91 protein-coding genes and 2 tRNA genes (2 of these 93 only partly in view) are annotated in these 115343 nt (G+C 53.5%); 33 read left to right on the top strand and 60 right to left on the bottom strand.

The genetic code is table 11. The features are described from left to right. On the bottom strand, nucleotides 1–1094 hold the 5' portion of the coding sequence (locus B7994_RS03890; protein WP_144063737.1) for a hypothetical protein. Its footprint begins 259 nt before the window's first position; only the first 1094 of its 1353 coding nucleotides appear in the window; the start codon lies at nucleotides 1092–1094; its stop codon lies off the left edge, out of view. Then, nucleotides 1091–4297 carry a hypothetical protein gene (locus B7994_RS03885; protein ID WP_144063736.1) on the bottom strand — a complete coding sequence of 1069 codons (3207 nt, stop codon included), beginning with the start codon at nucleotides 4295–4297 and terminating at the stop codon, nucleotides 1091–1093. The genes B7994_RS03890 and B7994_RS03885 overlap by 4 nt, the downstream gene beginning before the upstream one ends. Before the next feature lie 173 nt (nucleotides 4298–4470). Here B7994_RS03885 and xseA point away from each other — a divergent pair, with 173 nt between their 5' ends. Further along, the gene (gene xseA / locus B7994_RS03880) at nucleotides 4471–5739 is read left to right on the top strand and encodes an exodeoxyribonuclease VII large subunit (RefSeq protein WP_233142998.1); all 1269 of its coding nucleotides are present in this window, start codon (nucleotides 4471–4473) and stop codon (nucleotides 5737–5739) included. Nucleotides 5740–5761: 22 nt separating this feature from the next. Here xseA and B7994_RS03875 read toward each other — a convergent pair whose 3' ends face one another. After that, nucleotides 5762–7129 (bottom strand): folylpolyglutamate synthase/dihydrofolate synthase family protein, encoded by a 1368-nt coding sequence (locus B7994_RS03875; RefSeq protein ID WP_088637137.1) that lies wholly within the window; start codon nucleotides 7127–7129, stop codon nucleotides 5762–5764. Nucleotides 7130–7207: 78 nt separating this feature from the next. Here B7994_RS03875 and B7994_RS03870 point away from each other — a divergent pair, with 78 nt between their 5' ends. Continuing rightward, nucleotides 7208–7939: an endonuclease gene (locus tag B7994_RS03870; RefSeq protein ID WP_088637229.1), complete on the top strand. Its 732-nt coding sequence runs from the start codon at nucleotides 7208–7210 to the stop codon at nucleotides 7937–7939. A 286-nt stretch (nucleotides 7940–8225) separates the two neighbouring features. On the opposite strand, the gene B7994_RS03865 is transcribed toward B7994_RS03870, so the two are convergent. The 11 genes from B7994_RS03865 to B7994_RS03815 form a co-directional block, all read right to left on the bottom strand. Next, nucleotides 8226–9326, bottom strand: coding sequence for a type IV pilus twitching motility protein PilT (locus B7994_RS03865; protein WP_088637136.1), 1101 nt, complete (start codon nucleotides 9324–9326; stop codon nucleotides 8226–8228). Then, nucleotides 9319–11901: a hypothetical protein gene (locus B7994_RS03860; protein WP_088637135.1), complete on the bottom strand. Its 2583-nt coding sequence runs from the start codon at nucleotides 11899–11901 to the stop codon at nucleotides 9319–9321. The genes B7994_RS03865 and B7994_RS03860 overlap by 8 nt, the downstream gene beginning before the upstream one ends. Continuing rightward, nucleotides 11902–12159 (bottom strand): Trm112 family protein, encoded by a 258-nt coding sequence (locus B7994_RS03855; protein ID WP_088637228.1) that lies wholly within the window; start codon nucleotides 12157–12159, stop codon nucleotides 11902–11904. It lies immediately after the preceding gene. Nucleotides 12160–12226: 67 nt separating this feature from the next. Further along, on the bottom strand, nucleotides 12227–13918 hold the full coding sequence (locus B7994_RS03850) for a glycosyltransferase family 2 protein (protein WP_088637134.1): 1692 nt from the start codon (nucleotides 13916–13918) through the stop codon (nucleotides 12227–12229). A 5-nt stretch (nucleotides 13919–13923) separates the two neighbouring features. Next, a complete protein-coding gene (locus B7994_RS03845; protein WP_088637133.1) occupies nucleotides 13924–14637 on the bottom strand; it encodes a polyprenol monophosphomannose synthase in 714 nt (237 codons plus the stop codon). 33 nt (nucleotides 14638–14670) lie between these two features. Beyond that, nucleotides 14671–15591, bottom strand: coding sequence for a glycosyltransferase family 2 protein (locus B7994_RS03840; RefSeq protein WP_088637132.1), 921 nt, complete (start codon nucleotides 15589–15591; stop codon nucleotides 14671–14673). Between the two features lie 15 nt (nucleotides 15592–15606). After that, a complete protein-coding gene (locus tag B7994_RS03835; RefSeq protein ID WP_088637131.1) occupies nucleotides 15607–18690 on the bottom strand; it encodes a DUF2723 domain-containing protein in 3084 nt (1027 codons plus the stop codon). Then, nucleotides 18683–19129 carry a transcription antitermination factor NusB gene (gene nusB / locus B7994_RS03830; protein WP_255396898.1) on the bottom strand — a complete coding sequence of 149 codons (447 nt, stop codon included), beginning with the start codon at nucleotides 19127–19129 and terminating at the stop codon, nucleotides 18683–18685. Before nusB ends, B7994_RS03835 begins: the two co-directional genes overlap by 8 nt. 18 nt (nucleotides 19130–19147) lie before the next feature. Beyond that, a complete protein-coding gene (gene ribH / locus B7994_RS03825; protein ID WP_088637129.1) occupies nucleotides 19148–19612 on the bottom strand; it encodes a 6,7-dimethyl-8-ribityllumazine synthase in 465 nt (154 codons plus the stop codon). 1 nt (nucleotide 19613) lies between these two features. Next, nucleotides 19614–20858 (bottom strand): bifunctional 3,4-dihydroxy-2-butanone-4-phosphate synthase/GTP cyclohydrolase II, encoded by a 1245-nt coding sequence (locus B7994_RS03820; RefSeq protein WP_088637128.1) that lies wholly within the window; start codon nucleotides 20856–20858, stop codon nucleotides 19614–19616. Next, nucleotides 20845–21444, bottom strand: coding sequence for a riboflavin synthase (locus tag B7994_RS03815; protein ID WP_088637127.1), 600 nt, complete (start codon nucleotides 21442–21444; stop codon nucleotides 20845–20847). The genes B7994_RS03820 and B7994_RS03815 overlap by 14 nt, the downstream gene beginning before the upstream one ends. Nucleotides 21445–21573: 129 nt before the next feature. On the opposite strand from B7994_RS03815, the gene pheT reads away from it, so the two are divergent. Beyond that, nucleotides 21574–24009, top strand: a complete 2436-nt coding sequence (gene pheT, locus B7994_RS03810) for a phenylalanine--tRNA ligase subunit beta (RefSeq protein ID WP_088637126.1) — start codon at nucleotides 21574–21576, stop codon at nucleotides 24007–24009. Nucleotides 24010–24065: 56 nt separating this feature from the next. Here the strand turns inward: pheT and B7994_RS03805 are convergent, their stop codons facing one another. The 4 genes from B7994_RS03805 to B7994_RS03790 form a co-directional block, all read right to left on the bottom strand. Further along, complete coding sequence (locus B7994_RS03805) at nucleotides 24066–24935, bottom strand: toxin-antitoxin system YwqK family antitoxin (RefSeq protein WP_144063734.1); 870 nt, start codon at nucleotides 24933–24935, stop codon at nucleotides 24066–24068. Nucleotides 24936–25010: 75 nt separating this feature from the next. Beyond that, nucleotides 25011–26189 (bottom strand): iron-containing alcohol dehydrogenase, encoded by a 1179-nt coding sequence (locus tag B7994_RS03800; RefSeq protein WP_088637124.1) that lies wholly within the window; start codon nucleotides 26187–26189, stop codon nucleotides 25011–25013. A gap of 118 nt (nucleotides 26190–26307) precedes the next feature. Further along, a complete protein-coding gene (locus B7994_RS03795; protein WP_088637123.1) occupies nucleotides 26308–28875 on the bottom strand; it encodes an InlB B-repeat-containing protein in 2568 nt (855 codons plus the stop codon). 106 nt (nucleotides 28876–28981) lie between these two features. Further along, nucleotides 28982–30469, bottom strand: coding sequence for a glycosyl hydrolase 53 family protein (locus B7994_RS03790; RefSeq protein ID WP_088637122.1), 1488 nt, complete (start codon nucleotides 30467–30469; stop codon nucleotides 28982–28984). A gap of 78 nt (nucleotides 30470–30547) precedes the next feature. On the opposite strand from B7994_RS03790, the gene B7994_RS03785 reads away from it, so the two are divergent. From B7994_RS03785 to gatA, 4 genes are read left to right on the top strand one after another with little or no spacing between them, the layout of a single operon-like run. Continuing rightward, nucleotides 30548–31864: a class I SAM-dependent methyltransferase gene (locus tag B7994_RS03785; RefSeq protein WP_088637121.1), complete on the top strand. Its 1317-nt coding sequence runs from the start codon at nucleotides 30548–30550 to the stop codon at nucleotides 31862–31864. 4 nt (nucleotides 31865–31868) lie between these two features. After that, nucleotides 31869–32543, top strand: coding sequence for a uracil-DNA glycosylase (gene ung, locus B7994_RS03780; protein WP_088637120.1), 675 nt, complete (start codon nucleotides 31869–31871; stop codon nucleotides 32541–32543). A gap of 56 nt (nucleotides 32544–32599) precedes the next feature. Then, nucleotides 32600–32929, top strand: coding sequence for a DUF4321 domain-containing protein (locus tag B7994_RS03775; protein ID WP_088637119.1), 330 nt, complete (start codon nucleotides 32600–32602; stop codon nucleotides 32927–32929). Next, a complete protein-coding gene (gatA, locus tag B7994_RS03770; protein WP_088637118.1) occupies nucleotides 32929–34347 on the top strand; it encodes an Asp-tRNA(Asn)/Glu-tRNA(Gln) amidotransferase subunit GatA in 1419 nt (472 codons plus the stop codon). Before B7994_RS03775 ends, gatA begins: the two co-directional genes overlap by 1 nt. Before the next feature lie 84 nt (nucleotides 34348–34431). Here gatA and B7994_RS03765 read toward each other — a convergent pair whose 3' ends face one another. After that, nucleotides 34432–36315: an FISUMP domain-containing protein gene (locus B7994_RS03765; protein WP_088637117.1), complete on the bottom strand. Its 1884-nt coding sequence runs from the start codon at nucleotides 36313–36315 to the stop codon at nucleotides 34432–34434. 62 nt (nucleotides 36316–36377) lie between these two features. Between B7994_RS03765 and B7994_RS03760 the strand changes: the two genes are divergently transcribed. Continuing rightward, nucleotides 36378–36935 carry a methylated-DNA--[protein]-cysteine S-methyltransferase gene (locus B7994_RS03760; RefSeq protein WP_088637116.1) on the top strand — a complete coding sequence of 186 codons (558 nt, stop codon included), beginning with the start codon at nucleotides 36378–36380 and terminating at the stop codon, nucleotides 36933–36935. Between the two features lies 1 nt (nucleotide 36936). Here the strand turns inward: B7994_RS03760 and B7994_RS03755 are convergent, their stop codons facing one another. From B7994_RS03755 to B7994_RS03710, 10 genes are all read right to left on the bottom strand, one after another. Beyond that, on the bottom strand, nucleotides 36937–37671 hold the full coding sequence (locus tag B7994_RS03755; RefSeq protein WP_088637115.1) for an IMP cyclohydrolase: 735 nt from the start codon (nucleotides 37669–37671) through the stop codon (nucleotides 36937–36939). A gap of 60 nt (nucleotides 37672–37731) precedes the next feature. Then, nucleotides 37732–38190 (bottom strand): hypothetical protein, encoded by a 459-nt coding sequence (locus B7994_RS03750; protein WP_088637114.1) that lies wholly within the window; start codon nucleotides 38188–38190, stop codon nucleotides 37732–37734. A gap of 8 nt (nucleotides 38191–38198) precedes the next feature. Next, the gene (locus B7994_RS03745; protein WP_144063733.1) at nucleotides 38199–39575 is read right to left on the bottom strand and encodes a hypothetical protein; all 1377 of its coding nucleotides are present in this window, start codon (nucleotides 39573–39575) and stop codon (nucleotides 38199–38201) included. A gap of 32 nt (nucleotides 39576–39607) precedes the next feature. Further along, the gene (locus B7994_RS03740) at nucleotides 39608–40702 is read right to left on the bottom strand and encodes a hypothetical protein (protein ID WP_144063732.1); all 1095 of its coding nucleotides are present in this window, start codon (nucleotides 40700–40702) and stop codon (nucleotides 39608–39610) included. 10 nt (nucleotides 40703–40712) lie between these two features. Then, nucleotides 40713–41414 (bottom strand): hypothetical protein, encoded by a 702-nt coding sequence (locus B7994_RS03735; protein WP_144063731.1) that lies wholly within the window; start codon nucleotides 41412–41414, stop codon nucleotides 40713–40715. Nucleotides 41415–41454: 40 nt separating this feature from the next. Further along, nucleotides 41455–42288, bottom strand: coding sequence for a TIGR02147 family protein (locus tag B7994_RS03730; RefSeq protein WP_088637110.1), 834 nt, complete (start codon nucleotides 42286–42288; stop codon nucleotides 41455–41457). Nucleotides 42289–42502: 214 nt separating this feature from the next. Beyond that, the gene (locus B7994_RS03725; protein WP_198957816.1) at nucleotides 42503–42862 is read right to left on the bottom strand and encodes a hypothetical protein; all 360 of its coding nucleotides are present in this window, start codon (nucleotides 42860–42862) and stop codon (nucleotides 42503–42505) included. Then, nucleotides 42862–44316: an Asp-tRNA(Asn)/Glu-tRNA(Gln) amidotransferase subunit GatB gene (gene gatB / locus B7994_RS03720; protein WP_088637109.1), complete on the bottom strand. Its 1455-nt coding sequence runs from the start codon at nucleotides 44314–44316 to the stop codon at nucleotides 42862–42864. The genes B7994_RS03725 and gatB overlap by 1 nt, the downstream gene beginning before the upstream one ends. 44 nt (nucleotides 44317–44360) lie before the next feature. Beyond that, nucleotides 44361–44810, bottom strand: coding sequence for a hypothetical protein (locus B7994_RS03715; RefSeq protein ID WP_088637108.1), 450 nt, complete (start codon nucleotides 44808–44810; stop codon nucleotides 44361–44363). Further along, nucleotides 44807–45883, bottom strand: coding sequence for a hypothetical protein (locus tag B7994_RS03710; protein ID WP_088637107.1), 1077 nt, complete (start codon nucleotides 45881–45883; stop codon nucleotides 44807–44809). The genes B7994_RS03715 and B7994_RS03710 overlap by 4 nt, the downstream gene beginning before the upstream one ends. Before the next feature lie 121 nt (nucleotides 45884–46004). Here B7994_RS03710 and B7994_RS14145 point away from each other — a divergent pair, with 121 nt between their 5' ends. Next, nucleotides 46005–47417 (top strand): hypothetical protein, encoded by a 1413-nt coding sequence (locus tag B7994_RS14145; RefSeq protein ID WP_198957815.1) that lies wholly within the window; start codon nucleotides 46005–46007, stop codon nucleotides 47415–47417. Nucleotides 47418–47474: 57 nt separating this feature from the next. Here B7994_RS14145 and B7994_RS03700 read toward each other — a convergent pair whose 3' ends face one another. Both B7994_RS03700 and B7994_RS03695 read right to left on the bottom strand, forming a co-directional pair. Next, nucleotides 47475–48248, bottom strand: a complete 774-nt coding sequence (locus tag B7994_RS03700; protein WP_088637106.1) for a TIGR03915 family putative DNA repair protein — start codon at nucleotides 48246–48248, stop codon at nucleotides 47475–47477. A gap of 4 nt (nucleotides 48249–48252) precedes the next feature. Then, nucleotides 48253–49560: a putative DNA modification/repair radical SAM protein gene (locus B7994_RS03695; RefSeq protein WP_088637105.1), complete on the bottom strand. Its 1308-nt coding sequence runs from the start codon at nucleotides 49558–49560 to the stop codon at nucleotides 48253–48255. Between the two features lie 125 nt (nucleotides 49561–49685). Between B7994_RS03695 and B7994_RS03690 the strand changes: the two genes are divergently transcribed. Beyond that, nucleotides 49686–50285: a TIGR01440 family protein gene (locus B7994_RS03690; RefSeq protein ID WP_088637104.1), complete on the top strand. Its 600-nt coding sequence runs from the start codon at nucleotides 49686–49688 to the stop codon at nucleotides 50283–50285. On the opposite strand, the gene B7994_RS03685 is transcribed toward B7994_RS03690, so the two are convergent. Both B7994_RS03685 and B7994_RS03680 read right to left on the bottom strand, forming a co-directional pair. Then, nucleotides 50282–51091: a hypothetical protein gene (locus B7994_RS03685; RefSeq protein WP_088637103.1), complete on the bottom strand. Its 810-nt coding sequence runs from the start codon at nucleotides 51089–51091 to the stop codon at nucleotides 50282–50284. The two genes, B7994_RS03690 and B7994_RS03685, sit on opposite strands and share 4 nt — an antisense overlap. Beyond that, on the bottom strand, nucleotides 51091–51864 hold the full coding sequence (locus tag B7994_RS03680) for a YkgJ family cysteine cluster protein (RefSeq protein WP_233142991.1): 774 nt from the start codon (nucleotides 51862–51864) through the stop codon (nucleotides 51091–51093). Before B7994_RS03680 ends, B7994_RS03685 begins: the two co-directional genes overlap by 1 nt. Nucleotides 51865–52013: 149 nt before the next feature. Here B7994_RS03680 and B7994_RS03675 point away from each other — a divergent pair, with 149 nt between their 5' ends. Both B7994_RS03675 and B7994_RS03670 read left to right on the top strand, forming a co-directional pair. Further along, nucleotides 52014–53306: a M48 family metallopeptidase gene (locus B7994_RS03675; protein WP_144063730.1), complete on the top strand. Its 1293-nt coding sequence runs from the start codon at nucleotides 52014–52016 to the stop codon at nucleotides 53304–53306. A 2-nt stretch (nucleotides 53307–53308) separates the two neighbouring features. Continuing rightward, on the top strand, nucleotides 53309–54562 hold the full coding sequence (locus B7994_RS03670; RefSeq protein ID WP_088637100.1) for a hypothetical protein: 1254 nt from the start codon (nucleotides 53309–53311) through the stop codon (nucleotides 54560–54562). Here the strand turns inward: B7994_RS03670 and B7994_RS03665 are convergent. The 9 genes from B7994_RS03665 to B7994_RS03625 form a co-directional block, all read right to left on the bottom strand. Beyond that, nucleotides 54559–55071: a hypothetical protein gene (locus B7994_RS03665; protein ID WP_088637099.1), complete on the bottom strand. Its 513-nt coding sequence runs from the start codon at nucleotides 55069–55071 to the stop codon at nucleotides 54559–54561. The two genes, B7994_RS03670 and B7994_RS03665, sit on opposite strands and share 4 nt — an antisense overlap. A gap of 70 nt (nucleotides 55072–55141) precedes the next feature. Then, complete coding sequence (mutS, locus tag B7994_RS03660) at nucleotides 55142–57754, bottom strand: DNA mismatch repair protein MutS (protein ID WP_088637098.1); 2613 nt, start codon at nucleotides 57752–57754, stop codon at nucleotides 55142–55144. Further along, nucleotides 57754–58461 carry an SMC-Scp complex subunit ScpB gene (scpB, locus tag B7994_RS03655; protein ID WP_088637097.1) on the bottom strand — a complete coding sequence of 236 codons (708 nt, stop codon included), beginning with the start codon at nucleotides 58459–58461 and terminating at the stop codon, nucleotides 57754–57756. The genes mutS and scpB overlap by 1 nt, the downstream gene beginning before the upstream one ends. A gap of 96 nt (nucleotides 58462–58557) precedes the next feature. Next, on the bottom strand, nucleotides 58558–59976 hold the full coding sequence (locus tag B7994_RS03650) for an MBOAT family protein (RefSeq protein ID WP_088637096.1): 1419 nt from the start codon (nucleotides 59974–59976) through the stop codon (nucleotides 58558–58560). A gap of 3 nt (nucleotides 59977–59979) precedes the next feature. Beyond that, nucleotides 59980–60381 (bottom strand): hypothetical protein, encoded by a 402-nt coding sequence (locus B7994_RS03645; RefSeq protein ID WP_088637095.1) that lies wholly within the window; start codon nucleotides 60379–60381, stop codon nucleotides 59980–59982. A gap of 55 nt (nucleotides 60382–60436) precedes the next feature. After that, nucleotides 60437–60509 (bottom strand) — tRNA-Asn (locus B7994_RS03640). Nucleotides 60510–60649: 140 nt separating this feature from the next. Continuing rightward, nucleotides 60650–61477, bottom strand: a complete 828-nt coding sequence (locus tag B7994_RS03635; RefSeq protein WP_088637094.1) for a deoxyribonuclease IV — start codon at nucleotides 61475–61477, stop codon at nucleotides 60650–60652. Nucleotides 61478–61534: 57 nt separating this feature from the next. Next, nucleotides 61535–69703: a cadherin repeat domain-containing protein gene (locus B7994_RS03630; protein ID WP_158213066.1), complete on the bottom strand. Its 8169-nt coding sequence runs from the start codon at nucleotides 69701–69703 to the stop codon at nucleotides 61535–61537. 281 nt (nucleotides 69704–69984) lie between these two features. After that, a complete protein-coding gene (locus B7994_RS03625; RefSeq protein ID WP_158213065.1) occupies nucleotides 69985–74439 on the bottom strand; it encodes a cadherin repeat domain-containing protein in 4455 nt (1484 codons plus the stop codon). 1251 nt (nucleotides 74440–75690) lie between these two features. Between B7994_RS03625 and B7994_RS03620 the strand changes: the two genes are divergently transcribed. After that, nucleotides 75691–76308, top strand: coding sequence for a histidine phosphatase family protein (locus B7994_RS03620; protein ID WP_088637091.1), 618 nt, complete (start codon nucleotides 75691–75693; stop codon nucleotides 76306–76308). Here B7994_RS03620 and B7994_RS03615 read toward each other — a convergent pair. After that, on the bottom strand, nucleotides 76305–77336 hold the full coding sequence (locus tag B7994_RS03615) for a DUF5683 domain-containing protein (RefSeq protein ID WP_144063729.1): 1032 nt from the start codon (nucleotides 77334–77336) through the stop codon (nucleotides 76305–76307). The genes B7994_RS03620 and B7994_RS03615 overlap by 4 nt on opposite strands. Before the next feature lie 133 nt (nucleotides 77337–77469). Here B7994_RS03615 and B7994_RS03610 point away from each other — a divergent pair, with 133 nt between their 5' ends. The 3 genes from B7994_RS03610 (at nucleotide 77470) to B7994_RS03600 (ending at nucleotide 80051) form a co-directional block, all read left to right on the top strand. Continuing rightward, nucleotides 77470–78072, top strand: coding sequence for a CinA family protein (locus tag B7994_RS03610; protein ID WP_198957814.1), 603 nt, complete (start codon nucleotides 77470–77472; stop codon nucleotides 78070–78072). Nucleotides 78073–78114: 42 nt separating this feature from the next. Then, a complete protein-coding gene (gene recA / locus B7994_RS03605; protein WP_088637089.1) occupies nucleotides 78115–79212 on the top strand; it encodes a recombinase RecA in 1098 nt (365 codons plus the stop codon). A 116-nt stretch (nucleotides 79213–79328) separates the two neighbouring features. Then, nucleotides 79329–80051, top strand: coding sequence for a hypothetical protein (locus B7994_RS03600; RefSeq protein WP_088637088.1), 723 nt, complete (start codon nucleotides 79329–79331; stop codon nucleotides 80049–80051). Here the strand turns inward: B7994_RS03600 and B7994_RS03595 are convergent. Continuing rightward, on the bottom strand, nucleotides 80015–80989 hold the full coding sequence (locus tag B7994_RS03595) for a hypothetical protein (protein WP_144063728.1): 975 nt from the start codon (nucleotides 80987–80989) through the stop codon (nucleotides 80015–80017). The two genes, B7994_RS03600 and B7994_RS03595, sit on opposite strands and share 37 nt — an antisense overlap. An 82-nt stretch (nucleotides 80990–81071) precedes the next feature. On the opposite strand from B7994_RS03595, the gene B7994_RS03590 reads away from it, so the two are divergent. From B7994_RS03590 to tgt, 7 genes are all read left to right on the top strand, one after another. Next, nucleotides 81072–81515 (top strand): hypothetical protein, encoded by a 444-nt coding sequence (locus tag B7994_RS03590; RefSeq protein WP_088637086.1) that lies wholly within the window; start codon nucleotides 81072–81074, stop codon nucleotides 81513–81515. 98 nt (nucleotides 81516–81613) lie between these two features. Continuing rightward, a complete protein-coding gene (tpiA, locus tag B7994_RS03585; protein WP_088637085.1) occupies nucleotides 81614–82375 on the top strand; it encodes a triose-phosphate isomerase in 762 nt (253 codons plus the stop codon). Nucleotides 82376–82411: 36 nt separating this feature from the next. Continuing rightward, nucleotides 82412–82828: a preprotein translocase subunit SecG gene (gene secG, locus B7994_RS03580; RefSeq protein ID WP_088637084.1), complete on the top strand. Its 417-nt coding sequence runs from the start codon at nucleotides 82412–82414 to the stop codon at nucleotides 82826–82828. Between the two features lie 146 nt (nucleotides 82829–82974). Further along, nucleotides 82975–84336 carry a UDP-N-acetylmuramoyl-L-alanine--D-glutamate ligase gene (gene murD / locus B7994_RS03575; RefSeq protein ID WP_088637083.1) on the top strand — a complete coding sequence of 454 codons (1362 nt, stop codon included), beginning with the start codon at nucleotides 82975–82977 and terminating at the stop codon, nucleotides 84334–84336. An 88-nt stretch (nucleotides 84337–84424) separates the two neighbouring features. Further along, a tRNA-Leu gene (locus B7994_RS03570) sits at nucleotides 84425–84508 on the top strand. Nucleotides 84509–84749: 241 nt separating this feature from the next. Beyond that, nucleotides 84750–86162, top strand: a complete 1413-nt coding sequence (locus B7994_RS03565; RefSeq protein WP_088637082.1) for a hypothetical protein — start codon at nucleotides 84750–84752, stop codon at nucleotides 86160–86162. A 72-nt stretch (nucleotides 86163–86234) separates the two neighbouring features. Then, on the top strand, nucleotides 86235–87371 hold the full coding sequence (tgt, locus tag B7994_RS03560) for a tRNA guanosine(34) transglycosylase Tgt (RefSeq protein WP_088637081.1): 1137 nt from the start codon (nucleotides 86235–86237) through the stop codon (nucleotides 87369–87371). A gap of 302 nt (nucleotides 87372–87673) precedes the next feature. Here the strand turns inward: tgt and groL are convergent, their stop codons facing one another. The 3 genes from groL to B7994_RS14420 form a co-directional block, all read right to left on the bottom strand. Next, complete coding sequence (gene groL, locus B7994_RS03555) at nucleotides 87674–89308, bottom strand: chaperonin GroEL (RefSeq protein ID WP_088637080.1); 1635 nt, start codon at nucleotides 89306–89308, stop codon at nucleotides 87674–87676. A gap of 37 nt (nucleotides 89309–89345) precedes the next feature. Then, complete coding sequence (groES, locus tag B7994_RS03550) at nucleotides 89346–89627, bottom strand: co-chaperone GroES (RefSeq protein WP_072809723.1); 282 nt, start codon at nucleotides 89625–89627, stop codon at nucleotides 89346–89348. Nucleotides 89628–89836: 209 nt separating this feature from the next. Further along, complete coding sequence (locus B7994_RS14420; RefSeq protein WP_369832750.1) at nucleotides 89837–90052, bottom strand: hypothetical protein; 216 nt, start codon at nucleotides 90050–90052, stop codon at nucleotides 89837–89839. 279 nt (nucleotides 90053–90331) lie between these two features. On the opposite strand from B7994_RS14420, the gene B7994_RS03540 reads away from it, so the two are divergent. Both B7994_RS03540 and B7994_RS03535 read left to right on the top strand, forming a co-directional pair. Then, nucleotides 90332–90877 carry a DUF5662 family protein gene (locus tag B7994_RS03540; RefSeq protein WP_088637078.1) on the top strand — a complete coding sequence of 182 codons (546 nt, stop codon included), beginning with the start codon at nucleotides 90332–90334 and terminating at the stop codon, nucleotides 90875–90877. An 83-nt stretch (nucleotides 90878–90960) separates the two neighbouring features. After that, nucleotides 90961–91797 carry a S1 RNA-binding domain-containing protein gene (locus B7994_RS03535; protein ID WP_088637077.1) on the top strand — a complete coding sequence of 279 codons (837 nt, stop codon included), beginning with the start codon at nucleotides 90961–90963 and terminating at the stop codon, nucleotides 91795–91797. 27 nt (nucleotides 91798–91824) lie between these two features. On the opposite strand, the gene B7994_RS03530 is transcribed toward B7994_RS03535, so the two are convergent. Beyond that, nucleotides 91825–92541, bottom strand: coding sequence for an OmpA family protein (locus B7994_RS03530; protein ID WP_088637076.1), 717 nt, complete (start codon nucleotides 92539–92541; stop codon nucleotides 91825–91827). A 215-nt stretch (nucleotides 92542–92756) separates the two neighbouring features. Between B7994_RS03530 and B7994_RS03525 the strand changes: the two genes are divergently transcribed. After that, entirely contained in the window at nucleotides 92757–93797 is a 1041-nt protein-coding gene (locus B7994_RS03525) for a hypothetical protein (RefSeq protein ID WP_088637075.1), read from the top strand. A gap of 65 nt (nucleotides 93798–93862) precedes the next feature. Here B7994_RS03525 and B7994_RS03520 read toward each other — a convergent pair whose 3' ends face one another. From B7994_RS03520 to B7994_RS03510, 3 genes are all read right to left on the bottom strand, one after another. Then, a complete protein-coding gene (locus B7994_RS03520) occupies nucleotides 93863–94567 on the bottom strand; it encodes a CAP domain-containing protein (RefSeq protein ID WP_088637074.1) in 705 nt (234 codons plus the stop codon). Beyond that, entirely contained in the window at nucleotides 94567–95571 is a 1005-nt protein-coding gene (locus B7994_RS03515; protein ID WP_088637073.1) for an FISUMP domain-containing protein, read from the bottom strand. The genes B7994_RS03520 and B7994_RS03515 overlap by 1 nt, the downstream gene beginning before the upstream one ends. 146 nt (nucleotides 95572–95717) lie before the next feature. Continuing rightward, nucleotides 95718–96566 (bottom strand): phosphatase PAP2 family protein, encoded by an 849-nt coding sequence (locus B7994_RS03510; RefSeq protein WP_088637072.1) that lies wholly within the window; start codon nucleotides 96564–96566, stop codon nucleotides 95718–95720. A gap of 37 nt (nucleotides 96567–96603) precedes the next feature. Here B7994_RS03510 and B7994_RS03505 point away from each other — a divergent pair, with 37 nt between their 5' ends. Next, on the top strand, nucleotides 96604–97536 hold the full coding sequence (locus tag B7994_RS03505; RefSeq protein WP_233142986.1) for a metalloregulator ArsR/SmtB family transcription factor: 933 nt from the start codon (nucleotides 96604–96606) through the stop codon (nucleotides 97534–97536). Nucleotides 97537–97815: 279 nt separating this feature from the next. Then, a complete protein-coding gene (locus tag B7994_RS03500) occupies nucleotides 97816–100575 on the top strand; it encodes a YfhO family protein (RefSeq protein ID WP_233142984.1) in 2760 nt (919 codons plus the stop codon). Between the two features lie 26 nt (nucleotides 100576–100601). Here B7994_RS03500 and B7994_RS03495 read toward each other — a convergent pair whose 3' ends face one another. Continuing rightward, nucleotides 100602–101399, bottom strand: coding sequence for an HAD-IIA family hydrolase (locus B7994_RS03495; RefSeq protein WP_088637071.1), 798 nt, complete (start codon nucleotides 101397–101399; stop codon nucleotides 100602–100604). A 36-nt stretch (nucleotides 101400–101435) separates the two neighbouring features. Here B7994_RS03495 and B7994_RS03490 point away from each other — a divergent pair, with 36 nt between their 5' ends. The 3 genes from B7994_RS03490 to metF all read left to right on the top strand — a co-directional run bounded on the left by B7994_RS03490 (nucleotide 101436) and on the right by metF (nucleotide 103899). Next, nucleotides 101436–102137 carry a 16S rRNA (uracil(1498)-N(3))-methyltransferase gene (locus tag B7994_RS03490; protein ID WP_088637070.1) on the top strand — a complete coding sequence of 234 codons (702 nt, stop codon included), beginning with the start codon at nucleotides 101436–101438 and terminating at the stop codon, nucleotides 102135–102137. A gap of 158 nt (nucleotides 102138–102295) precedes the next feature. Beyond that, nucleotides 102296–102841 (top strand): LPP20 family lipoprotein, encoded by a 546-nt coding sequence (locus B7994_RS03485; RefSeq protein ID WP_088637069.1) that lies wholly within the window; start codon nucleotides 102296–102298, stop codon nucleotides 102839–102841. A gap of 167 nt (nucleotides 102842–103008) precedes the next feature. Next, nucleotides 103009–103899, top strand: coding sequence for a methylenetetrahydrofolate reductase [NAD(P)H] (gene metF / locus B7994_RS03480; RefSeq protein WP_088637068.1), 891 nt, complete (start codon nucleotides 103009–103011; stop codon nucleotides 103897–103899). Nucleotides 103900–103989: 90 nt separating this feature from the next. Here metF and B7994_RS03475 read toward each other — a convergent pair whose 3' ends face one another. From B7994_RS03475 to B7994_RS03465, 3 genes are all read right to left on the bottom strand, one after another. Beyond that, nucleotides 103990–104403 carry a hypothetical protein gene (locus B7994_RS03475; RefSeq protein WP_088637067.1) on the bottom strand — a complete coding sequence of 138 codons (414 nt, stop codon included), beginning with the start codon at nucleotides 104401–104403 and terminating at the stop codon, nucleotides 103990–103992. 121 nt (nucleotides 104404–104524) lie between these two features. Further along, nucleotides 104525–105115: an inorganic diphosphatase gene (locus tag B7994_RS03470; RefSeq protein WP_088637066.1), complete on the bottom strand. Its 591-nt coding sequence runs from the start codon at nucleotides 105113–105115 to the stop codon at nucleotides 104525–104527. 111 nt (nucleotides 105116–105226) lie between these two features. Next, nucleotides 105227–106516: a POTRA domain-containing protein gene (locus B7994_RS03465; protein ID WP_088637065.1), complete on the bottom strand. Its 1290-nt coding sequence runs from the start codon at nucleotides 106514–106516 to the stop codon at nucleotides 105227–105229. A gap of 117 nt (nucleotides 106517–106633) precedes the next feature. On the opposite strand from B7994_RS03465, the gene B7994_RS03460 reads away from it, so the two are divergent. Further along, nucleotides 106634–107098 carry a hypothetical protein gene (locus B7994_RS03460; RefSeq protein ID WP_088637064.1) on the top strand — a complete coding sequence of 155 codons (465 nt, stop codon included), beginning with the start codon at nucleotides 106634–106636 and terminating at the stop codon, nucleotides 107096–107098. A 97-nt stretch (nucleotides 107099–107195) separates the two neighbouring features. Next, nucleotides 107196–109898, top strand: coding sequence for an ATP-dependent helicase C-terminal domain-containing protein (locus B7994_RS03455; protein ID WP_088637063.1), 2703 nt, complete (start codon nucleotides 107196–107198; stop codon nucleotides 109896–109898). A gap of 6 nt (nucleotides 109899–109904) precedes the next feature. On the opposite strand, the gene B7994_RS03450 is transcribed toward B7994_RS03455, so the two are convergent. The 5 genes from B7994_RS03450 to hrpA form a co-directional block, all read right to left on the bottom strand. Then, complete coding sequence (locus B7994_RS03450) at nucleotides 109905–111623, bottom strand: glycoside hydrolase family 9 protein (protein ID WP_088637062.1); 1719 nt, start codon at nucleotides 111621–111623, stop codon at nucleotides 109905–109907. Nucleotides 111624–111703: 80 nt separating this feature from the next. Then, nucleotides 111704–112393, bottom strand: coding sequence for a cell division ATP-binding protein FtsE (gene ftsE / locus B7994_RS03445; protein ID WP_088637061.1), 690 nt, complete (start codon nucleotides 112391–112393; stop codon nucleotides 111704–111706). Between the two features lie 21 nt (nucleotides 112394–112414). Next, complete coding sequence (locus B7994_RS03440) at nucleotides 112415–113701, bottom strand: peptidylprolyl isomerase (RefSeq protein WP_088637060.1); 1287 nt, start codon at nucleotides 113699–113701, stop codon at nucleotides 112415–112417. Next, nucleotides 113698–114528 carry a hypothetical protein gene (locus B7994_RS03435; protein ID WP_144063727.1) on the bottom strand — a complete coding sequence of 277 codons (831 nt, stop codon included), beginning with the start codon at nucleotides 114526–114528 and terminating at the stop codon, nucleotides 113698–113700. The genes B7994_RS03440 and B7994_RS03435 overlap by 4 nt, the downstream gene beginning before the upstream one ends. Nucleotides 114529–114573: 45 nt before the next feature. Then, nucleotides 114574–115343 carry the end of an ATP-dependent RNA helicase HrpA gene (gene hrpA / locus B7994_RS03430; RefSeq protein ID WP_088637058.1) on the bottom strand. The gene runs 3139 nt beyond the window's last position, so 770 of the gene's 3909 nt are visible here — the last part of the coding sequence; the start codon falls outside the window, past its right edge — the gene reads right to left on this strand; the stop codon is at nucleotides 114574–114576.

Below are 115343 nucleotides of genomic sequence, written 5' to 3'. Positions count from 1 at the left end.
TTAAACCGTCCATCAACAACTGTTCCATAACGATAAAAGGAATACTTTAAAACATAATCACCATCAGCCAATGGAATTTTATTTCCAAGAACCACTGTTTTTCCGTCTGTATACACAATTTCTGTAGAATCAACCGATTGGTGTTCCGGCACAACAAGCGAATCATTTCTATCATAGACAGAAAAAACAACCGCAGATGGTTCAAAATAGAAGTAATAGGAAGGTTTAAAATCGTCTTTCAAGCAGTGCCACTGTAACGAACAATAATTTCTTATATCATATCTAGAGATTCGCTTTATTTCACGTTCACCACAGCACTGCGGTTCACACTCATAATTCATATCTGGATAAAAGTACAGCGTTCTCCAGCCAAGCGAGAGCGACTGCAATACAGTCTCTCCATAAGCAAACCCATTCAAGCCTATTGGGCGTTCCAGCAAACTATCACTTTGGGCATAAATAAGCAGGTTCTCAGGAACCCATTCATCATCTTCCCATTTGTAATAAAACCATCCTGCATAGCTATCCTTATCTGGAAACATAACCTTTCGATAATCGTGATTTGCAGAATCAACTACAACAGGAGTTTCATCAATCCATTCCTTATAATCAGGAACAAGAACATACAAAACCGTAGAACCATCAGCAAGATAATCGTTTCCATAGCACACTTCTCTCCCACGCATATCAATGGTATAAAGACCGCCATCATTTTTATCATTCCAACATGCACTATCAAGTATATACCAAAAAGAATCATTTTCAGGAAAGGATTCTACAAGCGACTTAAACATAATTGGGACCTGTTCACCGTCGCTATCATAACTACGCACTCCGATGGGATGTTGAAATAATTTATCTATGGCAGAATAAATAAAAAATTCATCTGGAATATTCTCTATACTCCACGAATAACTATACCAGCCATTACCACCAGCATCTTGCATCTGACGAGCAATTCCATCTTCATTATCAATTATAACTGGAGCATCGGCAATCCAGTTTCGCATTGGAGGCACTTGCACAAAGATTGACTTTTGTTCAGCCAAACATAACGAGAATAAAGACAAAAGCAATGCTAAACATTTTTTCATTTTAGACTCCTTATTGCATACGATTGTTCCGAAATAGGATCATAATCCACACGAAATACTTCTGCATATTGATGAACTGTAATATCCTTCGCAAGGAATCTTCCATAAATTTTTTTATTAACCTGTCCCAATATCAACTCTGATAACGGAGCATAAATCGTTCCACCAAAAAAACCTTCAATAAGCATGTATTCCGAAGAATGCTGAATCAATTTAAAGCCTCTTGCTACATTTGTCCAATAAGCGGCATCCGACAAGGAAATATCATTTTGTGGGCGCCAAATTAATTTGCCATTCAAATGAATAATTGAAGATTCTCCAGGATTCAAGAATTCTATTCTTGTTCCCGATTCTATTTGCAAGAGGGAATCAATGTAAAACTCCCCTGGAGGAATTATCAACCTTGAATTACCTTGAATCTTCAATGAACTATACGAAGCACCGTTTGTCAATAAGAAAGAACCTCCATCAACACTCTTGTTTCCCATATTGGGCACATCATAAAATTTCGACAAATTGCACTGGTAATTTCCTTTCCAGTCATCGTTACTTCCATAATATTCGTAATATTTTAAATTAATATTTCCACCAATCAACACATTACTTTGCCTTACCAAATATGGTTCGTCCTGACCGAGTTCAGCTACAGTATGTGGTTGCGTTCCCGCAGTAAGAATATGCAAATTCAAGTCGCCTTGAATAATTGCAGAATTACGCAAGAATGCCCGTCCAGACTCAAGAATAGGAAGTCGAACATCAGCATTACCTATACGCGAATTGACTCCCATCAAAAAGAATGTTTGTTGCGAGTTATATGAAAAATTATTCCCCCCCCCAACTCCAACTCGACATAATATATTATTTTTGACGTCTAAATCAAAGCATTTAACACCATCATTTAACACAAGATGACTTCTTGCAAAAAGAGTGTAATCTAATGGGACATCCATATTATCTATTTGAAAATTCACGTTTCCTTCTAAGCCATCATTAATTCCATCACCATTGTCATCATTATCAGATTCTTTCCGAAATTCATCACCATCTTCATTTGATTTTTTTGCGATTTTAGACATAACAGTCTGTGCACGATCAGGGAACGTCATATCTATTTTTTTATCATATTTGGATTTGATAGTGTAGTCAAAAATTTCCTTTTTATCATCCATTCCATCCCCATCCGAATCAATGCTATAAGGATTTGTACCAAATCTTTCAATTTCATCAAAATCCGTAATACCATCACCATCAGAATCCATATCCAATCTAGAATCATGCATTGCAACGGAGCCTTTTGTTGCTTTTACCAAAAGATATTCTGAAATCGAATCCGTTTTCCCCACAGAATTTGTTAAAAAGCCATAATTATTACCGAATGCATATAAAAAAGCATAATTATCTGATTTTCCAACATACCCATAAATAACCATCGCATGATCCTTATATTTAGAATCGCTACCAGACCAATAAACAGACGAAACATATATAGGCCGACCTTGATCTATCTCTTTTTTTACAATACTATATGACGGGGTTCCCCCATACTGAGTTATGCTGTCCGTCTGTAACGCAAATCTAAGGGCTTTTAATCTATCTACAGAATCTGCTCCTATGGGGAAAAAAGGAGAAACAAGAGGTTCATCATTATTAAAACGAGTCGCAAACAATATTTCATCTTGAGTAACATTGCCTCCATAAACATGATTCATTATTTGTGCAGCAACTAGCCAACATCGATAAGCATTGCTTGCTTCTGGCATATCTGCATGAATGGCATCCCACTTATACTCAAGAGCATCTTGACCATACCCCAAGAAAAGAAATTTTGAATCCTTATATCCCTTTATCGTATCAATAGCCAAAGCCCCCCATGTATTTAAATCTATATTTTTAGAAAGCAACAACATATTCTGTTCATCAACAAATCCATCATCTCTTCCATTTATTAGAATATCTCCATCCCCATCTATATACTCTCCACAATATACAAGCCAAGAATAGTTTCCATCCGACAAAGACACCTTAACAGACGTTTTTTCCGTTTCCTCTTCATAGATGATTTGTTTCTCAGAATCTCGTATAACAATTCTATATTTAGAAGCACGCTCTACAGGCAACCACTCAAATTTTGCCGAATCATTCTCTGTCAATCTGTAATTTTGAGGTTTATTCATTGATAATTTTATTGGTAATGGAATTTTTTGATTCGAAATAGGCTTGTCTCTATCTGTAAAGCTAAACCAATCATTAGTTTGTTTTCCGCTCGAATTTTCACATATACGAAAGAATACATTTTTTTTATACTCTACTGGATAAAATTCCACCCACATAGATGACGGAAAAAAATCCTCAACATTTTTCCAAATCCCGGCAGCAACAGCCTTTTCTGCAAACTCGCCCTCATCACCCCAAGGCACATACGAAAGCAAAATCGAATCTTTTTTCAACAAAGCCTCACCAATGCGCCCCCACGCAAAATCAGGCAAAATAATTTTATTGTCAGCACCATAACACGCAGAATCATTTTTACAAATACGAAGAATACCCATAGAATCTAGAGAAACAAATCCCAGCGCATGTTCCACAGAATCTTTTCCTGTAATCGTTATATTCTCTAGAGAAATTTTATCCTTTTCAAAATTTTTTATTTCCAGCCAAGCATTTCCTTCTGGCTGAAAACCAATAATTTTTAATTTTAATCTAGGCTTAGGCAAAATATTTTCATTTCCATAAATCAAGGAGCCATGTTCATACACTAGAATATTCTCATTTTCTACAAAACTATATTTCCCCTTATAACTTGGATGACTCTGTTTCCCTATTTCGCTCCAATCTGAATAGTGAAGTCCTTGATAAAAGCCAGAACTATTTGGGAAATAGCCTTGATTAATCGAATCTATTGAAATTTCTATATATCCAAGTGAATCATTCACCATTTGAAGAGTCACATGTGCTCCAGCCGTATATCCAGAATCCAAAACAACTTGTTTATCAACATTATACGAGAAAATATAGCGCAGTTTTACATTCTTATGCGTAACACTGCTTTCATTAACAACTCTCATTCGAAGAGCCAGCATTGAAGAATTATTAATTTGCTCATCCTTAAACTCAACGATTATGGCAAAAGATTGAGTTGCCAAACAAAGACCACTTATTATAATACAAATCAAAAATTTCTTTACTTCATTATAAATTCTCATATAATAAATATAAACTATTAATTTAGATTTACTCCATCCCTCCCATCATTTTGTTGTAAAAGCGAATTTACATCGCAAATGGAAGATTTTCCTGAAATTTCTTTTTTCAACTTATCACAAATTTTACTATTCTTCTTTACACCATGGACCAGCCCGTTCGCACATTCTCAGTCATGCAATACATGACGTCTATCCGGAACAAGCTTGCCGAAACGCCGGCAGTTTGGGTGCACGGGGTAATCACGCGCCTCATAGAAAAGGGCAAAGTCGTCTACATCAGCATCGCGGACTTCGAAGAAGGCAATGTCAAGCCCATCGCGACCGTAGACCTCACCTGCTTCGCCGGCCAGTTTGCAGCCCTCCGCGCAAAAACTGAAAATGCGGCAACGCCGTTTGCCATCAAGGAGCAACTCAAGGTCTGTTTCCAGATCAAGGCCGAAGTCTATATCCCGAGCGGAAAACTGCAGGCAAAGATCCTCGACATCGACCCGGTCTATACACTCGGAGAACTCGCCCTCACGCGCATGGCCATCTTGAAAAGGCTTGCAAGCGAAGGCCTGCTCGAAAAGAACAAGATGCTCCCCCTGCCCCTGATGCCATTGTGCATAGGGCTCATTACCGGCGAAAACACCGCGGCCTACAAGGATTTTACTACAAGGCTCGACGCTTCGCCCTTCAAGTTCAGGGTCGTGCCCGTATTTGCCACCATGCAGGGGAACTCTACAGAAGCAAGCATACTCAATGCACTTGAAACCCTGCGTGACAACGACGAAATTGACATCGTGTGCATTGTGCGCGGGGGCGGTGCGAAAACGGACCTGAACTATTTTGACAGCGAAGCGCTCTGCCGTGCGGTAGCGAACTACCCCATTCCGGTGTTCACGGGCATCGGGCACGAAATTGACCGAAGCCTGCTCGACGAGGTAGCAGGAGTCTACTGCATTACGCCCACAGACTGTGCCAAGCGCATTGTCGAAATTGCACAGGAAAGCTGGAGCAAGCTTATAGAGACCGCAAAGGAAATTGCAAACGCCACAAGGCTCACGCTTGCCAACTGCACTCAGCAACTGAACAGTGCAGGGCTACGGCTAAGCCAAAAGGTTTCCGCACGCATCCAGGCCGAAAAGACAAGGCACGCCCTTATCCGCGCCAACCTCCAGAAAGACACACGGTTCGTACTGCGCGATGAATTCGCACGGGTCGACCGCAATGCGGAAGGCTTGAAGCAGGGGTCGCGAAAGATTCTTGACCTCGCGAAAACGCGTTTTGAACTCATCGAGACAAAGGTCAAGGGCGTAGACCCGCAGAACATCATTGCGAAGGGCTATACGCTCACGCTTGATGCAAGCGGAAAGTTCGTAAGGAACGCTGCCCAGCTAAAGTCCGGCGATACCCTGCGCACAAGGTTCAAGGACGGAACCGTAGAATCCGTCGTTCGCTAAATGTGACGCATTTTTGCGCCGGTCAGCGGTGTTCGTTTGTCGTGGGTTCGAGCCCGCGGAAAAACTCCAGTTCCGCAAAGTCATCTTTCAGAAGTTCTATGCAGGCACCAAGCATATAGAGGCTACCCGTTATCAGGAGCGGGGCATCTGCATTGCCGTCCATTGTGCCAGCCGAACTGTCGCGCGCAGCCAGCACCTGGTCCAGATAACTGCGGGAAAGTTCGCCTTCGCTTGATACCGGAAGGCCAAGCGCCTGCATTTCGCTACGCAAGTCAACAAGTTCACGGAAGCGCGGGTAAGGCGTCTTTGTAATATGCCAGCAGGCGACATGAGGCGCCATGAGCTTGAGCATCTCCCCTACATCCTTGTCCTTGAGGGCGCCGAACAGGCAGTGGAACTTTTTCCCCGGGTAATACTTGTCCAAGGTTTCCACCAGGCGGCGAACGGCATGCGAATTGTGAGCCCCGTCCAGAATGATACGCGCCTTGCCGTCTGGGCCCATGAGCGCCTGCATGCGCCCCGCCCACGAGCGGGTCGCGAGAGTCTTAAGCGCGAGGGCATCGTCGTATTTAAACTGCGCGGCGGTTGCAAACTGCGCGCCGTCTATAAACTGCGCGGCTGCCGCCAGCGAAAGGCTCGCATTTTCGATGTAATGGTGCCCGAGGTTCGGGAGCACAATGTCTTCGCGGATTTCGGGAACGATACACTTACAGCCGAGCTGGGCGGCATGCTCAAGCGCTTCGTCGAGAAGCGTCTTTGAAAGCCCGCCCAGAACGAAGCGCTTCCCGGCGGCGCGTTCGCGCGATTCACCGACAACGCCCATCTTCTCGCGGAGGATTGCCGATTCCGTAGGCCCGAGGACTTCAGTGTGTTCGAGCCCGATGCTTGTAACGACGGCAATCTCGCCGCCGGCAACAGCGGTGCTGTCGAGCCTGCCGCCCATGCCAGCCTCAAGCACAGCGACATCAATCTTTTGTTCCGCATAGTAGAGGAACGCTACCAGCGTAAGGACTTCAAAAAACGTGGGCTCAACCGGAGATGCACCGGCGGCAACACGCCCCGCCGACACGGAATCTGCGGCAGCCTTCACCTTTAGTAGCAAGCGGTCCAAATCTTCTGCCGGAATCGGGATATCATCTACGCGGATTCGTTCCCGCAAGTTCACCAGGTGCGGGCTTACATACAGGCCCGTCTTGAGCCCGTGCGCCTTAAGGATGCCTGCCAGATAGTAACTCGTAGACCCCTTCCCGTTCGTACCCACCACATGGATAGACTTGAACTTTTTTTCGGGATTACCGAGAGCATCGCAAAGCGCACGCGTCGATTCGAGCCCGGGAACCATCCCAAACATCAGGCGCGATTCCAGATATTCCATACCGGCAAATTGCATGCGCCAAATATAGTTACTATACTTTCAAGAAACCTCTTTACAAACCTTATTGCCTATATGTTTAACGCTTTCAAGCCAATGCGCCGAGCCGTCATTTTTTCGCTTTCCCTGATTGCGCTTTTCGCAACATTTTCCGAAGCGCGCGTAGACCCGACAGCAGCACCCCACCATTACAACTACCGCGATGCAAGCAAACAGCTGCGGCGCGTATATTACGGCGATTTGCAAGAGACGCTTTACTGCGGATGCAAATACGACGACAAGAAGAACGTCGACTTTAGCAGCTGCGATTTCAAGCCGCGCGAAAACCCGAACCGCAAAAGCTACAAGCGGGCAGAACGCATCGAGTGGGAACACATGGTAACCGCCCACAACATGGGGCACTTTCTGCCCTGCTGGAAGGACGGCGGTCGCAAGAACTGCAGCGCGAACGACACCACGTTCAAACTGATGGAAGGCGACATGCACAACCTCTACCCCGCCATCGGCGAGGTGAACGGGGACCGCAACAACTTCATGTATAGCCAGTGGACCAACAATCCAGAACCGATGTACGGCGGCTGCAAGACCATCGTCGACTTTAAGGAAAAAAAGGCGCAGCCCCGCGAAGAAGCCCGTGGGATCATCGCGCGCGCAAGTTTCTACATGGAAAAGACGTATGGCGTGAAGCTATCGAACCAGGACCGCAAACTCTTCGAAGCCTGGGACAAGATGTACCCCGTCACCGAAAAGGAATGCGAACGCGACCGCCGCATCTTCAAGGTACAGGGCGACCACAATCCGTTCGTGTACGAAAAATGCCCGCATTGAAATAAAACGGCTCTTGAAGCAAACATTTCCAACATCTATAGCCGTTTAATTAATTACCCGACTTTCGCGAAGCCCGTAGGGATTAACAATCACAAGGGCTTCGCAGGGCAGACAAACAACATTTTCCCTGCAACGTACATTCCTTTTTAGATACACTCTTTTCTTTTTTTGCATAGAGAGCCGTTTCGTTAAGCGAACACTGGAACGAAGTGATTGTGTGAGCGAACAAAACTGCTCTTGAAGCAAACATACTTCAAGAGCCTTAAAAAAATGCGGGAAAAGAAAACTACATCCAGCCGCGGTCGGATGTGCCAGAAATACCGCGAATCTTGAGGTCGAAATCGTCCTTGTTCGTGGCGGCATTCATGGCTGTTTCCAGCGAAATCTGTTCTGTCCTGTAGAGTTCGAGCAGAGCCTGGTCGAACGTCTGGCTGCGATACTGCATGTGGCCTTCGGCAATGGCATGTTCCACCATCGAAAGCTTATCCTTATCGCGGATGTATTCCTTGATGGCAGCCGTATTCACGAGCACTTCGGCAGCAGGCACACGGCCCTTGCCATCGGCAGTCGGCAACAGACGCAGCGAAATGATTCCCGCAAGTACTTCAGAAAGAAGGATACGAATTTCGTCGTGCTGGTGCGGCGGGTACATCGAAAGCACACGCTGGATAGTTTCCGTCGCATTCGTCGTATGGATAGTAGCAAACACCATGTGGCCCGTATCGGCCGCAGTAAGCGCAATCTGCATCGTCTCGAGGTCACGGATTTCGCCCACCAGGAGCACGTCCGGGTCCTGACGGAGAGCGGCACGCAGTGCGTTCGCATAAGAAAGCGTATCCACGCCGATTTCACGCTGCGAGATAATCGCCTTGTTGTCGCGGTACAGGTATTCGATAGGGTCTTCGACCGTAATGATATTCACCGGTTCCGTCTGGTTGATGTAATCCAGCATGGAAGCAAGCGTCGTCGACTTACCCGAACCCGTCGTACCCGTAACAAGCACAAGTCCACGACGCGTAAGCGCCATGTCGCGAATGACTTCGGGCAAATGGAGTTCTTCGAAAGCAGGGATCTTCGCCTTGATATGGCGGATAACCATAGCGATTGTACCACGCTGGCGGAATACGTTCACGCGGAAACGGCCCATGTCGCGGGCGCCCACGGCAAAGTCACATTCCTTGTTCGTCTCGAAGCGCTGCTTCTGGTCGCGATTCATGATATCGTCCATGAAGGAATCCATCATGGCCGAATCGACGCGAGTTTCGAACAACTTAGTCAACGAGCCATTAATACGGTAAATAGGCGGAACGCCGGAACGGATATGCAAGTCCGAAGCCTTGTTTTCGACCATGGCGCGGAGCAACTGTTCAATTCTAAGATCAGCCATTAGAATCTCCTCCGAACTTGGCGTTGTACGCCTTCTCTATTTCGGCAAGACGCTTGGCAATAGCCTCGTTTTCAGGATCCTTGCTGGCCAAGTCCTTGTAAATGTCGCGCGCCTTGTCGTAACAGCCCTGCTCGAAATAGATTTCGGCAAGTGTCGGAGTATTCAAGCTTTCATCGATATCGGGAGGCAACTTGCCAAGAGGTGCCGTCGGGTCGGCAACGAGTCCGGCAGAGACCTCATCGTCGGAATCGCCCGACATCAGGAAGTCGACACCCTTGTTTCCAGACGGTGCAGGCTTTTCATCGAGAGCATCGTCATCGGTATTGAACAGCTGGTTGAATGCGCCCGAGAATTCGGATGCAAGGCTATCCTTGTCCGAAAGTTCCTGGGAATCGGAAGCCGGCTGCTCAGACGATCCGGCAGGAGATTCAGCAGTAGTTTCTTCAGTAGGCGATTCGCCGGCAGGCGCAGCAGAAGCGACATCTTCTTCAAGTGCATCGTCTTCACCGAACAGGCTGCTGAATGACTTGTCAAGATCCGCTTCAAGAGCGGCATCGGCAAGCGGGGCTTCCTCGATTTCCGCACCCGTATCTTCTTCGGTCGGGGCGGCAGCAGTCTTTTCACCTTCAACAGGCAGGTCATCGCCGTTTGCAAAGAGCGACGAAATGGCATCGCCCACTTCCTTGTCAATCTCTTCTTTCTCGGATTCCGGCAACGCTTCTTCGGCAGAAGCGTCTACGGCAGTTTCCGGAGCCGTTTCTTCGGTATTTACTTTATCAGTAACGCCATCTTCGGCAGCCGGAGCGGCATGTTCTTCCGGAAGTTCATCCTCTTCGGCAAACAGGGCATCAAACGCCTTGTCGATACCAATACCCTCGCCTTCCAGCGACTGCTTTGCAGCATCTTCACTCGTAGAATCCTTGACCTCTTCGCCAAAGACATCGGCAAAGGAACTATCCAGAGGTTGCGGTTCGTCCGGTTCTTCGGCAGGCAGTTCAAGCGCAGGTTCTTCGGCAGGCAACTCAAGTGCCGGCTCATCTGCGGGCAAATCAAGCGCAGGTTCTTCGGCAGCAAGTTCTTCCTGTGCCGGTTCGGCCGACTCTTCGGCAGGTGCTCCACCGGGAGTCCAGTTAGAAAGGTCGAACTCATCGGAGGATTTTTCTTCAGGCTTTGCGGGCGGCAGTTCCTCGGGCAGTTCGTCTTCGCCAAAGATATCGGCAAAGGCACTGTCCAGGCTCTGGGGCTTGTCTTCCATCTTGTCTTCTTCCGGAAGTTCAAGCGTCTCTTCGGGCTTATCCTCGACAGCGGGTTCCTCGAGTTCAAGCGATTCCTCGTTCGATCCTAGATCCATATCGGAAGGTGCGGACTTTTCGAAAAGACCACCCTCGCTGGCAGGTTCGGGGCTCCAGGAATCCAGGTCGACCTTCTCTTCCGGCACTGCAGGGGTCGAAGGCTTCTCTTCGGGGAGTTCATCCTCGCCAAAGATATCGTTAAAGGCGCTGTCCACGGACTGCGGTTTGTCCTCGACTTCTTCGCCAAAGACGTTCTTCGCAGAATCCTCTGCCGACTGTTCCGGTTCGTCGTCCAGGCTCGTCGGCAAGTCAAACTGCGCAAACGGCGATGTGCTGGCAGATTCGGCCTGTTCCGCAGGTTCTGCCGGAGCAGAAGCCTTGCTTGACGGAATATCGTCGAAGGAATCCAGGTCGTCCTCTTCGCCAAACATTTCTGCAAATGCTGAACCCACATCGTGTCCAGAAATTTCTTCGCCAGCAGGAATGTCCCCCTGCTCTCCGACTTCTTCGCCAGATTCCGAAAGCGCCGTATTCAGCGACTGCTGGAGCGAATCCATTGCCGATTCCTCGACGGAATTGTCTTCGCCACCAAGCGAGGCGAGTGCTGCAAACGGATCGTCCTCGTCGCCAAACGACGAGAAGGGAGAAGCAGCCTGTGCGGACGGAGTCTCTTCTGCGGGAGCATCGATGTCCATATCCAGGGACTTCGAGAAGAGGGAATCCTCTTCTGCTGGCTGTTGTGCAGAAGCATCGTCTGTCGCAGTCTCGGACAGCGTCTCCGCAGATTCCTGAGAAACATCGCCCAAATCGGGCATAGAGAAATCGGCATCGCCCATCGCATCGGCGGCGGCACCGGCAACAACGCCAGCGGCAACACCCGTAGCCACATCGGACACGGTCTCGTATTCTTCTTTCCAGAAGGTATCGAGCGGGTCCATATCGTGGACGCGACGATAGCACTTGTTACGTTCGTTTTCGTCACCCAGCTGTTCGTAGGCCTCGCCCATGCGCTTCTGCGCAGAGAGGCAGAACGGTTCCTTTTCAAGAACCTTTTCGCATTCCTTGATGCATTCCTCGAAATTGCCCTTCTGGAACAAGATCTTGCTACGGACTAGCATGCCGGGAATATCGCCCGGATACATCATGAGGCCGGCATCGACACGCGCAAGCGCGTTATCCGAGTCACCCGCCATATTTTCGTAGTCCGCAAGCCAGGCAAAGGCCATGGACTTGACCTTCTTCTTGCCGATGGACTTCTTCAGGGTATCCAGAGTAACAGCCATTTATCCCTCCAAGGGAAGCAGAACAGCTTCGTCAGACAAAAGGACAGGAATCCCATCGCGGACGACATAGGCTCGGGAGCCCGCCTCGTTCACGAGGGCCTCGGTCAGAGGTTCAGAAATTTTCTCACCGGCGGCGTTCTTGAGCGTACCGGCAGCAATAGCCTTGTTCAGGAGGGAAAGGAGGGCATCATCCGCCACAGCGAGTCTCCCCCTAGTTTCAGGGCAGCAAAGAATATCCAAAAGTTTATAATCGAACATAAAGCCTTTATAATCAATCACTTATGATTGATATAAAAATAACTCTATTTTGTGAAAATGGATAAGCCTAACGCAGATATTTGAGGTCTACGAGGGCAAAATTGCCGTTTTTTCCGTTCCCGATGAGCAAATAGACCTTCAGGCCAAGCTTATCAAGCCATTTTATGTCGAAATCCTCGCGATAACCCGAAAAATTCGACACTACCAGCAGCTCGCGGCACCCAGTCCGGGCGCAAATGGATTCCATGTCGGAAAGGGGGCCCAGAAGGTGCTTGCGGTTCTCTTCGGAAAGCTTTTCGGGTTCCCCGCTCACGCAGCCGAGAATCTCGATTCCCGGAATCACGTTATAGCTGTCGAACCAGTTGCTGAGGGAATCCTCGCGGCCACCGAGCAGAATGGAACGGTGACGCTTCTTGGCGAAGATGCGGTAGAAATAGTTTATCCAGAATGCGACGCGACGCCATGCGAAGAGGGCCAGCGGGATAAAGAGGCTGGAGCAGACGAAAACCGTTATCCCATACGAATCATAGGGCAACGAGTTCAGATCGCCTTCAATGACCGGCACCTGTGTAAAGTATCGGAAAGCCACATACCCGCCCACCGCAAGCAGGTTCAGCGGCACAAGGTACCGCAAGAATTTTTCGCCCTTCAGGCTAGATTCCGTATATTCCCCGCGGAACATCAAGAACACAAAGTTTATAACAGCGACAATACCAACAAGCCACCAGTCTTCGAACTGGGCAAAATCCATAATGGAATGCTTAATAACCGTATCCGTCGCGGCACATCCACTTTCAAGGCAGCTTGGATCCTGGAAACACGCATACGACCGAATACTCCCATAGTTCAGGAACGTAAACGCCCACAGCGCCATCACGCCAAAATCCAGGAACATCTTCCAGAACTTCGGAATCAGGCGCGAGAACATGCCCACAAAAGCCGCGAACATGATACCGAAGGACACGAGGAAATTCGGGACAAAGTAAAGATCCTTGTGCTTCTTCACAAAGATGAGCATTGCCTTGTAGAAATCCAGGTAGGAATCCCAGCGGCGGGTACGGCAGCTCTGGCCCTTGAAATGCAGGATATTGGTAGACGGGGTGTAATAATTCTTGAGCCCCATCTGCTTCGTACGGAAACAGAGGTCGAGGTCTTCACCGTACATGAAAAAGTCTTCGTCAAAGCCATTCAGCTTTTCGTAGACATCGCGACGGATACCGAAGAACGATCCACTGATGGCGTCCACCTCGGTCACTTCATCCGGGTCGGCGTACGTCATGTTGTAGCTTGCAAGCAGTTTGTTCTTCGGGAAAAGCGCCGCAAGCCCGATGGTCTTGGACACAGCCGAAACAATCGTCGGGAAAGACCTTCGGCATGCCCACTGGAGCGAGCCGTCTTCGTTCAGAATGCGACAACCCACAGTGCCCGATTCCGGGTGTACCTCCATAAAGTCGAGCACCTTGGTAAAGGAATCGCGCGACACAATGGTGTCGGGGTTGATAAAGAACAGGTACGGTTTCGTCGCCCGCTTTTCGGCAAGATTGCACCCCTTACCAAAGCCGAGGTTTTCCTTGGAGTCAATCCAGATGACTTCCGGGAAGAATTTCTTTATCTCGGGAAGAATAGGTTCCTTCGATCCGTTGTCCAACACGATGATTTCGGCATCGATATCGGCGCACGCATCGCGCACCGACTTTAAGCAAGCCGGAATGAAGTCGCAGGAATTATAGGCAACGATGATGACGGAACAGGAATACATGAGCGTTACGCGAGTCCGAGACGAAGCTTGAGCACCAGGAAGAACGCTTCGGAAATGATTCCGCCGCTCATCTTCGAGGTTCCGCGGGTACGGTCGGTAAACACGATGGGGATTTCCTTCACGCGGAGTCCCTTCTTCCAGATCTTGAAGGTCGTCTCGATCTGGAAGCAATAGCCATCGCTCTTCATCTTGTCGAGGTTCAGCGCCTGCAGGGCCTCACGACGGAAACACTTGAAGCCGCCGGTAGCATCGCTAATCGGCAGTCCCGTCACAATACGGGTGTAGACGTTTGCTCCGTAACTCAGGATAAGGCGGCGCAAGTCCCAGTTCACTACGCTAATGCGGTGATCCTGGTAACGGCTACCGAGTACGAGGTCCGCATTTTCGGCGGTTTCCAAGAAGCGGTTCAAATCCGTCGGGCTATGGCTAAAGTCGGCATCCATCTCGAACACGCGCTGATAATCGCGTTCAAGCGCCCACTTGAAACCCGTCACGTAGGCAGAGCCGAGCCCCATTTTCCCCTTTCGGCGGATTAGGTGGATTCGCGGATTCTTCGTAGACTCCGCTTCTACCAGGTCGCCCGTACCGTCGGGGCTACCATCATCGACCACGAGAATCTCGAGGCAGTCGTTCTGCTCCAAAATAGCCGACATAATGAGGAGGATATTTTCCTTCTCATTGTAGGTGGGAATGATAACAAGACTCTTAGGAAACACCATAACTATACTCCGACTCGCAATAATCTACAAAACTCACTCGCCAAAAGTTTCGGCAATAGGATAAATCCGTCGTTTGCGCCCGTTGAGCATCTCGGCAAGCAGGCCCAGCGAGAAGAACTGCACACTCATCACCAGCGAGAACCCGCCCGCCAACAGGAGCGGACGCACATGCATGGCTCCCGTCTGGAACCACTCGTAACCAAAGTAGCCACATACGCCTAGGCCAAGCACCATGAACACGAGCCCGATAAGGCCAAAGAAATGCAGGGGCTTGGTCGAGAAGCTGCGCATGAACATGAGCGAGACCAGGTCGAGAAACCCGGAAACGAGACGCGAAATGCCGTACTTGGAAACCCCATGAACGCGGGCACGGTGAGCGACGGGCATCTCGGTAATGCGGAAACCCTGCCACTTGGCCATCACGGGGATAAAGCGGTGGTAGTCACCGTAAAGTTCAATATAGCGCACCACGGAATGCCGGTACGCCTTGATGCCGCAGTTGAAATCGTGCAGGCGCTTGCCGCACACGGCAGAAACGGTCAGGTTGAACAGCTTGGAAGGGAGCGTCTTGTGCCAGGGATCCAGGCGGCGGACCTTCCAGCCCGAGACCAAGTCGTAACCGTCTTCCAAGATCTTGATCATCTTCGGGATTTCGAGCGGGTCATCCTGCAGGTCGCCATCGAGGGTCGCCACATAGCGCCCCGTCGCCTTCGAGAAGCCGAAGGCGAGCGCGTCAGCCTTGCCACAGTTGAACTGGAAGCGGAATCCTTTCAGGAAGGGGTATTCGTGCGAGAGGTTCTCGAGAACTTCCCACGTGTTGTCGCGGCTGCCGTCGTCGATGGCGATAACCTCGTACGTGAAGCCCGTAGGCTCCATGGCAGCGACGATTTCTTTCAGCAACTCCGGAAGGTTTTCGCTTTCTTCCTTGACCGGAATGACCATGCTTAAATCCATCACGACACCTCTAGGCTAGTTGGCGGCGGCAACAACCGGTGCGGAATCGGACGTAGCCGAATCCACGGGTTCCGCGGGCTTGGTTTCCTCTTCGATAACCATCGGCTTTTCGGGGCTGTTCTTGATCTGTTCCACGCTCATCAGGAGCCTGCCACGGCCACCCTCGTCGTATTCAGGAACATTCTTCAGGCCTTCGTCAAGATAGTCAAGAGCCTTCTGCTTCTCGCCCACAATATCGTAGACGAATGCTGCCGCCCAGTAGACGCGCCATTCGTCGGTGAACTGCTTCTTGCCGAGGTCGAGGTACTTGATTGCGGATGCGCAGAGGCTGTCGGCCTGAGCCTTCTTTTCTGCGGTAAACGGCTTGCTCATGCGAAGGTCCGCAATCTTCTCGCGGGCATCGAACGAAATCTGCAGGTACAGCGAGACATAGCTCGAAAGCAGGCGCGACGTCTCGTCGTTGATGTAGGCAGTTCCATCGCCCAGGCCACGGAACTTGTAGACGTTGTCGATGAGGTCGGCAGCATACTTCGCATCGAAGGCGTTGCGCTTCGGCTTAAGGTCGCCCTTCACCAAATTATAGACAAGGCCTTCCTGCACCATGTACTTCTCGAGCCCCATGAAGTTCGATGTACCGACCGTCGTGGAGATTTCGATCGGCTTGTCCATGTTCTGCAGCGCAAGGTCAATCACGAGCTTATTCTGCGTGAGCATCGTGCCGCTGCGAGTACGCTTAGCCCAGTCGACGAACGCATCCCATACCTGGTAGTGCGTCTTGAACGTAAGGAGTTTCGCGGAATCGGCAGCAGAAAGTTCCTGACCTTCCATCTGTTCGATGCGACTCTTGAGTTGCGGCATAAGGCGGTTTGCCCTGCCCACCCAGGTTGCAACAGAATGGTTCGGGTTCTGGACAGAACTATTGTCGAGCACCATGTCGCTATCGATAGTCTTCTTGTTGTAGCTGAGCTTGAGCACAGGTTCGTTATCGAGCATCTGCTTGATATACCAGTCGGTATTGCCGAGCGAGAGGTTCACCACGCGCACGTCCTTACGGATACCGGCCACTTCCTGCGCAAACCACAGCGGGAAGGTATCGTTGTCGCCGTTCGTAAAGAGGATTGCGTTCGGGCGGCAGCTATTCAGCAGGTTGTAGGCGTAATCCCACGGGACCCACAGGCCAGAACGGTCGTGTTCCTGGTAGTTCGAAATGCAGGGAACCGCAAACGAAACTACGGCAAGGGCTGCAGCAATCGGAGTAACGAAGGCGGCAGTCGTAGCAGTCGTTGCTGCAAGGAGCACGAGAATACCGGCACCAATGCCAAACATCATGCTCATGAAGATAAATGCCGGCGTATAGAAGTAATCACGTTCGCGCACTTCCATGTGGACCGGCTCCGGGAACGGGGCTCGGAGGCCGCGCTGGGCGAAGCCGTTTTCAATCTTCTTCCAGCTGGTCCATGCAGCGCTGTTTTCATAGCCGCTGACTTCGCGTTCCTTCTTCGATATTTCTCCGGCAGCAACACCGCGCTGCTTCATCATCTCGATGCGGTACTTGCCGTGTTCAATCTTCTGACGCAAGTCGATAAGTTCGTTCGGGTCAGGGACCTGCGAAATGCCGGCTCCCATCGTATTCAGGTCGGCCACGTTCCTGTTCATCACCGACACCCAGTAGTCGTGTTCGCGGCCTTCCATACGGGTACCATCGGCAAAGTTGATGTAGAAAAGCAGGCCAAGCGAACAGAGCGCATAGAGCACGGAAAGGAAGATTCCCAGGTGCCTGTTGCGCTTGCATACGAAGACGCAGACAAGGACCAGGAGACCATTAAAGATGAGGAACACCATGAGCTGCGGGAATACATGATCGCCCATGAGGTCCATCTGGGTCCGGAACTTGTGTCCAAACCTTTCAAGAGGAACGTTATCACCCTTGTCAAAGGTATAGACGCCGTTTGCGAAGTTCACACCACCCACCTTGTAGGGCAGGTACTGCGCCATCTGGTAGCCACCGTAGCTCATGTTCGGGAAAGAGAGCACCTGGTGTGCAAGCTGGGAGCGGCGGTAGAACGCGCGCTTGAGCATGCTTTCGGAGCCGTACTGCTTACGTTCCACGAAGTTGTTGAACGCTTCCCAGTTGCCGCTCTTGAACAGGTTACCGAGCTGAAGGTTGCCCTCGTCATCGCGAATGTTGATTTCCGGGTCGTTCTCGTCGATAATCGGGTTGAGTTCCGAACGGATAGGAATGTAGAGGTGCGTGCTGTAGCCAATCAGGGCGAAGAACGCAAAGGCGAGCGAGAGCTTGACCGCATGGTTCATCTTCGGGGAGAACGGCTTCACGACAGTGAAAATCGCAAGCACCACAAGGCACACGAGCGAAATTTCGATAAATGCAGACACCATGTAGATTACGGAACAGAGGAGCGTACCCGTAATCCAGATGGGCAGGCGTTCAAAAATCTTCTTAGGCTGGGCAACGAGCATGAGCACGAAAACCGCCGGAACGGTAAGCATCGTGTAAAGGTGGGCACCCACGCCGAGGAACGCGATGTAGCAGATAAAGATAAGGATGCGGTCACTCGAAGAATCTTCGCGCTTGTTGTACCAGACGAGACCGAGGTAAGAGATGAGCATCAAGATGAACATCGCGAGGCCATAGACTTCGGCTTCGACGGCATTGAACCAGAACGTGTCGGAGAACGTCAGGAGGAAGCCGGCAACGAGAGCGGAAGTCGCAAGCACGATGTTGCGGACCTTTCCGGAAATCTTCTCGGCAAGAGCGTCCGTCTTGAGGACGGTAGCGAGGAATTCCCAGGCGAACAGCGCCGTAATATAGACAGTCGCCGCGGAACTGAACACCGAGATGTAGTTCACGCGCTTCGCGATTTCACCCACGAACGGGAGAATCACGATGACGGCACGGGCAAAGAAGACAAAGAACGGCGTTCCAGGAGGATGCGGAATGCCCAGCGTGTTTGCACAGGCAACGAACTCACCGCAGTCCCAAAAACTTACCGTAGGAGCCATCGTAAGCGAGTAAACGATCAGGGCGACAAGGCCCGTGATACCCGCAAAAATATGCTTCATCCATTTTTCCTTAATCATTCTTTTTTCCTCCCTTCGTCGAACCTACGACAATGTTGCGCTTCTGCATAAAACCTGTAAGAAGACCATTCACAAACGAGCCCGAATCTTCCGTGCTAAACTTGCCCGAAATCTGGATTGCTTCCGAGAGCACCACCTTGATAGGCGTCTCGGTTATGTAGAGCAGTTCCACCATGGCAATACGGATGACGATGCGGTCGAGGCATGCCATGCGTTCGATTTCCCAATGGACGGTCGCCGTCTTGATTTCCTCATCGAGTTCTGCGCGATGGGCAAGCACCAGGTCCACAAGTTTCATTCCATACTTTTTCTGTTCGTCATCAATGGGCTGGCCTTCGAGGACTCCCGGAAGCGCCTCACCCACTGTCTGGCCCGTGATTTCCATGGCATACAGGAGTTGCATGGCAAAGACGCGGGCTGGTCGAAAACTTTTTTGCATAATCGTAGTCTTTATTTGTTAGATGGACTTATAGAGGTTTGCCATTTCGACGGCGGTAGATGCCCAGTTGGCACCGAGGTTTCCCGCCTTGAGGCCAGCGCGGTTCATCGCCTGGTCAACGGTATCGGTCGTGAGAATTCCGAGAATCACCGGCAGTTTGCCCTCGGCAGCGATGCTAGCAACACCGCCGGTAGAGGCGTTCACCACCACGTCGTAGTGGCTTGTTTCACCACGAATCACTGCGCCGATGGCCATCACGGCATTGTACTTTTTGGAATCAGCGAGCCTGCGGCACACACCCGGGAGTTCGAACGCACCCGGGACGCGCACGACAGTCACGTCCTTGTCGGCAACGCCCAGCAGTTCGAGCTGGCGGAGCGCACCTTCCAGAAGCTTGTCCGTCACCACCTCGTTGAAGCGGGCGACAGCAATCGCAATCTTGAGGCCAGAGCCATTCAGGGAATTCTTGATTTCTTTAGCCATCTTATTTTTCCTCTTTTAAAACTTTTTCGTCAGACGCAGCGCCATCCAAATGCAACTGGTGTCCCATCTTCTTCTGCTTCGTGAGCAGGTAGAAAAGGTTTTCCTTGTTCGGCTTGACTTCGATGGGGACGCGTTCCACAATCTTGAGCCCGTAGGCCGAGATGCCCGAAATCTTGCTCGGGTTGTTCGTGAGCAGGCGCATTTCCTTCACACCGAGGTCCGCAAGGATCTGGGCGCCGGTACCATACTGGCGCAAATCGGACTTGAACCCGAGGTGCAGGTTCGCCTCGACCGTGTCCATGCCCTTCTCCTGCAGTTCGTATGCACGCAACTTGTTGCAGAGCCCGATGCCGCGGCCTTCCTGACCACGCATGTACAGGAACACTCCCCCATGCTCGCCAATAAACTTCATGGCAGAGGCGAGCTGTTCGCCGCAATCGCAGCGGAGGCTCCCGAAAATATCGCCCGTAAGGCATTCGCTGTGCACGCGCACGTAAACCGGCTTGCTGAAGTCGGGGTTGCCCGCGACCCAGGCCACATGTTCCACGCCGTCGGTCTTGCTCTTGTAAGCGTAGGCGGTAAAGTCGCCGTACTTGGTCTGCACGTGCGGGGCGGCCACACGCTGCACCAGTTTCTCGTTCCTGAGGCGGTAGTCAATAAGGTCGCGGATGGAGATAATCTTGAGGCCGAACTTCTTCGCCACTTCCTGCAGTTGCGGCATGCGGGCCATCGTACCGTCCTCGTTCATAATCTCGATGAGGGCAGCCGCAGGGCGGAGTCCTGCAAGTTTCGCGAGGTCCACAGCCGCTTCGGTATGTCCCGCGCGGCGCAAAACGCCTTCTTCCTGCGCGTAGAGGGGCGAAATATGCCCCGGACGGCCAAAGTCGCTCGGCTTCGAGTTCGGGTCGGCAAGCGCCAGAATGGTCGCCGCACGGTCGTGGGCGGAAACACCCGTGGTGCAGCCTTCAATCTTGTCCACCATGATGGTGAACGGGGTGCCCAGAATCGAGGTATTCTCGGCGGTCTGGCGCGTGAGGTTCAGTTCATGGCAACGTTTGATAGGCAGCGGGCAGCAGAGCACGCCACGGCCCTCGTGGAGCATGAAGTTCACCTTTTCGGGCGTAATCTTCTCGGCGGCGATGACAAAATCGCCCTCGTTCTCGCGGTCCTCGTCATCGACCACGATTAAAAACTTGCCGTTCTTAAAATCCTCTATGGCCTCTTCAATCGTATTAAGCAAGGTCACGTTCCTTCAGATAATTTTCAATGTACTTGCCGAGCATGTCCACTTCCACGTTCACGATGGTCCCGGCAACCCAGTTGCGCAGGTTCGTGCGGGCAAGCGTCTCGGGGATGATGCACACGCGGATGGAATTCTCGAACTTTTCGGCCACCGTAAGGCTGATTCCGTTCAGGGAGATGGAACCGCGGCGGATAATGTAGCGCTTGAGGTCCGCAGGCATCTTCAGGTCGACTTCCACGCCCGTTTCGCGTGGAGTCACCTGGATAACCTCGGTAATGCAGTCCACATGGCCCATCACGAAGTGCCCGCCCATGAAGCTATCGGCACGGCACGGAAGTTCCAGATTGACCAACTTGCCGACGGCAGCCTGCTTGAAGGCGGTATTTTCGACCGTCTGGTGCATCAGGCAAAAAGTGGCTTCATCTTCGGTACAAGATTCAATGGAAAGGCACACACCGTCGTTCGCGACGCTGTCGCCCAGTTTGCAATTCTTGAAAAAGCCCGGCGACTTGAGGCGCATCGAGAGCGCATCACCTCGAGACTCTATCGAGACGATTTCGCCGGTAGATTGAATAATTCCCGTAAACATACGCGGACAAATATAGAAATTACACGAAAAAACATCCTTTTTTTCTACATTTACGTCCGAAAATTTAGCAGGCACTTATTTGCGGCAGACAAACGAACTGCGGCAAGTTTCGTGCTAAAGAGGAAAAAGATGAAAGTTTCTTTGAATTGGCTCAGACGTCACGTTGATCTTCCGGAAAATGCGGAAGAAGTTGCAAAGGCGCTCACCTCCATCGGTCTCGAAGTCGAAGGCACCGAGGAACCGGGCAAGGTCTACGAGAAGCTCGTTGTAGCGAAGGTTCTTACCTGCGACCCCCATCCGGACAGCGACCACCTGCACATCACCACCGTGAACGATGGCAAGGAAACGCTCCAGGTCGTGTGCGGCGCCCCGAACGTAGCCGCAGGCCAGACCGTGGTTCTCGCCCCGATTGGCGCTGAACTCCCGCTCCCCGACGGCGGCACGCTCAAGATGAAGAAGTCCAAGATCCGCGGCGTGGAAAGCTTCGGCATGATTTGCGCCGAAGACGAAATCGGCCTCAGTGACGACCATGCAGGCATCATGGTTCTCGACGACAGCATTCCGGCTGGCACCCCGTTCGTGAGCCTCGGCCTCTACGACGTCTGCTTCGAACTGAACGTCACCCCGAACCGCCCGGATGCCCTCAGCCACCGCGGTGTCGCCCGTGAACTCGCCGCCAAGTTCAACCGTCCGCTCAAGCCGCTCGCCTACGAACTCAAGGAAGATTCCGAAGCCGCCAGCTCCGCCGTGAGCCTCGAAGTGGTTCCGGGTTGCGGCTGCTCCCGCTACGTGGGCCGCGTCATCAAGGACGTGAAGGTCGAAAAGTCTCCGGCTTGGCTTGCAAAACTCCTGCACGCTGTCGGCATGAACAGCATCAACAACGTCGTCGACATCACGAACTTCATTCTGATGGACGTTGGCCAGCCGCTCCACAGCTTTGACATGGACCAGCTGCACGGCAACAAGATCAAGGTCCGCCGCGCCGTGAAGGGCGAAAAGATTGAAACTATCGACCACACCGCTCACGAACTGCTGGAAAGCGACCTCGTGATTTGCGACGGCGACCGTCCGGCCTGCGTTGCCGGCGTGATGGGCGGCGTCGAGTCCGAAATTGTCGATGCCACCAAGAACGTGTTCCTCGAGAGTGCCTGGTTCAACCCGACGGTCGTCCGCAAGCAGGCCAAGCGCCTCTGCATCTCGACCGACTCCAGCTACCGCTTTGAACGCGAAATCGACTTTGCGACCCAGGACGAATACAGCAAGTACGCCTGCGCCCTCATCCAGGAAGTCGCGGGTGGACGCATCCTCAAGGGCACCGTCGAATACACCGGCGACGACCACAAGAAAGAAAACAACGTGGTAACGCTCCGCATCGCTCAGGCCGAACGCGTTATCGGCATGAAACTCGAAATGGCCCAGGTGGAAAAGTTCCTCACGGGCATCGCCCTCGAAGTCGTCTCCAAGACGGCGGACGCCATCACGTTCAAGATCCCGAGCTTCCGCCCCGACCTCGAACGCGAAGTGGACCTCATCGAAGAAGTCGCCCGCCTTATCGGGTTCGACAACATCCCGTACACGCTGCCGTCCTTCAAGATGCAGCCGAACGAGCTTCCGCCGATTGAAGTCTTGAACCGCAAGATCCGCAAGACACTCTCTGCGATGGGTCTGCATGAATGCCTGAGCCTGCGCTTCACGAGCAAGGCCCGCACCGAGGCCCTCTTTGGCCCCGAAAGCGACGACCGCCGCAGCAAGCCCGCAGCGCTCCTCAACCCGCTTTCCGATGAACTCGGCGTGGTTCCGACCAGCCTCCTCCCCAACCTCCTCAAGAGCGTTGCCGAGAACGAGAAGAACCGCCCCGGTTCCGTGCGCCTGTTCGAAGTGGCCAAGGGCCAGTTCAAGCGCGACCGCAAGGACGTGCGCGACCCGGGCTTCGACGAATCGAACCTCGTCGCCCTCACGATTGCAGGGAACTTCGATGTGAACCCGCTCAACGACAAGCCCGCCCAGATTGACTTTGCCGCCTTCAAGGGATTCGTGCAGAGCTTCCTCAAGCGCGTGGGCCTCGTGGTTGAATTCCGCGTGCCGGCCAAGCCCGAAATCTTCCTGCACCCGGGCAAGCAGACCGAAATCCTCGCCGACGGCGTGGTGCTCGGCACCATGGGCGAACTCCACCCCTCCGTGATGGCCGCGAACGACATCAGCTACACCACCTACATGATGGAGCTGGACATGGACAAGATGGAACACGCCACCCACAAGAAGATCGTGTTCGAGGCCTTCAGCCGCCAGGTGCCGTCTAGCCGCGACATCTCGCTCGAAGTTGCGAAGTCCATGACCCACGAAGACATCGTCGCCCGTATCAAGGGACTCAACCCCAAGAACCTCGCGAAGATTACCCTCAAGAGCATCTACGAAGGTGACAAGATCGAAGCCGGCAAGAAGAACATGGTCTACAGCCTCACCTACCAGGCCATGGACCGCACGCTTACCGACGACGAAGTCAACAAAGCCCACAACAAGCTGCGTGACAAGCTCGTCGCCAACGGCGACATCGCCCTGCGATAATAGCGCGAGTTATGCAACATTTAAAAAGTCCTGGGTTAAACCCAGGACTTTTTTGCTTAGTATTTTATCCTTTCCAAGGGGACTTCCTTTCCATCCTCAAATTTCTGCTTTGCCCAAATTTGTCCATTTTCACGGTAATACTTTTTTACGCCATGTGATTTTCCATTCCTATAGGGTTCCTCGTACGTTTTCCGACCCGATTCATCATATTCTATTTCGTTTCCATGACGCACCCCGTCTTTATAATTCGTCACCTTAAATTTCTTCCCTGTTGGGTAATACCAAATATCTACCCCATTACGTTTACCATTCTTAAACTGAATTTTATTCGCAAGTTTACCGTTTGAATGATACGATTTCAAGACCTGTACATAAGCGGGGACAACAACATCTCTATCGCGTATATTCAAATCGGTAACATAAATTCCCTTTTTCGCATTTTCAGTTTTCAAATCGTCTGCCAAAATCTCATAGACGGAATCAACCGGACAACCGTTATCCTTGATGAACTTTTTCAACGCGCTTATATTATGCGACAAGACTGAATTACTCCGCACCACAGATTCATTCATTCCCTCACTATAATCGTTAAAAATAACAATAGAATCAGGATTTCCGCACCAGTTTAGGGCCCAACCGGAATCCATTAAATCCTTGTGACGGGACTCCAGGAAAAATCCACCAGGATCACACCCGCACAACCCAGCCAGTTCTAACTTTTGAAACCCGTTATTGATTTTTCTCGCATATAGGGAATCATCAATGGAAACAAACAATTCCTCCATCTGCGGATTATTTCTCAAATCGAGGACATTGAGGAAAATGGCACAGCCGCCTTCGCACGCAGAGCGGCCATCGCAAGAGTACGAAAGCGAAAATGCACCCAACAAAAAAGCAAACAGCTTTACAAACGTCCGATAATTCATATTTGCCTTAAATATAAACTATCCCAGAACAGATTGCAAAAGTTGTTTGCTTCTTGCGCTGCGATTCAAAAAAGGCTATTCAAGCGTTGCATGCGCGGCGATGGTGTAAATCGCGGTCACGTCCTTCGCCTTGAGCGGCACGAAGCCCCAGCCGTCACCTGGGTTCAGTTTTTCGACCATCTTCGGGATATCCTCTTCCTTCGCGCCGAGTTCTGCAAAGTTAATCGGCATGCCGATGGAATGCAGGAAGCGGCGGAAGGCCTTGATGCCCTCGAGGGCGGTGGCCTTCGGGTTCTCGAAGTTCATCTGGCAGCCGAACACGCGGGTCGCCATCTGCGCAAAGCGCATCACGTTGTGGTCTACCACGTATTCCATCCAGGAGGGCATGATGACCGCAAGGCCCGCGCCATGGGCGCAGTCGTAAAGCGCCGAAAGTTCATGCTCGATGGCGTGGCTATTCCAGTCCTGACTGCGCCCGCAGCCCACAACACCGTTGTGGGCTACCGTCCCCGCCCACATGATGTTTGCCCGCACCTGGTAGTTGGCGGGGTCGGCAATGGCGCGCGGACCCTCCTTCACCATCGTGAGGAGCACCGCCTCGCAAAGGCGGTCGGTGATTTCCACTTCGAGCGTATTCGTGAAGTAGCGTTCAAAGACGTGCGCCATGATGTCGGTAATGCCGCAGGCCGTCTGGTAGGCAGGCAGCGTGCAAAGGAGCGCCGGATTCTGCACGGCGAACTTCGGGCGAATGTGTTCGCTGCTCGCGCCGCGCTTGAGCATGCCGTCTTCCTTGGTCACCACGGAGTCGCCGCTGCCCTCGGAACCGGCAGCCGCAATCGTCTGCACCACACCAATCGGGAGCGCGCATGCCGCCGAGGCCTTGCCCTCGTAAAAATCCCAGAAATCGCCCTTATAAGGAACACCCATCGCGATGGCCTTGGAACTATCAATCGTAGAGCCGCCGCCCACCGCAAGGATAAAGTCTATGCCGTTCTGGCGGACAATCTCGATGCCCTTGTACACGAGCGAATCGTGCGGGTTCGGCTTCACGCCGCCGAGTTCCACATGCGGGATTCCTGCGGCATCAAGGCTCGCCTTCACGCGGTCAATGAGCCCCGAACGCACGGCGGAACCGCCACCGTAGTGGATAAGCACCTTCGTGCCGCCATACTTTTTGACGAGTTCACCGCATTCGTTTTCGCGGCCCATGCCGAATACGAATTCCGTGGGGCTGTAGAAATTAAAATTGTCCATATTCCATCCTTTGTTTTTGCTTAAAAATACAAGAATTCAGCCGAAAATGCGAACAAATTCGGTCTTTTTCTGTGTACAGGGGGAAACAGGAATTCTTTAACCCGCTGCGGCGAGGGTGCTATTTCACATTGACCCTGTGCGCCTGGCGGCCCACTTGAACCAGATAATTGCCTGCACGGCGCATTTCAAACGCGACGTTTCCGCCGGCATCCACTTGTCCGCGGGCAATTACGCGGCCCTGCATATCAAACACTCTTGCTTTTGCGCCTATCTGGGCGCCATAGACCTGTAGTGAACGATTCACGGCTCTGACACCAAACGCGAGCGCCGTGGAAATTGTACGAAGCGATTGCTTTGGAATGTCTTTCGACCAAATGGTACCATTGCCAGTGTTTACGCAACTGTTCACGAAATATGGGTAAGAACCTTTATTCTCCGCCGGCCAGAAAAATTCTTCCCATACGGCTTGGCTGTAATGATCATTGATGAATAGTCCCGAAATACTGTGGTTGTTGGCGTAATAAACAGGGGTCGTGTCGCCGCGGTTCAGAACACCAATAGGGTGCCACAATACAATTCCGTCCACCCAGTTGCTGTCGGCGTCCACGAGGGCCTCGTTGACGACAATGTCGTTTGTTTGCCAGGCGCAGGGGTGGGCTTCTGTCACTTTGTCGTTATCAAGTTTGTTGCTCGTATACAATGCAAACCAGTACAGTTCATTGCGATCCGAGAGGATGTAGCAGCCGTTTTCGTTTTTGGCGGGCTTCTTGGGTTCGGGATACCAGTGCGCATAAAGGTCGAAATCGCGGCTGTAGTAGGACGTTTTCCCGAAACTCTTGATTTCGCTGGAATAAGTGAGCTTGTCAAACCAGCCTACAAAAACAAAGCCTTCACGGGTCGGTTCTTTTAAGGTGATGTCGGTGTCGAAATTGAATGTTGCCGGATTAACGGGGTCATTCTCGCCACCGTTCAAGTGGTACGTGATCTTATAGTTGTTCGTTATCCACTTTGCATATAACGTGATATCGTCGTGGCGTTCCTTCGCAAGCTCTTTCACAGGCGTTTTGAACGTGGAATCGGCATACCAGCCGTCAAAAGTGTAGCCTACTTTTTCAAGCCCCTTTAATGTATAGGCCGCGGAATCCGAGGACCAGCGCGAGGGATTGATTTCGGGCTCCATGCCGCCATTGGCAACATAGGTCACAAGATATTCGCTCTCCCACCTGGCGTAAAGGGTGTAGTATTTTTTGCTACCGGCCTTGATGGTGTCAATCCGTTCCTTATACAGGCTGTCGGCAAACCACCCTTCAAAGGTGTCGCCCTCCTTTGTGGGATTTGCCAAAATAACGGAGGAATCGCCCGTGTAGTACTTGGGATTTTGATCGCTGTTCACGCCGCCGTTCAGTTTGTAATCAAGGTAATACTTCACCTTAGAACTTAAAACCGGATGCAGATCTACGCCCACGCTTTGTTCCCACGCGGCACCATAGGTGCCCTCCTGCAATTTCCCTAGAACGGTCCCGTCCCTGAATTCGTCCGCAGTCGCCTTTGATCCACCGTATTGGGCTGCCCCATCGCCGGCATAGTAGGTGTTCTTGATTTCAACATGGTGGCGGGAACTGTCATAGTAACACCATTCAAGATTATGAAGGCCAAAAATGGCATCGCCGCCATCAGAAACAGTTCCGATGTTGAATACGTTCTCGAGGGTTAAATCCTGCGCTTGACCGACAATGCCTCCGGTTCCATCATATGGGCGAGATGCACCGGAAACGCGGCCCGCATTGTAGGCGTTGATAATCTGAGTCACGTTGCTCGGGTTCATCGTGGGCCATTCGGGCTTTGCTAGGGCAGGCTTTGCCAAGGGAGGCGGAGCACAAAGGCACGACCAGTCTTCCTCGCTTATAATTGCACCGGCAATGCCGCCGGCGCTACCGCGCGCGACAACCGTCGCCTCGCTAAAAACATTGACAAGAAGCGCCGACTGGTCTATATAGCCGACAATACCTCCTGCATAACGGGTACCTTCAAAATAGGAATCCTTAATACCCAAGTTCCTTACGACGGGGGGCTTGCCGGCGCCTTCATAAAGCTTAGAGAAAAACCCGGCTTCATACTGTTTTTTAGTATAAAGCCCCGAAATGGTGTGGCCGTTGCCCTCAAATATTCCGCCAAATACAAAAGGCTGCCAGTACATGATGTCATTGCGGGTGGAGTCCGGGTTCCCTTCCGCATCCAGCAGATTTTCATTGACCACGATATCGTTCTGGAGTTCTATGCAAGCAAAGGTGGAAAGTTTGGGGATGGCGTAAAGTTCCTCCTTGGAGGTGATTTGGTAACAGCTGTCAACACTTAACTGGGGTTCCTTGACTGCAGGGGCCCAAAGCGCTGTTAGCGTGTATTTGTCTCCACTGCAACGGGATATACTTTTTTGGGGAGCGTCGTAAAAAACACCGGTGGAAGCTTCTTTAAACCAGCCCAGAAACCGGGAACCTTCGCGGGTCGGCTCCTGGAGCGTAATCGTGCATTCGCTAGAATCTGCTTTTATGACGACATAGCTATCCGGGTTCGCGGGGTCATTCACGCCCCCGTTCAGGTAATAGGTGATAGTCCGCGTGTCGCCTACCGCGGCAAAGCCGAAGCCAGCCAACAACAACAGCAAAAGCATGGAATACAAATACTTCATACCCTTAATATAATCACAAACAAGTTAATCCGGACAAAAAAACAGAAAAACACGTAATTTCACGGAACGACGCACCATCTTTGTGCCATCTTAGGTGTAAAAAGAACTACCGCATCGGGAATTCTTCGAAGGCCTTGCTGTTCGCCTGCAGGTTGCTACCCTTCCAGTCGAAGAGCGCGGGGCCCCAGGCACCGCCGAGCGTCGGTTCCCAGAAGAACGTGCCTATCCAGCGGTCGAGCCCCTTTACCATCTCGGTCGTACGCTTGCGCGAACCGTCAAAATTGTAGTGGTTGTCCGCATCGCCGCCGTTGTATTCCGCGACGATGAATTCAAGATTCGGATAGCTCGAAGTGACCGTCTGGAAGAGCGATTTCCAGTCATCGGGAGCCTTGTCGCCATACGCCGTGTAGGCGGAGAATCCCATCACGTCAGCGGGGACCTTCTGGTTCTTGAATATTTCCGTCATCCACCAGGTGACGGTATTCGCCTGGCGTATGCGTTCGATGTGCAGCACGGTCTTTGTCGAAGGAGAGACTTCCTTGACCGCCTTGATACCCGCCTTGAAGTACTTGGCCGCATTCGCCTTGCCGCTCGAGGTACCCATGTCGCCGTTGATGGCGGTAGAAGCCTTGTCTACATTGTTGCCCCAGCAGTCCGTCTTGTTGTTCGGCACATGGATGAGGATGCCCGGAGTCGTCTCGTTGCCAATCTGCACCATCTCAGGAACCGCGTTCACCTGCTTGAGCGCATTCATCAAATCGAGGGTGTAGGCATAGACGGAATCGGCGAGAGCGTCGGAACTGTTTACCTTGCGCCAGCGCTCGGGAATAATCTGCTTACCAGGATCGGCCCAATTGTCGCTGTAGTGGATATCAAGCAAAAAGGCCATGCCCGCCGCCTTGATTTTTTTCGCATAGGCGACAATGTGGTCTTTGTCGGCATAAGCTTCGGCATCGTGCTCGCAACCCGCTGCGGCATAGCCGTACTTTGCCTTCGGGCTTACAAAAGTCTTTAAACGGATGGCGTTGAAGCCGTGATCCTTGAGGAGCGTGAAGATGTCCTTCTCGGTTCCGTCAACATCGAAAAACTTCGCACCGAAGCGCTCGTATTCCTGCACGGTCGAGATGTCGGCGCCAGTGTAGAAACCGAAGTCGAGCAGAGGTTCGGATGCAGATGACGGCGGGGGAACTGTTTCCGAAGACGGCGGAGGATTGTGCGCCGAAGATGAATGCGGGGGGCGCGAATCCGAGGAACGCGGGGGTTCCATGCCCGAAGAAGAACGCGGAGGTTCAACCGCAGAAGATTTGGGAGGTTCCACAGTTGACGAAAGCGAAGGCTCCATTGCAGAAGAGGACAGCGAAGCAATCGCAGAAGAAATACCTGAACTGGACAAGGGTTGCACTTCGGACGAGTCGCCCAAATCGGGCAAGGACAAGCCCGAAGAGGAATCCCCGACTATTTCAAAATCATACCCTGCACCGCTGCCGGAATCACCGCCACATGCAACGAAAAGAGCCTCGGCCGCGACCATCGCTGCGACACACCCAAAACGGCACAAGTGCCGCACTCTAAAACAACCCTGTTTGTATCCCATACCCTAAATCTAAACTAAAAGTTTGACTATCGGCAATCCATAACTAATAAAAGTGTGCAAATAATTTAAATTTACACCATGCAACCATGGGATTTGCTCGCATCCGATACCGTTCAGGGCTTTATTGAAGAAGCCCTTACACGCAAATGGGATGCGTTGCAAGTTTCGACTGCGCTCCACAAGGCTGGCTACAGCAACGAGGACCGCGCCGCCATCATGGACTACATGGCGCTCGTGCCCAAGTTCCGCGAAAAGTTCGCCAATAAAGAGACGGCCCGCAGGATGTTCCTCCTGTGCAACAAGCTCGCGCTGGAACAGAGCACCGCACAAGATATCGGGCGTTGGAAGGCAAACCTGTGGCCCCGCGAAGGTTCAGTGAACGATCTTTGCTGCGGCATGGGCGGCGACAGTTTCTACCTGCCCGCATCGCTACAACTCACCGGCATCGACCTGGATGAAAACCGCCTCGCGATGTACAGACACAACTTGCAGGCGTTCGGGAAGGACGCTTCCGTCAAGTGCGCCGATGCCCGTTCCATTGAAGGCGCAGCCTTCTTCACCATCGACCCAGCTCGCCGCGCCATCGAAGGCGAGAACCAGCGAGACCTGCGCAACCTCACGCCCACGCTCGAAGAAGTCGTAGAAATCAGCAAGCATTACAAGGGCGGTATGGCGAAACTCCCGCCCGGTTACCCGCCCGCCGAAATCCCGGACGGCACAGAAATCCTCTACCTGGGCGGACACAGCGACTGCCGCGAATGCCTGGTACTCTTCGGGGAACTCGCGAAGAGCCCCGATACTATCCGCGCTGTCATCATCGACAAGAACGGCGAAACTGCAGCCGAATGGACCCGCAAACGCGACCGCTCGCTAGAAACCCTCGACGAAGACCTACAGGAGAAACTCGACAGGAACGACAGCCTCGAAGGCAAGGACCGTACCTACCGCACGGCGACAAGCCGGAGCGACCTGTCCCTAGGAGGAATCGGCAAGTACATCGCGGAACCCGCGCCGGTGCTTATCCGCAGCCGCCTTTTCAGCGATGCAGCCCTCGCCCACGACCAAGACGCGCACCTGATCTCGGAAGGCATCGCATATGTCTCTAGCGACAGGATGCTCCCCGCACCCGCATTCACGAGCTACGAGATTCTCGCCCACACAGAAATAGCTACGGGAGCAGTCCGCAGCATGCTCAAGGAACACGACATCGGGAAAATCACGCTCAAGTTGCGCGGCGTGAAACTCGACCCCGATGCCGAAGCAAAACGCCTCAAGCCCAAGGGAAAGAATTCCGCCATACTATTCTACACACGCTTCCACGGCGAGAAAATCGCAATTCTAACAAGGAGATGCCCACCGGAGCCTGCCCTGAGCTGGCCGAACGGGCGGGCATGACAACATGGTAAAACTTGAACAATCCTGGCTGAACTTGCTCTCCGACCAGTTCGAGCAGCCGTATTTCAAACAAATTAAAGAAAAACTCTTGCAGGAAAGGGCAGAACACCACGTCGTCTACCCACCCGGCTCCAAGATTTTCGCGGCACTCGACTACTGCCCCGTCGACAAGGTCAAGGCGGTCATCATCGGGCAGGACCCCTACCACAATCCAGGCCAAGCGCACGGGCTGTGCTTCTCGGTGCCCATGGGTATCGAGCCTCCCCCGTCACTCATCAACATATTCCAGGAACTGCACGACGACCTGGGCATCAACCCGCCACCGCACGGGAACCTCGAAAGCTGGGCACACCAGGGAATCCTCCTGCTGAACGCATCGCTCACGGTCCGCGCCCACATGGCGGCAAGCCACGCGGGAATCGGCTGGCAGCAGTTCACCGACACCGTCATCCAGCGCCTCTCCGAAGTGCGCGAGAACCTCGTGTTTCTGCTCTGGGGCAGCTTCGCCATCAAAAAGCAGGCACTTGTGGCCCCCAACCGCGGCCACCTGATACTTACGGCACCGCACCCGAGCCCGCTTTCGGCCTACCGCGGGTTCTTCGGCTGCAAGCACTTCAGCAAGGCGAACGAATACCTCAAGAGCAAGGGCCTCGAACCCATCGACTGGAGCATAAAGTAGTGTTTAATGTGAAATGCGAAATGTGAAATGAATATCCTTTTTCTATATTAACTAACATGACTAACAGAAACACCTTCGGACGACTCATCCTCTTTATCGTGCTCGGCCTCATCATCGGCGGAGTGCTCGGTGAATGCCTCGGGCTTCTCTTCGGGGAACTCGGCGAACTCATGAATGCGGGCGGTTACGACAACATCGTGCGCAACTTCTTTGTCGCCTCCTTCGACCTGAATCTCGGCTTCCTGGGAGACAAGGCGGATCCAATCGTCCTGGACCTCTACATGGTTAAGTTCGCGCTGGGCTTTGGCCTCAAGATTAACGTCGTGAGCATCGTTGGCATGATTATCGCCATCTACATCATGAAGTGGTCCGGAGGAAACAGGTAATGGAAACCATCAAGAATTTGAGCACCAAGCTCGCCAGCGGCGAGACATCGGCGGTCGCTCTCGCACAAGACTCTCTCGCAAAAATTGAATCTACCAAGAACTTGAATGCATACATCAGCGTATTGAACGAACGCGCCCTCGCGAAGGCCGCGGAATCGGACAAGCGCCGCGCCGAAGGCAAGAGCCTCGGAGCGCTCGACGGCATCCCCGTCGCCGTGAAGGACAACATGTGCATCGAAGGCACGCGCACCACAGCGGCATCCAAGATTCTCAAGAACTTTGTGGCCCCCTACACCGCAACCGCCATCGAAAAGCTCGAGGCCGCCGGTGCAGTTATCGTGGGCAAGACGAACATGGACGAATTCGCGATGGGCTCGAGCAACGAGACCTCGTATTTCGGCAAGGTCATCAACCCGCTCGACGAAACCCGCGTTCCGGGTGGCTCCAGCGGCGGTTCGGCCGTAGCCGTGGCCAGTGGCACGGTCGCCTGTGCGCTCGGCTCCGATACCGGCGGATCCATTCGTCAGCCTGCCGCGTGCACAGGCGTCGTGGGCCTTAAGCCCACCTACGGCCGCGTGTCCCGCTATGGCCTGCTCGCCTACGCAAGTTCTCTGGACCAGATCGGCCCCTTCGGTTCTACCGTCGCCGACTGTGCCACGCTCCTTAATGCCATCTGCGGTATCGACCCGCACGACAATACCACGAGCACGCGCGAACCCGAAGACTTCACCGCAAAGCTCAACGCCGGCGTGAAGGGCAAGGTCATCGGCGTTCCGAAGGAATACTTCGGCGAAGGCCTCGACGCTGAATGCAAGGCCGCCATCGAAAGCATGCTGAAGAAGCTCGAAGCCGAAGGCGCCACGCTCAAGGAAGTGAGCCTCCCGCACATCAGCCACGCCGTGTCCAGCTACTACATCATTGCTACTGCCGAAGCAAGCTCTAACCTCAGCCGCTACGACGGCGTGCGTTACGGCTACCGCAGCAAGGAAGCCCGCAAGCTCTTTGACCTGTACGCCAAGTCCCGCAGCGAAGGTTTCGGCAAGGAAGTGCAGCGCCGCATCCTCCTCGGAAGCTACGTTCTTAGCGCAGGCTTCTACGACGCCTACTACGTGCAGGCCCAGAAGGTCCGTCGCCTCATCACCGACGACTTCAACAAGGCTTTCGAAAGCTGCGACGTGATTGCAAGCCCCACGATGCCGGGACTCCCGCTCAAGTGCGGCATGAACGAGTCCGACCCGATGGCCGTCTACCTCAGCGACATCTACACCGTGAGCCTGAACCTCTCGGGCCTCCCGGGCGTGAGCGTGCCGTGCGGCAAGGCTGGCGGGCTCCCCGTCGGTCTGCAGTGGATTGGCAAGCCGTTCCAGGAAACGGACCTGCTCTCCATCGCCGCCGCGACCGAGGCACTGAACAAGTAGTCTTTGGCGCTGCATGACAAAGGCTCGCGTGATAGCGAGCCTTTTCTTATACTCAGTATAGCGTCATTCGCGCCAGCTTTACCATTAGTCCTTCACACAGCGGACATTGGCATAAATAATGTTACTGTTATAGCCACTATGGACAAACACTTCCTTTTTCTCCACATTGATTCCAAAGTAGCGCTGAGTGTTACCAGCAATATTGGCCCACATAAAAGCATTCACGCCCATGTTCTTAAAAATATCGCCTAGTTTATATCCGGAACCTATAAAGGAAAGTCCATATGTATCTTCTCCAGCAACGACCAGTGTATCGTTACCCCAGCCCTTCGCCGATAGCAATTCCAGGAATGAGGTTGAAACCAAGTCTTTCAGTTCCGTAGCTTCACTCTCTGACGGGATATGCCACCCCGTCGGGCATGCGCCCTGAAGAGGGTCTGCCGGACTGCAACTTGTATTATACGCGCACGCAGTAGAATTCATCGCTGCTTCGCGGGAATACAGTCGGCCATACAGTTCACAATTTTCATCCTTATCTTCGTAGCAAAGAGAATATTGCTTCTGAAGCGGAAAATCTTCGTCGCCTGCAAAATTCAGGTTCTCGGCCATCCAGGTTCGCCCGTTGACTTCGACCGTCTTGTATGTCATGCCATCACGAGGGTCCGTCATAGTACCGTATTCAATATCGGGGTTAAACTGTTCGCCCTTTTCCGTTAAAGGTGAAGTCAATCCAACGCTCGATGAAGACAAGGAACTGCTCGACGAGGACGAAACGCTGCTGGAAGAGCGTATCGACGAAGATGACAAGGCGATATTCAAGGTGTCATCCGATATACAGCGGACCGAGACAAAAATATTGTCAGTGTAACCGGAATGTATAATCACATCATGATCCGATCCGCGGAAAATCAGGTATCTCATACTCGACCCTTTTATATAGGCCCAAACGTATCCAGTCTTTCCTGCGTTTTTAAAATTATAATCATCGAAATCGAGACACCCCGATGCCGGCATCGAAAAGCCCGAAGTGTTAGTCCCTACGCCATAAGACGTTCCCCATCCCTTTACAGACCGCACGCCATCAAGATCATCGCCAAAAGCGTATGTTAGAGCAGTGGCCTCATCGTTAGATGGAATATGCCATCCCTTGGGACACACACCGCGAACCAAGGTATCACCGATATCGCAGGGGGCACCGAGCATGCAGTAGACGTTGTCCATAGCAGCTTCACGTGAATACAAGCGACCCAGCAAGGCACAGTTGTCATCATCGAAATTAAAGCAAGTCGAACGTTCGAGCACAAGCGGATAATCGTCGTTGCCCGCAAAATTGAGGTTCTCGGCCATCCAGACCCTGTTTCCAACGATTACCGTCCTATAGACCTGGCCATCGCGTTCATCCGTCATCACTCCGTATTCGACGTCCGGGTTGAGCAACTCGTCCTTGGAGGTCAAGGTAAAAGTGATGGACCCCTGGCCGACACTGCTTTTATTAAAGGACCAGGCGGTATCCAAATAAAAACTGGAAGAGCTGTAGCGAGAACTGCTGGAGTAACTACTGCTGGAGTAACTACTGCTGGAATAACTGCTGGACGAGTTCCTGATGCTCGACGAGCTTCCGCTATCCGAAGACCCTTCGCTGCTCGATGATTCGGAGCGTTTGAACTCGCGCCCCTCGGCCGTAAGCGTATCGTCGTAACCAACCCAGATGTAGACGGAATCAATGCGGTCAAAGCGACACTCGTAATGGTCCTTGTCGCGGCCGATAACGGCATCGCGGCCTTCGCGCATATCGTTGCACGGAGTTTTCGACAAGCCATCCGCCGTCGTGTACGCATAGTCGTAGCCACGATCCCTAGCTACCGGTGAGAAGCTGTCATCATCACCACAGCCCCAAAACAGGAAAGCGCACGCCATCCATGCCAAAACATGCCCATATACACCGAGAATAACACGCTCTTTTTTCATTTTTCTCCTCTGTTGAACTTAATCTGCTTAAATAATAGCAAATAAATGCGTATATTTATGGCATGGCAAAGCAGGTTAAAGGCATTCAGACGGTCTGCCACCGCAATATGTGGGGGCAATGGACCTTCTCGTTCGAAGGGCGCTACCTGTGCGGCCTGCAGTTTGCGGGCGCAGAAGATTCCGCCATCGTCCCGAGCACGGTAAAGGCCTGCGCATACGCTGCCGCCGAGCAAGACTCCGGATTGAAGGGTGCTGCCGTAAAGACTTACCGCACCGTCGTGAAGGAACTGAACCTCTACCTCGCGGGCAAGTTGCAGGAATTCAGCGTGTCCATCCAGATTCCGGGAACGGAATTCCAGGTCCAGGTATTCGAGGCCGTCAGGAACATTCCCTACGGCAAGACGTGGACATACAAGCAGGTCGCCGAAGCCATCGGGCACCCGAAAGCAGAACGCGCCGTCGGGAACGCCCTGCACAACAACCCGCTGCAGGTCATAATCCCCTGCCACCGCGTGGTCACAAGCCGCGGCAAGATTGGCGGCTACACGCTCGGCACCGACTTAAAAAGGCGCCTCCTGTGCATGGAAGGCGCCATTCAGAATGAACTTGACTTAGAATAAACTATTTATTTTTATTCACGATCAGGGTCTTGGCCTTGAAGGTCTTCTTGTCAATCCACTTGACCATCAGGGAGACCTTGTTGTCCTTGTCGAGGGCGGCCCAGTACTTCTTGAGCGTGACCTCGGCGTTGTCGAAGATCGGCATCAGTTTCGGGAAGCCGTTGAAGCTCGGGATCGGGCTGCCGTCAGTTTCGTAGGTGCTGATGAAGTGGCCGAGACCCGGCAGGGCCTTCTCGTATTCAAACGTCATGCGTTCGCAACCGGCTTCTTCGCTGTTGCCCCTGCTCTTGAGGATGGAGAGCTTGTACACGGCGGGGCTTGCGTTCTTGTAATGGATGCCGGAAATACGCGGCGTGAAGTTCGGGGCGTCGTCTTCGTACTGGCGCGTGCGGAGGGCGCTTTCGAAGGTGCCGCCGAGCTTGATGGCGTCATAAATCGTGTCGGTCTGGTCGCCGTTCGTGATAATCTGGACGTCGGCAGTGTGGCGCGCTGGGTAGTAGATAATCAGGTGCGGGTCCGTGAGCTTGGATTCGTCGAAGGCCTTCGTCTTCATGAAGCCGGTCTTCGGTTCCATTTCGAACACGCGGTTGCGACTGTTGACGCTACGGCCCATGATCCAGTAGACCTGAACGTAGGACTTGCCGTCGGCGCTTTCGCCGAGGACGATGCCACGTCCGGGATAGGGGTTCTTGGAGAGGGCCTTGAAATTCTGTTTTGCTTCGTCTGTGTATTTCATGACCCCAAATATAAAAAAAGGAGGCAGGGCCTCCTTGGGTTCTAAGAAATTTAGGGCGATTCACTCTTCTGGCGCCGGGCCGGGCACCACCTTGTACACCGTCTCTTTTTTATTGTAAGGAGCGTGCGCAAAGTACTTGATGTCCGCGTCCCTCGCCTCTATATCGAACCAATGGTCACTCACGCACAGGCACTCCGTCGGGATCATCGCCGTGACATCGATTCTCAGCGTATCGCCAGAACGTTCCACATCCATCTTCACCTTCTCAAATCCGCAATAATCATGCATTTTCGGAATCATCAACCGGTATTGGCCGTCTTCGTGATACAGATATGCCAACGGCAAATCGTCCGAGCCCTCTTTCAGCAAGGATACCTTCTTGGAAAGGTTTTCGTAGCAGCCCCTGAAGGACATCTTCACTTCTCGTGAAGAATCCTGGTCGGAACCTGCCGGCGAATCGCCACTGCAGGCCATAAGCAAGAGCGCCAATAGCGCAACAAAAGCAAGTTCCTTTTTCATAGTTCCACCTATTCCACAATCAAGCGCATCTTGTTGCCGGGATCATTGTCATACACCAGCTTGGTCGCCTCGGTAAACGGGATTCTTGCCTCCACGTTGAAGGAAACCTTAGTATTGCAGATGCAATCCGCCTGCGGGGCCGAGGTATCGTAATGCGGAGTCACGTAAAGTACACTGTCCTTTACCTGAGCTTCGACACTCTCGATTATCGACGCACAAGTAACCATGACTTGTTCAATGACAATCTGCGCAGAATCACCATTCACATACATGTGCGCCACAGGCGGGAGGGCGGCATCTACCATCGGATCGTCGGGGGAATCGTTCCCCATACACTGAGCCTCTGCCTTGGTTATCTTCTGGTAGCCCGGATCCGGCTGGTTGATCAGCCTATGTCCCAGCTCAAGCGGCGGCCTATTGTTTTCAAACGCCGTATAGCCGAAGACGGCATAGTTTTCGTCAAACGTGAATTTCACATCGGCCGTGCAGCCGCACATGAATTCCACACCCTTCTGTTCGGAACGGTCGATATTCACAAAAAGTGTATCCCCGATGACCGACGCCACGGTATTGTCCGCATTCAGGTTATCCCAGAACGCCTTCTGCAAGGCGGAATCGCAGGCAAGGGAGAGCTTGACATTGAGCAAGTCAATCTGCGCGAAGCTGTTGGAGACACTGAAATACGCCGCAGGCGGTTCGGGTTCAACCGGATCATTCGTCCATACTTCTTCGTGGCAGGTCGCCGTAATGCTCTTCAGCGGAACGGGACCGTTGTAGATCTGGCGCGAAGATGAACTCGGCGGGGTCACGCCGGACGAAGAGCCCGGCTCAACACTTGAAGACGATTCCGGTTGCCCTGCAGAAGACCCGCCCTGCGAACTAGACGATTTGACCGACTCGCTCGAAGACGAATTCTCGCTGGAAGAAGAGACGACCATGCCCGAAGAAATCTTTTCCGGAGCGGGGCCCTTCACAATCTTGTATACCGAATTCTCGTATGTGAAATACTTGATATCGGCATCCGCATCGGAGATATCGAACGTAAAGTCCGTCGTGCAGAACCAGTTCAGGGCAACTCTCATCGTATCCGAATCCGAGATGTGCAGGGTGTCGCCGGAACGTTCGTACAGGCATTCGTCGCACAAGTCAACGTTGTAATTCATCTTCGGCAGAAGAACCTGGTAGCCACTACCTTTCGAGCCTATCACGAAGGCCTCGCCCTCCCCTTCCCAGGGCGTAAAGACACTGCAGTCCCCTGCATGGGCAATCCCGGTCTTTTTAGACGGCGTCCCAGGATCTCCACCATTGACGTTCGAAGACGTATCGTCCCCGCAGGCGGCAACCATAAGCGAAAGCGCAGCAGCGCATGCAAAATACTTTTTCATATTCATTTTCCTTCTTCAATTAAAGTCAAACATTAATCATTCAAATCAGATGCATCTACAGGAACGGTTTCCACCAAAGGCATCGGCTCTCCCCTGCTGAACACGAGATAATGCGTATTGGAGAACGCCTCGTTCTGCTCTATCCTGAAGGACACCCGTGTCGGGCAAATGCAATTGGTTACCGGACTATCCGCAGCCTCGACCGGTTCAACATAGAGCGTTCCGTTGGATGCATAGACATCGAAACGTTCATAAACAATTCCACAAGGCATCGTCACTTCGGGAATAACGATGGTATCGTACCCGTCATCGCCCACCTTACGGCCAGCAACGGAAGCCTTCTCCGTAGTGTCGACCTTTACAGGGAGGAGCGTGTTGCTCGCCGTCGTGAGCCTCCTGGCCGTCTGTCTGTCGTTCTTGCAAGAGAGATTGATGTCCTTCGCCTGCTTGCGGCCCGTAGCCTCTTCGACAGAAATCACGTCCATATCGACAATTTGCATGATGTCAGGCGTGCCGCCGTCGCTGTGAGCATCACCAAAGACAAGGACTGTCGCCTGCGCGTAGGCGTCACTGTTTTCTACAGCAAATTCAATCTTGAAATCGCAAATGCACCTCATCGCATTCGAGCGGTCGAACGTCGCATTCACGTAAACCGTATCTCCCGAGACATTGACATCCAGGGTATCAACGACAAGGCCGCAGGTAATCATCAGGTTTTCCAGGGTAAAACCCGTCCGTTCGGTACCGACATGGCGATAGGCCACCGGAGGGATAGCCTCATCCTCACCGGCATCCACCATAGGATCGCGAGTCAATCCCTTCGAATTGCACTGGCCGTTGGCATCCGTAATCACCTGATGCGGGTCCACAGGCACAATCACCGACGAAGACGATTCCACCGGGAGCTTCAACGAAGAGGAAGATTCCGGAGTTTCGCTCGACGAGGGTTCCTTTGTCGAAGACGAAGACTTCGCACCCGAAGAGGATTCTACCCCCGAAGACAGGACCGTTTCAGACGAGGAACTCTCGCTACCGGTAACCGGATCCGGCGCCGTCGAAGAAGCATCGTCCCCACAGGCAATAAGCACGAGCGACAAAGTCGCTACTGTAGCAAGTATCTTTTTCATGGTCGCCTCCTTATTCAAGCTCTTTCAGTTGAATTGCATTTCTTTGTTCAAGCACCGTGTATTTAATGTCGGAGTACTCCGCATCCAGCGTAAACTGCACACGCGCCACGCACGAACAATCATACGACATACCCTTACTCCGAATGACTTTGACATACAACGTATCGTAATTAAGGCCGAGTGAGGTATATCCCGGAGTATTGGCCCATTCCATAAAGGCCTCCGCCTCGCTTTCGCCGCACGGAATATTAAAGTAATCGCTAATCAAGATATTGACCGAATCCGCAGCGACAGACTTGGAGGCATAGGGTGCCAGCACATCGCTAGAAACAGCAGGCTCGTCCGTGTCCACCTTGACAACATCTACCGAGCATTCGAGAGAGAAGTTTCTAGGCCGCAAGATGACATTAGACCGATCCTTTTCCGATGAAGAGGACTCATCTATCGGCAAAACATCACTCTGGCCATCTTCAAGTGAACTGCTGCTTTCCATAACGGCGCGACCACTCGAACTGCTCACGTCAGGCTTTATCGAATGATTACTTTCACCCGAGCTGCTGCTTTCCGTCTCAGGGGCAACCACCCCGTTTTCGGTTTCACTCATACTGCTGCTCGACACAACCTTAACGGCGTCCGACGAGCTGCTAATCTTAGCAATCGTACTCGGATCTATGGTACCGCCCGCGACATTATCGTCGGAGCACGCAACCATGCTTATAGAAAAAAGAGTACCTATAATAAGAGAAAGATTCTTAAGCATGGCGCGTCTCCTTAACCTTATCCGTTACCGGGAAAAACTGAAAATTAATTCTACAAACTTGATCTTGGTCCTGGTATTCATTCGCGATAGAAAGCACCTTCTTGCAGCATGCATCGATTTCTGCAATAATCCTCCGGTTCGCTTCTTCATTCACGCTAAGCGTGACCCCGGTAAAATAGCGTTCATTCGGAGAATAGCGGTCAACGGCTCGGGCCGCCATGTTTGCCATCTCCTTGTGCATGGAACGGATGGCAATGGGCAAAGCTTCTTTCGAACCGATGACGGTCTGCTCCGTCTGCGAATAGACCTTCTCCCCGTCCTTCTTCAGGAATCCAGCCTTGAGCAAGAAATTCAAAATGTCCCGGACTTCTTCGGCGGACACATGCTCCTTGCATTCCTCGGCAATGTCACGAGGGTTGGCGCCCGGCATCATCGGGATTAATTCCCTCAAAACAGGGTACTTCCAGGATTCATAATACTGGAAGGCATCTCCGTCAACGACGCGCACCTTGTGTTCCATTGCAATCTTCTGCATTTCGATAAGGGCAGCCTTCTTGACGGGATCCTGCTTCGCGTTGCAGAACGTGACCATTTCGCGGAAATAATCTTTCTCAAAACCGACTAGTCCCATAGCATTTGCGACATTCTCGATCTTGGACTTGCCCAGTTTACTTTCGCCTAGGCAAACAAGCTTCAAAAAATTAGGCGAAGAAAAACCGGCACTCTTGCAGAACTCGCGCCACGAGAACGCGCCCAAGCGCTTGCGCTCGTCGTAATAGTCCTGTATATACAGGCGGTAGTCCTTATATTCGAGAATCGACTTCATGTATACTAATATACGTTTTTATTTTTCGAAAGTCAACAGAAAAATACTATACAAAATCAACGTTTTTAATAAAAATACATCATTTTTGCCAAAAATCAAGCAGTAAAATACAAAATACTATACAACTCGTATAATACAAGGGAAAAGCCCCCCCCTCAAGAACAAGGAGGCCGTACATGACAGCAGCGTTGTTTAATTTATCTGTAAATAAGCGCTACCGTTTCGGATTATAGTTGTTCATCAGAACCATGGCCAGCGCCACACAGAGCATCACGACGCTGCCGACAACAACCTGTTGCCGATGATCGTATTCGCGCTTGATGTACTTGGGGTCTTCTTCATTCAGTTCCTGGAGCGTAGGCCCCTGGGCAAGTTTCGTGGAATCGATGCCGCAAATATCGGCAATTTCCTCCTTGCTCAGGTTCAACGTACTGATGTTAAGACTATCGCACTTGTTAGGGACCGCTTCGTCCGCCGCAAAAGAAGGAGTCGCAAAAAGAAACGAGAACGCAAGCACAAGGACGGCTAGAAGGCCACCCCTGAAGCTCCGGTTCGTTTCTTTCGCTTCAATCATTATTCCTTCGCGAGCTTGTCGAGGATCTGGTTCACGAGGCCCGGGTTGGCCTTGCCGCCGGACTTGCGCATGGTCATACCCACGAGGAAGCCCTTCAGAGCGACCTTGCCTGCCTTAAATTCGGCGAACTGGGCGGCGTTTTCGGCACAGACGGCACGTACCACTTCTTCGATGGCACCGGTGTCGGTCACCTGCACAAGGCCCTTTTCCTTCACGATGGCTTCGGGATCCTTGCCGGTCTCGAACATCTCGGCGAAGACCGTCTTTGCAATCTTTCCGTTGATGGTGTTGTCGGCGATGAGGTTCACGAGCTTGCAGAGGTCTTCGGGCTTGATCTTGAGGGCATTGAGGCCACCTTCGAGCTCCTTCACCTTGGCCAAAAGTTCGGTAATCACCCAGTTGGCGAGCACCTTGCCGTTCTTGCAGTTCTTCGCGGCGGTGTCGTACCATTCGCTCACATCGCGGTCTTCCGTGAGCACCATGGCGTCGTATTCCGAAACACCGAAGTCGTCCATGAAGCGCTTGCGGCGGGCATCCGGCAGTTCCGGAAGCGTGCGGCGGATTTCTTCCACGAAGGCCGGGTCGGTCACGAGGCGGACCATGTCCGGTTCCGGGAAGTACTTATAGTCGTGGGCGTCTTCCTTGCTGCGGATAACGATGGTCTTGTCCGCGTTGGGGTCGTAACGCTTGGTGCACTGTTCCACTTCCTTGCCGGCGTCGAGCGTCGAGGCCTGCAGGTTCATTTCGCAGTAGAGAGCCTTTTCGAGGTTCGTAAAGCTGTTCAGGTTCTTGATTTCGGCGCGGATACCGAACGGAGCATCTTCGCTAGCACGCAGAGAAATGTTGCCGTCGCAGCGCATGTTGCCGTTTTCCATGTTGGCGTTCGAAACACGGGTGTATTCCAGCGTCTGCTTGATTTTCTTCAAGACGAGCACGGCTTCTTCGGGGCTACGGATATCCGGTTCGGTCACGATTTCGCAAAGCGGAGTGCCGCAGCGGTTCGCGTCAAAATGGGAATCGGTCGGGCTCATGTCGTGGATGAGCTTACCGGCATCTTCTTCCATGTGGATACGGGTAATGCCCACGCGCTTCTTGGTGCCGTCTTCCTTGACGATTTCGAGCCAGCCGTTCTTGCAGATCGGGTGGTCGTACACCGGAAGTCCGCCCGTCTGGGTAATCTGGTAGCCCTTCGGCAGGTCCGGGTAGAAGTAGTTCTTGCGGGTCCACATCGCGTTCAGGTCGATTTCGCAGTTCAGGGCGAGGCCCAGGCGAATCGCGTATTCCACCGCCTTCTTGTTCGGCACGGGCATGGCACCCGGCATACCGAGGCAGACAGGGCAAACGTGCTTGTTCGGGGTCGTATTCACTTCGATTTCGCAGCCGCAGAACATCTTCGTCTTCGTCGCGAGCTGGCAATGGATTTCAAGACCGATAACAGGACAATAGTTTGACATAAAAACTCCGTAATTTTACGGGGTATAAAATAGCATTTTTTTTGCTAGACTTCGTCCAAAGTCACGACGAGGGCGTCGGTAAGGGTGCGGAAATTCGCACATTCAGTAAGGATGCAGTCGGCTCCGTTCACAAACGCGGTCGCAAGGCGCAGGGACTCTGCTTCGGTAATCTTGTGGTTCGTCTTCTGCGAAGCGGCGTAGAGTTCGGCCGCCTTCACCGAGATTTCGGCATTCACCGGACACACCTTCACGTTCTTCGAATGCTCGAAGAACTCGCGGTACTGGCGCGCCAGCACGCCCTCACCATTCTCGAATGCGTGGCAGCCAATTTCAAACAAAGTAATAGGCGACACAAGAACCTGAATATTCTTCTCGTACACCATGTCAAGTACACCCGACACTGCCGGGTAAAAATCGGGATGCATCTGCAACAGCCGGACCAGCGGGCCGGAATCCAAGAAAAGAACGCGGCTCTGTCCGATATCCCTTATCACTCGTAGATTTCCATGTAGGCGATGTCTTCGCGCATGCCGGCACGCACCATCTTGAAGCGCTCGGCCTTCGGGTAATAGTACCAGATCATCCACTCGCCCGCCATATCGGTGCGCTTGGTCTTGATGGCGATAGGCTTTTCGCCCTTGTAGAATTCACGCTTGTGCGGAATCACCGGTTCAAAGGGCCTGTAGGTATGCACGGTCTCGCCCGCCTTACGCTCGATAAATCCCTTGCCACCCTTGCTCCAGGTAATATACACGGCACCGTTTTCGTCCTTCATCTCTTCGCAGCTGTCAAAGCCGCTACCGCACCAGAGGAACTTCTTGAACTTGAGTTCCACCTCGGGCATATTGAAGTTTACGACCTTGCGCGTATTGCCCTTGTAATTCTCGTAGTCACCTTCAAGCTTGTACTGGCCGGCATTGTACTCGTTACAACCGCGCTGAGCCACTTTCACCTTGCGGCCCGTCACGGCAATATCTACCGAGCAGCCTTCTTCCTGGTAAGCAAAGCGCGCGCGTCCGTTAGATTCCCGGATTTCGAGATTGCCCATCTCGATTTCGGCGCGGTTGCCCTCGGGACCATTCTGGATAATCACGTCGAACCGCTTGGGGTTGTTGGGGGATTTCTTCAAAAAGATGCTTCCCGTCGCAGAGGCGTACTCGCCACTCAAGTCCAGCGCCTCCTGCTGGAAGCGAGCCAGTTCTGCACGGCGCACCCATACTGTACCCATTTTACAGTCGATAGGCACGTATGTCGGAGGTTCCTTAGGGTCCACCTCGACCCAGGTCACCACCTTTTTCTTCTTGGTCTTTGTCTTGACGCGGCCCTTCTTGTCTTTCACGGGGCGGCCCTTCTTGTCGGTCACCTCGACTGTCTCCTTGACCCAGGAGACCTTCTGTACTTTGTCCTTAGGAATAGGGAGTTCCTTTATCCAGTCGGACTTGGAAAGTTCACCAACGGGAGCTGATTCACTAACAGCGTTCCCAATTTTACGGTATACGGGGAGTGTTTCCTGTGCAAAAGTGATTGCAACGAGCAAAGTAACGATAAAGCAGACTATTCTTTTCAAAACTAACCTCTCAGGCGGGAAATCTAACTTTTTTTAGCAGATTTTTTGACGTTTTTTCGTCGAAGTTACCTTGTTTTTACTAAACTTTTGGCATATTGAATTACCAAAGGAGAATTCAGAGATGAAAAAGATGATCCTCGCTTCTTGCATCCTGGCGGCAGCCGTTTTTGCCGCTCCGGAAGCAGCACCCGCCGCAGCTCCCGCTGCCGATGCGAAGGCTCCCGCTGCAGCACCCGCTGCCGAGGCCGCTCCCGCACCTGCAGCCGAAGCCCCCGCTGCTGAAAAGGCCGCACCTGCAGCCGAAGCTCCCGCGACAGAAGCAGCTGCGCCTGCCGCCGAAGCTGCTCCCGCAGCCGAGGCAGCACCTGTAGCCGAAGCCGCTCCGGAAGCCCCCGCTGCTGAACCCGCTGCCGAAGCAGCCCAGGAAGCCGCTCCCGCAACAGAAGTTGCCGCTACCGAACCTGCAGCCGAAGAACAGGTTGCCGCTGCCGACGAGCAGAAGCCGGCCAAGAAGAAAAAACGCCGCAAAAAGAAAAAAATGATCCAGAACGCCGTGCTCGAGACCCCGAAGCTCGCATTCGACATCAATGCTGACTTCGAATTGGAAGCCGGCAAGGTCTTCTGGACCAGCGAAGACGACAAGTATGCAGACAACCTTGAAACCTGGAACGGCGAAGCCAACTTCGCAGTTCTCGCCGAAGGCGAAGACTTCAAGGGCAAGATTGCCGTTGCCTTCTACCCCGGCGACCTGAAGGACGAAGGTTACGCAACCAAGTCCGCCAAGAAGGAAGCATTCCGCAACGGTCAGAACGGCCACGAAGACGACTACTTCAGCCTTGACGAAGCCTGGGCCTTGCAGGAAACTGAAATGTTCAGCTTCAAGGTCGGTCGTTGGGACAACACCGACAAGAACGGCGACTACTTCGGTGGTTACATCGACGGCTACCTGACTGGTTTCATGTCTACGCAGGCCTCCGAGAACCAGTTGCAGTTCGGCTTCACCCCGTCCGAGACGATGGACTTGTTCGTGTCCTTCATCAGCCAGTCTGCTAACCTCAACAAGGGTGACCTCCGCGCTGTGTTCAACTTCCACAACCTCGAAGCGCTCAACAACATGAAGATCCAGCTCGGCTACCGCAGCAACATCTTCGACGTTGTCTACGACTCCGATGCCGAAATCAAGCACAACGTGTCCCTCAAGGTGAACGTTCCTATCATCAACACCCTCAGCCTCTTCGGTGAAGTGGCTCTCATGAACCTGAGTGCCGATGACGACATGGTCATGCCCATTACCGGCGGTGTCGCTATCGAAACTCCCGTCGTAGACCGCATCATCCTCGAAGCCGAATACATCGGCGACCGCTACGAACATCCTGAGTTCGTTTCCGGTGGCAAGCACGTGAAGGACGTCCTTGGTGCCGTCTACGTCGAGAAGGCATTTACCGACCGCTTCAGCCTCTCTGCCGGCTTCCACAGCTTCGGCAGCACGAAGGACTGGATGCTCTCCGGCAACCTTGTCGGCCGCATCAACTAGTCTCCAAGGCTTGAAATTTAAAGAGCTCGCCATTCGGCGGGCTCTTTTTATTTGGGATCAGAGGGCAAGGTTACAGGCAGTCTGGCGTTCAGGCAAGTTTTTCCAGTAACGCACTGGCAAGCAACGGCGCAACAGCCGCGGGTTCTCGCGTTCCTTGATGGCGATGGACTTGTAGTAGTCCTGCCACAGCCGAGTAAAGTCATCCGTATTGATTGCCTTCACCAAGGCCGCATCGTCGGAAATATCGACCACACGGCACGCTCCGGCATGTTCATGGAGCAACGCGTAACGGCGTTTCGCATCGTAGATAACCCACTTTTCCTCGGCAAACCTGTTGGTAAAATGAGATTCCAGCATGAGCAGGATATCGTATTTCGGCTCGATCCTGGCCACATAGAAATTCCCAGGAGCCTTCGAGAAGCGCACCATACCGAGCATGTTGCCGGCCTCGTGCCGCACGGAGCCCGCAAGCTTGTACAGCGGGAGCATCTCGGGAGATGCGGGATTCTTACCGTAATTCGGGTCGTCGCCCGCAAAAAGTTTGCGGAGGAAGGCAAGTATTTGCATCTCAACCCCCTCCTCCTCGGAGAGGAACGCAGCATTGAGCAGGGAGAGCACTTCCCCGCTCGCCTGGTTCACGATGGCACGCTGCAAGCGCATCGCGGAATCCTCGTTCGTCTCCACGCGGAAATTCTGTTGGAACAGATCGCCAACCGCATCGGTATCGCGGTCCGGAACAAATCTTTCCACGTCAAGATGCTGAGAATAGATTTCGAAGACAGCGCTCAAGAAGCCGTCGAATGTAGAATCGTATGAAATACAGATAGACATGGGCTTACCCTACCGCCAAAAGTTGCGGTCCAGTTGTTGCTGCCGGCGCAAGCGTCGGCGAAGGCAGCGCGAGCGTAGTTGGCGGGTTGAACAGATCCAGTTGTTGCGACTTCGCGGGAGCGAGCAACAGGGGGCGTATCATCTCGGGATAGAACTGCCGGACACCCGCGGGTATGTCGGGATGGTAGATGAAGTATTTCGCCCGCTTGAGGACGACACCCATCTTCTTGAGGGTTTCTAGGCGTATCTTGCAGTACCTGCGGCTCGAGACTATAAGTTGCGCCGACTTTACGCCGATACCGGGAACCCGCAGAATCATCTCGTAGTCCGCCGTCTGAAGGTCAACCGGGAAGAACTCCGGATGCCTCAGCGCCCAGCCCGCCTTCGGGTCGAGATTCAGGTCCAGGTTCGGGTGCTTCGCGTCGAGAATCTCGTCGTAGTCGAACTTGTAGAAGCGCATGAGCCAGTCCGCCTGGTAAAGCCGGTGTTCGCGCACCAGAGGCGGCTTGGTGGTCAAGGCAGGCAGGCGCTTGTCGGCATTGACTGGCACGTATCCCGAGAAGTACACTCGCTTCAGGCGCTGCTGCTTGTAGAACCCCGCCGACAGTGTAAGAATCTGCAAGTCGCTCTCGCCCGAGGCTCCCACGATCATCTGCGTGCTCTGCCCCGCAGGCAAGAAATTCGGGGTGTAGCGCCCGATACGGCCCGCCGAATATTCAATCTTGCGTTCGGCAAAGTAATTCATCGGAGCGTACACGGAGGCGTAGTTTTTCTCGGGCGCGAGGTATGTAAGCGACCGCTCCGACGGGACCTCGATATTCACGCTGGTGCGATCTGCATAGAGCCCCGCCTCGTGTAGCAGCGCCTCGGATGCCCCCGGAATGCTTTTCAGGTGGATATATCCGCCGAACCTGTGGACCCTGCGCAGTTCCTTCGCCACCCTTACGAGCCTCTCCATCGTGGTATCCGGCGAGCCCACCACCGCAGAACTCAGGAACAGGCCCTCAATATAGTTACGGCGGTAAAATTCCAGCGTGAGGTCTATAACCTCCTTCGGGGTGAATGTCGCCCGCGGGATATCGTTGCTCCGGCGGTTCGCGCAGTACGCGCAGTCGTACTTGCAGGCATTCGAAAGCAGTATTTTCAGGAGCGAAACGCAGCGCCCGTCCGAAGACCACGTGTGGCAAATACCAGCTGGGCAAGCATCGCCCAGGCCTCGCGGCGGTGCAGAACGACGCGAACCGCTCGATGTACACGAAACATCGTACTTGGCGGCGGCAGAAAGAATATTCAGCTTTTCACGGACATCCATACTATACTCATTTATTCACTTGAACCTTTGTGCAGTATAAATATAACACATAGTGAACAAAAAAGCAAGCATCATCCTCACAATTTTTACCTATCTTTTATTGCGAAACAAAAAAGGAGCCTAAGATGGCGGGCATAACTTACGAAATTGACGACAAAAGCATCCTGGAACAGATCCAAGGCGACGCAAAACGCATTGCTGAAGAACTCGTAGAAGCAGCACACCTCGGAAAAGGCCAAATCGTGGTCATCGGCTGCAGTACCAGCGAGACGCTCGGGCAAAAGCTCGGGAGCCATTCCGTACCCGAGGCCGGCAAGGCCATTTTCGAAGCGCTCCAGGGCGTATTCGCACCGCGCGGCATCTACATCGCCGCACAGTGCTGCGAGCACCTGAACCGGGCCATCATCATCGAGCACGAGGCCGTTCCGAATGCCGACATCGTGAACGTTGTCCCGCAGCCCAAGGCAGGCGGGTCGTTTGCCACCGCCTGCTACAAGGCATTCAGGAATCCAGTAGCCATCGAGCATATCAGGGCCGATGCGGGCCTCGACATCGGCGGCACCCTCATCGGGATGCACCTGAAAGAAGTCGCTGTCCCCCTCCGCCTTTTGCAGAAGACCATCGGGCAGGCATCCGTTATCGCCGCCCGCACCCGCCCGAAGTTTATCGGCGGTGAACGCGCCGTCTACGACGAGCGCCTCAAGGACGGCTATCCGAAATTCTAGAGTTCCTTATGGCGGTGCATCGCCCGGATATTCCTGGGCAGCACTTCCTTGTGCCACTTGATCCACTCGTCGTAATAGATATACTGACGTTCGCGCTGCCTAAAGACGCGCCCGTGGACAACGCGCCTGCCGTTCTTCTCCTCGACAGGAATCACGACATGCAGGCATTCATGGTACACCACTCCTGCAACCGCATAGAGCGGGCAGTTCGCGGCATCGTACCCCTTGCTTATGCTTATCAGGTGGAATTCCTCGCCCGTCAGCGGGTCCTTGCGCATGGAATGGTAACTTAGCCCACCCACACGGTTACTCCACGTAATGCGGCACTGCAGGGAATCCTCGAAATACGTGTGGTTAATCGCCTCTAGCACATCGTCAAGATTAAAGTACTTGCCCTTCGGCCTTATGGGCGGTAGCCTCCCCCCGCTCTCGAGCGGAGCGCGCCCCTTGTCGACAAGCACCTGGTCTACCACGGTCCAAAAGCGCGCCACCAGGTCCTTGACAATTTCCTTGTTTTTCTTGGTCTTGCGCTTTACGGCATGTTCGGCCCACTCGGCAGCAAGTTCACGTGCCGCGGCAAACTCGGGCGCCGCCATGTATTCGGGCAGCAAGACCTCCGGATGCCCGAACAGGAAGTTCGCCTTGCACCTTATGCTGCGTTTCATGCGCGGGTTATACTTGAAATGCACGAGGCCGTTCGCGGAACACTTCGACATCTTGCGGGCAAGTGCCGGATCGGGGCCGATAGGCTCCTCAAGAGGGAGCCCCAGCTGGTCGAAGAAATTCATCTGTCCGTTATCGGCCATCAGTCCAGCACCCCTTCAAAAACGTTCATCGACAGGAGCCCGCCAAAATAGCTTTCGGGGAGTTCAAGGCCGGCATAATGTTCCGAAATACCGACGAGCGCCTCCTCGATATTGTCGGGAAGGTAAACGATGTAGCTCTCGTTCTGCGGAGTCTGGAGAGTCTCGGGCCTGCAGAAGCACGGGTCCGTCTGGCTAAAGTACATGCGGCAAGATACCGGACGCAGCCCGTAGATTCCGCAATCGCCCTTCCTGTCCGAAAACGGGCAGGGCATCCATTCCGCGAAATAATCATGCAGAGCGAGGTCTTCGGCCTCGTCTTCCGAACCTACGGATTCCAGGCGCTTTTCAAACAAGTTATTAAAGGTATCCGTGCGAAGGCGGCAAGATTCCATCACCGTAATCAGGTCGTCGCGTTCACGCAATTTCTGATACAGAAAAATCAGTTCGAAAGGTTCCACCGACATCGGGTAATGGTGGCAACAGTTCCCGCAGGCCGCCCTGCACTGGATGGTTTTTTCCTGCTGCGGCAGAACCGCCTTCAGGTAGGCATCGTACGCGGCATGGTAGTTTTCCGCAAACGACACGATACTCGCAAGTTCCGCCTTGAGGTTGTCGGGGCCAATGGCATAGTCGCGCCCGAGCCGTTCCGCAATCGCATCCAGGCGGTCACGTTCCGCACCCAGCAAAGACCCCAGGCGCATCTCGGCAATCCTGTAGGCTCGGGTCGGAAAATAGTCGCGACAAAGTTCCATCGGGCACAAATATATCTTCATTAGCCGCTTTTGTCCATTTTAGACGGGAAAAAAAGACTTTTGAGCCATAAACACCAGGAATACCCCATAAAAGCAAAACAATTCATACAAAGAAAGTTATTTTTTTCTTATCGAATTCCTTTCGAAAACTCGCTTTTTAGGAATGGTCTATGAAACGTATAAAGAAACTGTGGTTGTATACGGCGCTTGCGCTCACTGCAGGGATTGCGGGCTGTAACCTGTTCAACCCGACCGAATCCGTAAACATCAACTCCGACGACGTGGAAGCTCTCACCTACGAAGGCTATATCTATTTCCGCAAGGCCGAATATACCCAGGCAAGGGTATACTTCGAAAAGGCGCTTGCCGTGGATTCTACCGCCTCGGAAGCATGGTACGGGCTCGCCAAGAGCGTTCTGAACCAGCAGAAGCTGAACGTTTTCGAAATGCTCAAGTACGCGAACTCGAAAAACGGCCAGAGCGGATTCATGAACATGGACGATTCCACCGCCGAGCACTACAAGAACGGCATCGATTCCGTAATGAAGGTCCTCACCCCGTTCATCGACAGGGACTCTACCGACAGGACCGACAAGAAGGTGACGTTCAAGACCATTTCGGCCAGCTACACGGTTCTCCACCTTACCAAGGCCGCACTTATTCTCCGCAACTCCTCTAAAGACCTGACCAAGATGTTTAACGTTTCCACGAACCCGCCCTCCATCGACATCGACTGGAGTTCCATGAAGGAAATGGGCGAAACGGCAGTGGAACTGTTCGGCACCCTAGGCGATATCGGCCAGGCCGTCGCAGCCGACCCGAGCATCGCTACCGAAGTGCTGCGTTCCTATGTGCCGGAGGCTGCCCTCCTCTCCGATAGCGGACTCACCGTTGCCACCGAGACCATGGCATCGTACCTCATTACCGCAAGCGACGCCGTCGAGAAGAGTTCTGACGGCATCCTGAGCTACACCTCGATGGGCGACATGATGGACAACGACGGCGACGGCTGTATCGACGAAGAAATCGCAGACGGTTACGACAACGATGGCGACGGGCTCGTCGACGAAGACATGCGCAACAACAAGCTTCTCGTCCTCGAGACTGACCTCCTCAAGCACAAGTTCGGCCAAGTCCAGTCCGTCAAGTCCGACGAATTCTACGACGAACTTGATATCGACATGAACGGCCAAAAGGCCGACGAACCGGAGAGGACTTTCAATATCGAGAATTCCAACGACCGCGACCTCGTTGGCGACCATAGGTTTGTCGCCTTCTCTGCAGAAGGCTTCTGGCACTATTCAGTCGAGCTGACGCTGACCGACCTCAAGAACCTGGTCAAGCAGGATACCGACGTGAACAACATCAAGTACGACCTCGCATGGCGCAAGACAAACATCGGCGGATGCTGGGCCGGCTACACCGAAGAAACCTTCCTCAAGTGGTTCGAAGGGAGGGATTAACGATGAAACGGATTATTGCTGCCCTTATTTCCCTCGGACTGGCAACTGCGGTCTTTGCCGCCAAGGCACCGACGCACCATTCCATGCGTGGCGAATCCATGGGTAACGCCCATGTGGCTGTCGTCGACGACAAGGAAGCCATCTATTACAACTATGCCGGCCTTTCCCAGATCAACCGCCTGGGTAACTACGACAAGCGCCCCGAACAGGGTTACTACCCGCGTAACTTCTTCGGTGATGCCCGCCTGAACTTGGGCGGTGCAGGCCCGTTCGAAAGCTACTTCTCCACCTATAACGTGGCAAAGGACCTGCAGAAACTCTACCAGCGTGTACACGATGCGGCCGATGCCTTGGGCGTGAGCGAGAGCGACCTCCTGATGGACACCCTTTCCGCCCATCCTGAACTTGTGCACCAGATTAACTCCTACGACCACAAGTACCTCTCCATGAAACTCAAGATGGACGCGGAACTCGCCATCCACGGTTTCGGCGGTGCCGTGTGGGTCGACGCCAGCGTAGCCCCGTACCTTGACGGCGGCCTCGTGCTCCCGTTCCTCGGCGTAGACACGTTCTATGTGGACGGCGTGGTGCAGGGCGGTTTCGCCTACGGTTTCACCGACAAGTTCTCCGTAGGTATCGGTGCAAAGGCCGCAAAGCGCCACAAGGTCGAAGTGATTACCATCGATATCTTGAACTACGCCTCGATCCAGGACACCCTCGAAGACCGATATGACGATGCGACCCACAGCATCTTTGATTTCGAGTCCATCTCGTTCGGCCTCGACTTCGGCGTGCTCTACCAGCTCACTCGCGAAATCCGCGTGGGTGCCTCGCTGCGCGACGTGTACTTCAAGGAACTCGCCGGCGACAAGATTACGCCGAACCTGAGCGTCGGCTTCAACTACAGCCCGAGATTCTTTAACAAGAACACGGCTTACGCCCGTAAGTTCAACTTCGCCTGCGACTATGCCGACGCCTTTAATTCCGAGAAGAACTACAAGCCGCTTTCTCACCTGAACTTCGGCTTAGAAGTGGAACAGACCCTGCTCGCCTGGCCCGGCTACAACAACGAAATCCGAGCACTGAGCTTGCGACTTGCCGGCGGTTTCAAGGGCGGTTACCCCTCTGCCGGCGTGAGCCTCGAAGTACTGCGCTTCGTGACGTTTGAATTCGCGACATGGGCAGAAGAACTCGGCTACTTCACCGGTCAGGACGAAGAACGTATCTATATGGGGCAGATCAGCCTGGGCTTCTAGCGAAGACCCGGCGGCAGCGCGCGTAACCATTCGCGCATTGCAAAAACAGAAACCTGCTGCTTCAGCGAAAGTGAAGCAATCTGGCTACCGAAAGAGGTGGCCATTTTTTGCGGGTCGAGCGGGAACCCTACCCTACCCAAGTCGAGCCTGTCAGCGTCATAGCAGGTGTCGATTGTCGGGTCACCGGCGCTCCGCTCGTGCGTATGGAACATACACGCATGATAAAGCTTTTCAAAGCGGGCGGCATCGATTTCGAACAGTTTCGCCTCGCGGCATTCCTTTGCAAATTCGGCACCGCGCTCACCGTGCTCGGGGTCGTAACCGTCGTCAAAGCGCTTGCTGTCGTGGAATATGGCAAACAGGCGAACGATATCAACATCGGCTCCCGTCCGCGAAGCCAAAAAAAGGCCGTTGGCTTCCACCTGGTGCCAATGCTCTATGCCGTGAACGTCCGAAAGGTACGGACGGTTCGCGAAAGCATGTTCCATTATGGCAGCAAAGTCTATCATACTACATCGTCATCCCCACCCGTTCGGCTTGCTCAGGGCAGGCTCCGGCGGGGATCTCCTTGCATAGCAGTTATTTCCCGTACGCTTCCTTCAGTTCCATCAAGCGCTGGAGCGCCTGCATCGGGGTCATTTCCTCGGGCTTGAGCCTACGGATTTCGTCCTTCAACAGCTGCGTGTTCTCGTCGGGCGGCGCAAACATGTCGAGCTGCGGGTGTTCCTTCTGCTTTTTCTTCACGGCGCCGTCACTCGGGTCAATCTTTTCCTTCTCGAGTCGGAGAAGAATCTTCCTCGCCCTGCGGACAACGTTGTTCGGGAGGCCCGCCATCTCGGCCACATGGATACCATAACTAGAATCGCAGGCGCCCGCCAGAATCTTGTGGAGGAACACGAGCTTGTCGCCCTTCTCCTGCACGGCCACCTGGAAGTTGCCCGCATGCTCGAGGCTTTCCACGAGCCCGGTGAGTTCGTGGTAGTGCGTCGCGAAGAGGGTCAGCGCCTGCCGTGCGGGCTCGTCGTGGAGGGTCTCCACAATCGCCCAGGCGATGGAAAGCCCGTCGAAGGTGCTCGTGCCGCGCCCGATTTCATCGAGCAGCACAAGGCTGTGCGGAGTCGCGTTCCGCAAGATGTTTGCGGTCTCGATCATCTCGACCATGAAGGTACTGAGCCCGCGACTCAGGCGGTCACTCGCCCCCACGCGGGTGAATATGCGATCCACTACCCCAATGCGGGCAGATTCCGCCGGCACGAAGCAGCCGATTTGCGCCATCAATACGATGAGTCCTGTCTGGCGCAGGTAAGTCGACTTACCCGCCATGTTCGGGCCCGTGATGAGCATCAGGCGCGTGCCATCGGGCGAAAGAGAAACGTCGTTCGGGATAAAATCCAGGTCCGGGTTCACGGCGACAATCACCGGATGGAAACCGCCACGGATCTCGATTCCCGAGCCCTCGAAAACTTCGGGGCATGCGTAGTTGTACTTGCGGGCCGCCCGCGCAAAACTGTAGAGCGTGTCGACCTTCGCAATCGCGTCGGCAATCTCCTGGAGTTCGCCACGCCAGCCATTCACGCGGTCGCGCAGGCTACAGAAAATACGGTATTCCAGGTCGTGGATATTCACTTCGGCGTTGCTGATGATGGATTCGCATTCCTTCATCTCGGGCGTAATGTAGCGCTCGCCGTTCACCGTCGTCTGCTTGCGGATATATTCCTCAGGGATCGGGCCTGTCGCCTTCGCCATCTGGGCCTTGGTAATCTCGATGTAGTAGCCGAACACGCGGTTGTAACCGACCTTCAGGCTCGGGATTCCGAGGCGTTCGCGCTCGCGGCCTTCCAGCGAGGCAATCCATTCGCGTTTTTCCTTGATGTCGGCGTTCATCGCGTCAAGTTCCGCATTCGCGCCCGGGCGAATCATCCCGCCCTCGCGCACCGTAAGCGGTAAGTCCTCGTTGAACTGCGTCAACAGTTCCTCGCCACGCCCACGCGCATTTTCCAGCGTGCTGCGGAGCCCTTCGAATATGGAGGAACGCAGGCCCTCGAGCACGTCGGCCACCTTCGATGCCTGCGAAAGCGAACGGCCCATACCCGCGAGGTCGCGCGCGTTGGCACGCCCACTCCCCACACGCCCCATCAGGCGTTCCATGTCGAGGATGCTCGTGAGCGATTCCTTAAGTTCGTCAAGGGCCACGGGGTTCTGCACCAGTTCCGCAACCGCTTCCTCGCGCTCGCGGATGCGGTCCACAGAAATCAACGGGTGGCTCACCCAGTCCTTGAGCGTGCGCCCGCCCATCGCCGTCACCGTATGGTCCAACACCGAGCAGAGCGTGCTCGAGTAGTCGTCCGCATTCAGCGGGCGCGTAAGTTCCAGGTTCCGTAGCGTGCTCGGGTCAAGCGTCATGTAGTCATCGAGATTCAATATCTCGAGACCCGTAAAGTGCGAAAGTTCCGACTTCTTCTGGTCCATCAGGTAGGCCATCAGGGCACCCGCGACCTTCGTTTCCGCATCGCGGCCATCGAGCCCGAGGCCCACCAGCGATTCCACCTTGAAGTGGCTAAACAGAACGTCGCGGCTCTGCTCCTCCCCGAACATGAATTCGGGAATCTGCGTCACCAGCACGTTGTCCGCCTTGACCATGTCCATGATGCTCGACGGAATCTCGACACCCTCGGGTATCACGATTTCCTTGGGCATGCGACGGCTGAACTCGCACTCGAAAGACTGGATGGAACTCCTACACACGGCAAGGTAGCCCGTCGTCACGTCGGCAACGGCAAACGCGGCCTCCTTCTCGGCTGGCACGTAGGCAAACAGGTAGTTCGCCTCCTTCGCGTTCAGGTTCGATTCGTCCATCGCGGTACCGGCGCTGATAATCTCCACGATATCGCGCTTCACGATGCCCTTCGCGAGTTTCGGGTCTTCCACCTGCTCGCAAATCGCAATACGGTAACCCGCCGCCACCATCTTCGGCACGTAGCGGTCGGCAGCATGGTGCGGGAACCCGCAAAGCGGGGTCGCTCCCGAGGCGCCGTTGTTGCGGCTCGTGAGCGTAAGTCCAAGAATCTTGGATGCTATGACGGCGTCGTCCTCGAACAGTTCGAAGAAGTCGCCCATGCGGAAAAATAAAATGCAGCCCGGGTTCTGTTTCTTGATCTCGTAATACTGCTGCATCAACGGGGTGACAGCCATTACAAGTCTCCCATCGACAGTTCAATCTGCTCCGGATTCTCCTCGGGAGGAGTCGGTTCCGTCGGGGCGGTCTCGGGCTTCGCGTACTGCGGCACGAGCGTCCCCGCTTCCAGGAGTTCGCTGAACTCGCGCAGGCGCGGCAGGTCCTCGGGAATGCGGTTGATGCCGAAATACTTCATGAATTCCTGCGTCGTCACGTAGGTATAGGGGTTGCCGACCGTCTCGGCGCGGGCACCCAGTGCAATAAAGCCCTTGTCGAGCAAGTTCCTGATCGGGCCATCCACAGAAGAAACACCGCGCACCTGCTCGATTGCCGCCTTCGTAATCGGCTGCTGGTAGGCAATCACCGCGAGCGTCTCGAGTGCGGCCTGGCTCAGGCGGCGTGCGTTCGCCTCGGGGAAAAGCTTGCGGACCCACGGGTAGTACTTCGCACGCGTGCGGAAACGGTAGCCGCCCGCCTGTTCCACAATCTCGAACGGCGAATTGATCTTGTTCAGGGAATCATTCGCGGCAATAAGCGCATCCGATACGGTACGGGCATCCAGGAAGTCGCCCAGAATCTCGCGCAACTTCTTCAAGGTCACGATGTCGGGCGATGCAAATACGATAGCCTGGATAATGCGGGCAAGGTCCTCGCTGCTCTCGACTTTCGGGAGTTCTTCCTCGAGTTCCTCGGCCTCTTCTACATTCTGCGGGTTTTCACTCATATTCGGTAAGATAGTAAAAAACACGCCGAAAAGGCCCGCACAGTCCTAAAACGGGCATTGTGCGGGGCGCAGTCCTAACTTAGCGCCTTTCGCGATTTAGAACTGGAAATACAGGAACGGGTTGTAGCTCTGGGTAAAGAGCGCAAGTGTCGCGAGAACAAAGAGCCCGAGCGCGACTGCGGCCTTCCAGGTCTTCACCTCGCTGCACCAGTCGAAACTGCGGAACTTCCAGAACGAAAGCAGGGCTGCCACGGCCATGAACACGATGCACGTGGGCGTGAAGATCTCGGCAGTCAAGATGGTATCGGCGCCGCTTACCGGCATAAGCCCGAGCATCGATTTCCACATGCGCCACGCCTCGCCAATGTTATCGGCACGGAACAGCACCCAGCCGAACAGCACAATCACCTGCGTAATAATTATCTGCACCACGCGCGGCGCCTTGTAGTAGAGCGCATTCTTGTTATTCGCACGTTCCACAATCATGAAGAAGGCATGGAAAAGGCCCCAGCAGACGAACGTCCAGTTCGCGCCGTGCCACACACCGCTCAGGAACATGACCATGAACAAATTAAAATAAAGGTGCTTCTTGCCCACGCGGTTTCCACCGAGGGCGATGTAGAGGTAATCGCGGAACCAGCTCGTGAGTGAAATATGCCAGCGCTTCCAGAATTCGGTAATGCTCCCCGAGCGGTACGGGCCGTTGAAGTTGCGCGGGAAATGGAACCCGAGCATCAGGCCAAGGCCAATCGCCATGTTGCTGTACGCCGAGAAATCGAAGTAGATCTGGAACATGTAGGCAAGGCTACCCCACCAGCAGTTCAGCACGCCGGGAGCGTCCGCCGCAAACACGCGGTCGGCGATGATGCCCACCTGGTTCGCGAGGAAAATCTTCTCGGCAAATCCAAAACTGAAGAACATGATGCCGCGAACGAAATTCTCGAGCGTGTGCGTGCGGGTCGCAAGTTCCTCGGCCACCGTATTGTAACGCACAATCGGGCCCGCGACAAGCTGCGGGAACAGCGCCACGTAGCAGGCGAACGTCACGAAGTCCTTGACCGGAGGGGCCGTGCCGCGCCACACGTCAATCGCGTAGCTCATGGACTGGAACGTATAGAACGAGATGCCCACCGGCAACAGCACCGTCATCACCGAGAACGGCTCGCAACCGAGCTTCGCCACCACGTCGTTGATAACGCCCATGCCGAACATGTAATACTTGAAGAACCCGAGCGCACCGAGGTTCACGACAATCGCCGCGAGGAGCGCCAGGTTACGTTGCCGCTTGCTCGCTCCCGGCGCAGAGATGAACCGCCCGCTCACGTACACCACGAGCGTGGAGCCGAACATCAAAAAGACGAGCCACGGTTCGAGCCAGCCGTAAAAGATGTAACTGAAAATCGTGATAAAGAAATTCAGGCCGGAATGCTTGACCCCGGCACGGAACAGCACAAAGTAGCCGACCAGGAACGTCGGCAGAAAATAGAACAAGAAAATCTGGGAAGAGAAGACCACGGCCTACTCGTTCACTTCAATCGCCAGGTAGCGCGGAGCTTCGTCGTCAAAGTACTCGTCCTCGACGGCACCATCCCAGTTTCCCTCGAGCGGCACAATCTTGAGCGTGTGCTTGGCCTTCGCCTTGAACTCGCCCACATTGCCCTTGCTCTTGTCGGCCATCTTGTCCTTGACCTTGCCGCGTGCGATAAGCGGGTTATACACGCCCACCAGCACTTCCTTCGCATCGAGCTTGCCAGAGACAACCTTCAACACCTTGTACTTGAACACATACACGTAGCTGTAGAGGTCATTGCTCGGCATCTTGCCCGGGATTTCGGTCAAGCGGCCTTCGATCGTAACAGGGTCAGCCGCAAACGTAAAGGCTGCAGCAGCGAGAATAGCGATAAGCAGGTTCTTAATCATATATGCACAATATAGCAAATACAAAGAACCCCGCTCTTTCGAACGGGGTTCTAAGCTGCTTCACTTGGACTCGAACCAAGGACAACGCGATTAACAGTCGCGGGCTCTACCAACTGAGCTATGAAGCATCGTCTGTTAGACGCCCCCAAATATAGATAAACAACGTCCGTTGTCAAGGGGAAATTCGGGAAAAAAGAATATTTTTTTCGTTTTTTCGCTTTTAAACGCCTTTTTTCGTGGAGATGGCGCAACAAGTGCGCCATGACAACTATGCGTATCGACTCCTCATCAGGGCGATTTCCTTGGCGTACCCAGGGAGTTCGTTCGGGGTCTCCAGGTAGAACGGCAGGTCCTTCAGTGCCGGATGGTTCACCACACGCACCAGCGCATCGAGCCCGATAAACCCTGCACCGATAACCTCATGACGGTCCTTGTGGCTCGCCAGCGGGTTCTTGCTGTCGTTCAGATGGATTGCATGCAGGCGCTTTAAACCGATGACCTTGTCGAACTGTTCCAGCACCCAGTCCAGGCGGTTCACAATATCGTAACCGCCGTCATGCACGTGGCAGGTATCCAGACAGACCCCGACCTTGTCCGATAGTTCCACACGGTCTATAATCGCACGCAGTTCCTCGAAGGTTCGGCCAACCTCGCTCCCCTTCCCCGCCATCGTTTCTAGAAGCACGAGAGTCTTCAAGTCCGGGCGCAGTATCGCATTCAGGTGTTCCGCAATCAGCTCGATGCCCCTTTCGGCCCCCTGCTTCACGTGGCTTCCGGGATGAAAGTTGTACATCGCTCCAGGGAAGTGGTCCATGCGCCACAGGTCATCCTTCATCACGTCGCGGGCATACTGCCGCAGGCCCTCGTCCGCAGCACACGGGTTCAGCGTGTAGGGAGCATGCGCAAGCGCAGGCCCGAACTTGTTTTCGCGCATCAACTGCACCAGCGCGTCGGCGTCAACCTTGTCAAAGGGCTTAGCAGCGCCCCCGCGCGGGTTACGGGTAAAGAACTGGAACACGTTGGCCCCTATGGAGAGGGCGTCCTCGCCCATCGCCTTGAAGCCTGCAGCACTCGAAAGATGGCAACCTATAAGCATATTCCTAAAAATAAAAAATCCCCGCACATGGCGGGGATTATCAATAATGATTAGCAATTATTTCTTTTCGGGGCGCTTGTAACCGAAACTCTTGAGCATTTCCTCAGTGACCTTACGAGTAGAGCCCTTGAGGTTATCCTTCTTCTTCGGAGCAAACGTCTTGTCGGCCTTCTTCTCGAACGGCGGGAGCGAGCAACGGAGCGTGGTGTTCAACTCGACCTCAGTCTTGTAGATGTATGCACCCGTAGCCATCAGGCGACCTTCAGCCGTACGCACATTGCCATCACGGTCCGGCTTCATTTCGAAGTAGAGCGTGAGGAGGCCAGCGTCACTTGCATAATCAGGATTGTTGAGGTCCTGCGTGAAGGCGTAGTAGTCCACATACTCTCCAAGAGTCGTGTAGATCCAGATCTTTACGCGCATCTTGGTCTTGTACAGGTTCACCCGGCTCAGATCGCTACCGACACTCTCAGCGAATTCGTCAGAGCAGTATTCCTCCACGTATTCATCGACAGTAATCTTCTTACCGCCGTCGACTTCCTGCAGGGCCACAAGGCCTTCCGAATTCACAAGGTCATCAAGCGTTGCAAGACCGCCAACGGCATTCACGGCCGGCACCTTCGTATCGATACCGAGGGTCGGGCCCAAGTGGCCTGCAAGTCCCGGATACGGTTCGTCTCCACTACCTTCCTTCGGGTCAAACTCGCCACCGACCTGGGTTTCGACTTCCTTATCCGTCTTCGGGTTGTAGATAGACACGGCAAACGTTTCGCCCTCTTCAGGCTCGTTCACGGCGTAGTAATCGTCAACCTTTTCCTGCGTTACGAGTGTAACCGGCTGTTCGACAGCAATGTCCACGTCCTTCGCATTCTTCATGATGACGCGCACCGTATCGCTAGCAATATTGCCTGCCTTGTCGCGGTAGAAGCGCACGATACCGTTACCACCCTTGTTGAGGCTCTGCGTCACGAGGGTATCCTGGACAATCGGGCCCTTGCCATCGCCAATATCGACAGTCCACTTCACATCAACGTAGTTCGCATAGATGATTTCGCCTTCGGTCGGGTAAAGGATCTTGACCTCGGGCGCCACCTCATCGAGAACCACGAAGATAGACTGCGTAGAGGCGTTGCCGTACTTGTTCATGTAGGTATAGGTGAGTTCGTAGCCGATGCTACCGAATTCGTTTCTCACGATATCGCCATCGGCGTCGACACCATAGGAAATCTTTATAGTGTTGCCGGCGTCATCCACATAGTCATAAGAGACGGTGTACACGACTTTTTTCTCGGAATCCTTAGAAGACTTGCCATTCTTACCACCCTTACCATTCTTACCGCCTTCAGAAGATTCTTCGGACTTCACGTAGCCACCACTTGTCTTGATAACAGAACCCGTGACCGCGTCAGCCTGGTAGGAAATCTTCACATCGATACCGTTGATGGTCTCGGTATAGGCAACCGTCATCTCGACCACGCCATCGGCATTCTCGATGAGCTCTCCCTTGGAATCCGTGTAGTACGTAATCTGGACTTTCTTGCCGTTAACCTTTTCAGTATACGTTACAGCAATTTTCTCACCGTTAACAGGCGTATGCGTCGCATTAGAGGCCTTTTCATTCAAGGCGATACCATTGTCTGCGATATCAGAAACCGTCTTGTAGGTCTTGGACGGAACCTTTACCGTATCCAGGTCAAGTTTCACCGTAAACTTTTCCTTGGTCTTTTCGGCCGGATCTTCAATCGTCACAAAAATATCGTTGCTCGGGTCGTTCACGTAGAACGCCGTATCGCCCTTCGAGTTCTGTTCCACCACGGTAAAGATGTTCGGATCAGCAAACTTGTCGGTCGACTTGCCCACGGTAACAATCGGAGTCTGCGTATTCACGTACACCACGAGGGTATCGTAGCCCGGTTCATCCATTGTCGGGTCTTCGAACTTGCGGATGACGAGGTTCTCGCCTTCATCGAGTTCAATACCGCATTCAGAAGAATCCAACAACGTCTTCTCGGACTTGCGTTCCATGGCAACCCATTCAATGCACAGACTCTTGTTGTTGATGAAAATCGTATCCGGATCAGTCCAAGACGAGTCCACCGTTTCGGCGAGGGTAATTTCGACCTTCGGCTGTTCGTAGACGTTGCCCACCTTGATGGTGACATTCGCCGTATCCGAAAGTTCACCGTCCGTCACGCGGACCTTGATTTCGTACACAGAATCCTTTTCGTAGTCAAGCGGCTTCTTCAGAATGACAGTACCGTCTTCCTTGACATCGAATTCCTCGCTCTCTTCCACGAGGGAGAAGGTCAGCGTGCTGTATTCTTCCTCGACATCCGGGTCAGAGGCTTCGACCACGGCAACCTTCTTGCCAGGCTTCGTATCTTCAGGCACAGTGAATTCCTGATCCGGGATTTCCGGAGCTTCGTTCACGTCCTTAATCTTCACGATGATCGTCTTTGTATCAGACAAGGTTCCTTCCCCAGAGCCGTCGGTACCATTGTCGGTCACCTTCACCTTAATCGGGAGTTCCTTATTCTTTTCGTAGTTCAAGTCCGGGCAATTGTCCTTCTTGACCGTAATGACACCACTCGTAGAGACATCAAAGCAACCGCTCCTGTCCTCGACTAGCGTAAAGGTCAGCACAGTATCGTACAAGTCGGTGTCAGTCGCCTTGACCGTATCGACAACAGTCCCCTTCTTCACGTTTTCCTTGACTTCCACGGAATCCGTGAGGATCTTCGGCTTTTCGTTCACATCGATAAGCTTAATCGGCACATCCTTTCTCATCTTGTTCGTCGTGTCGTGCTTGTCAAAGTAGTCGATTACCACATGGAATGCGCTATCAACGCCGCACCTGTTCTTGTACGGTTCCGTTTCGCAATCAAAGACAACCTTGGCCACAAGCGTTATATTCGGCCTACCGTCAATAGGTTCATCATACCTTAGGTCAAACAGGGCCGTATCGCCACCCACGAGTCTGAACTGGTTATCATAGTAATCGAGATGTTTAGACAACGAGTCAATATCGCTCGGGTGTTCGATTCTGCCAAGAGAATCACCGACTTGGTTGTTTTCTGCGATTTCACACGGTCTCACGTCGAAAAGCGGAGATTCGTTCACATCGAGAACTTCGATTACGCGAACAATCGTGTCCTTCAGTTCCTTGGAATTGGCATTCGAAGGATCCACCGGGTCGGTCAAGATGATATTCACGGTATACTGCGGAACCAGGTTCGTAACGGGGTCAACCTTGCCAAGGGCTTCATAGTCGAGAAGGCTGCCATCCTTGACTTTCACGACAATCTTCCACCTGTTACCTTCTTGCACTTTGGTAATCGTGAAGAGGTCGTTTGCAGTGAGGCCACCGACCGTCGCTTCAATTTGGTCAAGCGTAGGAACAAGTTTCTTGACATCTTCGGAATCTTCGTCATACACCCAGTACTGCATCACGACCGTACCGGTAGAAGAATTTTCCTTCACGCCTACGGTCAAGGCATCCTTGCCGTGTTCGTCACCGGAGCCACGATGGGTCGTATCACAGTGAGCAATGCACTTGTCTTCGGAATCGTCGTCGCCATCGTCATCGTCGTCAACGATAATCTTCGGTCTTTCGTCAACATCCTTGAGAGTGATTGTCACGAGAGCCGTATCCTTGAGAGCGCCATCCGACACCTGGACCTTGAACTTGAACTGCTTCTTCTTTTCATAGTCCAACTTCGAACTATCGGCCACCTTGATGACATTAGAATCCAGCCTAAACGGCACCGTGTCTGCACCGAGGATAGTGTAGGTCAGCTTGCGGAACGCTTCGTTCTTGGTATCCAGATCAGAAGCAACAAGGTCACCCACCTTGGTACCGTTCGGGAGATTTTCGTCAATCGTCTTGCTAAACGGCTGGATGCTCGGGGTTTCGTTCACGTCAATAACCTTGATGGTTCGGACAAGCGTGTCGGCAGCATTGTTGGCGTCCTTCACAATCAGGTACACGACATACTGGGCATCCACCGCTTCGTAGTCAAGCTTGGACTTGTCCTTCACAAAGACAATCATTTCCGTGTTAGCGGTATTCGTCTTCACGTCAAAGAGCGTCTTTGCATCGCGGCCATTCTTGTCGACAAGGTCGACCGTCAACTGGCCAGCATCATCAGCATCAATATCACTAATCGCGAAGGTGTGGATTTCAGTTCCCGTAGCGGAGTTTTCAGCAATTTCAAACGGACCGTTGCACTTGGTATCGCCAGAAATGCACTTGAGTTCCGGTTCTTCGTTCACGTTCGAAAGCCTGACCGTCACGGCAGCGGTATCCATGAGGCAGCCATCGGTGTACTTGCCCGTAGAGGTATTCTTCGTGCAGTTCTTGACTTCCACATCAAACGTAAAGACCGGAGTCGTTTCGAAGTCAAGCTTTGTAGAATCGAGAACCTTCACCTTATTTGAATCCATCCAGAACGGAGCACCCTCCGTAATGACGGAGTAATCCAGGTGGCCAAATTCCACCACATGCTTCGTATCCGGGTCAGTAGCCGTAAGGGTTGCAACAAGCTTGTTCTTCGGGCTGTTTTCAGCCAACGAAACCGTCTTGCCCGCAAGGGTCGGGGTTTCGTTCACATCGATTACCTTGATGGTACGGACAAGCGTATCGGCGGCATTGCCGGCATCCTTCACAATCAGGTATACCACATATGTGGAATCCACGGCTTCGTAGTTAAGCTTAGACTTGTCCTTCACGAACACAATCATTTCCGTATTTGCGGTATTCGTCTTCACGTCGAAGAGCGTCTTCGCGTTGCTGCCGTTCTTGTCGACGATATCGACCGTCAAGTGACCAGCATCGTTCGCATCCACATCCGTAATCGCGAAGGTATGGATTACAGTTCCCGTGGCGGAATTTTCAGCAATTTCGAACGGGCCGTTGCACTTGGTATCGCCCGTAACGCAATTGAGTTCCGGGTCTTCGTTCGTGTTGGTAATGGTAATCACTATAGTAGCAGTACGCGACGTGAGGCCGCTACCGTTCTTGTCGGTAACCTTGACCTTGATGGTGTCCTTGTGGTTCGGGGTCGTCTCGTAGTCAATTACCGCACCCTGCTTCACCGTAATCTTGCCGGTCGCACTTGCAACCGCATAGCGGCTAGAAGAGCCGACAAGTACATACTTGAGTTTGCTGTAAGTCGCATTACATGTATCCGGGTCAGAAGCGCTAACTGTACCCACAAGCGTTCCCGCAGGGGCATTTTCGGCAACGGTAAACGCGCCGTCCTTCGCATCCGGAGTTTCGTTTTCGTCCGTCACAAAGATCTTCGTATCTGCAGAAACGGTGCTGTTGCCGCCATCCTTTATGGACACGGTCACATTGTAGCTGACCGTATCAGCCTTGTAGAGGGCTTCGTAGTCCAACAGGGCGCTATCCTTCACAAGAAGGTTGACATACAGTGTATCGCCATTGTGCGCTGAAACTGTCGCCTTGAAGAGCTGGCCGGCGTTAACGGAGCCCGAAACCGGGTTCTTATCCGTTACAGTGGCGCTCAGGGTAGTGCTGCCATCGGCGGCATCCACATCGACAACCTTGAACTTTGCAAAAACAACCCCAGTCTTGGTGTTTTCAACAACGTTGTAATCGTCCTTGATGTCGACAATGATGGGCGGATCATTAGCGTCCGTAAGCTTGATTGTAACTTCGGCAGTATCCTTCTTGTTCGAAAAGCCCTTGCTTTCGCCGTTATCCGTCACGATGGCGTAGAGTTTGTATTCCTTCTTCGTCTCGTAGTCGAGATTGGCGCCCGTAGCCACCTTGATTACACCGTTTCCATCTATCGTAAACAGGCTAGCCGTGTTCGCATTCCCCGGCATATCGGCAAGCGAGAACGAAAGCACCTTCCAGATATCTTCGTCTTCTGCGGTAACCTTGCCCACTTCGGTACCAGCAGCCGAATTTTCAGCAACCGTCAATGTCGTGTCTCTAATGACGGGCTTGTCATTATCGTCGGTAATCTTGATGGTCACGGTAGACTTGACCGTAATCTTCCCCGTACCGGAAGTCGTAGAGGCGGCGTCCGTAACATTCACCTTGATCTTCAGGAGGCTATCCGCCGATTCGTAATTCAGCTTGACGCCGCTCTTCACGGAAATCTTGCCCGTCGACGAATTGATGGTGTACAAGGAAGTTACCTTGGCATAATTCGCATCCCCAGTATCGAACGCATAGGTAAACTGGGTATCATCCACGTCGTTCACGGTAATCTTGCCGCTCACCGCATTGGGAGTAGTTTCGCCAGCGACATTCTCCTTGACTTTGACCGTCGGGTTGTTCACCGTCGGGGCGTCGTTCACGGCATTCAAGTTGATGGCAACCACATTGTTACTAACAGCAGGGACATCCTTGTTGATAATCCTAAAGGTAAACGAAGCGACTCCGGTTCCATATGCATTCGGTTCCCCGCGATATACGAGCTTACCGATATCGGCACTCGGAATAATGAGGCCCGCAGCAATGGTAGCGGCATCAACGACGTTGCCATCATAAATCAACTTACCGGCGACACTGCTGTTGTGCATCGGCAACGATTCAATCTTCACAAAGAAATCTGTCAGAGGCTGGCCGTTACCAGTAAGGGCCGGGAACCTGACAAAAGCGTTGTCTTCGTCTTCAATGCCGACGAACGTGGTATCCTTGCTGAGCGGAGCCCTGTCGTCATCCTCAATTTCGATTAGGAACTCGCCTTCACGGCTCTTGTTCGGGAGCACGGCGCCCACCATGTCGAACACGCGAATCGTGAACATTTCGCCCCATTCCTCGACAAGTTCATCCTTGACTTCCACCCCAACCGGACTTGTCGGAACGAGAGAGCCCTTGGGGATTGACACCGTCTTGAAGTTGGTTGAATTAGCACCGTTACAAATAGGCAAATCTGATGTGACGACGTCGTCCAAGCTGGCGAACGCCTGCAACGAATCCGGGTCCGTATCCCTGTTGTTCGCCTGATTGCCTGTGAAAATAAAGCAATACTTGAAAGTGACATCAGTCGTCGGGGCTTCATTCAAGCGAATATTGAGCGCCTGCTTACCAGATTTTCCTTCGTAGAGGGTTCCCCAAGTACGCGCTTCTGGATTGATATCAATCCAAGGGGGGTCAAACGGCATGTACTGGAAGTCTCCCTTGATTTTTGCAAGGAAATTAATAGACTTAGCAATAATTTGACCAGCCAACTTGAAATGGCCACCAATCTGAATCGAATCAGTCGTTATCCAAGTACCCTGGAAAGACGCATTATCCCACCAATTCCACTGAATTTTTTTATTTGTGTAAAACAGCAAGTTACCAGCATAATCAGCATTGCTCAAATACTTAAACTCGTCTTTATCCGTCAAATCCCATTCACCATTTGCAAATTTCGTGCCCTCTTTAACATAGACAACCTGAATTTTAAAGTCGTTAACTGCGTTATCAAAATCGAAGCCATTTTTCGCAAAAATTCTCGTCAGTCTTCCGTTGGGAGGCATCACAATATAAAGGGTCTTACCCAAGGAGCCGCTCACCTGAAAATTTTCGTAATACTTATCATATGTTCCGTATGTATTCGTATATACGGAATCAGGAGGAACATGTATATATCTAGTTTCCCCATGTGTAACCGTCATTCCGAAGTTATCCGAGCCCTGCCAGTCGGCGTCCGCCAAATAGGGAACCGTCAAATCTTCAAGCGGAGGAACTTTGGTCGGACAAGAAGAATAATCACCTGCCTTACTTGTATAAACGGCATTCGTTTCATCAGTATACAAGGAACCAATCAAACTGTTCCATTGAGCTTCAGACCCGTTATTGTGTTGCGCGGTAATGCTCCCCTTTACGCACCACACTTTCGGCATCTTATTTCCGCCCTGATTGCTAAGCCGGAGATTTCCCTCCACACGCACCGGACCAGCAAGCAAAACATCTTTTTCGCCATTGTCGAACACCATGTTGCCGCCCACAAGAATCGGGCCGCCAAGCTCGCGCTGGCCGTACATTAAGTACATCGGGCCCCTAGTTCCGTTGTAGCCGACCGTGTCAGAGATAAAATCCTCTTCATGGAAACGAATGGAGTCTGTTCCCCAAATCTTGTATTTCATCAGGGAATCCCAACGAGCCTCCTGCTGGCTTGCGGGGACACCCGTAAACTGCAACGGAGCTACGCTAGCTTTAGCGAAAGCGAACGTCGGTATAAGACCAACAAGCAAAACTGCCAAACACTTTAATTTTTTCATTTTCTCCACCATATTGGAAAAATGGATGACTCCAACCCATTTAACACCGGCCTAAAAATACTAAAATATTATTACATTCCAAGGTCCCCAATGGGGAAAACGGGAGCATTTTTCCCATTTTTCCGACCTAAACCACAACATGTGAGCCACGTCACGCCTTTTTGTAAAATTTTTGTTTACACGAAACAGGCTCCACTGAAATCCCTCCCCAAAAAACAAAAAAGAGGCCCCACAGGCCTCTTAAAAGCGCTTTTTTCTCAAATTTACTTCATTTTCGGGCGTTTATAGCCAAAACTCTTCAGCAGGTCTTCTTTTACAGTCCTGGCCGAGCCCTTCACATGGTCGCCCTTCTTCGGGACGAATTCGCCCTTCGAGTTCTTATGGAACGGAGGCAGCGAGCAGCGCAGCGTAGACTTGAGCTCGACCTCGGTCTTGTAGACATAGGCTCCGGTCGCATACAGGCGGCCCGTTTCCGAGCGGACATTGCCATCGCGGTCGGGTTTCATCTCGAAGTAGAGCGTGAGGAGGCCCGCATCGTTCACATAATTCGGGTCATCCAGGTCCTGCGTGAACGAATAGTAGTCCACAAACTGCCCAAGGCTCGTGTAAATCCAGATCTTCACCCGCATCCTGGTCTTGAAGAGGTTTGCGCTCGAGATATCGCTACCGACACTCTCCACGAACTCGTCGGAGCAGTATTTTTCCACATATTCCTCGACAGAGACCTTCTTGCCGCCCTCGACCTCCTGGAGCACCACAAGGCCATCGGAATTGACTAGGTCGTCAAGAGTCGCAAGTCCACCCACGGCATTCACAGTCGGGACCTTAGTCTCGATTCCGAGCGTGGGGCCAAGGTGACCCGTGAGTCCTGGATAGGGTTCGTCACCGCTACCCTTCTTGCTGTCGAACTCGCCTCCGACCATCGTCTCGATTTCCTTGTCCGCCTTGGAATTGTAGATGCTCACCGCAAAGGTCTCGCCCTCCTCGGGCTCGTTCTTCGCGTAGTATTCGTCCACCTTGTCACGGGTCACGACCGTCACCGGCTTCTCGACCGCTATATCCACGTCCTTCGCGTTCTTCATGATGACGCGTATCGTATCGCTGGCCTCGTTGCCCGCCTTGTCACGGTAGAAGCGCACAATGACATTGCCACCCTTGTCTAGGCCCTGCGTAACGAGGGTGTCCTGTACAATCGCGCCGCGGCCATCGCCGATATCCACAGTCCACTTCACCTCCACAAAGTTCGAGTAGAGGATTTCACCTTCCAGCGGAGAGAGGATTTCCACCTTGGGCGGAATCTGGTCAAGCACGATGAACACGGACTGCGTGGCCGAATTGCCATACTTGTTCGTGTAGGTGTAGCTGACTTCGTAACCAAGGTTGCCATCCTCGTTCTTCACGAGATTCCCCTTCTTGTCGACGCCATAGGAAACGGTCATCACGTTTCCCGTTTTGTCGACATAGTCGTAGGTAACCGTAAACGCCACATCGTTTTCGGCGGATTCCTTATCCGAGGATTCAGAGACCTTCGCATAGCCACCGGAAGTCTTCACCAGTTCTCCCGTGACCGCATCGACCTGGTAGGAGATTCGCACGGTATCACCGCCCACCTTCGTCTCGTAGGTGACCGTCATGACCTTTACGCCATCCTCGTTCCTGATGATACGGCCGTCCTTGTCGGTGTAGTAGGTAACGGTGAGATCCTGACCATTCACGACCTCGGTATAGCTGACCGCAATCTTGTCGTCGTTGACCGGCGTGTGAACCGTACCGGAAGCCGGATTCTCGTTCAGGGTAAGGCCCGCATCTACGAAGCCCTCGAGCGTCTTGGTAAACGTCTTCGACGGAATGTCCACCGTTTCAAGGTCCACATTCACGACAAACGATTCCTTCGAACCAGAGACAGGGTCCTTCACTGTTACAAGGATATCGTTATTCTTGCTGTTCACGTAGAAGGCGCTGTCACGGGAATCCTGTTCCTCGACAATCGTGAATATATTCGGTTTCTTACCCTCGTCGACAGCCTTCGTCACCGTCACGATGGGGCTCTGCGTGCTCACGAATACGACAAGCGTATCGATGCCGGAACTATCCTTGCCCGGATCCCTATACTCCCTCGTGATGATATTTTTACCCTCTTCGAGTTCAAGGTCGCAATCGGGCCCCATGAGCACACCGTCGGCCTTCCATTCAATGCAGAGGTCAGTCGTATTGATATAGATGGTATCAGGATTCAGCCATACGGAATCACGGGTCTCGGCGCGGGTGATTTCCACCTCGGACTTCTCGATGACGTTACCGACCTTCACGGTCACAAGCGCCGTATCCGCAAGTTCACCATCGGTCACGCGCACCTTGATTACGAACACGGAATCCGTCTCGTAGTCCAGTTCCTTCTTGAGCACCACAGTACCGTCTTCCTTCACGTCGAACTGTTCGCTCTCTTCCACAAGTTCATACGTCAAGTGACTGTATTCCGGCGTAAGGGAATCCGGATCAGTCGCCTTGATGTGCCCCACATCAGAACCTACCTCGGCATCTTCCTTCACCGTTATGGTCTGGTCCGGAACATCCGGAGCCTCATTTACATCAATGAGCTTTATGGTAATAACCGTATCCGAAGAAAGGTTGTCCAAATCCGTTACGGAAACCTTGATGCTTATGCTCGTCACGGTTTCGTAGTCGAACTTGGAGGAGTCCTTTACCAGAATCCTGCCGTCTTCGGTCACAATCACGTAGTCGCTTTCTTCCACGAGATTGTAAGTTCTCGGGTCATTTTCGCCATCGGGATCCTTCGAGGTTATCGTTCCGATTTCGGTAGAATCTGCCACATTCTCCTCTATCTCGAATTCGGTATCCGTAATGTGCGGAACTTCCGGCATATTCTTGATGTCGATGGTCATGGTTTCGGTAACAGTGAGCGTCGGGTCGTTCTTGTCTGTCACGGCAACCACGATTTCGTATGTCGTGCGCTCGGTCTCGTAGTCAAATTCCTTCTTTGCCGTAATCACGCCATCGGCAGAAACCGCAAAGAACGCCGTATCGCCAGAAACTGCCTTGAATACGTTCTGAGTGAACTTCGGATCATTGTCCATATCGCCCGACTCGATAGTGCCCACGACAGCACCGCTCGACTCGTGTTCATTGAGTTCGAACTTCTGCTCCGCGAGCGTCGGCATTTCGTTCACATCTATAATCCGGATGACTCGCACAATGGAGTCTGCACGGTTCGTAGAGTCCCTCACCACTACAGTCACCTCGTGATTCTGCTTCACATTCTCGAAGTCAAGTTTCGAACTGTCCTTCACAGACACGACTACTTTCCATTTGCCAGTCTGCGCATCCTGCTTCACATCGATAGCGAAGAGCGAATCCACGCCAGTACCATTGTTGTCACGGAGTTCCGGGATAAGGCGTCCGACCTCATCGCGGTCTTCGTCCGACACAACGTACTCGAACACGACCGTTCCCGTGGGCACATTCTCTTTGACCCCCACAGTGAGAATACTGTCAGGACCACTGCCGCGATTATCCGTAGTGCAACCCGAGACACACTTCTCCTCGTCCTCGGTATCGTCCTTACCATTATCATCATCGTCAACAATAATCTTCGGATCTTCATCGACATCTTTCAACCTGATGGTCATAACCGACGTATCGGCAAGGCCCTGCGGGTCCTTCACAATAACCTTCACGTAGAACTCGGCAGGCATGGTCTCGTAATCGAGTGTCGCACCAGAAGCCACCTTGACATTACCGCTACCGTCAATCGTGAAGTTGCGCTTCATACCTGCCGTAGAATCTGCAAGAGAGTAGGTCAGTTTTCCAAATGCCTGGTTGAGTACATCGGGGTCGCTAGCAGACACCTTACCCACAAACGAGCCTGCAGTCGCATTCTCGTTCACCGTGAATACGGTATCTCTAACGTTCGGCTTCTCGTTCACATCAATAACAGTAATCGGGAAGTACCTCATAATGGGGGCATCACTCCCATTCTGCAATGTCACCTTGATTGTGTCTTTCTGCGTGACCTCGTAGTTCACCGGGGTAAGCAAGGTTAGCGCGCCGGTCACGGGATCCAGCGAGTAACGCCCGCTATATGCGGAATCCAGCAGAATCGTCGTAGAATCCGTTTTGTTGACGACCCGGATGGCATCCACGAAACCGGTATAGTTCTCCCTCTCGGAATACACCTTCGTCGTATCAAAGGAAGGCTTGACCTTAGCATCGGCGTCGATGATTTTCACCTTCAGTTCGCCAGAGGTCTTATTGCCCGGAAGGACCGCGCCAGACTCGATTTCAATCTTGATGACTAGCCAGTCGTTCAGTTCAGTAAGAGTATCGACCTTGACGTTGATTTCGATATTCCTATCCGCAACCGTGCTGCCTTCAGGAATCATCACCTTCACCGGCGTAGATACTCCGCATACGGGGAAATCAGTTACTCCGTAGTTGAAGTCCGACAATTCCACGCCGTCCCTCAAGTCGAAGCAGTACGTAAAGTACACATCAACATTGGCGTTCGTATCCAGGCTAATGGGAATCGAAACGGTCTGGTCGTTCTCCCGGAGGCCTCCGTCCTCACCGAGTTCCGGGAACTTGATGTCGAGTATAGGCGGGTCGAAGGGAACAAACTTGAAGTTTTCTCCCTTGAAATCATCTCCAACATACAACTGGTTTGCAAGCAACTGACCAGCGAAATCTAAATTACAATTCAAGCTAATCTTTCCCGTGGTAATAAAGGTACCTTGTATGGGCACATTGTCTGTATTTGAAAACGTAATGTCATTGTTGGAATAGAACATCACATTTCCACGATACTGTTTCTGTGTCTGGATTACTTCGCCTTCATCAGTTCTATAGACCACATTAAACGTTGAATGGTTTCCAATTTTTAAGTCCTCAACGAAAATTCGTGTCAAACGACCACCATCCTGCATTCTAATGTAAAGTTTGGCCCCATTCTTACCAGTACCATAGTTCAAATAAATTTTGTGAATATAAATATCATATGTACCTTCACCATCAGGCACATCAATATACGCGACGCTACCAGCCTCGCCATTATTCGCATTTACAATAATATCGTCAATATACCCCTCACTTGGCCAGGTAATTGTCGGTATGGACAAATCGGCAGGCGGGTTTGGCAGTTCAGGGCAATTATCTGTTACATTACCATTAGCCCTATCAATACCCCTCTGAACTTCAGAAGTAACACTTGTATTTTCCAAACAGATTGTTCCAGCGAACAAAGAAGCCCCGTTATCATTACCAGCTGTTAATGATGTTGCACGAATCGGGCCAGTCGTCAATTTACATTCATTACCAAGTGAAATTGAGCCACCCGCTAATGTAGGGCCACCCAACGAAATTTGTTCAGCGGAAGTAATGTTATTTGCAGAACCATTCCAACCAGATGCGTCAGGAATAATTACGCGACGCCCCATCTGCAGGTAATCCCTACCGAACAGTTTGTACTTCAGCATATACTCGAACTGAGCCTGCTGGGAATCATGGTCGGCGGCAATGTTTGCAAAAACAAACGGCTCAACCTCGGCAGCAAATACTGCGCCAAGTAGGCCGAGCAGAGCTACGGCTAGGTAAAATCTTTTTATCAACCGTTTCAACATAATAGCCCTCGGTACTAATATACCCAAAAAATCAGGCCAAAAGTAACGATATTTTTACTATTCCCGTGGACATGTAGTCCACATCGCACATTTTTGTCAAATTTGGCGTTTTTCATTAAAAAAAAAAGGTATTTTCACGTTTTTTCGTTCCAATTTGGAGTATCCGGGCCTTTAAAAATCACCCATTTCTATCTATATTTGAGGTTCCTAGGCCCTGCGCAATGACTATTTGCGGGCAACACGCCAGGGCGAAAGCAGCAACGGACTTGTGAATTTTTATGTGCTCAGGTCGCCTAGGATTTCTTTTTTGCCCCCTTCGGGGCTTTTTTATTTGATATGATCCTTTGGACTTTTCGCCATACCAAGCCCTATAACCCCAAGGACGTCTGCTACGGCAGACTCGACTTCGACGTGTCCGATACATTCCCCGATGAATCCTCTAGCGCCATAGAAGATTTTCTGAAGGCCGGTCCAAGACCGACCCGCCTGTTCGCAAGCCCGCTACTCCGCTGCATGCGGCTCGCCGAAAAAGTATCCGAGGCCACCAAGCTCGACATTGAGAAAGACGACCGCCTCATGGAAATAAACTTCGGCACTTGGGAAGGCCAGAAACTTACGGCAGTCCCGCGCACCGAGATGGCCGCATGGAAGGGCGACTGGCGCGGTTTCCGGTTCCCCGAAGGTGAAAGTTTCCACGACGTGGACAAGCGCGTAGAGGCCCTCCTGGACACGCTCGACGACGACGGCGAGTTCCTGTGGGTCACACATGCAGGCGTCATCGCGGCGCTCCAGCACTTTGCCTGCGGGTTACCCGACGAAGTCTTTGTAGAGGGCATGTTCAGCTACACGATGGTGAACCGTTTTGAGTTCAAGCGCAACAGCGAAGGACACTTCCGCGGGACATTCACGACGGTGCACGAAGGCATCAAGATGCCTCCGCTCATAATGGACTAAAAGTCTAGTGAAAGCAAGGCCTGCGCGCCACCCGTGAGGTTCGGCAGCAGGGCGAAATGCACCGGGTTGTCAAAGTCGCTCAACAGGGCATCGACCGCGGCATCGCCAAGGGAATACAGATAAATAAGTGCAAGCCCCCAGATATACTGGTTTCTGTTCTTGCGGTAGTACGTAACACGCTCGGTCACACGTTCAAGTTCCTTGGAATTAGAACCCTCCGCAGCCAGGAAATGCTTGCGGTCGAGGTAGTATTCCACCATATTCTGCGAGGTGTGGATACTGGCAGCGGCACCGATAAGCCCCATATAAAGTAATCCCGCCTTGCCGAACTCGCCATTGTACATCTGCCCAAACCCCGGGATAAGCCCCCACAGTACTGCTGCCTTCATACTGCGGAGTTCCACACTCCTGTGGTTATTGTTGTACCAGATACCGAAGGCATCGAACATCCCGTACAGATGCAAGCCGAACAGCCATGCATTTTCGGCATAGCGCAGATCCTCCTGCTCCATCTTCTTGTCGCTTTTCTCGCGGACGCGGGCAGCATACTCATTTCGCTTATCCTGGAGTGCCCTCAGGGTATCGCGGTCGGTATTTTCCATGATGAGTTTCGTAATCATCGACACCGAATCGCGGAAGGGCTGAGCCTGTTCGAGCACGCGGTCCTTTTGCCAGGCCTTGTTGATGTACACTTCGTATATGAGCAGAGCCTCTATGCCCGTAATGAACCCGCCACGCACGTAGTGTTCCGTATAGTAGTGGCCGCCACCGGGCAAAATACTCAGGAGCATGGTCAGCGGGAGCGAATTGCGCTTTGTGGGGATATCCCACTCGTTCACAGGGAGCGTGTCGATTGCGAGGATGCCCGTCTTGCCCTTCACCAGCGGGTCACCCGCGACCGTATCGGCAACCGCAGAATCAGGAACCGCCACAGGATCCGGTGCGTCCGTAGTTACTGAATCGGACTGCGCCCAGGCGGCACCTCCAAAAACAGCGGCAAAAACAAGACAAATTATAAACGAGCGCACAGACATCGTCCTGAAATATAGAAACTCTAGGGATTTTTTGACCAGGCGGCAATAATCTGACTATATTTTTTACGGGAAAATACAGAATTGACATTTTATGTCACAACTAAATTCTAAATTACGGAGTATGAAAATGAGCGACACAAAAGGTTTTGATTTCCAGGGCGCAGACATCGAGAAAAAACTCGAAGGCATGAGCGTGCAGGACATCGAAAGAGAAATCTCCCTGCTGGTCAAGGCCATCAAGGAGGCGCTCATCGCACGCGGCGAAATGATGGCTACCGCAGAATCCTGCACGGGCGGGCTTGTAGCCAGCAGCATCGTGAACGAAGCCGGCTCTTCGGCAGTACTTGCCGGCGGCATCGTCGCCTACCAGAACGAAATCAAGGAAAAGCTCCTGGGAGTCCGCCACGAGACCCTCGAGACGTACGGCGCCGTAAGCGAACAGACCGTAAAAGAAATGGCCGCAGGCGCCCTCAGGCAGTTCGGCTGCCAGTGGGCAGTATCAACCTCGGGCATCGCTGGCCCCGGCGGCGCCGTCCCGGGCAAGCCCGTGGGCACCGTCTGGATGTCGATTTCCTGGATTTCTGGTAACAACTGTTTGCAAAACGACAATTTTTGTAAAATTTTCGCAGGGGACAGGCTCAAAGTAAGGGTCCAAACCGTTTATATAGTGCTGGGCAAGTTACTTTTTTTGATAAATAACCAAAAAAGCACTTGCACAAGTGAACACTAAATAGTATATTTAGACAAGAAAAACAAAAAAAAGGAGTCCAACATGGCAAAGAAGAACACAACACCCACTAGCAACCTTTCCGCCGACAAGGCAAAAGCGGTCGAAGCCGCGATTGCGCAGATCGAAAAGAATTATGGTAAAGGTTCCATCATGGCCCTCGGCAGCCAGCCGGTCGAAGAAATCCCGGTCATTCCGTCCGGCTGCATCCAGCTCGACATGGCCCTCGGCGTGGGAGGTTTCCCCCGCGGCCGCATCATCGAAATCTACGGTCCCGAATCTTCCGGCAAGACGACGCTTACCCTGCATGCCATCGCCGAAGCCCAGAAGCTCGGCGGCGTCGCCGCCTTCATCGATGCGGAACACGCATTCGACGCAGTCTACGCCCGCAAGCTCGGCGTCGACATCGAATCCCTCCTCGTTTCCCAGCCCGATACGGGCGAGCAGGCCCTCGACATCGCCGAGACCCTCGTGCGTTCCGGCGCTATCGACATCATCGTAATCGACTCCGTGGCAGCCCTCGTCCCGCAGGCCGAAATCAACGGCGAAATGGGCGATAACCACGTCGGCCTTCAGGCACGCCTCATGAGCCAAGCCCTCCGCAAGCTCACCGGCATCCTCTCGAAGTCCAATACCTGCATGCTGTTCATCAACCAGCTCCGCATGAAGATCGGCGTGATGTTCGGTAACCCCGAGACCACCACCGGCGGTAACGCCCTCAAGTTCTACGCAACGCAGCGTATCGACATCCGCCGCATCGCCGCCATCAAGGACGGTGAAGAGGTCATTGGCAACCGTACCCGCGTGAAGGTCGTGAAGAACAAAGTCGCGGCCCCGTTCACCCAGTGCGAGTTCGACATCCTCTACGGTTGCGGCATCTCCCGCGAAGCCTCCATCCTCGACCTCGCCAGCGAACTCGACATCATCCAGAAGAGCGGTTCCTGGTTCAGCTACAACAACGAGCGCATCGGTCAGGGCCGCGAGAACACCCGCCTGTTCCTGAAGGACAATCCGGAACTCTGCAACGAAATCGAGCAGAAGATCCGCGAGAGCATGAAGGACGTGGAGCTCTTCAAGCTCGGCGAGAACGACGCCCTCGAAGCCGGCGACGACGAAGAAGCCGTCGAAGTAGCCGAAGGCTAGTCCCTCGCCCTTTGCCAAGGCGAGCCTACCACCGCCATACATTTTCTTCCTTAAAAACGAACTCCGTTCTCTCTTTTAGCCATTGGGAAAGAGCGGAGTTTTTTATTTTTCCTCGCATGAAGTTTGTTCACACCATCATTCCGGCCACATTGCTGACAGCCGCGCTCGCCTTTACGGTGCAGGCGCAGGAACTCTGCCCGCATACGTTCCTGGACAAGGACATGATAGTGAACATGGAAGGCAGGTTCATCAATCCACAGCATTCTCGCGCAAGGATCGACATTGAATGGCGACACCACGAGGCAGACAAGCTCGACACGTTCTTCATCCACTTGCCGAACACGCCATCGTACAAGTACATTACCGCCGAAACAAGCCGCTACATCGAGAAGGATTCCCCGCGCATCCGCCGGCAGATGGCAATGCACCACCTGAAAGAAGAAATCGGCAACACGCCCGTCAGGTACGACGACCTAGAACTCCTCGCCCACGGGCTATTTGTATGCAAGGATTCAACGGTCCAGAAACCGACCATATTCTCGACCGCGTTCTCGCAGATGTGGTGGAGCATCGCAAGCGATTCGCTCCCCATGCCGCACCTCGTGACCATGCGTGGTGCATTCAAGGAAAAACGCGAAATGAGAATCGACTCCTGGAAAGAGCTTTCGGGAGTCATGCTGCCGACCCTTGTGACTGTGGCCAGCATGGACTATCGCGGTAAATTCTGGATACGCTCGGCCTACCCCATCGAAGACCTGAACCGCGATCCGTTACGGGAAAACCTTCTGAAATTCGGGCACGACTACCGCGCGTCCTTGTGGATCGGGAAAGAGAAGTAACCCTGATACTGCAACTGCACGATAAACTGCTGCGAGAGATTTCCGTCATAGAACTGGTCCTTCAGGCGCTTCCAGAAACCCAGTTCCAGCGTAAATTCGTGCTTCCCGTTATTTAGGGAAATATGCGGGCCAAGTTTTACCATCATGTACTTGAGGGATTCCTTTTCAACAACATCGCCGTCGCGCAGGAAGCCCGTACTGAACACCGAAGTTTCCACCAGCATCGAGACGAAGTCATTGAGCAGAAGGTGCCCGAAGAACTCAAAGTCCAGGATAAAGTCGCGACTGAACACAGGCATGTTAAGCTTGTAGTCATAGCTCTTTCCCGAAAAGTCCGTGCTGATATCCGTGAGGATATAGTGCATGTTAACCCCCAAAAGGGCTGACTTCGGGAAGAAATACTCTATCTTGACCGCAATATCGAATAGCTGGGCGTAGTCGAACTCATCCCCGTCATAGGCGTGGTCCACTATGTAGTCCGCATTCCAGGTCTCGGCGATACGCCCCTCGCCCAGCACGTCCGACGTGACCATTTCAAGATTGCTCATCAGGTAGAAGAAGCTTTCGTAAGTAGCCGAAACCTCCACCTGCGGGTTAGTCTTGAACGGACGCAGGCCAAGCCCCACCTGGTAACCCGCATAGAACGAGGAAATTTCCAGTGCGGCTTCCATCTTGAGGAAGGTCGGGTTCTTGCCCATCTTCTCGCCATAATTGAGCGGTTCAATGGGTTCGAGCCAGGTATAGTGCACATCGGCGGCTAGCTGGGGAAGCCACTGCCCCCATACAAACGGCGTGTTGCCCATGATGCCCCAGGAGAGGTTCGGGCCATAGCGCAAGCCGAACTGTGCACTCTGGTCGAAGCCGTCGCCCATGGACAGGGCGAACGCCAGAAGCACAGAAACAAGCGAAATCCTTATTTGACGACAGAAAAACTGCATTTCAATGTAAAATCTAAAAAATATTTATCCAATCGCTCTAGAAATTCTTATTTTGTGAACACAAAATCTTATAGGAGAACCTATGAAACTTTCTTATCTGTGTGTACTAGCCCTGAGCGGTCTGCTCTTCTGGGGCTGCGCAAACAAGACATCCTCCCCCATCCTTATTGAACGTGGCGTAGGCCAGAACGAATACGAACGCGAATACTTCGTCACGAAGGAAAGCATGGGCATCGACAAGCGCCTCAAGGACGTGTTCAAGCAGGGCTATATCGAAGAAGGCATGACCAACGACATGGTGAACCTGCTCTGGGGCCCTCCTGACCACGAAGTCGAAACCGACACCAGCAGCGTGTGGGAATACTACACCGTCGAAGGCAAGCTGATTACCCGCCTCATCTGGAAGCACCCCGACCAGGCACGCCTGAAGGGTTACGAGAACGAATGGATCCTCGAAAAAATCGAGGGCGACCGCTACGGTGGCTCCCCGGCCCCCACTTCGAGCCGTTCCAGCAACTACAACTAGCCTTTTTACGGCCTTAGTTTAAAAAGTCGCCTTTCAAAAGGCGGCTTTTTTTACTAAATTTAGGCGCGTTAAATTTTAAACCTCTCAAGGAGTCAATTATGCGTCAGTATATCATTGCTGGTAACTGGAAGATGAACAAGACCGTTAGCGAATCCATTCAGCTCGCTAAGGATATCGTGGAAGCCGTCAAGGACGTGAAGAAGACCGAAGTGGTCATCGCCCCGACTTACCTCGCCGCCGCCAAGGTCGCCGACGTCATCAAGGGTTCCAACGTGAAGCTCGCCATCCAGGACATCCACTGGAAGGACCAGGGCGCATTCACCGGTAAGGTTTCCGTTGACATGGTCAAGGAAATCGGCGCCGAATACATCATCATTGGCCACTCCGAACAGCGCCAGTACTTCCACGAAACTGACGAGACCGTGAACCTCAAGGTCAAGAAGACCCTCGAAGCCGGTCTGAAGCCGATCATCTGCATTGGCGAAACTCTCGACGAACGTAACGGCGGCAAGCTCGAAGCCGTGCTCAGCACCCAGGTCAAGGGCGCCTTCAAGGACGTTTCCGCCGAAGACGCCGCCAAGTGCGTGCTCGCTTACGAACCGGTTTGGGCAATCGGTACCGGCGTTACCGCTACCGACGAACAGGCTGAAGATACTCAGGCCTACGTCCGCTCCGTTGTCAAGGAAATCTACGGCGAAGCCGTTGCCGAAGGCATGCGCATCCAGTACGGTGGCTCCATGAAGGGCGCCAACGCTGCCGGCCTCCTCGCCCAGAAGGACATCGACGGTGGCCTCATCGGCGGTGCAGGCCTCAAGGCCAACACCTTCAAGGAAATCATCGACGCTGCCGAAGCCAAGTAATTTCGCGGCTAGAAACTTAAAACAAGGAATCTTCACATGACAACTCTCTTTTGGATTCTGATTGTCGTCCACGTCTTCCTCTGCCTGTTCCTCTCCCTGCTCGTTCTCGTGCAGAACGACAAGATGGGCGGCCTCGCAGGGCTCGGTGGCATGACATCCCAGTCCGCATTCTCCACCGCTGGTGCCGCAACCTTCATCCAGAAGCTGACCCGTGTAGTGGCTGTCATCTTCTTCATCGTCGTGTTCGCTCTCGGCCTCATTACCGCCAAGCAGGACCAGACTGTCGGAGAATCCGCCATGCAGAAGGCCACCCGCGAGAATGCTGAACAGCAGGCTCCCGTCCCGGCTCTCCCGGGCGATTTCGCCGCTCCGGCTGTTGAAGCCCCTGCGGCTCCCGCTGCCGAAGCTCCGGCCGCACCGGCTACCGAAGTCCCGGCTCCGGCTGCTGAATAAGTTTGACCGGCAGGCCCTTCGGGCCCAGCCTGTCCGACCGCATAAAAAGGTCCGTTCCCAAGAACGGGCCTTTTGCTTTTTTTACCAAAATAAGTTCATGCTCGGGCTCAGATTTCACCTATGGTGAGTTTTCTATATTTCATTTTATGAGTAGCAATCTTGTAGCGCCGGTAGGCGTTCTCGGCTTTGGCGTCGAAGGCCAGAGCACATTCAATTATCTAGTACGCAGCGGTATCAAGGAAATCGTCGTGATGGACAAGAATCCGGTAACATTGCCGGAAGTTCCCGCGGGCGTAACCGTGAAGACATTCAGTGGCGAAGGCTACCTGGATGGGCTCAAGGACTGCGTGACCGTCGTGCGTTCGGCAGGTGTGTACCCAATGAGCCAGGATCTGTTCAAGTTCCAGATGAACGGCGGCATCATGACGAGCCAGATCCAGCTATTTTTAGAACAAACTAAATCCAAGAAGGTCGTAGGTGTTACGGGAACGCTCGGCAAGGGTTCTACCGTAAGCATGATAAGCCACATCTTGACGAAGTGCGGCGTAGAAAACGAAATTGGCGGAAACTTCGGCGTGCCCGCGCTCGACCTGCTCGAGACAGAGACGCCCGACCGCATCAGCATTCTCGAACTTTCCAGTTTCCAGCTGATGACGCTTTCGCTATCGCCCGACGTGGGCGTGGTGCTGCGCGTTTCGACCGAACACCTGGACTGGCACAAGAGCGTCGAGGAATACCGGGACGCTAAGGCCAACCTGGTACGCTGGCAGAAGCGTGCCGGGACCTGCGTGTACCTGAAGGATGCCGCCCCCTCGGCAAAGATTGCGGGGGAAAGCCCTGCCGGAACGAAGTATGCCGTATGCCACGCCGATGGCGACGGTGCCGGTGACGGAGATGCAGTGATCGAAGGCGCCACCCTCGCCATCGACAGCGAGAAGCTGTACCTTGCAGACTGCAAGGTGCGTGGCATCTACCAGCTGGAGAACATGGCCGCGGCGACCCTCGCCTGCAAGGCCTTGGGAATCAAGGTGGCCGACGCGTTCGAGGCCCTGAAGAGCTACGAGACTCTCCCCTTCCGCATGGAATTCAAGGGCGAAAAGAACGGGATAGAATTCTTCAACGACAGTTACGCCACCCGCCCCGACGCGACGATCGCCGCGACTGCCAGCATGACGCGCCCCTTCGCGCTCATCCTCGGCGGTTCCGAGAAGAACGCGGACTTCACCGAACTATCGAACATCCTGGTGAAGGAACGCCCGAACCTCAAGCGGATAGCGCTCATCGGCGCCACTGCCGAACGCATGCTCGAATCGCTCTCGCAGGCCGGGCTGGACGCCGCGGGCATCGAGGCCAAGATCTTCCCCACCCTCGAGGAAGCCTTCGCCGACAGCCTAGCCATCGGCAAGGGCGGAACCGTCATCATGAGCCCCGCCTGCGCAAGCTTTGGACTGTTCAAGAACTACAAAGTCCGCGGACAGGTGTTCGACAAACTAGTCGCGGCAATTTAATTTTGATTTTTTTCAAAAAAATTGCCACTTACCCCTTTACAAACGGCGCAAATCAATCTAAATTTGTTGCCGTTCCGCTAAGGACCACGCGGTCGTGGTGGAATTGGTAGACACGCTAGCTTGAGGTGCTAGTGGGAGCGATCCCATGACAGTTCAAGTCTGTCCGACCGCAGAAAAAAAGACTCGGGTAAAACCGGGTCTTTTTTATTGTTCCCCCTATATCATATCTCTATTATACTCAACGATTTACGAAAATGGCCCGTCCAACACGTGACGCAAAACACGGTTTAACGGCAAATGCTACAAAAATGATACATTTTTTTACTTTTTTCTAAAAAAGAAGAGCCAAAAAGGGGTAAACCTAACTAAATTTAACGCCGTCACAAATCAATCTCTCATCAAAGGAGACACAAATGAAAAAGATGACGCTCTCCGCAATCGTGCTCGGCCTCGCCGCCGCTGGTGCGTTTGCCCAGGCTCCCGCCGCTGCTCCGGCTGCGGCTCCCACTGAAAAGACTGTCGCTGCCCCGGCTGACTCCGTGAAGGCTGCCGAAGAGGCCAAGAAGGCTGAAGAAGCCAAGAAGGCCGAAGAAGCCAAGGCTGCTGAAGAAGCCAAGAAGGCCGAAGAAGAAAAGGCTGCTGAAGAAGCCAAGGCCGATGATTCCAAGCCGGCCGAAAACACCAATCCGGGTGAAGTCGCCAACGCTGCCGGCAACGCATTCAGCATGCTCAAGGCCAGCATGAGCGAAGGAACTTCCGCTGCCAACATGGAAGTGAAGTTCTCCGGTAACGTCGAATTTGACGCCTACACAGGCGACCTCCTCAACGACGAAGACGTGAACCACTCCTACTGGACCACCTTCGACTTCAACATCGACGTGAAGTTCAACGAGAAGTGGTCTGCCCACGTAGGTCTCGAAGCTGACGGCCCGGTCGACAATCCGGGTGTCGGCTACAACGGAGCCTTCGTGCAGTACAAGCCGGCCGACTTCTTCGACATCAAGTTCGGTGACCTGACGTTCGTGGAAGGCGCTTTCAAGTCCTACTACGGCTACGATGACCCGACCTACTGGGCTGCCGGTATGAGGGAACATGATATCCGCGGTATCCAGGTCGACCTCGCCGGTCTCGAACTCGGCATCGGCTTTGGCCGTGGCGCCAACGACCGCTATGCAGAAGCCGGTGAAGAAGCTGGCGGCAAGGTCTACAACGCCCACGTTGCCTACGAATTCGACTACGCCGGTCAGCACCTCCGTCCGTACTTCGACTACAAGAGCTACCAGCAGAAGGAACACAACGAACTGCACGCCGGTATCGATGCAGGCCTCACCATCGGTGGCTTCAGCTTCCGCGCTGTGTACGGCTTCCATGCCGACTACCTCGGAGACGACGAAGATGTCGTCGACGATGAGGATTGGACCTCCACGGCTCACGCCATCTTGGCTGAACCTTCCTTCGACGTCGCCATGTTCCAGATCAAGACCGCATTCTTCTTCGCCTTCATCGACGATGGCGACGCAGGTATCGCTGGCGAAGGCAACGACGTGATGTCCGGCGAAATCCCCGAATACTTCTTCATCTACGCCGAACCCGCTCTCAAGGTGGGTGGCTTCATGAAGTTCGGTATCCCGGTTGAATTCCACACCCATGCCTACGATGGCGATTCCGACGACGAAACCAAGACTATCGATGTCGGTGGCCGTCTCTACCTCACTCCGGTCGAGAACCTCGACATCACCGCCTTCGGTATGGTTGACATTCCTATCGGCGACAACGACGACGACGTGGGTCTCCGCTTCGGTGTCGAAACCGTGTTCAACTTCTAATCGCTTAGATTAAGAATCTTGAAAAGGACTGCCGGCAATTAGCCGGCGGTTCTTTTTTTACATTTGGCAGCAATGAACCGCTTTGAACTTTTAAAGACTTCCAAGAAATCGAAGGCGCGCCTCGGCGTGGTCCACACCGACCACGGCGACGTGACGACCCCCATCTTTATGCCGGTGGGCACCGAGGCGACCGTGAAGGCGGTAACGCCCGCCCAGCTCAAGGACATCAAGGCGGAAATCATACTCGCGAACACGTACCACCTGTACCTGCGCCCCACCACGCCGCGTATTGCGAAGGCGGGCGGCATACACAAGTTCATGGCGTGGGACGGCCCGGTGCTCACGGACAGCGGCGGATTCCAGGTATGGAGCCTCAAGGACCTCCGCAAGATTACACCGGAAGGCGTAGAATTCCGGAGCATCCTGGACGGTTCAAAACACTTCTTTAGCCCCGCAAGCGTCATGAACGCCCAGCGCGAAATCGGCGCCGACATCATCATGGCGCTCGACGAATGCACGCCCTTCCCGAGTACTGCAAAGGAAGCGGAACATAGCCTGAATTACACCCTCAAGTGGACGGCCGAAGCCATGCAGTGGCTCAAGGAGCACCCGCCCATCCACGGATACGACCAGCAGTTCTTCGGGATTATCCAGGGCGGCATGCACAAGAACCTGCGCAAGCAGGCGATTGAACGCATTGCGGAACTCGGGCCCGACGGATTTGCGATGGGTGGCCTCTCCGTGGGCGAGCCCACCGAGACGATGTACGAGATTGCGGATTTCTGCACCGACATTCTGCCGCAAGACCACGCCCGCTACGTGATGGGCGTAGGCACGCCGTGGAACCTGCTGGAACTCATCGAGCGCGGTGTGGACATGTGCGACTGCGTGATGCCCACGCGCAATGCCCGCAACGGCATGCTGTTTACAAGCGAAGGCGTGCTGCGCTACAAGGCGGCGCGCCATGCCGAGGAATTCGATAAACCCGTAGACCCGAATTGCGACTGCTACTGCTGCCGCAACTTCAGCCGCGCGTACCTGCGCCACCTGCACCACGCCGGAGAATCCCTCGGGTTCACGCTGGCAAGCATCCACAACCTGCACTTCTACCTGCACCTGATGCGGCAGGCCAAGCAGCACATCGCCGACGACACCTTCGAGGAGTGGAAAAAGGAGCAGTGCGAAATCTTGCAGAGAGACCTGCAATAAAAGGCTAGCAGTTTAAAGGAAAACCGCAGGGACTAACAGTCACTAGGTTTTCCTCCCGGAATACACATCCCGTTTTGTGCGACAAAGCAACAAACAAATTCCTACCGGAGCCTTCGCATATTCTTGGCGGAGGAATATGACTTGCTAAGCGAACACTTAAACGAAGTGTGAGTGTGAGTGTGCAAGCCATATCCGAAGCCAACTATATATAAAGGATTCGCATATTACGCAACAAAAAACACCCGGCTCTTTCGAACCGAGTGCTTTTGTTAGGAGGAGAATCTTGTTAGCAAGGCGCTAGATTACATCATGCCGCCCATGCCACCCATGCCCGGGTCCATGGCCGGAGCAGCCGGCTTGGGTTCCTTCTTCTCGGTGATCACGCAGTCTGTCGTGAGGATCATCGAGGCGATGGAGGAGGCATTCTTGAGGGCCGTGCGGGTCACCTTGGCCGGGTCGATGACGCCAGCCTTGATGAGGTCTTCGTAGGTGTCGGTCTTGGCATTGTAACCGAAGGCATCCTTGCCTTCCTTGACCTTGTTCACCACGACGGAGCCTTCGAGGCCCGCGTTCTGCACGATCTGGCGGAGCGGTTCTTCGATAGCGCGGCGGATGATGGCAGCGCCGGTCTTCTGGTCGGCGTTGTCGAAGTTGAGCGCGTCAATGGCCTTTTCGGCACGGATGAGGGCAACGCCACCACCCGGAACGATACCTTCTTCGACGGCAGCGCGGGTTGCGTGCATGGCATCGTCGACGCGGTCCTTCTTTTCCTTCATTTCGACTTCGGTAGCGGCACCGACCTTGATCACGGCAACGCCGCCGGCAAGCTTGGCCAGGCGTTCCTGGAGCTTTTCGCGGTCGTAGTCGCTCGTGGTGGTTTCGATCTGCTTCTTGATCTGACCGATACGGCCCTTGATGGAGGCAGCATCACCGGCACCTTCCACGATCGTGGTGTTGTCCTTCGTGATGGTGATAGACTTGGCCTGGCCAAGGACGGTGACCGGAGCGTCTTCGAGCTTGGCGCCCGTGTCTTCGGAAACCAGCATACCGCCAGTGAGAATAGCGATGTCTTCGAGCATGGCCTTGCGACGGTCACCGAAGCCCGGGGCCTTGACGGCGGCGACCTTCAGGGTACCACGCATCTTGTTCACGACGAGCGTTGCGAGAGCTTCACCATCGACGTCTTCGGCGATGATGAGGAGAGACTTGCCCTGCTTTGCCACGTGTTCGAGCATCGGGAGCAAATCCTTCATGGTAGAAATCTTCTTGTCGTACAACAGGATGTACGGATTCTCGAGGCTGACTTCCATGCTGTCGGTGTTGGTGACAAAGTAAGGAGAGAGGTAGCCGCGATCGAACTGCATACCTTCCACGACGTCGAGGATGGTGTCGGCGGTCTTGGATTCTTCGATGGTGATGACACCGTCGTTGCCGACCTTTTCCATGGCGTTGGCGAGGAGGTCACCGATTTCCGGGTCGTTGTTCGCGGAGATGGTAGCGACCTGGGCAATGTGTTCCTTGCCGTTGATCTTCACGGCCATCTTGCCGATTTCCTTAATGACGGCGTCAACCGCAGCGTCCATGCCGCGCTTGATGTCCATCGGGTTTGCACCGGCGGCCACGTTCTTGAGGCCTTCGCGGGTGATGGCCTGGGCCAGCACCGTAGCGGTGGTGGTACCGTCACCGGCGGCATCAGAAGTCTTGTTCGCGACTTCCTTGGCCATCTGGGCACCGAGATTTTCGTAGGCGTCTTCGAGTTCCACTTCCTTGGCGACCGTCACGCCATCCTTCGTCACGTTCGGGGCACCGAAGGAGCGGGCGATCATCACGTTGCGGCCCTTGGGGCCGAGAGTTACCTTGACAGCATTGGCGAGCTTGTCCACGCCCTTCATGAGGGATTCGCGAGCCGCCACATCAAACTTGAGTTGCTTTGCCATTTTTGTTTTCCTTTTTTTTATTTAAAACTTTTTGTGATTAGAGCGTCGCGATGACGTCCGGTTCCTTCACGATGAGGTAGTTTTCGCCGTCGACGGTGACTTCGGTGCCGCTGTACTTGCCGTAGAGCACCACGTCGCCCACCTTGACTTCCATCGGGACGATTTCGCCCTTGTCATTCTTGCGGCCCGGGCCCACGGCCACAACCTTGCCCTGCATGGGCTTTTCCTTGGCATTGTCCGGAATGAAGAGACCCGAGGAGGTCTTCTGTTCGGCTTCGGCCGGCTTGACAACGATTCGATCTGCTAAAGGCTTGATCATTTTGTTTTTCCTCTTGTTAAAGTGTTAGTCCATATTGGACCATTTTTTGTTCGCCCTATTATTAGCAAAAGGTGTGCCAACCCTTTTCCCGGCACGAAATTTGCATTTATATGTCTAAAAGAAGCCCCAAAGTGCATAAATCGCAAGAAATCATGTTTAAAAAAGAAACAAAGACACCGTTTGTTTCAAAATTAAACGCTTTTCTTGATTTAAACCTTGTCGCCGGGATGTCCACCCTGCGTGGATCGCAAGTTCACAATATACTCCAGAGCCCTACTTTTTGCCTCGCCCAGCCCGTGACGGGCAATCGATTCCGTCTCACATATGCGAACAAACATCCGCATGAGTTCAACTGGCGAAATACCCAGGCCCTGTGCAAGGATACAGAACGTCTGGAACGACGCTACTCGCTTGCCACTTTCCATCATTGAGATAGACTGTCGTGTAAGCCCGGCTGATTTTGATAGCTCCGTCTGCGTTACCAGCGTATCTCTTCTAACGCCTATAAGCAGTTTCTGAAAAGCCGTCGCGAAGACGGCTGTGTCTTTATAATCCATTCCCATATACAGAAAATAACAACAGTCACCATTCCACAGTGTCTCCATATGACTACAAGTTGTTATTTTTATTATTTTTTACATACACAAATTGTAAAAACCTAAGGTTCCGTCACACTCCCCATTAAAATTCCTATCGTTTAACGCATGAATTTTCACCCGATTAGGCATTTCATCACCATCACGAGACACCGCAACGAAGTCATGCGGCTGTGCTTCAAGGCGGGTATCGGGTTCCAGGGGCTATTCCACGATCTTTCGAAATATACCCCGACAGAATTTCTACCGGGAGCAAAGTACTACAGTGGAAAGGAATCCCCAAACAACGGGGAGCGCCGCGATACCGGAATGAGCCTCGCATGGATGCACCACAAAGGGCGGAACAAGCATCACTTTGAATTCTGGTACGACTATGAAATGGCGACCAAGAAGATTGTACCGATGGACATGCCCGACCGCTACATCAAGGAAATGTTCTGCGACCGCATCGCCGCATCCAAGACATACAACAGGGACAGCTACACGCAGGAATCTCCCCTGCTCTACCTAACAAGAAGCACCGCCCATGAAAAGATGACAGAAAAGACGTACCGCAAGCTTCTATACCTGCTGAAGATGCTTGCCGAAAAGGGAGAAAAAGAGACTCTCCGGTTCGTAAGGCACTGCAAGGATATACCACTCGCCGACACATAGCCCCCTTTGATGCGGGCGGGCAAATTCTATATTTGGCATGTCGCGGATGGTCGCGGCAAATTACCTGGACGGAAAGGCTTATTATGGAAATCGGAAAGATCAACCGCGCGCGCGTCGACGCCGTCATGCCGCAAGGCTACTACCTCGAACTCGAGACCGGAGGCCGCGTACTGCTCCCCGGAAACAAGAACCTGTTTTCGCTCGAAGAGGGCGAAATCATCGACGCGTTCGTCTACATGGACTCCGAGGACCGTCCCATCGCCACACTCGACAAGCCCTATGCACAAGCAGGCGAATTTGCCGTACTCACCGTGAAGGACGTTAACCGCGTAGGGGCATTCCTGGACTGGGGGCTGAACAAGGACCTGTTCCTCCCCTACAAGCAGCAACTGGGAGACTTGCGCAAGGGCGACCGCTGCGTCGTCTACGTCCTCGTTGATGAAAAGAGCGGAAGACTTGTCGCGACCGAAAAGATAAAGAGTTTCCTAGACCTGGACACGAGTGAACTCCATGTGGGGCAGCGCGTGCAACTCGCTGCATACGAAGTAACGCCCGATTACGTAGACTGCCTCGTAGACTACCGCTACACAGGAAGACTGCAGATTACACGCGGCATGGAGCGCATCTACATCGGCGACACGATGCCGGGATTTATCCAGCGGATAACGAACGACGGGAAAATCACCCTGAACCTCACTCCCGTAGGCTACAAGGGCATCATGCAGAGCGACAGCCCAAGCGCCATCATGCAAAAACTCGAGGAGGCCGGCGGCTTCTTACCTTACGGCGACAACAGCGACCCCGAAACAATCCGCCAGGAATTCGACATATCGAAAAAGACTTTCAAGAAGATTATCGGCGGGCTCTTCCGCGATGGCAAAATCACCATCGACGAAGACGGGATTAGGGCCACGCGCTAAAATTCCGGGCTTACCGCCCGGTAAGCCCTACTCTTCGGAAATATTCACTTCGTCCTTGTTCACGACGCGGATTTCGATGCGGCGGTTTTCCTTGCGGCCCGCTTCCGTTGCATTATCCGCCTTCGGGCGGCTCGAACCATAACCCACGGCCGTCACGCGGTCCTTCGAAATCCCCTTGCGGATCATATATTCCATGACGCTATTCGCACGGTCTTCCGAAAGTTGCTGGTTAAAACTCTCGCTACCTTCGCTACTGGTATGGCCTTCAATTTCGACCTTGGCCTTCGCGTTCCTCTTGAGGCCGGCGATGGCGTTGTCGAGCGTCTTGAGTGAACCGGGAATCAGTTCCGCACTGCCCACCTTGAAGTTCACACCCGTGAGTTCGGCACGCGTGTCATCGAACAGCACCGTAATGCCACCCGTACTTGCCGTACTCGAGACATAGGGCGTTTCACCACATTCGAATGGTCCGGTAAGGCTCTCGCAGAGTATGGTGTAAGCATCTTCGCGCGGAATCAGGAATGCCGTTTCGCCATACATGTCCGTGGTAACAACAATCTTGTTTTTCGGCTTTTTCTGGCCCACGAAAACGAGCTTCTTTTTTGCCTGCGGAACATCATCGTAGTTCGTGTAGGTCACGTTCAACACGGCATGGGTCTTGTTGGGCGTAAGTTCGGCAGCACAAGGCGCAACAACCGCCACCGCAAGCAGGGACAAGGCGACAACCACAGGCATTTTTCGCATATGAACCTCAAAAAGTTTCCCCGGCGCTGTTTTTTTCGGGGTAATTCAACACATACGCGCCCAAAAATACATAAAACTCAGCACAAAAAATCACAAAAAAGAGCAAAAGGCTCTTTTTTCGTTTCCAAAATCTCCACATAATTCTATTTTTTAGGCCATAATTTTACAATCCGATGCAAAAGGCCCCAAAAAGGGCAACCAACATAGGAGAATTCATGAAGTACAGCAAGATAGCCACTGCCCTTATTTTTGGCATGGCAACATTCGCCTTCGCGCTCGACGGAGACTTTTCGCTCAAGGGAAATGTCCAGACCCAAGTAACAAAATCCATTGCCGATGACGAGCACAACTTCAGCAGCGGCTGGTTCCGCGCCAACGTAGGCGGCCAGTACAAAGGGGAAAGCCTCGAAGGCCTTATCATGCTGCGCATCTTCGCTCCGGAATTCGGCAACAAGATCGAAGGCAAGATGTACGACAAGATTCTTGCCGACTTGTACTGGGTAAACTACAAGTGGAACCTGGGCGAAAACGACATGCTCAACCTGAAGCTCGGTCGCTGGAAGACGGACTGGTCGCAGTCCACCCATTTCGGCACCTACGTGGACAAGGAACTCACAAAGCGCGGACTCTGGATGCGCGACTATAGCCACAATGCCGTTGAGCTCGGCTGGAAGCACGGCCTGAGCCAGTTGAACGCCATGCTCGCCACCCAGGACGGCAATGCGAACCGCGGCTACCTGCGCATCGAAGAGGACATGAAGTTCACGTTCCCGCTCGAGATGAAGGTCGCCTACCGTTCCAACGTGGTCGACGTACTGCAAAACACCGCCTACCTGACGCACCGCCTTGCAGCCTATGCAAGTTACAATGTCATTCCGGAACTGCGCGTGTACGGCGAATACTCCTGCATCTACACCCAGAACGACAAGCTCGACAAGACCGCAGACAACTACATCGCTCCCGAGACCAAGTACTACCTGCCGGGCATCTACTTCCAGCCGTTCTACCTGGGTCTCGACTTTGCCCCCCAGACTGGCATCCTGAATACCCTCATGAGCAACTTCATGGTGGAATGGGAATTCATCGACAAGCGCGACAACCTGTATGCAGCACAGGAGCACACCTACGACGACTGGGCATGGACCGTCGCCTGGGTCAAGAAGATCGGTTCCTCGAAGCTGCAGTTCAGTGTCTACAGTGAAAACGAGATGAGCGACGTGGGCCTCGCCTTCCGCCTTACCTCGACAATCAAGTAACAGATTCTCCTCCAAGAAAAAACGCCGGCAATCAATGCCGGCGTTTTTTAATGTCACTCATTTAATTAGTAAAAATTCATGTTGAACCAAGCCTTGGTGCCGTCAGTACTATAGGCAATCCCGCAGGCAAGCGACTTGTACTGTGCGTTCTTCATGTTCAGGTAATGCCCGATGTAGGAATAATCGGAGTCCTTGTTCGGATCGCGCTCTCCGTTGGTCACGAGTTTCTTCTCGTCATCCCACATCATGTTCACGTAAGCATCCACAATTTCCTTTTCGGTCTTGTACCACTTGGGATTGATGTTGGGGCCGGAGTTCTGCGCGGATTCCTTGCAGTCTCCGAAGTTCGCATGCCCCTTGCCCGCATCCATATCGTCTGCCGCCTGCGTCGCCACGCACTTTTCACGCTCCTCGGAGGCGCGTTCCAAGGGCGGCAGGTTTTCGGTTGCACGCTTTGCATTCACAACCTCCAGGCAGTAGTCACGCCAGTCTTCCGATGCCGTCTCGGAACTTGCCGGTTCATCCGCACTCGAAACAGCAGCCTCTTCCTTCACAGAAGAACTGCTGGCGGTCTTGCCGGCACTCGAGCTGGACTTCGCCTCGGAACCACCCTCGGTCTTGTCGCCCGGTATCGGGATATCAATGGTATCCCCGCTATCGATACAGCTATCGGTGCAGTTCGCAGACGTATCATCGGAACAGCCCGCAGCAAAGAATGCAGCGGCAGCAACGACCGCGCATATTTTGAATAAACTAAGTTTCCTGTTCATCAGTTTAGCTCCGTTACACAACGTACATAAAGGCCCTTCTGCACATTCTGGTCTGTGCGGTCGATACTTTTTGCCTGACGGCGGAACTCCCAGGAACGCCCGGTGTTCTTCATGATGGAGGTAGAAGACCAGTAGTGCCCGGTAAGTTCGCTATTGCAGTAACCGTCCCAGTCCTTGCAACCGCCACGGCCAAGATTGTCCCAGTTGAGTTTCGCACGGTCCTTCTGGAAATCGCGCCACTCGCCATCGTCGGGCAGGTGCCAGCCCGCAGGGCAAGCCTTCTTTGCGTCGTTGTACGTGTAAAAGCGGCCAAACTTCTTGCAGAACGTGGTATCCTCGAGCAGGCACTGCTTGGCACTGGAAAGGCTATACTTGAGGTTCGTAAGCATCCATAGTTTGTCGTCGCGCTGTTCCACCTTGTACATCTGGTTGTCGCGCGGGTCAGTAAGTTTCATCTCCTTGCGATTGACAAACTTTTCGGCATACAGGTCGCGTTCCGCGACGCAACGCACCGTCACCACGGCCTCGGGCGGGAGCGTCACGAGTTTCGCATTGCCGCGCTTGATATCGAGCATCATGGCTCGCACATCGTTGGGATCGTTCACCGCGAAATAGGCAGCATCCTTGCCCTGAATTTTCCTGGTCGCATCGGCCAGGTCATAAAAGCCACGCGTCTTGCCGGCAAAGGACTTCACGTTAGACACCTTGCGCGGGCCAGTAAAGCGGTCCTTGGAGAAAGCAGTCCATTCCTGGATATCGGGGACATGCGAACCTTCGGGGCAAGAAGCAGACCAATCCTTCTGCTTATAGTAGGCATTCTTCCCGTCGTCACGGAAGGACACCTTTTTTTGAAATGAAAGGTTATCGGTAAACCAGTTCAGGCTGCCCGAAGACATCGCCTTGTAAATTTTTCCGTCACGGTTATCACGGATAGAGGGTTCTGCGTAAGATACTTCTGCAACAACAAGTAAGGCCACTGCCAAACGGCCAACAAAACTGAACATTCCACACCTCTGAGGGTTTAACTTTTTCAGTAATATATATACGCAAATCGAAAAAGGAACGTTCTCACAAAAAAATTGTGTTTATTTGTTTTTTCATTCGAAAAGGCAGGGAAAAAGCCATTTTCAGCCACAAAACGGGAAAGAGGCTAGAACGCGAAGGTCATTCCGAGCGCATCGGGCCCGCCAAAGACCTGAACCAAGGCGACCGGGCCAATTCGTACCGATTTTTTGTGGATTTTGATGACGGCGAGGCTTATTCCCGTACCCGCAAGGGCGCCTACGACAACATCGCTCGGGTAATGCTTACCCGCAGCGATGCGAAGCGCCCCGACAAAGCCCGCCAGGGAAAGCGACGTTGCCCAGACAAGCGGTTTGTAGGCCGAATTCGGGTAGAACTCGGAAAACCATTCGCCGGTAAAAACGGCTACCGTAAATGCGGCAGAGGTATGTCCGCTGAAGAAACTCCCGTACGCCTCGCCCTCCGCGGCGAATGCCGCGTCCGCGCCCTCGCCCTCGGTCGCGTACATGTAGGGGCGCGGCCAGAACGACATGGAGCGCACGACCAGGTTCAGGCCGCTCTGGAGGGCGAGCGCCTGCGCAAACATCAGGGAATATGCCGCAAGGTCTGCCCCCAATGCATCGCCCCTGTACCAGGAGGCAGCCCCCAAGGCAAGTGGAGCCACCCCGAGGGCGGCAGCCCAGGTGCTCACATCGCCCGCAGTCTTGTTGTAACGGCCGGCCACAGGGCGGTCCCACGGCAACAGGTCAGAAACGGCCTTCATTTCGGAGGGGTCCTGCACATGCATCTTTCCGAGCCGGTAGTTCCCGTAAATGCTCACAAATGCCGACACAAACGTCAACGGCAAATCCTTTTCGAACGAAACACCGTAATGGCGCTGCGGTTCTACAACCGAGGAGGCAGATTCTGCCAGCTGCGCGCACGCCACCCCCGTAAGGAAGGCGACAAAAAAACACATTTTCAAGGACCTAGGCATTACCCGTCAAAGTTAATTAATTATATTGGAATGCAGTATGCAACGCGAACCGATTACCTCGACGATGGATTTTTTCAGTGCCGTATCCGACGAAATGCGGCTCAAGATTTTGATGCTCCTCGATCTCGCGGAATTCACCGTGAACGAAATCAAGGACATCCTGGACATACACCAGAGTAACGCCAGCCGACACCTCGCCAAGCTTTCGGCCTGCGGGCTCCTGAAAGACCGCCGTGACGGCATCAAGGCCTACTACCGCCTGAGCGAAGAACTCCTGATGAGCAACCGAGTACTTTCCGTAATCCGCGATGCATACGGGGAACTCCCCGACAAGGACGTACTCCGCTGCCGTGCTGACCAGGTGTTGCAAGAACGCACCGACAAGACCAAGGGGCAAATCCACAAGCTGGACCAGGCCGGCGGAAGCCTCAAGGCGCAAATCAGCCTGTTCAGCAAGCTCATGCAGCCCTTCGAAAATGCCGTGGACATCGGCTGCGGCGAAGGCGGAGACCTCTCGCTGATGCTAGCCAACCGCTGCAAGGAAGTCACGTCGCTCGACTGCGACCCTAAAGTCATCAGCGGCCTGCAGAAAATCCTGAAACAGAAGAACATCAAGAACATCACGCCCAAGGTCGCCGACATGACGAAGACAGGGCTCCCCGACAACTTCGCCGACCTCGTGCTCATGAGCCAGGTACTCCACCACGCGACCGACCCGCGACTCGCCCTCAAGGAAGCCATCCGCATCCTGAAACCGGGTGGAACGCTAGCCTTGCTCGACCTGGCCCAGCACAAGGAAGAATCCTTCCGCACGACCCACGGGCATATTTGGCTCGGGTTCGACCAGAGCCAGCTCGAATTCTTCGTGAAGGAGTTCAACTGCAAGGTGCTCGAGAGCGAAATCATCCCGAGCGAGAACGAGGTGGACAAGAAGCTCCCCGTCATCTGCATGATTCTCACAAAAAATTGATAACAAATGTAAAAAAGACTTGTTTTTTCAGAAAAAAACAGATATCTTTAGAAAAGACGATTTAAGGAGTTTACAATGGGAAAGATTATCAAGTTTATCGTAATCGCCGCCGTGTGCATCATTTCCGCATTCGGCATCTACAGTCTCATCCAGTACAACAAGACCGACGAGAACACCGCCGACTAGCCAAAGTGCGCCCGGCACGGTCGAGCCCCAGGTTCGACGTTTTTTGCCATACCGCAAGGCATATGCGCCTGCGGTATTTTTATATTTCCAAGCATGAACTTTCTAAACAAGAAGCCCGTTTTCTTCGCGGCGATGGCCGCGCTTTTCTTTGCAATCCTCCTCATCGTTTTCCGCGGGTTCGCATTCGACGACTCACAGCTGATGCTCAACAGCGACCAGCTGAACGGCATCGGAAGCCGCATTCTGCGTGCCGAGAACGCCATCGTGACCGAATGGGACGACAGCCGCCTTGGTGGCGTGCCCACGATTGACGCATTGTTCGCCGACGCCTACCACCCGCTGGTATGGACTCAGTTCCTGATGGACCCGGCCCGCGCCGTGGGCTTCAAGTTCATGCTCACCGTATGGGTCGCCTTCATGAGCGCGATGCTACTCGCCTGGAACCTTACGGGCAACCGCTGGTGGGGCGCCCTCCTCGGGTTCCTCTACGCGTTCTCGCCGGAATACTTCACCTACATTTATGGCGGCCATGACGGCAAGATGATGGTTTTCGCCATCGCCCCGCTCGCCCTCCTCGCTATCCGCAAGGTTGTCCGTAACGGAAGCCTCCCCTACCTGATTGTACTCGCGCTTTCCATCGCATGGATGATTCTCGGAAGCCATCTGCAGCTCACATACCTATTCCTGTGGGGCGCCGGGTTCTACACGCTGTACGAAGCAGCCTTCCACTGCGAAACATTCAAGACCCGCGGCAAACGCGTCGGGCTCGCTGCCGCTGGCCTCGCCTTCGGGCTTGCACTTGCCTGCTTCCAGCTGGTACCGCCTTACCTGTACACGACAACGCAGTCCGTGCGCGGCGAAGGCGACCACACCAACTACGGGCACGCCGTCAGCTGGTCCTTGCACCAGGAAGAACTTGCACAGATGCTCCTGCCGGGATTTATCGGCGTGGACGTGTACGAGCAAGACGAAAAGACGGGAGACCTCGTGGGCAGTTCGTTCGTGAACGTCACGATGGACGAATACCGCAAGATGGCATCTTCCGGAAGCCCGTTCTACTGGGGCCACAACAGTTTTAAGCTCGACCACAACAATGCAGGCGCACTCCTCACCTTCCTCGGGTTCCTCTGCCTGTTCTTGCCGGGCAAGCGCCGCTGGGCCACGTTCTGGGCCGTGGGCACCGTTGTCGCCCTCAGTTACGGCATGGGCGCACACTCCCCGCTCTTCAAGCTCTGGTACGCCATTCTCCCCGGCGTCAAGAACTTCCGCGCACCGGGCATGGCTCTGTTCTGGCTGCCACTGTTGCTCGTGATGATGGCGGGCCCCGTGCTCCGCGCCATTTCCGATGAAGCCGCCGACCGCGCTCGCAACATGCGCGCCCTTACACACGGCGCCGTGATGTTCGCCATCCTCCTGCTACTTGTCGTCATCGCTCGCTACAACTGGACCACGTTCATCGGACCCGTCGGGCTTGTCACCTGCATCGTGTACGGCATCGCCTGCATCGGCGTGATGAACCTCGACGACCAGGGCAAGGCACTTACGGTTTCGAACCTGCTGGATGCCTACAAGGCCAAGTTGCCCGGTTCGAACCGCATCGTGGAAGCCTGCGTCGTACTCGGGTTTACCGCCATCGGCGCCTTCCTCATGAGCGGGCAGGACCTGCTCTCCGACCCCGTCGCCGGCCCGTACTTCAAGCCCCTCAACGAAATTGTCATGAATGCGACCGCGGGCACGGTGATTCCCGGATTCATCCTTATCCTCGTCATCGTAGCGCTTTCGCTGTTCATTTTCCGCTGGAATGGCTCCATCGCCTACAAGGCAGGCATCCTTGCCGTTGCCGCCGCAGTGGAACTCTTCTTCATCAACGGAGCGTTCATCCAGAACGTCCCTGCAAACGAATACCTGCAGCCGAACAACCCCGTCGTAAGCGCGTTCAAGGCGCCGTACAAGGCGGATTCCCTCAATACGCCGCGCGTGCTTTCGCTTTCGCGCAACAAGGCGCTCGGGGCGAATGCCTTCCCGCAGTTCCACCTGCGCAACGCCGACGGTTTCCACGACAACGAGCTTGCAAGCTACCGCGAGTTCCGCGGCGGCCAACAGAACGCAAACTACCTCCTGAACATCAACAACCCCGATGCCGCCCATCCGTTCCTCGACCTGATGAACATTGGCGCCATCATCTTCGACAGCCGCCAGGGAACGACGTTCATGCCTATCCCGACGGCCATGGGCGAAGCCTACATCTACGGGCAGTCCGTGACGATGGACGACGCTAGCGCCATCAGGACTCTCCGCGAAAAGGCGGCCATCCGCAAGCCCAAGGCCGAAGAGAGCGCTCCTGCCGCCGCAGAGGATTCAACGGCAGCATCAAGCGATTCGACGACAACCGCAGCCGCAGACAGCACTGCAAACGAGGCCGCCGCGGAACAGGCTGCAGCCGAGCCCGCCGTCGAACCCGTAGACGACAACTTCTACTACCGCGAAACCGTCATCCTTTCGGAAAAGCCCGAACATGCGGGTGAAGGCGGAGTTGCGAACGGTCATGCGAAGCTTGTCGCAAGCCCCAAGATGGACACGCAGGTGTTCGAAGTCAAAAGCGACCGCGCTGGCTTCATGGTCGTCGCCGGCAACTACCACCCCTACTGGCACGCGACTGTGAACGGAGCCCCCGCGAAGGTCTACAAGGCTTTCGGCACGCTCCGCGCCGTAGAGATTCCGAAGGGTAAGTCCGAAGTACGCATGGAATACCGCAGCAAGCCGCTACACGCCTGCATCAAGGTGAGCGTATTCGCGGCAATCCTCCTCATTGCACTCGGAGTCTTTGCCGCCATCAGGCGTAAAAAGTCTTAATGGATGCCCTTGCCCTACGGGGCAAGTTAAATCTTCCCGGCGAAGAAGCTATCGAAATCGATATCCTTGACGCTTTCTACGATAAACTCGGGCTTGGTCTCGAGTTTTTTTACATCTTCGCGCTTTGTCTCGCCGCATAGCGGGAGCACAAAGCGGCAGCCCGCACGTTTGGCGAGTTCAAAATCCGTGTAGAGGCGGTCGCCCACAAAGAGGACTTCTTCGGGTTCGAACTGCGAAAGCACATTTGCAAGCATCGCCGGATTCGGCTTGCCGAAACTACGTTCCGGTTCAACGCCGTACGCCGTCTTGAGTAGCGCCATGAAGCTCCCGATATCGGGCACGGGCCCGTTCGCATCGGGGCAAACGAAATCGGTATGCGTCACCCAGAACGGGATTCCCCGCTGCACGCGGAAACTGAGTTCGCATAGTTCCCGGTAATCAAAGCTATTGTGATAGGCAACCAAGACAAGTTCCGTATTTTCTACGGAGGGGTTCAAGTTCAAACTCGGATCCTGCGCGGCAAACCACTCGTACACCTCGGGGTTAGCGAAAAAGAACACGTTCTTTATGCCCTTCGCATGGATTGCATCGAGTGCGAGGTACAACGCCGAGATGATAGAATCGTCGCGCAACGGGAGCCCCATCACCTTCAGGCGGTTCTCGTAAAACACAGGCGACTTGCTCGTGTTGTTGCTCAGGTAATAGACCGGCACCTGCTTCGAGACACGCTTTACCGTTTCCACGGCACCCGGGTACGGGCGACCGCTCAAGTACAGCGTTCCATCCAAATCGAAAACTACGGCTTTTACCGGTTTGTGTTGCATGTGCCCCAATGTAGAAAAATTTCTACTTTATAGCACATGAGAACACCCGACAGCCGTTTTTACTGCCCGCAAATCGATGTGGGCGAAATATCCCTGGACGAAAACGAAAGCAGCCATGCCGTCCGGGTATGCCGCGCCACCGTGGGCGACATACTGCAGCTCTCCGACGGAAACGGCCGATTCGCCGACGCGACCATCACAAAGGCAGACCCGAAGGCCTGCATAGTCCGCATCGACAGGTTCGAAACGGTATCCACAAGGCGCCCCCTGCTGAGCCTCGCCATCGCCTGCCTCAAGGACGACGCCCTCGAAGAAGTCGTTTTCCATGCCGCGCAGACAGAAATCGATACCATCTATTTTTTGCGGACGGACTTTTCACAGGAACCGAAAAACTCCGACCTGCACAAGCTCGTGCGCCGCGCCGAACTCAAGAGCCTGGTGAGCCTCAAGCAATCCCGGAAGCCGTGGCTTACCCGCATAGAAGGCCCCATTGAATTCGGCAAGTGGCTTGATTCATACGAAGGCGACCTTATCCTCTGCGATATCGACGGGCAAAAAGAGGCCCCGCCACTGGAACGCCCCACGACACTCCTCATCGGGCCGGAAGGCGGTTTCTCGCCCAAGGAAATCGAATCCATAAAAAATTACAGCCGAGGGAAATCCACCTCCATTAATCTCGGGAACACGCGCCTCAGGGCAAGGACAGCTGCGATTATCGCTCTCGGAAAGTTCTTCTGACCCCTAAAAACGCATTTCATTCGCTGTTTTGCGCTCTAAATCACAAAAAAATAAGATTTCCTGTTTTTTGACTTGACTTTGACATTTGTTTAAAATATTTTTGCATACAGACTTCACATAAGCCCCCAAGGGGAAAACAATAAAACAAGGAGTTTTTTATGAAGAAGTTAATCGTCGCTCTCGTCGCAGCTTTCCTCATGATTGGCTGTAGCTCGACCCCGCAGGAAAAGGCCGCCAACAAGCTCATTGAAATGCAGATGAAGAAGAAGGCCTACCTGAAGGACCATGTCCCGGCCGGTATGGGCATCGGTGTTTCTACCGACGAACAGATTGCCATGGAAAAGGCCGACCAGAACGCACGTGTTGACCTCGCCAAGGAAATCGACGCCCAGACGAAGGCTCTCATCAAGAACTTCAAGGAAGACGTGAACGACCAGGTCGCCGAACACTTCCAGAGCACCTCCAAGACGGTCGTGAACACCCACATGAGCGGCGCCACCCTCACCGACGTGCAGGTTGAAACCGACGAAAACGGCCACTTCAAGATCTACGGCATCATGACTCTCGACGCCAACCTCGTCGAAGAACTCATCAAGAGCCTCCAGGCTGCCGGCACCTATGACGACGCTGTCGCCAACAAGATCCGTGCCGCCGCCAACAAGGCCTACGCCGAACTCGATGAAGAAATCGAGAAGCAGCAGTAATCCTGCCTCACGCAATTGTAAAGGTCCCGGCTTCAAGCCGGGGCTTTTTTTTGTTTTTTCACGTAAAAAGTCCCCCTCCTCTCGCCACATTTTATTATATTTGCATATATCAAAATATTTGCATAAACCTAACCGGCCGGTCCGACCACGACAAGACACGAGGTGACATGAAAATCGTCGATATTCTAAAGCAAGACAAGATGAGCCTATCCTTTGAAGTTTTTCCGCCCAAGAAGGAGACTAGCTTCGACAGCGTGAAGGCTGCTACAGAATCGATTGCGGCTCTCGGCCCCGCGTTTATGAGTGTCACGTATGGCGCTGGTGGTGGCGTAAGCCAGTACACTCTCGAAATCGCGAAAAACCTCAAGCAAAAATTCAACATCCCGATGCTCGCCCACCTCACCTGCGTCTCGAGCAGCAAGGACACGGTGCGCCAGCGCATCGAAGACATGAAGGCTGCCGGCATCAAGAACGTGATGGCGCTGCGCGGCGACCTCACTCCCGAACTGATCGAGAACGGCCGCGACAACTGCGACTACAAGCACGCCATTGACCTCATCCGCGAACTCAAGGAAAGCGACTCGGACTTCTGTATCGGCGCGGCCTGCTACCCCGAAAAGCATCCCGAAAGCCCAAACCAGGCCGAAGACATCAAGCACCTCAAGGAGAAGGTCGACGCGGGCGCAGACTTCCTCACCACTCAGATGGTGTTCGACAACAACCTCTTCTTCAGTTTCCTCTACAAGCTGCGCGATGCGGGCGTTTCGTGCCCGGTGCTCCCCGGCATCATGCCCATCACCAACGCGAATCAGGTGGAACGCGCCATCAAGCTTTCGGGCTCGTTCATGCCACAACGCTTCAAGTCGCTCGTCGACAAGTTCGGCAGCGACCCCGACGCCATGAAACAGGCGGGCATCATCTATGCAAGCGACCAGATTATCGACCTGTACGCCAACGGCATCACGAACGTACACGTCTACTCGATGAACAAGCCCGACGTGGCCGAAGGCATTCTCAAGAATGTCTCGGCGATTCTCGGGAAGAATTTTGCCGGATAAAGGCAGAAGCAGTTCACTAACGAACCATGCAAAAAAACCTTCCCGCAAACAGGGGAAGGTTTTTATTTTGTCTTAAATATTCAGACTAGACTAGCGGTCGTGGATATCGACGCATTCACGCACGTTGCGGGCGGCAAACATACGGCCACGGCGCGGGTCAAGGCAGTCAACACGGCCCGGACGGTTGCGACGGAAGTCGACTGTCATCCAGCGGGTGCCGTCGTTGCAGTAGTAATCCCAGCGGCCTTCGGCATCGCCACGATCACAATAGCCTTCGACCATCGGACGGCGGTTGCGGTAATCGACACGGTAGTGACGGTCGCGCGGGCGGCAATCCGGCTTTTCGAAGCGGCATTGCAGGCGTTCACGCGGAGGAGGAGGCGGAGGAGGAGGATCGTTACGACGTTCCGTCTTCTTGTTATCAACGTGAATAGAGAAGCCAGCCCATGCTCCAGAGCTAAGCAGAAGAGATGCAGCCAAGACTGCAAGAAGGGTACGTTTCATTCTTTCTCCTTATTACAAAAGATTTAGAAAAAAGTTTATGGTGTAAATATAACCTTTTTTCCATGCATCGATCAACGCTGGAAAAAATTTACGACAAAATAGAGTTTTTCGCCGATAAAGGCTAGATGAGTTCCTCGGCCGGCAGGTGCTCTGCGCTCTCGGGTTCCTGATAGAACGTCTCGGGCACCTGCACCTGGTTCTGGAAGTAAGCCCTGTGCGCAGCAATCACGCGCTCACGAGCGAACGTCGCATCTTGCCAATCACCAATTTGCACGTCCTTGCCCTCCAGTTCCTTGTAGTTCTGGAAGAAATTCCTGGTGATGCGGAGGAACATCTGGTCGACATCGCCTATGTCCTTGATGGGCCTCGGGTTAAATACAGGCACACCCAGGACCTTATAGTCCTTCTTGCCGCCGTCAGTCATGTCAAGGGCCCCAATTACGCGGCATGTGCAGACAGAACCCGTCATCATAGAGGCAGGACTGTAGATAAGCATGTCGAGCGCATCGCCGTCATCGGCCTTGGTACTTGGGATAAATCCATAGGTGCAGGGGTAGCTCATGGAACTGAGCAGGCAGCGGTCCAGGCGGAACACGTGCAGGCGCTCATCGTACTCGTACTTGAGGTTGGTGTCCTTGCCGATTTCCACGACGCAGTCGACTTCGTAGGGATACTTGCGTCCGATAGGAAGATCCAGGTAGTTAATTGCCATTTATTCTCCGATAGGCCACCTTTGGCCTAAGTCTTTATTTTTCAATACGTTAACGTAAATTTAACTTTTTTATAACAAATAGTCAAGGAGGAGCGGTCTCAGCGAGCGGTCTTACCTACTTCTCCATCTAGACGAAGTCACCTTGTCGAACAGCCCGAAGTAGAATACCGGCTCGCCCCTGTCAGGGCTGTACCCCACCTCGAAGCGGATGCGGTCGAGCGCAGGAATTACGAGGTGGATACCGCCATAGACGGCGCCCTCGTAGTTATCCCAGCCAGGGTGGCCCTTGTCCCAGAGCAGGCTCCCGTCAAGGCCGGCCACAAGCTGCACCCCATAGAAGAAGTTTATGCCCCAGAGGCTCGCGGCATGCCTTTCCATAAGTACAATGCGTTCCTCGAGCGTGAGCAGAACCTCGTGGACCCCGAGAGAGCCCGAATCGGCGTCGTGCCCGCGAAACGTATTGGCACCGCCATGGTAGTAGTAATCGTAGAACTTCACGTCACCCGGACGCAGGCGTACCAACGCGGTAGCCCCCGTTACAAAGCGTCCGAAAGTCTTGTATGCGCGGGCATCCGTAAGGAGTTCCCAGAAGTTCTCGCCTAAATCCCTGTAGCAAAAGCGGGATTCCGTTTCGACCGGTCCGCCGGATTCGTAATCGGCGCCACATGCAACAAATTCCTCGCCCGCCCCTACATGCGTGAGCATATACTCGAAATACACGCCATCGCGCGTATCGAGCTTGCTGTCGCGATAATCGAAAGCAAAGCCAAGCCCTATTTCAGGAAGATTCGCAAAGTCTTTCAGCCTACGGTAGGCGGTAGTCCCAAGCAGCGACAAGTGAGGCAGGAACTTGTATTCCAGATCCAGGTCGAGCAAAATGCTTTGTTCCTGGAAATTGCGGATGTTGTCGTAGCTGTCGGTCACGAGGAACTCGAAGTTCCACCCAAGCGGAAGCCCGAACAGGTATGGCGAACTTGCGTAGAGGGCGTATTCATGCTTGTCGAAGAAGGGGTCGATCGTCGTGCGGTACTGCACCTCGACACGGATGTCCTCGCCCGCCACGTTCAGGTTCGCTAGCGCTGCCCCGAGCATCAGGCCGTCGCGGTCGGTCTTCTTGCCCGCGGGTGCGGGAATCCAGCGGAAGATTTCCTTGAAATGGTAGGTAAGTTTTGTACCCTCGCACGAAACCGAAATCTCAGTGAACAGGTCAAGGTCCTGCAGGCGGCGTTTTTCGGCCTCGAACTTTTCTTGCGAGAACGGCTCTCCTGAACGGTTCAGGAGTTCACGCTCCACCACGCGGGGGTTCGTATGCTTTAGACCATCGAAATCGATGGACGAAACGGCGACTCCGTCCTGACATTCCGCAGGCGCTGCAGGCGCAGCATAGGCAAGCCCGAGCATGCCCCAAAAAGCCACCGATACGCATCTTTTCACAAACTTTAACACGAAACAAGAATATAGAAAAACACGAAACAATGAGGATTATTCTATATTTACCCCTGTCAAATTGAGGTGTTTATGTTAGACTTTCTCGCAAACTACTGGCCCTGGCTCATTGCCGTCGTTGTTATCGTTTTAGCCGTTTTCGCATTCCGCGGACTGCGCAAGGCGCTCAAGGAAGGCGGTGGCGCGTTCAATCTTGAAACCATCAAGAAGAACACGGACCCGAACTTTGCCGCCCTGAAGCAGAAGTCCAAGGCTCTCCTCGCCGATGCCGACATGATCTGCGAGACCAAGGAAGGCAGCAACATCGTCATGCCCAAGAAAGAGGACATGATGTTCTTCCGCCGCGCCGTGAAGCAGAAATACAAGCTCGCCATGTTCCTCGTGCCGGGCACCAACAAGGTCGTATACTTCTTCTGCAAGACGGAACAGGGCCTGCGCCGCCGTATCGAGAACCTGGTCATCAACCAGAAGTTCCGCGAAGGCAAGCCGCCTTACATGGACGTGGCTACCGGCGAAAAACTGAAGTACCCGAGGTAGTAGTAGGGGAATGCCTTCCCCTGCCTCGCACAGCGCTAGCGCTGTTGCTCGCCACCCCTTCTAGCGGGGACACCCCGCAACTCCCCGGTTCTATATAATGACTTACGGTGATTTAGCCCTCGCGGAAGAAGAAGACAAACTGGAGACTGCGATTGCGCAGTCCAGTAATCTGCTTATCGAGGCGCCCACGGGGTCGGGCAAGTCGCTATTCATTCCCTACTTTTTGAGCAAGCACTGCAAGGGGCGCGTTGTCGTATTGCAGCCCCGCCGTATTGCAGCACTTGCACTCGCACAATTCTCGGCAAAACTCCACAACGAGCCCTGCGGCAAGACCGTCGGTTACCAGTTCAGGCAAGACAGCTGCAAGAGCGCCGGCACGCGCATCCTGTTCCAGACATACGGAAACTTTCTGCAGGAACTTTTGCACGGCAAATGCGATGCCGACTGGATTGTATTCGATGAATACCACGAGCGCAAGGCCGACATGGATTTGCTGTTCGCGTATTTTAACGGGAGATCCCCGGTCAAGCCGGGGATGACAATGCAACAGGCGCCGGGGATGACAATGCCTCGCATTGCGGTAATGTCGGCGGCGCTGAGCCGTTCCGAACTCGAAACGGTTCTCGGCGTCAAGTGCCTTGAGCTCGGCCACCCGCTGTACCCTGTACAAATTATCAACCAGACTCCCGCCACAGGCAACTCGCTCGTTTCGGGCGTGGGCCTTGACGCCGAAGTGGTGCGGGCGCTAAAGACGCTCTACCGCAACAACATCTGGCAGACGACGCTCGTGTTCTTGCCTGGCAAGGCCGAAATCGCCCGCTGCCACAGCGCCGCCTCCGAAGCGCTGGGTGCTAACTGCGCCGAGTTCCTGGAACTCTACGGCGGGCAGGACCGCGAAACGCAAGACCGCATCTTTGAAGTCACCGAACGCCCGCGGGTCATATTCACCACGAACATCGCGGAAACCTCGATTACCGTTCCGAACGTTACAGGCGTGGTCGACAGCGGTATCGAGCGCGTGAGCCTCTACGACGACAGCGAGAAGGTGAACGTGTTGCGCACGATGCCCATCTCGATGCAGAACGCCATCCAGCGCAGCGGACGTAGCGGCCGTACACAGAACGGCTGCGCCATCCGCCTCTGGAGCGAAGAATCCGAAAAGCGCATGCCGCAGGGAATCGTTCCGGAAGTGTTGCAGATAGAGCCGTCGGAACTGCTGCTGCAGAAGGCGGCGTTGGAAGCCATGGACACACTTGCCGCTTCGCGGCTGCGGTATGACGTGGGTGCGACCACGCAGCAACGGTGTGACGAATCCATGGACCCTATCAGTCGTTCTGCGGACTCCTTCCAGGGCGACATTAAACTGCCGACAGCGATTCCGGAAACGCGTGAAATTGCGGCGACAAAACTTCTCGAAGGTTTCGGGATGCTCCAGGACGGAGCTATCACGCCCCTCGGGCTCAAGGCCATCCGCACTCCGGTTTCAAGCATCCCGCTCGCGCTGCTCCTCGCCACGGCAAACGGTCCGCAAGACCTCCCCGACCTGCTCCTCGCAGCGCTCGCATGGATCCACTCCGGCACGGAATTCTTGCAAAAGGCGAAGGTCGCCTACGACATCCTGACGCTCGCCGCCGACACGCTTTCGAAAAACATCAATGTCCCGCGCGAAGTGAGCTTTACCCTCCGGCAGTTGCGGGATTACCGCGATGGGCTAAAGGAGATCCCCACCTTGGTGGCCATGCGCACTAAAGAGCAAAGCTCTAAGTGCTGTCCGCCCGCCTCCGCGGGGATGACTAACGAAGTCGCTCGCACTTTCGTTTGCAAGCAGCTCCTCAAGGCATTCCCGGACAGGCTCGCCACCCCGAGCGGGAGCGCATATAAACTTGCAAACCAGAATGTCATCCGCCTGCAAGTCGCCGAACCGCCCTATGCGATTCTCGCACTCTCGATGCTGCGTACCGGCACCACGAAATCGGAACTCAAGGTGAACCTCTACGCCGCAATCGCGCAAGAAATGCTTGCTGGCGAAAACGCCGCTACCCGCTACGAACTGCTGTGGCGCAGCGGGCAGGAACGGTTTATCGGCGTAGAAATCCGCGAAAGCAAGAACACCGATGGCACTGTCACTGAACTTTCGCGCAAGGAAATCCTCACGCAGGAGGCAGCCCCGAAGGTTCTCGAAGAACTGAAGAAGTTAAGCGTCGATGCATGGCGCGAAAAGATAGAGAAGGAAAACTGGAGCGGGCGCTACCTTACCGAACAGATGCAGACACTCCTTACCAAGATGCGCCTTGCCGCAATGCTCTACCCTGAATACGGGCTTCCCGAATTCAACGACGAGGATATGCAAATCATCTTCGATGATTTTGCAGACGGCAAGTTCCTGCTCCGCGACATCAACGAAGACCGTTACCGGAATATCGTGGAGGACTTTTTTGGCAAGTCCATGCTCGCCTGGCTGAACAAGACCTTCCCCGACCACTACGTGCTCCCCAATGGCAAGCGCGCCCGTTACAGCTACCAGGCCGTAGCAAATAGCGACGACGGGAAATCCGTACAGAGCGTTGACGGCGTACTAGTCGAGATTTCTGCCCGCATCGAAGATTTTATGCAGTTGCGCGGCGAGCACAAGATTGCCGACGGCAAGTTGAAGGTGCGTTACGATATCCTCGCGCCGAACTTCCGCACCATCCAGAAGACGTGGGACCTGACCGGGTTCTGGCAGAACACCTACGCCGAAGTGCGCAAGGAACTGCGCGGGCGCTACCCCAAGCACCCGTGGCCCGAAAAAGTTGAATAGAGCGGGTTACTCGCAAACACAAAAATAGAGTGCAGCCACAAGAGGGGCGTTCCAGTTTATTGCGGTCTCGTTACTTGCGAAAGATACTCGCTCGTCGGTATACGAGAATCCCGGCTGCGCGCCCGGATAATGCGGGAAACGATGCATGTCCTGGCGGTCGGCATTGATTCCGCCCGCGACAAGCCCCGGAATGGGTTCGTCGATACCGTCGGAATGGCAAATCCTGTGATGCAGGAATTTCGGGGAACTCCAGGCAGCTCCGGACACAAAGCAGCGTTCCACAGGGTTCTTGCCAAAAATAAAATCGAGCATTCTCTTCGCGCAATCCACATAAGTAGAAGAAGGGCTCCAGCTATTCACCAAAAATAGCGTGAGCGCATGGTTCGCAATATCGCCGTTAGAGCCCCAGATAAACCGGCGCAGAGCAAGGCCATAGGCATCCTCGCCGGCAAGGCGTACGATTTCGTCGGCAACGACCTTCAACGTATTGCGGGCACGTACCTGCAAATCGAGGTCGCGCGACTGCAATGCGAGGGCAATCCAGCCCAGGTTCTGCGTATCGCGCCAGTCTAGCCCAAGCGATGGCGGGCACTTTTCCATATCGCGAAGGAGCAAATCCCTCAGGTTCCCAGACGAAGGAGATAGCTTGCAGTCGGACCCCCTTTCGCAATCCGTGCAAAACTTCACCCCGTCACAGACTTCTCGGAAAAGCATGGCACGAGCCCAGAAAAATTCATCATCGTAACGATCGTCACCATAGCCACCGCTACCTTCGGTATTGTGCGGGTAGGTGACATCGGGATTTTCAACCGCCCAGGCATACGCCCGGATAGCCGCCCTAAGGCACTGCTGTGCAAAAGCAGAATCTACACTTTCAAACACGCGGTGTGCCTGAGCAAGCGCACCGGCAAAATTCAATGTCGAGGTGGTCGACTTCCCCAAGATCTGGCGTTTCTGTGATTCATCGGACTGCGTCGGAGTCACGAAGCCATCCCAGTGAGCTGGAGAAACCTTGAAGAACACTCCTCCGTCCGTATCCTGCATACGCAGGAAAAATTCCAGTTCGAACCGGATTTCGTCAAGCAGGTTCTTGCGGAACAGGGGCAAGTCCATCGAGCGGTTCGCCGGGAAACAAATACCGGGCGCCGCCATCTTCTTTTCCGTAAATTCAGCCGCCAGCAGGAGCGTAGCAAGCGAGACGCCGCCATTCACGATATACTTGCCATAGTCACCGGCATCATACCAGCCGCCATGCGCATTCCATGTGCCCTCGCGATTCATGCTCGGGTGGAATTCGATGCAGTCGTCCAGGTGAGCCGCCGGCCTCGCCCACTTGCCGGCCTTATCGGCAGGCAATTCTACGCCACTGCGCTGGAAATAGAACGACTTGAGCGTAAGGCGCAATAGTTCAGGGGCAATGCCTTCCGATACTTCAAATAAATGCGATTCCGAAAGGACTTTCTCACCTTCTGTCACACGGACCTTGTAACGCCCGGGCTCCCTAACAGGTGAAAAATCGCCTTTCCAGATAAATTCATCGGTATAGTCGCATACCTTCTGGCCGGACATCGCCGCCGTATACACTACCGAACCGGACTGCGAAACCACTTCAAAAGCAGGAGCAAACCCCTTTCCCGGAACACAGGCAGGTTCTGCCGCCAGCAAGAACACCTTCGGCGAAACCGGAGTATACCCGACATGGTTATAACGCACCTTAAAGCCCATGGTACAAGAATAGGTTTTTTACGGTGTAAACGCACAACCGTAAACACCGATTTCGTATACAGGAATAAACAGGAACGGGGTTAAATCAGGTCTCTCGTCAGGAGTTCACCGTGATCAAGGACCAAGCGACGGAACGGGCTGTTCAGGTAAAAATCCGGGTTATGGGTCGCCATCACGACTGTCGTACCACGAGCATTGATTTCCTTGAATATCTTGAACACTTCCTCGGCGTTTTTCGGGTCAAGGTTACCAGTCGGTTCGTCTGCCAGGAGCACGTAAGGGTTGTGCACCATCGCGCGGGCAATTGCCACACGCTGCTGTTCACCGCCCGAAAGCGTGTAGGGCATGGCAAAGCGCTTCTGGCTAATTCCAACCAGGGCGAGAGCATCGAATACAGCCGCATTAATCTTGTTGCCTGGAGTCCCCACTATACGCAATGCAAGCGCCACGTTTTCAAAGACGTTCCTATCCGGCAAAAGTTTGAAATCCTGGAAGATAATTCCCATCTTGCGGCGGAAAGCCTGAATTTTGCTATCGGGCGTACTCTTGCTATCATAGACACAGTCGCCCGTAAACTTCACCATCACCTGGCCGCCACGTTCCGCATCCGGACGTTCGTCCATATAGATCAGCTTAAGTACGGTCGACTTACCCGCGCCGGAATGTCCCGTAAGGAACACGAATTCACCCTTGTTTATACGGAAGGTGATGTTATTCAGCGCCTTCCAGTTGTCCTCGTAGGACTTCGTGACATGGGTGAAGTGAATCATTGCGGCAACTTTCCAATAACACTATTCCGTCATGCGGATTTCGATGTGAACTTCATCACGCCATTTCTTGATAAGCGCATTCAGTTTCTCGTTTTCAAGATGCGTCGCAGCCATTGCCTCGATCTTGCCGTAATCTTCTTCGAGAGTGAACTCGCGAATCTGGCGGGAATCGTCCAGACGGAACAGATGGTAGGAACCGTCTATTTCCACCGGCTCCGAGACCTCGCCCACATTCAAGTTCGCCACCGGGTCCACATAGGCAGGTTCCATCTCGTTCTTCTGGAACCAGCCCAGCAGGCCTCCTGCAAAGTTACTCGACTTGTCTGTACTGAACTTCTTTGCTGCTGCAGAGAAATCTTCCTTAGTCTTGATCGTGGCTCGGAGAGAATCCGCTATGTGCAATACGCGGGCGGAATCCGCCGCTGTCGGAATCGTGCGGAGCAGGATATGGGCCGAACGCACGCCATCTTCCTTACGGCCAATCACACGGACAATGTGCCAACCGCGGTCTGTCTTGACCGGAGTAGATGCATACTGTCCGTTCTTCAACTGGTCGAGAGTCCTTTCGAACGCAGGGTCCAGGAGACCGCGCCTAAAGTAGCCGAGATCGCCACCATTTGCCGCAGAGGAATCCTGCGAGTGGTTCTTGGCCAACAACTCAAACTTGATGCCGAGATTGAGGCTATCGACAAGAGTTTCTGCAATGTGCTTCACAGAATCCACGATAGCGGAATCCGGTTCTATTTTCAATTGGATATGGCTCAACTGCACGCAGTTGTACTGTCGCGGGAGAGAATCCTTATAGGCCTTGTAGAAGGCATCGACCTCTTTCTTGGTCGGGCTCACCACACCCACATGGCGTTGGCGGACACGCTGGAGTTCCACGTGACTGCGGATCTGCTTAGCAAGTTGGTCACGGTACTGGGCCATGCTTACCCCAAGCTGTGCACGAATGGCCTTTTCCAAAGTCGCCATATTCACATTCTGGCTTGCCGCAAGCTGAGTCAAGTGAGCCGTCACGCGTTGGTCAATCTCGGCATCACTCACGACAATAGAATCGCGATCAATACGGCTAAGCAGCACCTTCTCCTCGATAAGTTTGTCGAGCACATACTGCTTCTGCTGTTCCTCGCTCATTGCGGAACCTTCGGGAGTCTCCTGGAAATGATAAAGGTTGTTCAGGAATTCCGAACGCATGATAGGTTTACCGTCGACAATCGCAGCAATGCCTTCCATAAGCACAGGCGCAGCGAAAGACGCAGAAACAAGCAAACCTAGCGTAAGAGACAACAGACCAATCTTTTTCATTGATTTTCCTTTTCAGTAAACACGGGCGACTTCGAGAAGATAGGGCGTTTCATCTTCCATTCCTTCTTGAGCCGTTCCATAACCATTTTCTTATGTTCGAGCCAAACCAAATTCGAAACATCCTCCGCAACTTCCACGTAAGGGCGGACTTCCGCAGAATCAAGCCTTTCCGTAACCACGGCCATTTTCAGGCCATTGCCACAGAAGCGCATAGTCGAGAGCTTGCCTACGGGGAACGAAGGAATATCATGAATGAGGCAGGTATCTGGCGAGACATCGACAGAATCAAACGTGAGGATTTCTGCAACAAGGGGATGTTCAGTCGGCACCTTGTTGAATACACGCGATTTCATTTCGCGGTAATAGGCATCAGCATTCGCCCAGGTCTTAAAACGGAGCACCGCACCCGAAATAGTAGTCTTTCCACGAAGGTAGGAATCCTGGTGTTCCTGATAGTAATTGAGTTTCTCCGCATCGCCCACCATCATGGTATCGGCGAATGTCTGCAGGTAGTAATCCACGACCATCTTGCGGACAGTACTTTCAATTTGCGCAGCAAGGATGGTATCGTTGGTGATTTTGGCATCCATTGCTTCCTGGTAAATAACCTCTTCTTCCATCCAGTGTTCCAGGAATGCGAGTTTGGCACGGTCATCCAGGGAATCCCACTGGGGAACATACTTGTGAACCATAGACTGCGTGAGCTTGGTTGACCCGACAGAAACAATGACAGGGTCTTCATTACCAAAAAACTTGCCAATCGAGAAATCACACGCCACCAAGAACAGGAGCGTTAACGCGCACAATATGCGAAGTAGAGAAGTCATCGCCCCAAATTTAGCAAATTTGACTGGTCCTAGACCAATCTGGCGCTATTTCAAACGACCGAAACGCCCTTTAAGCTTAGCCAAGGCATCTTCTTCGACAATTTCTTCGGCATCATCGCCCTTGCGCTTGAACTTAAGGATTTCGAAGTCCTCGAGCATGGCCGAGGCCTGCAAGTAGAGTTCCGGATATTCAGAATCGTCCTGTTGCATGCGCTCCATTTTAGAAAGGATATCACGGGCATTTTTCAATTCGTGGTCCTTCATAAAACGGGCCTTGAGGAAGGGGCGGAATTTTTCGCGGAGGTCGCGAACCGACAGTTCAGGGCGGGCCGGACTATTGCAAGCGTCGAGACTAGCGGCATTCAGCCGAACAATTCCGCAAAGGGCAGACAGCCTTTCGAACAAAGTTGTTTCCTTGTTCGAACCATAAAGCGAGAGAATTTGCGACAGTTCGCTCTTGGAAGGAGATGCTGCCAGCGCATCGCGGGCATGGTCAGTTCCCTGACGCATCGCCACGGAAAATTCCTTTAGCATGTTCCAGAACTTCACGAAGGTTTCGGCACCGAGAAGAGCGGACTCGTACGTAGCACGCACCAGCGCCAGCCGGATTTCCTCGTCTTCGCTGCGGGTACTCGCAGCGAGGTTCCTAAAGTCCCTGATTTTCTTGCCGCGGGAATACTCGAGACCCGAGAAGCGCACGCATCGGTTCGCATCCAATTCATCGGCAGTAAGCGACTTCAATGCCCACGACTTGAGCGCTGTCTTGAAGCCGTCAGAATAGAGGCCACCCGTCTCGAGCATATTCAGACGGTCGA

Source organism: Fibrobacter sp. UWR2, assembly GCF_002210285.1.
In the GTDB taxonomy this organism is placed as follows: Bacteria; Fibrobacterota; Fibrobacteria; order Fibrobacterales; family Fibrobacteraceae; genus Fibrobacter.
This window is presented reverse-complemented; position numbering and strand designations above follow the sequence as displayed.

Bases quoted from the DNA above. Each gene is read 5' to 3' on its own strand.
- B7994_RS03765 (WP_088637117.1), bottom strand. From the start codon at position 36,315: ATGAAAAAAGAGCGTGTTATTCTCGGTGTATATGGGCATGTTTTGGCA.
- B7994_RS03735 (WP_144063731.1), bottom strand. From the start codon at position 41,414: ATGGTTGCGTGCTCCGACGATAATGTCGCGGGCGGTACCATAGATCCG.
- B7994_RS03520 (WP_088637074.1), bottom strand. From the start codon at position 94,567: ATGAACAGGAAACTTAGTTTATTCAAAATATGCGCGGTCGTTGCTGCC.
- tpiA (WP_088637085.1), top strand. From the start codon at position 81,614: ATGCGTCAGTATATCATTGCTGGTAACTGGAAGATGAACAAGACCGTT.
- B7994_RS03865 (WP_088637136.1), bottom strand. From the start codon at position 9,326: ATGGCTGATCTTAGAATTGAACAGTTGCTCCGCGCCATGGTCGAAAAC.
- B7994_RS03695 (WP_088637105.1), bottom strand. From the start codon at position 49,560: ATGGATGTCCGTGAAAAGCTGAATATTCTTTCTGCCGCCGCCAAGTAC.
- ribH (WP_088637129.1), bottom strand. From the start codon at position 19,612: ATGGCTAAAGAAATCAAGAATTCCCTGAATGGCTCTGGCCTCAAGATT.
- B7994_RS03515 (WP_088637073.1), bottom strand. From the start codon at position 95,571: ATGTTCAGTTTTGTTGGCCGTTTGGCAGTGGCCTTACTTGTTGTTGCA.
- B7994_RS14420 (WP_369832750.1), bottom strand. From the start codon at position 90,052: ATGGAAAGTGGCAAGCGAGTAGCGTCGTTCCAGACGTTCTGTATCCTT.
- B7994_RS03760 (WP_088637116.1), top strand. From the start codon at position 36,378: ATGGCAAAGCAGGTTAAAGGCATTCAGACGGTCTGCCACCGCAATATG.
- B7994_RS03620 (WP_088637091.1), top strand. From the start codon at position 75,691: ATGATCCTTTGGACTTTTCGCCATACCAAGCCCTATAACCCCAAGGAC.
- xseA (WP_233142998.1), top strand. From the start codon at position 4,471: ATGCAATACATGACGTCTATCCGGAACAAGCTTGCCGAAACGCCGGCA.
- B7994_RS03745 (WP_144063733.1), bottom strand. From the start codon at position 39,575: ATGAAAAAGTATTTTGCATGCGCTGCTGCGCTTTCGCTTATGGTTGCC.
- B7994_RS03540 (WP_088637078.1), top strand. From the start codon at position 90,332: ATGAATTTTCACCCGATTAGGCATTTCATCACCATCACGAGACACCGC.
- B7994_RS03670 (WP_088637100.1), top strand. From the start codon at position 53,309: ATGAAACGGATTATTGCTGCCCTTATTTCCCTCGGACTGGCAACTGCG.
- B7994_RS03665 (WP_088637099.1), bottom strand. From the start codon at position 55,071: ATGATAGACTTTGCTGCCATAATGGAACATGCTTTCGCGAACCGTCCG.
- B7994_RS03500 (WP_233142984.1), top strand. From the start codon at position 97,816: ATGAACTTTCTAAACAAGAAGCCCGTTTTCTTCGCGGCGATGGCCGCG.
- B7994_RS03460 (WP_088637064.1), top strand. From the start codon at position 106,634: ATGTTAGACTTTCTCGCAAACTACTGGCCCTGGCTCATTGCCGTCGTT.
- B7994_RS03690 (WP_088637104.1), top strand. From the start codon at position 49,686: ATGGCGGGCATAACTTACGAAATTGACGACAAAAGCATCCTGGAACAG.
- B7994_RS03835 (WP_088637131.1), bottom strand. From the start codon at position 18,690: ATGATTAAGGAAAAATGGATGAAGCATATTTTTGCGGGTATCACGGGC.
- B7994_RS03855 (WP_088637228.1), bottom strand. From the start codon at position 12,159: ATGTTCGATTATAAACTTTTGGATATTCTTTGCTGCCCTGAAACTAGG.
- B7994_RS03535 (WP_088637077.1), top strand. From the start codon at position 90,961: ATGGAAATCGGAAAGATCAACCGCGCGCGCGTCGACGCCGTCATGCCG.
- pheT (WP_088637126.1), top strand. From the start codon at position 21,574: ATGAAAGTTTCTTTGAATTGGCTCAGACGTCACGTTGATCTTCCGGAA.
- B7994_RS03455 (WP_088637063.1), top strand. From the start codon at position 107,196: ATGACTTACGGTGATTTAGCCCTCGCGGAAGAAGAAGACAAACTGGAG.
- B7994_RS03525 (WP_088637075.1), top strand. From the start codon at position 92,757: ATGAAGTACAGCAAGATAGCCACTGCCCTTATTTTTGGCATGGCAACA.
- B7994_RS03750 (WP_088637114.1), bottom strand. From the start codon at position 38,190: ATGAAAAAGGAACTTGCTTTTGTTGCGCTATTGGCGCTCTTGCTTATG.
- B7994_RS03850 (WP_088637134.1), bottom strand. From the start codon at position 13,918: ATGTATTCCTGTTCCGTCATCATCGTTGCCTATAATTCCTGCGACTTC.
- B7994_RS03590 (WP_088637086.1), top strand. From the start codon at position 81,072: ATGAAACTTTCTTATCTGTGTGTACTAGCCCTGAGCGGTCTGCTCTTC.
- B7994_RS03730 (WP_088637110.1), bottom strand. From the start codon at position 42,288: ATGAAGTCGATTCTCGAATATAAGGACTACCGCCTGTATATACAGGAC.
- B7994_RS03450 (WP_088637062.1), bottom strand. From the start codon at position 111,623: ATGGGCTTTAAGGTGCGTTATAACCATGTCGGGTATACTCCGGTTTCG.
- B7994_RS03530 (WP_088637076.1), bottom strand. From the start codon at position 92,541: ATGCGAAAAATGCCTGTGGTTGTCGCCTTGTCCCTGCTTGCGGTGGCG.
- B7994_RS14145 (WP_198957815.1), top strand. From the start codon at position 46,005: ATGAAAAAGATGATCCTCGCTTCTTGCATCCTGGCGGCAGCCGTTTTT.
- recA (WP_088637089.1), top strand. From the start codon at position 78,115: ATGGCAAAGAAGAACACAACACCCACTAGCAACCTTTCCGCCGACAAG.
- ung (WP_088637120.1), top strand. From the start codon at position 31,869: ATGGTAAAACTTGAACAATCCTGGCTGAACTTGCTCTCCGACCAGTTC.
- B7994_RS03680 (WP_233142991.1), bottom strand. From the start codon at position 51,864: ATGAAGATATATTTGTGCCCGATGGAACTTTGTCGCGACTATTTTCCG.
- scpB (WP_088637097.1), bottom strand. From the start codon at position 58,461: ATGAGTGAAAACCCGCAGAATGTAGAAGAGGCCGAGGAACTCGAGGAA.
- B7994_RS03840 (WP_088637132.1), bottom strand. From the start codon at position 15,591: ATGGATTTAAGCATGGTCATTCCGGTCAAGGAAGAAAGCGAAAACCTT.
- B7994_RS03885 (WP_144063736.1), bottom strand. From the start codon at position 4,297: ATGAGAATTTATAATGAAGTAAAGAAATTTTTGATTTGTATTATAATA.
- B7994_RS03860 (WP_088637135.1), bottom strand. From the start codon at position 11,901: ATGGCTGTTACTCTGGATACCCTGAAGAAGTCCATCGGCAAGAAGAAG.
- B7994_RS03755 (WP_088637115.1), bottom strand. From the start codon at position 37,671: ATGAAATACACAGACGAAGCAAAACAGAATTTCAAGGCCCTCTCCAAG.
- B7994_RS03775 (WP_088637119.1), top strand. From the start codon at position 32,600: ATGACTAACAGAAACACCTTCGGACGACTCATCCTCTTTATCGTGCTC.
- nusB (WP_255396898.1), bottom strand. From the start codon at position 19,129: ATGCAAAAAAGTTTTCGACCAGCCCGCGTCTTTGCCATGCAACTCCTG.
- secG (WP_088637084.1), top strand. From the start codon at position 82,412: ATGACAACTCTCTTTTGGATTCTGATTGTCGTCCACGTCTTCCTCTGC.
- ftsE (WP_088637061.1), bottom strand. From the start codon at position 112,393: ATGATTCACTTCACCCATGTCACGAAGTCCTACGAGGACAACTGGAAG.
- B7994_RS03870 (WP_088637229.1), top strand. From the start codon at position 7,208: ATGCGCCGAGCCGTCATTTTTTCGCTTTCCCTGATTGCGCTTTTCGCA.
- B7994_RS03685 (WP_088637103.1), bottom strand. From the start codon at position 51,091: ATGGCCGATAACGGACAGATGAATTTCTTCGACCAGCTGGGGCTCCCT.
- B7994_RS03845 (WP_088637133.1), bottom strand. From the start codon at position 14,637: ATGGTGTTTCCTAAGAGTCTTGTTATCATTCCCACCTACAATGAGAAG.
- B7994_RS03495 (WP_088637071.1), bottom strand. From the start codon at position 101,399: ATGCAACACAAACCGGTAAAAGCCGTAGTTTTCGATTTGGATGGAACG.
- groES (WP_072809723.1), bottom strand. From the start codon at position 89,627: ATGATCAAGCCTTTAGCAGATCGAATCGTTGTCAAGCCGGCCGAAGCC.
- B7994_RS03675 (WP_144063730.1), top strand. From the start codon at position 52,014: ATGAAACGTATAAAGAAACTGTGGTTGTATACGGCGCTTGCGCTCACT.
- mutS (WP_088637098.1), bottom strand. From the start codon at position 57,754: ATGGCTGTCACCCCGTTGATGCAGCAGTATTACGAGATCAAGAAACAG.
- B7994_RS03505 (WP_233142986.1), top strand. From the start codon at position 96,604: ATGCAACGCGAACCGATTACCTCGACGATGGATTTTTTCAGTGCCGTA.
- B7994_RS03490 (WP_088637070.1), top strand. From the start codon at position 101,436: ATGAGAACACCCGACAGCCGTTTTTACTGCCCGCAAATCGATGTGGGC.
- B7994_RS03435 (WP_144063727.1), bottom strand. From the start codon at position 114,528: ATGACTTCTCTACTTCGCATATTGTGCGCGTTAACGCTCCTGTTCTTG.
- B7994_RS03805 (WP_144063734.1), bottom strand. From the start codon at position 24,935: ATGAATTATCGGACGTTTGTAAAGCTGTTTGCTTTTTTGTTGGGTGCA.
- gatA (WP_088637118.1), top strand. From the start codon at position 32,929: ATGGAAACCATCAAGAATTTGAGCACCAAGCTCGCCAGCGGCGAGACA.
- metF (WP_088637068.1), top strand. From the start codon at position 103,009: ATGAAAATCGTCGATATTCTAAAGCAAGACAAGATGAGCCTATCCTTT.
- B7994_RS03600 (WP_088637088.1), top strand. From the start codon at position 79,329: ATGAAGTTTGTTCACACCATCATTCCGGCCACATTGCTGACAGCCGCG.
- B7994_RS03725 (WP_198957816.1), bottom strand. From the start codon at position 42,862: ATGATTGAAGCGAAAGAAACGAACCGGAGCTTCAGGGGTGGCCTTCTA.
- B7994_RS03595 (WP_144063728.1), bottom strand. From the start codon at position 80,989: ATGCAGTTTTTCTGTCGTCAAATAAGGATTTCGCTTGTTTCTGTGCTT.
- murD (WP_088637083.1), top strand. From the start codon at position 82,975: ATGAGTAGCAATCTTGTAGCGCCGGTAGGCGTTCTCGGCTTTGGCGTC.
- B7994_RS03565 (WP_088637082.1), top strand. From the start codon at position 84,750: ATGAAAAAGATGACGCTCTCCGCAATCGTGCTCGGCCTCGCCGCCGCT.
- B7994_RS03645 (WP_088637095.1), bottom strand. From the start codon at position 60,381: ATGATTAAGAACCTGCTTATCGCTATTCTCGCTGCTGCAGCCTTTACG.
- B7994_RS03440 (WP_088637060.1), bottom strand. From the start codon at position 113,701: ATGAAAAAGATTGGTCTGTTGTCTCTTACGCTAGGTTTGCTTGTTTCT.
- B7994_RS03610 (WP_198957814.1), top strand. From the start codon at position 77,470: ATGAGCGACACAAAAGGTTTTGATTTCCAGGGCGCAGACATCGAGAAA.
- groL (WP_088637080.1), bottom strand. From the start codon at position 89,308: ATGGCAAAGCAACTCAAGTTTGATGTGGCGGCTCGCGAATCCCTCATG.
- B7994_RS03785 (WP_088637121.1), top strand. From the start codon at position 30,548: ATGCAACCATGGGATTTGCTCGCATCCGATACCGTTCAGGGCTTTATT.
- B7994_RS03740 (WP_144063732.1), bottom strand. From the start codon at position 40,702: ATGAAAAAGATACTTGCTACAGTAGCGACTTTGTCGCTCGTGCTTATT.
- B7994_RS03470 (WP_088637066.1), bottom strand. From the start codon at position 105,115: ATGGCAATTAACTACCTGGATCTTCCTATCGGACGCAAGTATCCCTAC.
- B7994_RS03815 (WP_088637127.1), bottom strand. From the start codon at position 21,444: ATGTTTACGGGAATTATTCAATCTACCGGCGAAATCGTCTCGATAGAG.
- B7994_RS03465 (WP_088637065.1), bottom strand. From the start codon at position 106,516: ATGCTCGGGCTTGCCTATGCTGCGCCTGCAGCGCCTGCGGAATGTCAG.
- B7994_RS03635 (WP_088637094.1), bottom strand. From the start codon at position 61,477: ATGCTTATAGGTTGCCATCTTTCGAGTGCTGCAGGCTTCAAGGCGATG.
- B7994_RS03475 (WP_088637067.1), bottom strand. From the start codon at position 104,403: ATGAAACGTACCCTTCTTGCAGTCTTGGCTGCATCTCTTCTGCTTAGC.
- B7994_RS03875 (WP_088637137.1), bottom strand. From the start codon at position 7,129: ATGCAATTTGCCGGTATGGAATATCTGGAATCGCGCCTGATGTTTGGG.
- B7994_RS03510 (WP_088637072.1), bottom strand. From the start codon at position 96,566: ATGCCTAGGTCCTTGAAAATGTGTTTTTTTGTCGCCTTCCTTACGGGG.
- B7994_RS03485 (WP_088637069.1), top strand. From the start codon at position 102,296: ATGAAGAAGTTAATCGTCGCTCTCGTCGCAGCTTTCCTCATGATTGGC.
- B7994_RS03800 (WP_088637124.1), bottom strand. From the start codon at position 26,189: ATGGACAATTTTAATTTCTACAGCCCCACGGAATTCGTATTCGGCATG.
- gatB (WP_088637109.1), bottom strand. From the start codon at position 44,316: ATGTCAAACTATTGTCCTGTTATCGGTCTTGAAATCCATTGCCAGCTC.
- tgt (WP_088637081.1), top strand. From the start codon at position 86,235: ATGAACCGCTTTGAACTTTTAAAGACTTCCAAGAAATCGAAGGCGCGC.
- B7994_RS03790 (WP_088637122.1), bottom strand. From the start codon at position 30,469: ATGGGATACAAACAGGGTTGTTTTAGAGTGCGGCACTTGTGCCGTTTT.
- B7994_RS03700 (WP_088637106.1), bottom strand. From the start codon at position 48,248: ATGTCTATCTGTATTTCATACGATTCTACATTCGACGGCTTCTTGAGC.
- B7994_RS03795 (WP_088637123.1), bottom strand. From the start codon at position 28,875: ATGAAGTATTTGTATTCCATGCTTTTGCTGTTGTTGTTGGCTGGCTTC.